Here is a 115,343-nt window from a genome sequence, read left to right on the forward strand (position 1 = left end):
GGTCCGTGAGGGTGAAGCGCGTCTGCCCCTTGCGCATGCGAGTCATTCGCGGGAGCCCCCGGACGGGAGTCCGGCCATAGGCCTTCCGCAGCGTGTCGAGGAAGCGCGCGTGCAGTGCTTCCACTTCGTCCACGATGATCAGACAGCTGCTGAAGGCCTTGAGTGGATCCAATCCCTTCAGGCCGAAGAAGTGGAGCTGCGCGCCTCCGCGCCGGGTCGCCGCGTAGGGATTGGGTGCGCGTTGCTGGTACGTCACCTCGAACCCGAGCAGCGCGTAGAACTCGAGCGTCGACGCGAGCTCCACGCAGGGGAGCAGCGGGATGCTGGTGTCACCGGTCATGGGCGCGCTCCGCGTCGGCCAGGTCCTCTTCGAGCCGCAGACGCGCTTCACGGACGCCCGCGACCGCCGCGGTGAGCAGCGCCGGAGGCAGGCTCGCGCCCAGCCGGTCCGCCCACGCGGCGTGCGCCTGCTCGACCTTGCGCAACGCCCGGCGCCCGGCGGCCGTCAGGGCGACGCACTTCGCCCGCTGGTGATGCGGGTTGTCGACGAACTCCACGAACCCGTCGCTCGCGAGCGCGTCCGCCGTCTGCTGCACGCTCTGCCGCGCGAGCCCCATCGTGCGCGCCACGGCGGCGACCGTGGCGGGACCATGGTCGATGACGCCCAGCACCTGCCAGCGGGCGCTCGTCAAGCCCGCCGGGGCACTGAGCCGGTCGCCGGCCTGGAGCAGCAACCCGTTCAACTGGAACACCTCCAGGACCAGGGCGCTGAAGGTCTCTGCTTTCTGGGTCAGCGGTGGCATTGGCAGGAACCTGTCAATTTGACAGCTTCCTGTCAACGCTCCGAGTCGCTTGTGGGGGGAGGGCCCTTGGGCGACGCTGCCCGCGTCTCCTTTCCCCCAGAGGCTCCATGAAGGCACTGCGAACCCCGAGCGTCCTCGCCGCGCTGCTGCTGCTGTCCCCTGGATGCACCACGTCCCGTCCCGCTGAGCGGTCGGAAGCGCGGGCCACGGCGCCCGCGGAGTCCTCCGCGCAGGTGGCGCTGCGAGGCTTCGTGGACGTGTACTTCGAGGAGCACTTCCGCCGCTCTCCGATGTCCGCCACGTCCGCGGGCTTGCACACGTATGACGGCGAGCTGCGCGGCTTCCGCCCCGAGGAGCGGGCGTCGCACCTGGCGTTCCTGAAGGACCGGCTCGCGGCGCTGCCAGATACGGTGGACCGGACTTCGCTGCCTCCGGGGGACCGGGCCGATTACGACATCCTGGAGAACCACCTCCGCGCGCGCATCCTGGACCTGGAGACGGTGCGCTCGTGGGAGCGCAACCCGAACGCCTACCTGGGCTTCGCGTCCAACGCCGTGTACCAGCTCATCAACCGCGACTTCGCGCCGCTGGAGGAGCGGATGCGCTCGGCGGTGAAGCGCATGGCGGTGGTGCCGGAGGTCTTCGCGGTGGCGCCGGCGAACTTGAAGAACCCGCCGAAGCTGTGGACGGAGATCGCCCTGGAGCAGGCGAAGGGCACGCGTTCGCTCTACGCGCAGACGCTGCCGCAGGCCTTCGCGCCGGTGCGGGATGCGGCGCTCCAGGAGGACTTCAAGAAGTCGCAGGCGCGGTGCCTGGAGGCCATTGATGGCTACATCCGCTTCCTGAAGGATGACCTGCTGGCCCGCTCGAACGGGGACTTCGCCATTGGCGAGGAGACGTACCGCCAGAAGCTCCAGTACGAGGAGGGCGTCACCGAGAGCATCGACTCACTGCTGGCCTGGGGGCGCGCGGAGATGAAGCGCACGCAGGACCAGTTCCGCGAGGTCGCGGGACGGATTGCCCCGGGCAAGGCGCCCATGGACGTGTACCGCGAGCTGGGCAAGGAGCACCCGGCCGGCGCGGAGCTGGTGTCCACCACCACGGCGACGCTGGAGGACATCCGCCAGTTCCTCATCGACCGCCGCATCATCACCGTGCCCAGCGAGGTGCGCGCGAAGGTGGCGGAGACGCCGGTGTTCAGCCGCGCGCTGTCCTTCGCGAGCATGAGCACGCCCGGCCCGTTCGAGACGAAGGCGACGGAGGCCTACTACTACGTGACGCCGCCGGACCCGGCGTGGAGCGCGGAGCAGGCCGAGCAGCACATGAGCTTCTACAACCGCTACGCGCTGCCGCTGGTCTCCATCCACGAGGCGTACCCGGGGCACTATGTGCAGTTCCTCTGGACCAATCGCATCCAGTCCAAGGTGCGCCGGCTGTTGGGCTCCGGCTCCTTCAGCGAAGGCTGGGGCCTGTACACCGAGCAGATGATGCTGGACGAGGGCTACGGCGGCACGGGTCCGCAGGCGGACCGGCTGCGGCTGAACCAGCTGGCGCTCTACCTCCAGCGGCTGGCGCGCTACGTGGCGGGTCTGTCATTGCACACGCGCGGGATGACGTACGACCAGGCCGTGAGCCTCTTCGAGAAGGAGGCCTACATGACGCGCATCAACGCGGAGCGCGAGGCCCGCCGTGGCACGTCCGACCCTACGTACCTGGTGTATGCGCTGGGCAAGAAGATGCTGATGGAGCTGCGCGAGGACGCGAAGGTGAAGTGGGGCAAGGACTTCACCCTCCAGCGCTTCCATGACGCAGTGGTCTCCCACGGCTACCCGCCCGTGCCCATCGTGCGGCAGCTGTTGCTCGGCGAGGACGCGGCGCCTTCCGCGCTACGCTGAGCGCTGCCTGCGCCCGCTTCCGTGCCGAAGCGGGCGCGCGGTCCGGCGGCTACTTCTCCTGGGTGATCTTGTTGTCCACGCCAGTGCGGCTGACCTTCGGCTTCGACTTGCCGAGTCCACGCTTCCAGGTGACGGCGTTGGTGGTCCCCGTCACGGAGATGGCACCGGTGGCCTCCACCTTCACCTTGTTGTCGTTCCCGTTCACGGTGACGCTCTTGCACTCGCCGGTCAGCGTCACGGTGTTGTCGTTGCCGGTGATCTCCACCGTGCTGCCCGGCGTGCAGGCGTGGGTCGCCGTCTCTTCATTGCCGGTGACATCGAAATTGCCCGAGGACTCCTGCGCGACGGCCGTCATCGGCCCGAAGGCGCATGCCACCATCATGAACACCGCGGTGCCGAACTTCTTGTTCATCCGTTTGTCCCCCGACGAGAGGTGCCGGCCTGATGCCGCACGGCCCTCATCTACGTGACGGGCGACGAAAGATTCAACAAGCCATCATGTGCGCGAGAGGCTTCGCACTCAGAAGAGCCCTTCCTCCGCGGGAGGGTCTCCGCGCGCCTTGTCCTCGCGGCTGAGCGTCCTCCGCGCTCGCGTCTTCGCTCCCTCAGGAGAGGTGAGCCAGATGAGGCGCGTCCCCGCCGGGTACCACTTCTTCTGGGTCGACGTCCGGACCTCATAGGGGCCCGCCTCCGAGCCGTGGGAGATGAGCAGGGGATCCTCGCCGCCCTGGATGACCAACGACACATGCTTGCCCTGCCAGAGGCAGAGGTCCCCTGGCCGGACCTGGGACAACGGGATGTGGAGCATGTGGGCTTCGAGCGTGCCGGTGTATCCCGCGCCGCTGTAGCGGTTGCCATTGGGGTCGGGAGCGCCCGCCCACTTGTAGCAAAGCGTCACGAAGCCCGAGCAGTCGATGTCGAGCGGCAGCTTGTGGCGCAGTTGGAGGCCGTCAATGGGGCGGATCTGCGCGTAGTGGATCTGGTCCTGGTTGGCGACCCCCCACAGCCCCTCCGCGACGATCTTCTCGCGGAGCCCTGCTGGCGTCTCCGCGCCACCCAGCGTCGCCCCCAGGGCCTTGAACGCCGCGCGCGTCTTCGGGCCATAGACGCCAATGGCATCCACTCCCTGCGCCTCCTGGAACCTCTTGAGCGAGCCTTCCGTCCGGGCACCGAAGGTTCCAGGGCCCGTGTCCATCTGCGCCTGGGTCATGTGGCCCAGCTTCACCAGCGCGGTCTGGAGTTGTCTCACGCCCGTGCCGCGCGAGCCGCGCTCCAGGTCCACCGCGGGGAGCGTGTAGCCCTCCAACGGGAGGCTCGGCACCTCTGCCCGGCGATAGCCGGCGGGGGCCTCCCGCTTGCGGGTCTTGCCTGCCCGTGAGCGGGATGTCTGTGTCTTCCTTCGCATGCGGCCTCCTGCCGGCAACATGCGAATCGGCTCGGGGAGGCGCCAGGAGCGGGAGCCTCCTGCCGGGGTGCGCCTTGCTCCCTAGCGCGCGCGCTGCAAGTGGATCATCGCCTCGTCCAGCAGCGCGGCCACGCCCCGGCGCACCACGTGCACCACCTTGCGGTGATGCGAGGAGGCCAGGTGCGTGTAGTGGGTGGACACCTTGTGGTGCAGCTCCGTGGCGCCCCACACCAGCACCAGGTCCGCCCACTCCAGGTCGCTCTTCGCGCGGTCCGCCGTGCGGCGCTCCGTGCCGTCCACCATGCGCAGGGAGATGTGGCCGCCCAGCTTCGCCTCCAGCTCCTCACGCACCGCGGGCGAGCCGCCCACCACCACCACGCGCTGAACTCCGCGCTGGTGGCACATCTCCACGAATGCCACCTCCGCGCGCCGGTTGGCGGAACCGCCGCACCGCGCGCAGTGGCTCCGGGGCTCGACACGCAAGGGCTCGCGGCCGCTCGCCGACGCCACCTGGAGGCAGCCGGGATCCGAGCACACCTGGAAGAAGCGCTCGGCCAGCACCTCGGCTGCACGCAGGAGCTTGGGTTCGCTCATCCGCGCCTTGCCGGGCCGCGTGAGTCCCGCCTCCTCCAGCACGCCCCGCGCCCGCACGCGCGCGTCCATCAGCGTGACACCCCGCTCCGCCAACCACCCGTCGATGTCCCTGTCCGCGCTCATCGCTTCGCCATCGGGGCAGGAGTAGCGGCGAACAGCTCCGATTGCATCGGGACGGGCCCGGAGGGCTGCGCCAGCCCGAGCGCCTCGCGCACCGGACCGAAGCTCCGGCGGTGGATGGGCAGCACGCCCAGGGCCTGGATGGCCTGCACGTGCTGCGCGGTGGGGTAGCCCTTGTGCGCCGCCAGGCCATAGCCGGGATATTGCGCGTCCAACTGGGCCATCAGCCGGTCGCGCGTCGTCTTCGCCAGCACGGACGCCGCCGCGATGCTCAGGGACAGCGAGTCCCCCTTGATGATGCCGCGCTGCGGAGCCGGGCACTGGGGAATCGTGCGCGCGTCCACCAGCACGTAGTCCGGCGTCAGCCCCAGCCCCTCCACCGCGCGCCGCATGGCCAGCAGGCCCGCGTGGTAGATGTTGAGTTGATCAATCTCCTCCACCTCCGCCCGGCCCACCGCCCACGCCACCACGTCGCGCTTGAGCGCCTCCGCCAGCGCCTCGCGCTTGTCCGGGTCCAGGATCTTCTTCGAGTCGTCCAGCCCCTTGAGCTTGTAGCCCCGGGGCAGGATGGCGGCGGCGGCGACGACGGGGCCCGCGAGCGGCGCCATGCCCGCCTCGTCCACGCCCGCGACCTTCAAGAGGCCCTGCTCCCACAGCTCCGTTTCGAACTTCAGCAGGTGCCGCAGCCGCTGCCCCTCCGCCCGGTTCTTCTCCTGGCGCGAGCGCAGCTTGCGCGCGAGCGCCTGGGCACCCTGACGGGGGTCGGCTTCCAGCGCTTCCAGCAGACCCTGGGGGATGGGCTGCGCCTGGGTGACGAACCGCCCGGTCAGCTCGGTGACCGAGCATTCGAGCAGCGCCTGCACACTGTCTGCGGACATGGGGGACCTTCGGGATTGCCTACCCGGCGGGTAGCGCGGTTGCACGGCTTACTGGAGTGGGGGAACACCAGTGCCGCGACAACACGCCCGCTCGCACGCCGTCAGGCCAGACGGGCGTGCGGCGAGGCTGGAGGAGAGCCGGACCGACGCGGACGCGCGCATGCGGGTTTGACGCATGGCGTAAGTGGTACCGCGCGCGGGTGGGTTCACACAACCACCCCACGGCCTGACGCGGTGAATTTTCCGCGCCCCTCAGCCCTCACTGGCGGGTCTTCCGGCTCAATCCTGGAGCTTGAGCGTCACCGTGTCGGGAACAGGCGTGCAGTGGCACTCGTCGCAGGCCCACTCCACGCGCTCCGCGAGCGTCACGTGCGAGCCCGCCGTGGCCACCACGCGGATGGGGCTGGGCGCGAGCGTTTCGTTGATGGCCGTGGTGACGCCCCGGTCATCCGTCACGCCGGTGATGCTGACGTTGCTCTCCAGGTTGGTGGCCGTCACGGATGCGCCCTGGATGTACGCGCCGTCCGACGACATCACCTCCACGCGCAGCGACATCGGCTCCGCGCAGGTGTCCTCGTGCCGGTTCGCGCTGGGGGCTTCATCACAGCCCGTCACCAGCACGCTCGCGAGGAGCCCCAACCAACCATACCGTCTCCACTGCTTCCCCATCCCCACGCCCCCAACCCGTTCCATGCACGGAATCTGGTACCGGGGGACGGGTGCTGCAATGCGCGGGTCATGCGGCGGGCGGCAGCCGCGCATGGGCAAAACGTGCGGCATCCGTGTCCGGATAACGATGCACGATGTACCGGTAGATCTCCTCCGCGCGCATTGTGTTTCCCATCTTCTCCCCCTGCACACGCGCCAGCAGCACCAGCGCGCGGGGCGCGGTGGGTTCATCCGGCGCCGTGTCCGCCGCGGCTTCCAACGCTTTGACCGACAGTGGGAAATCTCCTTCCACTGCCGCGGCCTGGCCAATGAACAGATGGTGTGAAGGCAAAAGCCTCAGGCGGGGCAGAACGTGGAGCGCGCCATACAGCGCCAGCGCCTTCGCCACGTCGCGCGCCTCCACCGCCGCGCCCAGCTCGGCCACCCGGGCCTCGACTCCGGCGGCGTCGGGCGCGGGGGCTTCGGGCAGCGGGGACTCGCGCAGGGACACGGGCACGCGCTGGGGCGCGGTGTCACCCAGCGTGGCCTCCAGGAAGTCACGCGCGGGCAGGTAGCCCAGCGCATCCCCGTGCACGTACAGCACGAGCCCCAGCAGGTTCGCGGCGGCGAAGGGCACCAGGCAGGTGAGCGCCTCCGCGAGCCACGTGGAGACGAAGGGCACGGGCAGAAAGGACGCCCACCCCGCGGCCTGGTGCATCCCCACGTGGGCGAGCGCCAGCAGCACGAACACGCCCGTCACCCACCCCGCGTCGCGCCCCACCGTCCGCAGGCACTGGAGCGTGCGCAGGGGGTTCAGGGCGGTGAACACCGACTGCGACGTGGAGGCCAGCAGCAGCGCCCACGGCATCCACAGGAGCCCCAGCCCGGCGAGCCCCCAGAAGAGCGGGTCCTCCCACACCACGGGCTGTTCCAGTGCCTCGCGCGGGACCATGACGCGCCCCACGGTCTCGTACCCGGACGCGGAGGGCAGCAGGTTCCAGGCGCGAGCGAGCGCGGGCGCGAGGACACCCACGGTGACACCGAGGCCGCGCAGGCCCGGGACGATGTTGTCCTGGAGGATGCTGGTGAAGCCGGGGCCTTCGGGATCCGCGTCGCCCCGCGCCGCGCCGCGCACCAGCGCGAAGAACGTGGACCAGAAGATGCCCAGCCCGAGCGCCATGGGCAGCACCACCAGGATGCGCACGCCCATCCCGAGCACGCGCAGCACGGCCAGCATCAGGCTGACGGCCAGGAGCGTCTGCAGGCCCGGAACGGTGAAGGGAAAGCGCAGCGCGCCCGACAGGCGCGTCCGGAAGGCGCGCTGGGAGCGGTGGCGCAGCAGCACGTTCGCCGTGCCCTCGCAGCGCACGCAGACGGTGTACTCCACCGTGCCCATGCGCCGGGTCTCCACGCACGCGGGGCACAGCAGGGCCTCGCAGTGCTCGCAGCGCCAGCCGGCGGCGGCGTCCGGGTGTCCCGCGCAGGAGGGAGGGGTAGGGAGGGAAGGGGCCATGCGGCCCCGAAGCCTACGCCGGGCCGGGAGTCTCGTCCCAGGGGGAGCCCAGCCACGCCTGGAACGCGGCCTTCTGCGCGTCCGTGGGGCGCTCCACGCGCTGCAGCCACGCGGCGTCCGCGGGCTTCTGGCCCAGGACGACGGGCACCTCCAGTAGGCGGTCGCGGCGGAACAGCGTCACCCGCACGGTGTCGCCGGGGCGCTTGTCCTCGCAGCGGGCGATGAGCCCCGCGCCGTCCACGCGCCAGCCGTCCAGCGCCACCACGTCGTCCTCCGGATACAGGCCCGCCTCCAGCGCGGGCGTGCCCTCCGGGACGGTGGACAGCGTCGAGGAGCCGCGCACGGTGACGCCCAGCCAGCCCCTGGGCCTGGGCTCGCCCTTGAGGCGCGGCGGCGTGCCGCCCTTGTCGTTGGGGGCTTCCCGCACGCGGAAGGACACCTCCAGCCCCACGTGCGCGAAGACGCCGTAGTCCAGGTCCTCCGTGGAGCGCACCGCCCGGTCGAAGAAGGGCGTCAGGTCCACGCCCGCCACCTCGCTCGCGGCCTGCTCCACGCCGTCCTCCGGGACGCCGGAGCCGTCGCCATGGCGTTGCCACAGCAACCGCATGACGTCATCCAGGCACTTCGCGTCGCCGGTGGCGCGGCGCACCTCCAGGTCCAGCAGCGCGCACACCACCTCGCCCTTGAGGTAGTAGGAGACGGCGCTGTTGGTGGAGTGCTCGTCCGGGCGGTAGTGCTTCACCCAACTGACGAGCGACGCCTCCGTGAGCGTCTGCACGCGGCGGCCCGGGGTGGAGTGCAGCAGGGAGAACGTCTCCCCCAGCCGGGCCAGGTAGCGCGTGGGGGACATCAGGCCCGCGCGGCGCACGAAGAGGTTGTCGTAGTAGGCGGTGCCACCCTCGAAGGCCCACAGCAGCGAGGTGTAGTTCTCCTGCGAGTAGTCGAACGGCACCAGCGCGCGCGGCTTCACCCGCTTGATGTTCCACAGGTGGAAGTACTCGTGCGCCACCAGCGTGAGGAAGTCCTCCCAGCCCCGGAGCGAGGACAGGCCCATGCGCGGGAAGAGCAGCGCGGTGGAGGCCTGGTGCTCCAGCCCGCCGCGGCCCCTTTCGGTGAGGTAGACGAGGAACAGGTAGCGCTTGAGCGGCAGGCCTTCGTACATGCGCGCCTGGGCCTCGCAGATGCGCTGCATGTCCGCGCACAGCCGGTCCGCGTCCGGCACGCTGTCGCCCCACACCACCACCTCATGCGGCACGCCCGCGACGGTGAAGGTCAGCGGCGTGTGCGGGCCCACCTCGAAGGGGCTGTCCACGAGCGTGTCGTAGTCCGGCGCGAGGAAGGTGGCCCCTTCCGAGTCCAGCGCGCAGAACGTGCGCCAGCCCTGCGGCGCGTCCACGGTGACGTGGTGGGGCAGGGCGCGCGTGGCCTCCGTGTAGAGGAACACGGTGGCGCCGTTGAAGTAGGCGTGGCTGCCGTCCAGGTGGCTGGTGCGCACGGACAGCTCGTTCGCGTAGACGCGGTAGCGCAGGGTGACGGCCTGCCCCTTCGCGTCCACGCGCCAGGTGCGCTTGTCCACGCGGCGCACCGGCAGGGGCTGGCCCTCCGGACCCTGCGCGGTGACGTCCTGTACCTGGCGGGCGTACTCGCGCACCAGGTAGCTGCCCGGTGTCCACACCGGCATCACCGCGTCCAGCGCGTCGGGACCGGCGGGGAAGCTCGCCTCCACCTCGAACAGGTGCGCATGCGGACGGGGCATGGCGACGCGGTAGTGGACGGCGAGCGGCATGGACGGTGGGCCTTTCTTCCTGGGGGGACCGCGGGGTTACTTCGCCTTGACGAGCACGGCGCCGAAGAAGCCGTCGGTGCCGTGGGTGTGCGGAGCCAGCCGGAGGAAGGGACCGGGGCCGAGCTTCGCGCCCAGCTCCGCGCCCAGCACCTCCGCCACGGGGCGCACGCTGAAGTCGGGGTGCTTGGACAGGAAGTCCTCCACCACGTCCTCGTTCTCCTCGCGCAGCACGCTGCACGTGCCGTAGATGAGCCGGCCGCCGGGCTTCACCAGCATGGCGAAGCGCGCGAGCAGGGCCTTCTGCCGGCCCACGTGCATCTCCAGGTCCTCCGGCGAGAGGCGGTATCGCGCGTCCGGCTTGCGGCGGAAGGTGCCGGTGCCGCTGCACGGCGCGTCCACCAGCACGCGGTCCGCCAGGCCCTTGAGCGGCGTGAGCGCGGCGTCCGCGTCCGGGCCCTCATGCGGGATGAGCTGCGTGCGCACGTTGTGCACGCCCGCGCGGCGCGCGCGCTTGCGCAGGTCCTCCATGCGGCCCTCGTCCACGTCCAGCGCGTGCAGGTCGCCGCGGTTCTTCATCTGCGCGGCCAGCTGCAACGTCTTGCCACCCGCGCCCGCGCACGCGTCCACCACGCGGGTGGGCGGCGCGTCCACGAGCATGCCCAGGAGCTGACTGCCCTCGTCCTGGATCTCGAACCCGCCGTCCTTGAAGTCCTGGAGGGAGAAGAGGTTGAGCCGCGTCTCCATGACCAGGCCCAAGGGGGACAGGGTCGTGGGCTTGGTGGACTCCACGTCCTCCGCGGCCAGGCGCTCCTGGAGCTGGGCGCGGTCGCCCTTGAGCGTGTTGGCGCGGACGATGAGCGGGGCGCGCTCGTTCATGGCCTCGGCGGCCTTCGCGGCGTCCTTGCCGAAGACGGCGCGGAAGCGGTCCGCGAGGAAGTCCGGCAGCGACGCGGCGATGGGGAAGCGCTTCGCCTCCGGCAGGGCGTCCAGCTCCGCGGCGGCGTCCGGCAGGCGGTCGAGCACGGACACGTCCGGGCCGGTGAGGCCGCTGGAGCGCGCGACGTAGGTGGGGTCCTCGCCGTGGAGGATGCGGGACGCGGCGAGCCGCATGACGTCCTGGCGTGTGGCGTCCAGCGCGTCGAACTTCCGGTGCGACCTCTCCAGGAGGAAGTCCACGGTGCGCTGGCGGCGCAGCAGGGCGTAGACGCGCTCGGCCACGGCGCGGCGCTCGGTGGAGTACAGGACCGTCTTGCGGCGCAGCACGAACTCCAGGGCGCGGTCGGACAGGCGGCCCTCGCGGCGCACGCCGCCGTAGGCCTCCAGACACGCCTGGAGGACCAGGTCCTCGCGCAGGGGGCGGTTGGGGTTGGGGCGCGCGCGTTCATGCTGGGCGCGGCTCATCTTCGGTTTGTCGGCGCGTCCACCGGCGTCCTTGCGCTTCTTCGGCGCGCCAGGGCGGGACGTACGGGGCCCGCCAGACTTGGGGGCGCCACCGCGGGAAGGTCCAGGCTTGCGAGTCGTGGCCATGTCGCAGGAGGCCTTTGCATCCCCGGGTGGCGTTGACAAGCAGGGAACGCAAAAGACGCCCCCGGAAGGCCCTGGAGGGGCCGGCCGGAGGCGTCTGGGAGCCACTTTGGGGCTTTCCGGGCCCGGGCCTCCGAGGCCCCTCCGCCTCCGTCCTCGGAGGGGAAAAACCTGTCCGACAGTCGGACAGGTTTGTCGGGGGCGCCTCTGGAGGGCTCAGCGGTTGCGGCGCCGGCGGCGCACGAGTCCGGCGACCAGGGCCGCCGCGGCGGGAATCAGGGCGGCGGACGGGCCGGCGGCACAGCCACCGCCTCCGTTCGAGTCATCCCCCGGCGTGACGCCCGGCGTCGTGGGCGTGCCCGGAACCTCGGGGCGGGGGTCGGGGTCGGACGGCGTGGTGCCTGGGTCCTCACCCGTGCCGGTGCCGGTGCCGGGGTCGGTGGTTCCGTTGGACGTCACGGTGACCACGGTGGTGGCCGTCAGCGGGGCGGCGCCCTGGACGGTGGCCGTGGCCGTCACGGTGTAGGTGCCGGCCCGGGCGAAGACGTGCTGGACCTGGGTGCCTTCGGCGGTGCCGCCGTCGCCGAAGTCCCAGGTGACGGTGGCGCCGGACTGGGAGGCCGTCGCGGTGAAAGAGGCCGTGAGGGGCGCGGCACCGCTGGCGCTGTCCACGGCGACGTTCAGCGTGCCCTGGGGCTGCTCCGGCTGCGCGGGCAGCGTCTTGGAGAGGGTGAACGAGTCCAGGACGCCGCCGTCCGTCTTCACGAGCTTCGCGGTGAGGTTGCCCTCGACGACGTCCACGTCGAGGAAGCCGTGGGCCGCGTCATCGCGGATGACGCTCCAGGAGGGGCGCGACGTGGCGAACTCGCGCAGGGTGGCGCCGCCACCGCCGACGACGAGATAGGGGATGCCCGTGTCGTTCTTGCCGGCCTCGGCGTCACCGAGCATGGGCTTGCTGCGCTCGTAGTCGTGGTCATGACCGGTGAGCACCAGGTCCACGCCGTACTTCTCGAACAGGGGGCCGAACTGGCGGCGCATGGTGAGCTGCGAGCCGTGCTCGCCACTGGACCAGGACGGGTGGTGGAAGAAGACGACCTTCCACGGCTGCGTGGTGGCGGCCAGGTCCTTCTCCACGAACGCCTTCTGCGCGGCGAGCGTGCACTTGCTCGCGGACGCCAGACCCACGGCGCAGTTCGAGTCGATGGACACGAAGTGCACGTGCCCCCAGTCGAACGAGTAGTAGCGCTCCGAGCCCTCCGCGTTGTTGGTGGGCAGGTAGAGGTTGTCCAGGTAGGGCTGGGCCTCGTTGGTCACGTACTCGTGATTGCCAGGCGTGGCGAACATGGGCACCTGCGCGAGCAGGGCGGCCATGGGGGTGAAGAGGTTGTTCTGGAACTCGGACTCGGTGCCGGACGCGTAGGCGTTGTCGCCCAGGGCGACGAAGAGCTCCGGCTTGTTGGTGAGCATGGACGCGGCGACCTTCTTCTGATCGCTGCCACCGGTGCCGAAGTCGCCCACCGCGGCGAAGTGCACGCGCCGCGTGCCGGGCACGGGGGCGGTGCTGAACGACTTCGCGGGGGTCGTCTCACCGCACGCGTCCACGGAGTACGTATAGGAGGTGGCGGGAGACAGGCCGGTGAGGACCACGGCGTGGATTTTCGAGGTGGCCGAGGACTTCGCCGTCTGGCTGGTGCCGCCCACGCCGTAGCGCACCTGGGCGCTGGAGCAGTTCGACGACAGCCGGAACGCCACGGTGGCGGTGTCGGGGCCCACCTTCTGAAGGTAGGGATCACGCGGCAGGGCGAGCGCGTCACCCGAGGCGAAGCCCCCCACGAAAAGGGCAGCCAGGGCAGCGAGCGAAAGAGACTTCGTCCGGTCCATGAATCCTCCGGCCCGAGACATTCGGGACCGGGGCGCAACCGTTCATCGTTCAACGATCATCCGGAAATCGAGCGCTCGTGGGTAGGCAGGCAGACGGGCCTTCGGTGTGGCGGAAAGCCAGACGGACAGGCCTGCGTTGCATGTTTCAGGGAAGGCGTAGCAGGTCACCGCCTTGCGGAGTCTGGAGGCTGCGTTACCCCTGAAGACATGACCGAAGTCCACTCCCAGACCCGAGAGTACACCCTCCCCGAGGGCTGCCCTGTGTGCGAGTCGGACCTGCCGGTGCGCGTGACGGCGACCGGTCCGAACGCGGTCTGCAGGCACTGCGGCTGGATGGGGCGCCCGTTCATCACGGTGACGCACGAAGGCCTGCGCGTGTCGTACGATGACACCGCGCGGGCCTGAGCACCGGCGCGCCAGTGCCCGATGCGACTCAAGACCGTTCTTGGCTCGCCGACGGCACGATGATTGAGGACTGTGTCTACCTCCACGGCGTCTGTGTGGTGGAGCGGCGCTGGAGCCACTCAGGGCAACTGAAGACGGACTGGCGCGCCTCACCGGATGACCCGTCCTTCGTTTTGATCGCCAGGATACGGGAGGCGTATGGCGACGGGCCTCCTATCGATTGGTGACGCGCACCTTCGGATGGGCTCGGATTGAGCCCTCTGGAGGACAGATGTTGGCGACGCGGGTGGAGAGATTGTGGCCCATCTGGATGTTCAGCGTGGTGCATGAGTTCCACTTCGTGGAAGGCCAGTGGACCGGGTCTTTTGATTGCTCCAGTGCCATGGAGACCCTCAGGCATCGCAGCGGAACCTGATGGGGACGAGCACGAGGTTCATCGGTTCCTCGCGAACACGTTCCGTTGGCGCTATCGCGGGCTCGAGCGGTGAACCGGGTGTTCTCGACGGGTGGATGGATGTCCTGACGCTGTCCCTGGGGGAGCGGAATACGGAGCTGCCGTCGACCATGTTCTCACCGGGGTGCTCAATGCCAGTTCGGCATTGAAGCCCCCGATGGAGGACCGTGCGTCATCAGGCATCTCAAGAGAGACAGCCGCCGGTTGTCTATCGCGGCGCTGCTCCGGCCTGACCCGGGCCGGGCGCGGGCTTCACGCCTGCCTCCGGGTTCACCTTCGCGAGGACGTCCTCGTCCACCTCCACCTTCGTCTGGGTCCGCAGCTTCTCGACCAGGGTTTCCAGCGCCTTCGACCGACGCTCCGCTCCCAGGCGCTGCGCGATGCGAGGCTTTGCCTGTTCGAACGTCTGCTCATGCCCCACCTGACGTGCCTGCAACATCAGGAGATGGACGCCCGTATCGCTTTCAATGGGCGTGGACAGCTGGCCCACCGTCTTCAGGTTCCATGCGGCTTCCGCGAGCGCCTCACCGCCCAGGGCCGTCAACTCCTCTCGCGTGTGGAAGCCCAGATCTCCTCCCTGGGCCTGGGTCGCCGTGTCCTGGGAGTGCGCACGCACCGCCGTGTCGAACGCGCGAGGAACATCCCCTTCCTTCCGCACGTCCGTCGCCAGCTTCACCGCCTGCGTCAGCGCCTTCTGCCGCTCCGGTGTGCCCCGGGGCGCCTTCAACAGGAGCTGGCTGATGCGCACGCGCTCCGGCTTCACGAACTCCGTAAGGTTGGCGTCGTAGAAGGCTTTGGCCTCCGCGTCGCTCACCGCGGCCTCCGCGGACTCCGTCTGGGATTTCACCAACTGCTGCACCATCACCTTCTCAAGCATCGCGCGGACCTCGGGGTCCGATTCCAACCCGCGACGCTTCGCTTCCTGGACCAGCAATTCAAAGCGAACCAGGTTGTCTAGGAACTCTTTCTTCTTTTCCGGTGTTCCGTAGCGCGCCCGGACAAAAGCAGGCTGCTCCGCCAGCTTCGCCTCCAGCTCCGCCTGGGTGATTTTTGTCTCCCCCACGCTGGCCACGACAGGACCCGTCACTGCCGGGGTCGAAGCGGACTTCTCCTTGCCGCAACCACTCACTCCCAGGGACAGCCCCAGCACTGCCAGTCCCATCCACCTGAACTTCCAGCCCATCGGAATCTCCACGGTCCAGCGGCCCCCGGACGCGATGCCCGCGCCATTGAATGTCATTCTGTCCGTTATCCTACAGCTGCTTGTGATCAATGGTCGAACTGGAGTATTTCCAGTCGCCTCGGGCAAGCGGACATCGGACGGCATGGGACATCAGCGGGGCTCTGGAGTTTGGCTGTCAATTTCTTCGCTGCTCCTGTCCCTGGCGTGCGGCCGGGCAGGCACCGAACCCGCCCTCTCCGCCGGCACGGCCCCCGTCGTGGCGCGCTTCGATGGCGGCGTGGTGACCGAGGACGAACTGCTGCGCGAGAGCCAGCGGCTCCCTCCCAACCTTCGTGAGCGCTTCGAGACAGGTCCGGGACGTCAGGAATTCATTCGTTCCCTGGTTGATAAGCGATTGCTGTTTCAGGAAGCCGCCCGCCGGGGCATTCCGCAGGACGAGGAGATCCGCCGTCAGGTGCGGGAGCTGGAAGAGCGGCTGAGCATCCAGGCGCTCCTTGCCCAGGAAGAGAAGGCGGCCACCGCCCCCACGGAGGCGGAGGCGCGGGCCTTCTATGAGGGTCACCTCGAACGCTTCGCCCAGCCCGAGCGCCTGCGGTTGGCCCGGGCGTGGGTGATGGTGCCTTCGGGAAGCGGGCGTCCGGTCTGGGAGCAGGCCCGCCAGCGCGCCGAGTCCCTGCGAAAACGGCTGCTCGCGGGCGAGCCGGTGGCGAAGGTCGCGGCCGCGGGGGATGGCCCGGAGCGTGCCCGAGGCGGGGAGTGGGGACTGCTGGCGCGCGGCGAGTTCGGGAACGCGGAGCTCGAGAAGGCCGCGTTGGCACTGACCCGCCCTGGGGCCGTCTCCGCGGTGGTGCAGGACGCGACGGGCGTCGGGGTGCTGGTGTTGCAGGAGCGCCGTCCCGCGCGCGTGCCGCCCTTCGAGGAGGTGCGCGAAGCGGTGGCCGGGCAGATGGCGCCGGGGGCCCAGCGGCGCGTGTTCGAGCAGCTTTTGACGCGGCTTCGGGCCGCGTCCTCCGTCCAGTTGCCGGACGGGACCGGATCCCCGGCGGGGAAGCCGGACGTGAAGCCTTGATGGGGCGTGGTGGGTGGCGGGGCCTTGCCTTCAGGCATGCGGCCCGGGTCGAGCAGTCTTCGTTGGAATGAGGGGGAGCGGTGCTCCTTGAAAACATGAAGCGGTGCCTGACGCTCCTGGCGTTGGTGACCGGGCTCATCGTCGCGGGAAACGCCCAGGCGCAGACGCGCGTGGACGCCGTGTTCCCGCTGATGCCGCTGCGGCCCGGAACGAGCGCCCTGGACCTGGGGTTCACGACCACCGGGGTCGTCACCCAGCTGAGCGTGGCGGTGAAGGCGACGTCCGCCACCCAGGGTGTCCTCGTGGACGTCCAGGACGTCGTGGTGGAGCAGGACCTGGCCGGCGCCGTGCCCTTCCACGTCCGGGTGCCGCTGCGGCGCGCGCTCCCTCCCGATGCCGTGGTGGACATCAAGGCCTCCCCGGCCAGTGGTGGGACGGGGGACCCCCAGCTCGCGCATTTCGACCTCTCCAGCGCCCCACCGGTCCTTCCGGCCGGTGCGGTGCGGGTGAACGCCAGCGCGAACCTCTCCCAACTGGTGGTGGTGGTGACCGCGCAGGGACCGGTGTCCCATGCGGAGCTGACGCTCGTGGGCGCTTCCGTGGAGGCGCTGCGCAGCGTTCACGGCAGCCTCAGTGACGCGGAGGCCGTGGCGTTCGCCAGCGTGCGCCGTCAGGTGGGCCGTCCCCGGGCCCAGGGCTCCGGCCAGATCGAGTTCGTCGTCCCCCTGCTGGGCGACGTCAAGGTCCCCGCGGATGGCGTCGTCGTGGCGGACATCGCCGTGCACGATCCCTATGGCCGGGTGGTGAATGGCTCCGCCGTGGAGTTCACCAGCGGCCGGGCCTTTGATCCGCTCGTCGCGCTGACGGTGACCCCCTCGCCGCTGCTGCTGTCCGGGGGCTACGGCTCCACCGCGGCCGTGCGGGTGACGGGGCACTTCTCGCTCGCGGGCGACGTGGACTTGAGCGGCGCGCTCCAGGGCGTCACCTATGCATCGTCCAACCCTTCCGTGTTCGTGGTGTCCTCCGACGGCCGCGTCCAGGCGCGCTCGGACGGCACCGCTCAACTCACCGCCCAATTTGGCGGACTGACCGCCACCGCCGAGGTGCTGGTGGACTCGGGCGCGGACCTGGCCAGCGTGGCCGTGCTGCCCGCCCTCCCGCAGGTCGAGCGGGTGGGGGGAACGACGGCGCTGCGGCTGGAGGGCACCCTCACCGGAACGCCCGCGCGGCACGTGGACCTGTCCTCGGGCGCGATGGGGACGCAATGGACGTCCACGAAGCCGGACATCGCGACGGTGGACCGCGACGGACGCGTGACCGGCGTTCGCCCCGGCGTGGCGCGCATCCTCGCGACCCATGAGTCGTTCCAGGCCTTCGCCGACGTCGAAGTGAAGGACGGTGCTCCCTCGGTCCGCCTCGCGGTTCCCTCCACGGTGACGGCCGGCACCGCGTTCGACCTCACGGCCGTGGCCACCGACGACGTCGGGGTGGCGTCCGTTGAATTCCTGGTCAACGGCGTGCCCGCCGGCAAGGACACGGAGGCCCCCTACACCCTGCGCATCCAGGCGCCCCCCTACGGTGGCGCCACGCTCACCCTGGCCGCGGCGGTGACGGATACGAAGGGGCAACGGGTGGTGGGCCCGACGCAGAGCGTGACGGTGGCGGGGACCCCCGCGCCCAGCAGGCAGCCGGTCGTCATCGAGCTGCCCACGCCCGGCGCCATGCTGGTGCAGGGCCTGCCCCAGGTGCTGCGCGTCACCAGCGGCGACTGGAAGGCGGGCACCCTGTCCACCGAGGACTTCCAGGTGGTGCGCTACTACCTGGATGACGTCTTCGCGGGCGCGGTGGACCTGCCGCGCGTGGAGGTGCGGGAGCACCCCGAAAACCACGCCGCCATCCCGGTGCCCCTGTGGGAGATGACCTTCACGCCCCGCCAGGGGACCGCCGGCTCCAGCGTGGCGCTGCGGGTGGAGGCCCTGGACCACGCGGGGGCGCTGGTGCGCTCGGAGACGCTGCTCGTTCGCGTGGTCGCGGACGCGCCGCCGCTGCTCACCGTGAAGCAGCCTCGCGGCACCACCGCCAACGCGGTGGTGGGCGTGCCCTTCCACGTCTCCGGCACCGTGGGCGACGACGGCATGGCCTTCGGCACCCAGGTGTCGCTGCGCGTGGCCGGGACGACCGTGGCGTCGACGCGGCTGACCAGGGCCGGGGGCGGTGGCACGTCCTCGGGCAGTGACTTCTTCGACCTGTCCTGGACGCCGGCGGCGGGTGACCTGGGCCGCTCGCGGCAGGTGGAGGTCGTGGCCATCGACAGTGCCGGCCAGCCCTCGCGCTACGCGTTCACCGCCTCCGTCGTCGCGGACGCGCCTCCCAAGAACCTCGTCATCCTCACGCCCGCCTTCCAGTCCACCCAGGTCGGGGGCAGCACCGTGACGCTGACGGCTTCGGTCGAGGACGAGCAGCCGGACAAGGTCGAGGTGCGCTGGTTCGTGAACGGTGTGGCGGTGGGTCTGTCGACGAAGGCGCCCTATGCCCTGGCGTACACGCTGCCGGGCGTGACGCAGTCCACGCTCCTGAAGTTCTCCGCCGAGGCGCGCGATGTCACGGGGCTCACCACGCTGAAGCAGAGCGAGGTGTTCGTCGTTCCGGACGCCACGCCGCCCTCGGTGTCCTTCGTGGTGCCCAAGGTCCCCGCGACGGTGACGGAGCACCAGGACCTGCTGGTCTCCGTGGCGGGCCTGGACGACGTGGACGTGGTCAAGGCGGAGATCCTCCTGGATGGCAACAGCGTCCTCCTGGACGAGTCTCCGGGCGAGAACGGCGGCGTGCGGGGCTCCTTCGTCACCCACTTCGTGGTGCCGAAGACCGCGCTGGGTGCGGCGGGCAGCCAACACGTGCTGAGCGCGCGGGCCTGGGACGCGTCCGGCAACCTGGGCGCCGCGCCCACGGTGCTGGTCGATGTCAAGACAGACGTAGCGCCGAAGGTGTCGTTCCCGGCGCTCACGCCGACGAAGGCCACCGTGGGGACGACGGTGGATGTGTCGGTGGTGGCCAGCGACGACGTGGGCGTGAGGTCCGTGACGCTGCTGCTGGACGGGCAGAGCCAGGGCAGCGCCACGGTGCCCCCGTACCACTTCTCCTTCAAGGCGGAGGGGCCCGCGCGCAAGGCGACGCTGGTGGCGCGGGCGTCGGACGGCACCCAGGACACGGATGCCCAATGGGAGCTGGACATCGTCGAGGACAGCCAGCCGCCCATGCTCACCTTCCGCTCGCCCGCGCCGGGCGCTCCGGTGTTCGCGGGCCGGACGCTCGAGGTGGTGGTCGCCGCCCTGGACGACGTGGAGGTGAAGGAGGTGAAGCTGTGCGCGCAGGGCACCTGTCTCCCGAACCCCCCGGGCAGCGCGGAGGCGCTCTACCAGGTGTACCGCTGGACGGTGCCGGTGGCGGCCAACCTGGAAGGCCAGACGCTCACGCTGAAGGCCGAGGCCAAAGACTCCTCGAACCTCACCACCGTGCGTGAAGTCCAGGTCGCGGTGGTGAAGGACCAGGCGCCCGTCGTCGCCCTCGTCGCCCCCGCCGCCGGCACGCCCTACAAGGAAGGCGAGGACGTCCGGCTGGTGGCCACCGTGGGTGACGACGACGGCGTCGTCGGATTCGTGGGCCTGTCGGGCGGCGTTCGGCAGGGCCCGCTGCCGTTGTCGGGTCCGCCGCTCGTCCTCTCCGGGCAGCAGACCCTCGTGGTCCAGGCGCCCATCGTCAGCAAGGGCGCGCAGCCATCCGTGGGCTTCGAGGCGAGCGACACGGGGGGCCAGACGGGCAAGGCCGAGGTGTACCTGGACGTGCGCGCGGACACCGAGGCGCCCTCCGCGGTGCTCGTGGCCCCGCTTTCGCCGCAGGGGAACACCCTCACCGTGAAGCGCGATGGGGCCCTGGGCCTGCGCGTGGAGGCGGGCGACGACGTGCGCGTCGCACGGGTGGACGTGGAGGTGCGCCGCGACGGCGTCGTGGTCGCGGGTGTTGGCGGTGGCAGCGTGCTCGCGTCCAAGGACGGGCGCTATGAGGAGACGCGCACGCCCAACCCGCTCGCGCCCGGAGAGATCCTCGTCAGCCGGCGGTACCTGGCTAGCTTCGAGGGCACGCTCAGCCTGAAGAACCTCCCCGCGGGGACGCGTTACACCCTGGTGACCCGGGCGGTGGATCCCGCCGGGAACAGCACGTCCACCACGCCGCTGGCCTTCCACATCGTGGAGGCGCAGGACACGGAAGCGCCCGTCCTGGCCCTGTCGCTGGAGGGGATTCCCTCCGACAGCAGGACGTGCGTGGCGGGCTCCTCGGTCACGCTGAAGGCCCAGGCGCATGACGACGGCAAGCTGGCGTCGCTCGCCGTCAAGGCGGATGGCACGGCCCTGACCGTCGCGCCCTTCGAACCCGTGGCGACCCTGACGCGCACGTGGCCGTGGACGCTCCCCGCGCTGGGCACCTTCGGCCCCCGGACCTATACCTTCACGGCCCAGGTGACCGACGCGGCGGGGCGGACCACCCATGCCTCGCTCTCATGCGAGCTGGTGGCGGACGTGGCCCCGGTGGTGCGCTGGTCGCAGCCGGCCGCGAACGCTTCGCTCCTGGAAGAGGCCGCGCAGACCGTCCAGGTGGAGGTGGAGGAGGACACGGGCATCGCCGCCGGGTGGCTGGTGGGCTCGACGCGCGCGCTCGTGGGCTTCCTGGGCAACGGCCACTTCGTGCTGCCCACGCCCAACGCGAGCGGAACCGCGCGGGGGGCCAGCGTGGCGCTGGAGTTCGGCTCGGCCCAGCGCTTCGCGCTCCAGGCCGGCGCGACGGGCTTGGACGTCGACGCGCCCACGACCGGTCTGCTGGGCTCGGCGCCGCGCCGGCTGGTGCTGTCGGTGGGCCCCGCGGCGGTGGAGGGCCTGCGCGCCGAGGTGCGCTACCGCTTCGCCGTGACGCCGGGCATGGAGAACGATGCCCAGCTCCAGTCCTTCCTGACCGCGAACCCGGGCGGACGCCGGCAGGTGGAGCTGGCCTCCGCGTCGCGTTGCGGAGGCGTGCAGGACGGTCCCTTCTGCGTCGACCTGATGTTCCCCGCGGCGCTGGACATGGAGGAGGTCCAGGTGTCGCTGCGTCCCACCCAGTCCGGGGGCGCGATGCCGGCCGTCACGGAGGTGGGCGTGCGCTACGAGGGCGCTTCCGCCCAGGTCCGCGCCGTGGCTTCGGGTGAGCGGCTGACCGTGCAGCCCTGGAGCATGGCGGTGACGCCCGGCAGGGTCTCCAGCGCGCAGACGAAGTACCGGCTGCCGGAGGGCTGGAGCCCGGATCCGGTGCGGCTCACCGTGGCGGTGAAGGACCTGGCGGGAGCGCTGACGGTCCAGGGCCGCGCGCTCCAGGCCGCGCCGGACACCGTGGGGCCGTCGGTGCGCATCGTGCAGCCGGTCAGCGGGACGTCCCGCGTGGAGAAGGAGTCGTTCGCCGTCCAGATCGAAGCCTCCGACAACGTGGACGTGCGGCGCGTGGAGCTGCTGGTGGACGGCGTCAGCCGCGGCGTGCGCGAGGGCGTCCGCCTGGGCTCCGTGTCCTTCCCCCTGAGCATCCCGGCCCCCACCACCGGAGCGCCGCTCCAGTTGGTGGCGCTGGCGGAGGACCGCTCCGGCAATGCCTCTGTTTCGCCCACGGTCTATCTGGAGATCCGTCAGGACGCGCCGCCGACGGTGGCCCTGTCCCAGATGGAATACACGCTGCCCAACGGGTCGCCCGAAGGGGGCAGCCGCATCTCCGAAACGGAGCTGCGCAGCGGCTACGTGCGCGTGCTGGAGGACGTGCCGCACAAGGTGCAGGTCGTGGCCGCGGACGACGTGGGCCTGGCGAAGGTGGAGGCCTGGTACGACGACGTGGAGTTGCTGAAGAACGTCCCCTCCGCGGGCACGAAGAGCGCGACCCACACCGTGTCCTTCACGCCGCGGCGCAAGGCGGGCGGTGGGCCCGGCCTGCTGCGGGTGTTCGTCACGGATTCGAAGGGCTTCCAGCAGCAGGCGCGCGTCCTGGTGGAGGCGCAGGCGCCGCGCGCGCCGGCCATCGCCATCGCGACGCCGACGCCCGGCATGACGCTCACCGAGGGCAGCGTGTCGCTGGTGCTCTCCGCGGTGGCGGGTGACGACACGGGCGTGGGCAGCGTGGAGTTCTTCATCAACGGCAAGTCCGCGTTGACGGTGTCGCGCGCGCAGGCGCGCATCATCCAGGCGGAGCCGGCGGATGGCTCCCCCGGCAGCCTGCCCCTGGCGTACGACCCCACGCTGCGGGGCGCGGCGGCGACCCTGGCCGCGCCCTTCAACGACGTCTCCCGGCTCAAGGAGTTCCAGGGCCGCGTGTGGCTGCCGCCGGGCTTCGTGAAGCGGGACCCGCTGAACCCGACACGGTTGGTCATCCGCGCGGTGGCGCGGGACCTGGAGAACCACACCACCGGGGTCGAGCACAGCGTGGTCGTGGTGCAGGACGAAACGCCGCCCGAGGCCATCGTCCTGCGCCCGTCGCTCGGCCAGGACCTGGTGGAGGGCAGCCCCGTCGTCATCGAGGCGCTGGGCATGGACAACGTCTTCGTCCAGGAGGTGGAGATCCTGGTGGGGCCGAACCTCAACGCCCTCCAGACCGTGCGCCGCGCGGGCGGCTTCACCCCGGAGAGCGCAGTCATCCAGGAGGGCTACGGCCTCTCCAGCCCGGTGGTGCGCGCGGAGTTCACCGCGCCGCGGCTGAGCGAGCTGGGCGCCGGGGACTCGGCGCCGTACTTCGTCGTGGTGCGCGTGCGGGACTCCGCGGGCAACACCAGCGAGGACGCGCTGCAGTTGGTGGACATCGTGCGCGACCAGCCTCCCGCGGTGTCGTTGTTGTCCCCAAGTGACGGCACGTCCGTGGTCGAAGGAACGCCGGTCACGGTGACGGTGTCCGCCGAGGACGACGTGGCCGTCACGAGCGTGTGGCTGTCCGTCAACGACTCGCTCCAGGGGCTGACGCTGCGCGCGCCGCCCTATGTGTTCAGCGTCCCGGTGCCCACGGGTGCCACGACGGTGAAGCTGCAGGCGGTGGCCCGGGACTCCTTCAACCACGAGGTGCGAAGCCAGGCCGTCCTGGTGTCGGTGAAGCAGGACGCGCCGCCCACGGTGGCCATCGCAGAGCCCCAGAACGCCACGCAGGTCACGGAGGGGCGGGACTTCGCCTTCCTGGTGGCCGCGCAGGACGACGTGGGCGTGCAGTCCGTGGAGGCCACCGTGGAAGGGGGGCTGGGCGGGACGCTGCGCTTCGTCAGCACCAGCGCGCCCCACCGTTTCCGCGTCCCGCTGCCGCCTGGCTCCGCGGGACGCACGCTCACCCTGCGCGCCAGCGCGCGTGACACCGCGCAGAAGCAGGCCCTGGCGCCGGTGGTGACGGTGCAGGTGGTGGCGGACACGACGCCTCCGACCCTGAGCTTCCTCACGCCGGCGGACAACTCGGAGATCACCGCCGGGCAGTTGCTGCGCGTGGAGGCCACCGCGGACGACAACGTGGCCGTGGTGCGCGTGGACTTCAAGCTCAACGGCGCGCTGTACGCTACCATGCCCGCCGCGCCCTACGCCTTCACCTACCGGGTTCCGGCGGAGCTGGCGGGGAAGAACCTCAAAATCGAGGCCATCGCCACCGACACGTCGGGGCTCTCCACGCCCGCGCTGGTGACGGTGGGCGTGAAGCAGGACGCCCTGCCCGAGGTCGCGATGGCACCGGTGGGCCGGCTGGTGGTGGGCCGGCCGACGCCGTTGGGCGCGACCGCGTCGGACGACGTCGCCATCGCCAGCGTGCGCTTCTACGCCTCGCGCGCGGGTGGGAACGAGATGGAGGTCGGCCGGCGCGATCAGCTGCCCTATGAGATCGTCTACACGCCGCAGGCGGACGAAGTGGGCCAGACGGTGGTGTTCCGCGCCCGGGCGGTGGACGTGGCGGGACAGCAGAAAGAGAGCCAGACCGTCTCCGCGGTGGTGCAGCCCGACGCGAAGCCCACGGTGGCCATCGTCCAACCGCTCGCCGATACCGCCATCTTCGAGGGCACGGCCCTGCGCATCGACGTCGATGCGCGCGACGAGGAGGCTCGCGTCAGCGCGGTGTACTTCTTCGTGGACGGCCTCAAGGTGGCCACGTCGAACGCTCCGGCGGGCTACGCCGGCAAGCCCACGGTGTTCTCCGCGACCTTCCAGCCGGACGTGGGCAGCGGCAACCGCTTCCTGACGCTCACGGCGGTGGCCGTGGACTCGGCGGGCCAGGAGACGACGTCCGCGCCGGTCCGGGTGGGCACCGTGCGCGACACCGTGCCCCCCGAGGTGGAGTTGGTGGATCCGCCCGCCCTCGACGTGGTGACGGAAGGCGAGCCGATGACGCTGTCCGCGGCGGCCGTGGACAACGCCCCCCCGGTGGCGCGCGTCGACTTCATGCTGGACGGTGGCGTCATCGCCTCCGACACGACGCCGCAGACGGGGCCGGCCAACCGGCCGCTGTACAGCGGCACGTGGACGCCCCCCATGGGCTTCGCGGGTGAAACGGCGACCTTCCACGCCGTCGCGTGGGACTCGTCCGACAACAAGGGCGTGTCCGCGCTGGAGACCGTGGAGCTGGGCATGGCGCCGTCGGGCCGCTTCATCCCGTTCCCGGGCAACATCACCCAGACGCTGCTGCGCGGAGGGCCGGACCACCTCGTGCTCGTGGGCAAGAGCGGCGGGCAGCCGGTCCACCAGGCGGCGCTCACGCGCGTCGACCAGGGCACCACCACGTCGCTGGGGAGCGTGGAGCTGGACGGTCCCGCGCGGGCCGCGGCCTTCATCGGCGACACCGCCGTCATCGCGACGGGCGCCTACGCGCCGGGCGGCGGCCTGACCGCGTTCCCGCCGCAGTTGACGGTCGTCAACCTGGCGAACTCGAACCTGCCCGCGAGGATGGGGACGGTGGACCTGCCGGGGGACGCCATTCACGGCGCCGCCGTCGCGGGCCACCTGGCCTTCGTGGCCAACGGCGCGGCGGGCGTGGCGGTGGTGGACATGGGCGACCCCATGACCCCGGTGCGGTTGAACACGCGCACCGTGGTGGGAACGGCGTACGACGTCGCCGTGAGCGGAGACCTGCTGCTGGTGGCGGCGGGGACGGGCGGCCTGCGCGTGCTGGATTTGCGCAGTCCGGCGCTGGTGCAGCGCGGCTTCGTGGCGCTGCCGGGCGAGGCCGTGCGGGTGGTGGCCCAGGGAGGCCGGGCCTACGTGGCGTGCCGTGACTCCGCCGCCACGCTCGCGGTGGTGGACGTGTCGAATCCGGCGGAGCCGCTCCTCCAGGCGCTCGTCCCGCACCGTTCGGCGCGCCAGGACCTCCTGGCCACTGGCCTTTCGGACGTGGTGGTGGAGGGCAACCTCGCGGTGGTCGCCGCCTCGCTGGTGAAGGGCATCACGCCCGAGAAGGGCCTGCTGACCGCCTCCGTTCTGGGCACGAACGGCACTGTCACGCCCTTCGTCCGGGCGAACCTGCCGAGCGCGGGCGGACTGGCGCTGACGTCCGGCACGCCGGTGGCGCAGTTCGGTAACGCCGGCGGCGCCATCTACACGCTGCCCCGCTTCGTCGTCACGGGTGTCACGCCACTGGACGGCACCCAGGGCGTGGCCGTGAACGCCCCGGTCGCGCTGGAGTTCTCCGCGCCGCCCGGGTCGGATGAAGTCACCGTGGACACGGTGATGCTGCGTGAAGCGGACCCCACGCTGGGCCGCCGGCTGGCCGTGACGCTGGCGGCGTCCGGCCGGTCGGTGACGCTCACGCCCACCGAACCCCTGAAGGTGTCCACGCCGTACTACGTCGTCGTGACGTCCGCGCTGCATGACGTGGCGGGCAAGGCGCTCGCGCAGCCCTTCGTCTCCGGGTTCCGGACGCGTGCCACGACCCAGGATGCGCCCGTGGTGTCGAAGGTGGAGCCCGCGGCGGGGCCGCTCGGGGGCGGCTCGCGGGTGACGCTGACGGGAGCGCACTTCGTCCCGGGCGCGAAGGTGTACTTCGCCGGAGCGGAAGGGCAGGCCGTGGAGGTGGCGGAGGGGGGCGCGAGCCTCACCGTGACCACGCCCGCGCGGGACGAGGGCCCGGCGCTGGTCACGGTGGTGAACCCGGACGGCGGCGAGGGGTCGCTCGTCGGCGGCTTCCTGTACCTGCCCCTGTTGCAGGTCTCCTTCGTGGCCCCCGCGTCGGGGCCGCTGGCGGGCGGCACGCACGTGGAGGTGTCCGGCGCGGGCTTCCAGCGCGGCGCGAAGGTGTCGTTCAACGGCGTCGAGGCGACGGCCGTACGCGTGCTGGCACCCGGGCGGCTGGAGGCGGTGACGCCCCCCGGTGCCTTCGGTCCGGCGGACGTGGTGGTGACGAATCCGGACACCAAGCAGGCCTTCGCCGCGGGAGCCTTCCTCTACAGCCGGCTGGCCGTGTCGACGCGCATCGGGCGTCATGATCCCCAGACGGACGGGAGCACCCGGCCCAACTACCGGCTGCCGAAGGGCGTTCCACTCGCGGTCGCGCTGAATGACGGGACGGCGTGGGTGCTGTCCTCGGCCCTGGTGAACACGCAGGGCCTGACCCCCACGGAGGTGTTCGACACGAGCACGGTGGGCGGCCTGGGCGCGGTGGACGTGTCCCTGGCGCAGGCCGGGGTCGTGGGCGGCATCAACATCCCTCCGCCGTATGAGCCCGCGGCGCTGGCGGTGCGGGGCCACCACGCCTACGTGGTCGCCAATGCGCAGTCGCTGCCGTACGTGGACATGGTGGGCGAGGGCGGCCCGTCGCTCCTGGCCTTCGACATCTCGAATCGCGCCGGGCCCGAGGCCCGGGGAGTCGTGCCGTTCCCTGGCACCGCGCGGTCCATCGCGCTCGTGGGGGACCTGGCGCTGGTGGCGGCCGGTGACGCCGGCCTGTTGACCTTCTCGCTGGTGGACCCGGGGCAGCCCCTGCTGCTCGGCGCCCGCACCCAGTTCCTGATGGCGGGCAGCAGCGCGCCGGTGAGCGTGGAGCAGGTGGCCGCCTGGGGCGACCGCGCGATGGTGGAGGTGAAGCGCGGCAACGTCTTCAGCACCCTGCTCCTGGACCTGTCACCGGCGGGCTTCGCCGTCCTGGGCGAGCTGTCCGGTGAGTTCGGCGCCATGGCCATGCGCGACACCCAGGCGCTGTCCGCGTGGCGCACGCTGCGCACGGCGTCCCTGATCCCCTCTTCGCGGCCGTATACGCAGGCGGTGGTGCCGCCGATGATGCGCGGCGGCCTGTTCGTCGCCGGCGCGCTGGGGCCGCAGGTGGCCGCGGCGGTGACCTCTTCCATTGGAATGACAGGCAGTCCCGCGTCGCTCCAACTGGTGGAGGCCTCGGACCTCTCCACGCCCCGCACCATCGACGCCATCGACCTGTACCCGGCGAGCCAGTTGTCCGACGTGGACATCGAAGGGGACGTCGCGGTGGTGAGCATCTCCGCGACGGAGAAGGGCAGGGCCCTGGACGGGCTGGCCGTGGTGCGGCTGCCGTTCCCCCTGGTCGTGGGCTCCGAGCCTTCCGCTGGAGAAGTCGCCGCGAGGCCTTCCAGCGCGCTGCGCCTGACGTTCAACATGCCCGTGGAAGAGGGCAACAACGCCGCGATCCGGCTCGTCCGGCTGGATGGTTCCGCGAACGGCGCCCCCGTCACCGTCACCGTCGGGGGAATGGGAACGGACGAACTGACGATCCAGCCCTCCGGAGGGACCCTGGCGACGTCGCAGCGCTACCGGCTCACCGTGTCGGGCCTGCGCTCCAAGGACACCCAGGCGGCGATGCCCGGCGTCTACACGCTGGAGTTCCGCACGGCGAGCGTGAGCAATCCCTCGCCCATCAACGTGACGTCGTTGGAGCCGCGTCAGGGGCCCGTGGCAGGCGGCACCGTGGTGGCCGTCGAGGGCACGGGCTTCGAGGTGGGCCTCTCGGTGCTGATCAACGGCGTGGAGCTGCTTCCCGCGAACGTGAGCCTCTCAGGCTCCACGCTGACGTTGACCACGCCCTCCGGCGCGGAAGGCGCCGCGACGCTGGAGATCCGCAACCCGTCGGGCACGCGCTTCGTGCTTCCCGGCGCGTTCGTCTACACGGCGGACCTGTCGCTGGTGTCCATCGCGCCCGCGCGCGGCCCCACGGCGGGCGGGACGCGCGTGGTGCTGACGGGCCATGGGTTCTCACCCACGGGCACCGTGAAGGTGTGCTTCAAGACGCTGACGGATTGCGTGAACGCCAAGGTGCTGGGGCTCAACACGCTGGAGGCCATCACGCCCAACGGGGCGCGCGGCACGGTGGATGTCTCCGTGGTGAACCCGGATGGGAAGCACGCGACCCTCCCCAATGCCTTCACCTTCGACCAGCCTACGGGCGCGTCGGTGGCCCTGGGCGGCACGCTGCGTGACGCGGTGGTGATCGGCTCCTATGCCTACGTCGTGGGCAGCACGGGCCTCACCGTGGTGGACATGTCCGGCCTCTACACGAAGGGCCCCAAGGCGGACGCGGGCATCGCCATCCCGCCGCAGCTGCAGGCGGAGCTGGTGGACGAGGACAAGCTGGGCGGAGATGACCGCATCGTCGGTTTCGCGCCGGCGGGGGACCTGTGGTCCGTGTCCTATCCGCCCACCGGGGGCACCCGCATCTTCGCGAGCGGCATCCTGTATCGCGACTCGGATGGCAACACGACGGGCGCGGTCTACGAGTTCGACGTCTCCAACCCCTTCCAGCCGAAGGTCGTCTCCACGCGCGCCATCCCGGGGGACGGCGCCTACGGCGTGGATGCGCGAGGCGACCGGCTGCTGGCCGCCGCGGGAAGCGAGGGCTTCCACACCTTCGACATCTCGCACGCGCCCTTCCCGATCCGCGGCGACTCCTCGGAGCCGGGCGCCCAGGCGCTGTCCGTCGAAGGCGGGCAGGCTGCGGCGGGCGTGGGCACGCGCACGGACGCGGGCACCGTCCAGGACGGCTTCTTGCGGATGCTGTCCGTGGAAGGCCCCGTCATCGAGAAGGGCGAGCTTGCGCTGAACGTGCAGCGCGTGCGCCTGCGCGGAACCCTGGCGGCGGTGGCCGCGGGGACCGAGGGGCTCGTGCTCGTCGACGTGAGCGACCCGGCGCACCCCGTGCGCAAGGGCGAAATCGACGTGAAGGGCTTCGCGACGGACGTGCGGCTCGCGGGTGACCTCGCGTACGTGGCCGCCGGTGCGGCGGGGGTCGCGGTGGTGGACATCAGCGACCTGGCGTCGCCGCAGCTGCGCTACCACGTGACGGGCGCGCAGGCGGGCAGCACGTACGTCGCGGTGCTGACGCCGGGCGGCCGGGTGGTGAGCCTGCGCCAGCGCAACGGTTCGGGTGCGTGGTCGGTGGACTTCGGTCCCGGCACGGACCTGTCCGTGGTCAGCGCGAGCGTGGCGCCGGGCGACGTCGTCCCGCTCGACCTGCCGTCCATCACGGTGGTGCTGTCCTCGACGGTGGACCCCGCTTCCGCGCAGACCGCCTTCCAGCTCACCGCGGACGGCGTGCCGGTCGTCGGGACCCTGCAGGCCGGGGATGCGCAGCAGGCGCTCAGCACGATGGTGTTCACGCCAGGCGCGCCGCTGCCTCCCGACGCGCAGATGCGGCTCACGGTCGCGGACACGCTGCACAGCCGCGACGGGCGGTCGCTCGCGGCGCCGCTGCAGGTGGACTTCCGCACCGCCTTCGCGGAGGGGCCGGCGCCGGTGATTTCGCAGCTCGTGCCCCGCGTGGGGCCGGTGGCAGGCGGGGGCGTGCACCAGCTCCTGGGCGCGAACTTCGACGCCTCGTGTGAGGTGTTCATCGGTGGCGCCCTGGCGACGGTCGGCTCGCGCTCGTCCACGCGGATGGATGTGGTGGCCCCCTCGGGTGCCCCCGGACTCGCGGACGTGGTGGTGCGCAGCACGGCCACCGGCCTGAGCGCGCGGCGGCCGGGCGGCTACTTCTACACGCTGCCCCTGCAGGCGATTTCCGCGACGCCGCGCTTCCTGAATCCGCGCGGCAACAGCACGGTGGAGGTGGAGGGCCAGGGCTTCCTGCCGTCCTGGGCGGATCCGCTCGGCCTGCCCACGCAGGTCCGGGTGCGCGGCATTCCCGCGACGGACGTGGAGGTGCTGTCGCTCACGAAGCTGAAGGCCAAGGCGCCGCCGGGCTCGTTCGGTGATGCGCCGGTGATGGTGCTGTCCTCCGACGGCGTGGAGCGCAGCGTGGCGACCCAGAGCCGTACCGGCTACGGCCTGCCGTACCTGGGCGAGGAGCCGGTGCTGGCGGTGCGGCCCTGGGCCCTGTCGCGCAGTCCGCTGTCGCCCTTCTACGTCTACGCGGCGGCGGGTGCGGCGGGGGCCGGCAACCTGTTCCCGCAGCCGTACCTGGGGCCGCTGACGGGACAGGGCACGGTGCCGCAGTCCTACCGCGCCGTCGCCTACGACGTGCAGCTCTCCGGCCGTCCGCGCGCCGCGGGCAACCAGATCGTCAAGGCGCCGGATGAGAGCGTGGACCTGGTGATGGCCATCCTCAATCACTTCGTGCCAGCCAGCACGCCGATGCCGGACATCGAGCTGATGCCCGACTCGCTGGACATCGCGCTGTCGGGACAGCAGTTGTACGTGGCCAGCGGCCTGAGCGGACTCGCGGTGCTGAACGGGACCGGCACGCTCGAGGTGAACACCAACGGTGAGCTGGAGACGCTGGGCCTCCAGGGCCGCGCGAAGCTTTCGGGCACCGGGGAGCTGCTCTCCACGCGCGTCGTCCCCACGCCGGTGGGCGCGTGGGTGCTGGCCAACGGCCTGATGGATCCTCCGGACACCCAGCCGCCCTCGACGTGCCAGCCCAAGCGGGACCAGGTGGGCACGGACGGCAAGCTCTACCTGGTGGATACGCGTACGCCGACCGACCCGCTGCTCGTGATGCAGTCGGGAGGCGAGGGCTTCGAGCCGTATGGCGCGACGGTGGCGGACGGCCGCCTCTACGTGGTGACGGGCCAGCACCAGGGCGTGCGCTACGTCCGGTGTGAGCCGAATCAGCCGCTGCCGCCCCTGCCGGAGTTGTCCCTCAAGGGCGGTGCGCGGGGCGGCCAGCGCACGCTCTACAAGAACAACGTCATTCCCAAGGGCTCGTTGCTCATCTACTCCTCGGCGGGCGCGGACGCGTCCGTGGTGGGGACGCTGCATGAGGACGGCAACCTCACGGACGTGGTGGTCCGCGACGGCGTGGCCATCCTCGCCTCGGCCGAGTTCGGCCTGACGTTCGTGGACGTGTCGAACCCGGGGTCCCCCTCGGTCATCACCCGCATTCCCTTCGACGAGAGCCTGTCCAACACGCCCGGCGAGCCGCAGCGGCTCCGCCTCGTGGGCGACGTGCTGTTCGTGGCGGCGAACTCGGGCGGCGTCGTGATGGTGGACGTCTCCGACCTCCACCATCCGGAGCTCTTGAGCGGCGGCAACGTCGAGTCCGCCATGGACGTGCTGCCCGTGAGCGACCGGCTGATGCTGGCTGGAGGCTCGCGCCTGTATGAACTGGAGACGCCATTCATGCTGGTGACGGGGACGCAGCCCGCGCGAGGCGAGCTCGTGCCGCCGTCGCTGCAGGAGCTGGTGGTCCGCATGAACCGGCCCGTTTCGCCCGCGAGCGTCACCGCGAACTCCGTGCGGCTGAAGGGACCGCAGGGGACGGCCGTGCCGCTGACGTTCTCCGTGCGCGACATCCCGGGGCAGCTCGACTTCGCCATCGTCGCGGTGCCCGGGCAGCCGCTGCAGGCGGAAGCGCAGTACACGCTGGAGGTCGACACCTCCGTCACGGATCAGCGGGGCGGCGCGCTGCTGCTGCCGCTGCGCACGACGTTCCAGACGGCGAAGGCCGGGGCGCGCGCGCCCGTCATCGCGTCATTCTCCCCGTCCACGGTCTCCACGGCCGGGGGCGGAACGGTGACGGTGCACGGCCAGGGGCTCGCGGGCGTGAACCGCGTGTTCCTGGGCTCGGGCGCGGAAGGCCTCGTCGGCGACAGGACGGAGACGACGCTGAAGGTGACGCTGCCGGCGCTGTCCGCGGGGCCGGTGGACGTGCGGCTCGTGGACGAAGGGGGCCCGGAGACCTTCTTCCCCGCGGGCCTGCTCGCCCTGGATCCGCTGGCCAACAAGGCCATCACGCTGAGCCCGAACCATGGCCCGGTGAGCGGTGGAACGCGCGTGCGGGTGAGCGTGGCTGGCAAGGCCGTGGCGCCCGGAACGACGGTCATGGTGGGCGCGAATCCCGGCGTGAAGGTGGACATCCTCGACCTGTCCACGCTGGAGTTCACCACGCCCGTCAGTGATGCCGCGGGCCTGGCGCTCGTGACGCTGACGCGGCCGCAGGACAATGGCCCGGACGCGGGGACACCCGTGCCCGTCACCGTGGGGACCTTCTCGTATGACCTGCCCATCGGCACGACGCTGAGCCTGCCTGGGTTCCCCCCGCGCGAGGCGTCCGACATCAAGCTGGTGGGAGACAAGCTCTACGTAGGCGTCTCCACGCCGTCCCTGGCGGGCCTGGAGATCTTCGATGTCCGCCTGGAAGAGCGTCCCCTGCGCCTGGGCGGCTTGAGCACCCAGTCGCCGGTGCGGGGCCTGGACGTGGCGGGCGCGCTGGCGCTCCTCGCCAATGACGTGGCGGGGCTCGCGGCGGTGGACGTGTCGCGTCCGGAGACGCCCTTCGTGGTGCGGCGTGTGTCCACGGATGGCATCGCCACGGCCGTGCGGCTGGAGGGCTCGCGGGCCTTCGTCACCACCGTGAACCCCACGGCGGCGGGCGGCAAGGTGCAGGTGTTCGATGCGGCGTCGCCCGGCCTGGAACTCCTGGAGACGGTGCAACTGGCGGCGGTACCGCAGGGCTCGGACGCGCTGGCCCTGGACCTGGGGCCGGAGCGCTTCTACGTCCTGACGTCCAACGTGGTGGGCACGCAGGGCAACGGGCTGACCCTGTCCATCCGCGACCGCGCGGGGGCTCAGCTGGGACACATCAGCGTGGACGCCGCGCTGACGCAGTTCGAGGACCTGGTGCGCAGCCGCGTGGTGGTGCGCTCGCAGCGCGCCTACGTGACCGCGGGCAAGCGGCTGCACGTGTTCGACCTCACGAACGAATCCTCGCCGCAGCGGCTGCAGTCCACCGACCTGGGCGTGGACCTGGCGGGCCTGGGCTGGGTGGGCGGGACGCTGTTCGTGTCCACCGACGGCGCGAACACCGTGCAGACGGTGCCGCCCGTGGAGCTGTTGCCCGTGGGCATGGTGCCCGCGTCCGGGGTGCTCGCGGAGGCGACGACCTCCGTGCAGGTGGACTTCACCCTCCCGGTGAAGGAGGAGTCCGTCACCGCGACGTCGTTCGTGGTGAAGGTGCTGCGCGCGGGGACGACCGTGTCGGTGGTGGGGACGCGGAAGGTGGAGTACGCGGTGCGCGGCTCCTCCGTCGTCTTCAAGCCCGACGCTCCGTTCCAGGCCGGGGACGTGGTGTCCGTGGACGTGAGCGGGCTCGAGTCGATGAGCCTCAAGCCCCAGGCCGTGGCCTTCCACGGGACGTTCACGGTCGTGGGACCGGAGGCGTCCCAGCCGCGAATCGACTCGCTGGAGCCGGCGTCGGGCCGGGCGGACCGCACGACGGTGGTGACGCTCAGGGGCGCGGGCTTCCGCGCGGGCGACGTCGTCCGCGTGGGCGGCCGTCCCGTCACCGTGACGGTGGAGGATGCGAACACGCTCACGCTCACCATTCCTCCGCCTCCGCTCGACAGCAACGGCCTGCCGGTGGCTGGCGCGGCGTTGGTGGAGGTGGTGGACTTGAGCGGCCTGTCCGCCGTGAAGCTGGGCGGCTTCGTGTTCCGCGACGCGCTGAAGCTGCTCGCGCTGTCGCCGGACCGCGCGCCGCAGCAGGGTGGGGTGAAGGTGCAGTTGGCTGGCCGCGGCTTCGCGCCGGGCATGAAGGTGTCCTTCGGGGGCACGAACTCCTTCGACGTGCGGGTGCTCGGCGCGCAGGCCGCGGAGGCCGTCGCGCCGACCCACGTCGCGGGGGTGGTCGACGTGGCGGTGACGTTGGAGGGCGACACGTCGCTGCTGCCGGCCTCGTTCCTGTATGGCTCGGGCGCGGTGGCCCGGCTGTCGACGCCGCCGGTGCGCGACGTGCTGGTGGACAACGGCGTGGCCTATGCCGCGCTCGGAGCCACCGTGGACGTGTACGGCGTGGATGGCACCCTGCTGGCCGCCAATCGGAAGACGCAGAACGGCGGGTTGCTGCTGGCCAGCCTCAGCGAGCCCACGCACGTCACCTCCATCGCGCAGCTCACCTTCCCTGGGGAGGGAGGGAGCCGCCGCGTGCTCAAGCGGGGCAACACGGTCTACGTCGCGGCGGGTCTGGGCGGCGTGCAGCGCGTGAACGTGGCCACGCCGGGTCAGCCCGAGCTGTACTCGGCGCTCACGGTCCCTGGCGGCGCGGCGGACATCGCGCTGGGCGGGACGTTGCTGTTCGTTGGCGACTCCGAAGGCGTCAAGGTGTTCGACGTGTCCAACGCCAATGCCGCCGCGCAACCCCTGCGCGTTGGCGCGCGCGCCATCCCGGGTGGGGTGGGCGCCCTGACGTTGCACGGAAGCCGTCTGCTGGTCTCCAGCGCGGCGAAGGTCGCGCCGAAGTTCTACGTGCTGGACGCGCGGACCGGGGACCTGGCGGAGCAGGGCGTGGTGGCGCTCGTGGCCCCGGCGGTGCACATCACCGCCGAAGGGACGCGGGCCTTCCTGTCACTCGGGGCGGCGAAGCAGGTGGCGCTCTACGAGCTGTCGGGCGCTCAGCCTTCGCCCGTGGGGACCCTGGTGGTGGAGGATCCGCTGGGCGGCGGATGGGTGTCCGCCGAGCAGACGCGCGTCGCGGCGGGCGTGGCCTACGTGGCCGCGGGCGGTGGCAAGGTGCAGCGCTTCTCCGTGCGCGAGGGCACGGCGCCGGTCCGGCTGGGCCGGGCCTCGGTGGTCGGTGACGCGCGCACGCTGGCGCTCATGGGGCGCTACCTCCTGGTGGGCACACTGGTGCTGGACGACGCGGGCACGGCCGTGGAGCTGCCGCTGACGGACCCGGCCCAGGCGTCGTTGCAGCTCGCGGGCGCGCTGGCCTCCGTGGAGCTGGACACGCTGGAGATCCGCGGCACGGAGCCGGCGGACGGGGACATCGTCGCGCCGGGCGCGGAGGTCCGCGTCCTCCTGAGCTCCCTGCCGGACGTGGCGAGCGCCGGACAGGTGACGCTGGTGCGCGCGAATGACGGCGAGCCGGTGTCGGTGTCGCGCTCGGTGGTGACGGACGCGCAGGGCGGCCAGGTGGTGCTGACGCCGTCAGCGCCGCTCGCGCTGGACACGCAGTACGAGCTCCGCGTGGGCGCGGGGCTGAAGGATCTCCGCGGCGCCACGCTGGGCGTCGAGGCCCGGGTCCGCTTCCGCACCAGTCTCAACGCGTCGCAGGAGCGGCCGGAGGTGGCCTCCGTGTCGCCGGCCTACGGCTTGGAGGCGGGTGGCAACAAGGTGGACGTGCTGGGCACGGGCTTCCTGCGGGATTGCACCGTGAAGGTGGGCGGCGCGGTGGCCGCGGTCGAGGAGCTTTCGCAGGATGGCAAGCGCGTCCGTGTGACGGTGCCGCCGGGCCATGCGGGCGCCGCCGCGGTGGAGGTCATCAACCCGGGCGGCCTGTCGCACCTGCGGCTGGGCGCCTACCGGTACCTGTCGCCTCCGTCGCTGGCTGCGGTCCAGCCGGCGCGCGCGCCTTACGGCAGCCGGCAGGTGGTGACGCTCACGGGCCAGGGACTCTTCCCGGGCTCGCAGGTGTCGTTCGGCTCGGTGCCCGCGCGCTCGGTGACGTTCACCGATTCCGGGGCGCTGCTCGTGGAGGTCCCGGATGAAGTGACGGGGCGCGTGGATCTCACGGTCCTCACGCCGGGAAGTCCGCCCCAGCAGGCCACGCTCGCGGGAGGCTTCACCTTCACGCTGGCGAAGCGCGCCCAGCTGGACGGCCTTGGCCAGGTGGTGGCGCGCAAGGACCACCGGCTGTTCGTGGCCCGGGATGGGTTCCTCACGGCGTTGGACTTCTCCGTCCCGGGGAGCCCCACGGAGGTGGGGAAGGTGACGGGCGTGACGCAGCCCGTGGACCTCGCGCTCCACGGTGACTCGCTGTTCCTCGCGGGCAAGGGCGAGGTCGTCCGCTACGACGTGTCGTCTGTCGTGTGCGCGCCCCAGCCGCTGGCGACCTGTGGTCCGGTGGAGAAGGACCGCGTGCAACTCGCGCCGACGTCCGGCGTCACGCTCCGCGCGGTCGCGGCGGGCGACGCCGGGGCGTACGTGGCGGTGGCGGGTGGCAACGAGCTGGCGCTGCTGGCCCCCGTGAACGGCCTGTACGCGGTGGTCGCGCGGACGTTGCTCGACTCGGGCACGGTGCTGGACCTGGACGTGGTGCGGGGGGCGCTGGTGGTGCTGGTGAGGGATGGGACGGGTGCCCGTCTGGAGGTTCGCAGCACGGAGAGCGCCAGCCTCACGCGCCTGCGCGAGGTACCCCTGCCGGGCACGACATCCGGCGGTGATGGCGCCCTGACGCACGAGGGGGCGCGCGTAGCGGCCTCCGTCGGTGGGCAGCTGTCCCTCTTCGACCTGACGGAGTTGGATGCGCCGGGCCTCGTGGCGTCCGCGCTGGACCCCAGCGGAGGCACCTCCGGCACCCTGGCGCTGTCGGGCCCGTGGCTCATGGCCGCGCAGGGCGGCCGGGTGTCGTGGCTGGACACCACGCAGGGCCTCCAGGAGCGCACGTTCGCGGACGGCCTGGGCCTCGTGTCGGACGTGGCGGTGATCAACGGCGTGGCCGTGGCCGCCGGCTCCAACAACAGCCTGCACGTGTTCCGGGTGCCGTACCCGGCGGTGGACGGGATGTCGCCGCTGCCCGGTGAGCGAGTGGCGCCGGGGGCGTCCGTCTCCGTGGCCCTGGCCTCGGAGCTGGCCAGCTCCGTGGCCCAGGCTTCGTCGCTGGCGCTGTGGGATGGCGCGCTGCAGGTGCAGGGCACGCTCGTGCGCTCGGGCCATGCGCTCGTCTTCACGCCGGGAGCGGCGCTCGATCCGACGCGCTCCTACGTGGCGCGGCTGGGCCTGGGCGCGGTGCCGGACGTCGTCGGTGGCACGGTGCTGGGATCGTGGGACTACCCGCTGCGCGCGGGGGGCCCTCCGGTGTCGTTGAGCATCTCCTCCGTGACGCCGGACACGGGCCCGACGGCGGGCGGCGTGACGGTGAGCGTGCTGGGCGCTGGCTTCGATGCGAGCACGCAGGTTTTCATCGGCGGCATCGCCGCGCCGCTCGTCGCTCCATTCGAGGACGACCTGCTGCAGGTGAGCCTGCCGCAGGCCATGGTCGCGGGACCCGCGGACGTGCGCGTGCGGCGCGCCTTGGATGGCGTGGAGGCCGTGGCGGCTTCGCGCTTCCTGTACGTGGCGCCGCTGTCGTTCGCGAGCGTGACGCCTCGCGCGGTGGACCTGGCCGGAGGCACGGTGAGCATCACGGGCGCGGGCTTCCACCGCGGCCTGGAGGTGCGCTTCGACGGCGTGAAGGCGTCCACCCAGAACCTGACCGCCACCCGCGTGGACGCGCTGGTTCCGCAGGGCGACGAGCGGCACCTGACGCTGACGCTCAGCCAGCCCGGTGCGACGCCGGTGGTGGTGTCGCAGGCGGTCTACCGGGGTGACGTGCGTGCTCCCATCGTGGAGCGCGTGGAGCCGATGGCCACCGTGGGCAATCAGAACGTCCCGCTGGCCGCCGTCTTCGACGTCCGCTTCGACGAGACGCTGGCGAGCGCCAGCACGCAGGGCTTGAAGCTGCTGCGCCACCCCTCTGGCGTGGCCGTGCCGGGCACCGCGAGCCTGCTGGGCGACGGGCGCACCCTGCGCTTCACGCCGGGCGCCTTGCTGACGTCCACGACGTCGTATGCGTTGAGCGCCACCGGCGTGACGGACGTGGCGGGCAACATCACGCCGGCCTTCACGCAGGTGTTCCGCACGGTGGACACGGTGAAGCCCACCTTGCAGTTGCGCCGTGCCGGTGGGGCCATGGTGGTGGACGGCGCGTCCTTCGCGGCGGAGGTCGCCTGGACGTTCCAGGTGGTGGCGACCGATGACAGTGGCAGCACCCCGACGACCACCCTCAAGGTGGACGGCCTGCCGGTGACGGCGACGAACGGGCTCTACCGCTACACGTGGCCGATGTCCCCGCTGGGGCCCTCCGTGCTGACCGCGACGGCGACGGACGCGAACGGCAACGTCAGCGACCCGCTGTCGGTGACGGTGAACGTGGTGGAGGACTCGCCTCCGGACGTCTCCTTCCAGCAGCCGCTGGCGGACGGGACGCGCACCGAGGGCGAGACGCAGGACATCGTCGTGGCGGCGTCCGACAACCACGGGCTCGTGTCCGTGGAGCTGCACCTGGATGGCGTGCCCTTCGCTCGGCTGGACGGGTTGAGCGGCACGAGCGCGACGCTGACGCGCACGCTGAAGCTGGACCCGGTGCCGGGGACGGACCTTCAGGCGCAGCGCGTGCTGACCGCCTATGCCACGGACTCCGAGGGCCAGGTGTCGGCCGCGGAGCCGCGCGTCGTCACGGTGACGCGCGATGCGCAGGCGCCCACGGTGGCGCTGCGCTCGCCCGTGGAGGGTGGCCGGGTGGTGGGCGGTTCGGAGCTGACGCTGGAGGCGCTCGCGTCCGACGCGAACGGCGTGGCGTCGGTGGCGTTCTTCGTGGATGGCACCCCGGTGGGTGAAGTCCAGAAGGCCCCGTGGACGGTGGCCTGGAAGGCGCCCGTCGTGACGTCCAACGCGTCGCACACCGTGAAGGCGGTGGCGAAGGACGCGCGCGGCAACGCGGCGGAGGCCACGGCCCTCATCACGGTGGAGCCGTCGTCCGCACGGCCGTTCGTGGCGTGGTACTCGCCCGCGGCAGGGGCGTCGTTGCAGGAAGGGCGGCCCTTCGAGGTCTCGGTGGAGGCGTCGGCCTCCGCGGGAGTCGCGTCGGTGCGGGTGCGGGCGGGCACGGAGGAGCGGATCCTCACGAAGGCGCCCTGGCGCACGACGTTCGTCGCGCCGGTCCTTGAAACGGGCTCCGCGCCGCTGGCGCTGGAAGCCCAGGTCACGGACCACGAGGGTGGCACGAGCACCGTCATCCGTCGGCAGGTCACCGTGGTGGACGACGGCCAGACGGCGGTGGGCGTGTCGCTGGCGCAGGAGCCGGACGGGGCGTTGCTGCTGGGCGGCTCGACGCTGGTGATGACGGGCGCCACGGATGGTGGGGTCGCGCCCGTCCTGACCGCGAAGGTCGGGAGCGTGGACCTGCCGGTGCGGATGCTCGCGGGTGGGCTCCAGGGCGAGGCTCGGTTGCCGGAAGGGCCCGAGGGCGCGCAGGTGCTGGCGCAGGCCTCGGTCACGACGGCGGGCGGTGTCTCGGCGTCGGTGGAGCACGCGGGAGCGCTGGCCGTGCTGTCCAATGGCCAGGCGGCGCGGGTGGAGGACGCGGCGGATTCCCTGACGCCGGTGGCGCTGGTGTCGCGAGGCGACCAGGTGCTGGTGGTGCGCTCGGATGGCAGTGGTGCGGGCGTGGTGGAGCTGCGCTCGCGGCAGACGGGCGTGAAGCTCGCGACGCGGGACATTGTCGGAACGCCGGTGGGCGCGGCCTTCGTGGGCGATGCGGTGGTGGTGGCCGTGAGCCGGACTGGCGCGGGGGCGCTGGAGCGCTTCTCACTGTCCACGCTGGACCCGCGGCCGCTGGAGTCGACGCCGCTGGCCCGCGCTCCCCTGTCGATGGATGGGGCGGGCGGCTGGCTCGCGGTGGGCACGGACGAGGGCGTGGAGGTGCGTCGCGCCGACGGCGGCCTCGCGGGCCGGCTGCGCCTGGGCGCGGTGAAGGGCGTGTCCGCGGAAGGCGACCGGCTCTTCGCGCTCACGGGCACACAGCTCGTCGCGGTGGACGTCACCCGGCCGCATGCGCCGAAGGAGCTGTCCCGTTCCTCGCTGGGGACCTCCGGCTTCACGGCGGTCGCCGCGCTGGCGGACGGCGGTGTGTGCGCGGCCGGTGGCGGCGTGAAGTGCTTCGGGCTGGATGGCGCGAACGCGCTCGTCGCGCGCGGTGAAACGACGATGGGCGCGCCCGCGGTGAGCGCGGGCGCTTGGGGAGAGCTGCTGGTGGTGGGCACCGGCTCGGGTGCCCGCGTGCTGGACGTCCGCGGCGCACCGGCCGTGGCGGGCGTGTATCCGGACGTGACCGGACCGGCGGTGCTGGTCCCCGGAGCGCTCATCGGTGGCCTGCCGCGTGGGATGGCGCGGCTCCCGGTGGTGCGCGGGCCGGCCACGCCGCAGCTGAGCTGGACGCTGGTGTCCTCCGCGGACCAGGGCTCACGACTGACGCTGGGCGCGCAGGCAACGGATGACGCGCTGCCGCTCAACGGGTTCACGGCGGAGCTGTCCGTGAACGGCGTGGTGGTGGACGCGAGGGATTCGAGCTTGCCGGCGTGGGTGGACCTGCCCGCCACGGGAAGCCAGGCCGCGGTGGAACTGGTCGTGAGGGATCTGGCCGGGCGCCAGGCTCGCGTCTCGCGCGACGTGTCGCTGACGGTGCCCTCGGAGGGCCCGGTCCTCTTCTCGGCGGAAGTACCTCCCTTCGCGGAGGTGGGAACGACCTTCGCGGTGAGCGCCGTACCGGTGAATCCGGCACAGGCGGTGGCGGTGGAGGCCACGGTCGCGGGCGGGGAGCCCGTCCTGCTGCCGGCTCCTGCCTTCACCGGCGGCCTGCTCGCGCTGACCGTGTCCGCGGACTCGCCGACGCCGGTGTCGTTCGTGGCCATCGACGCCCAGGGGCGCCGGGGCCCGGCCCTGGAGCGCTCGGTGACCATCGGTGCCGCCACGGGTTCGGCGCCGTCCGTGGCGCTGGTGCGCCTGAATGGCAGCGGTCTCGTCGCCAGCGAGGGCCAGTTCGTGACGGTCGAAGCGACCACCCTGCTGGGCTCCGAATCCACCGTCGTGAGCTTCCTGCTGGATGGCTTGGAGGTGGCATGGGGAACGGGCCGCATCGTCACCGCGACGGTGCGGATGCCGCTGGTCGTGGGGTCCCAGCAGGTGGTGCTGAGCGCGGTGGCGTGGGAGGCGGGCCGCAAGTCCGCTCCGGCGACGCTGACCTTCACCGTGCAGGATGACCTGACGAAGCCGACCCTCACCCTCGAGACGGATCCGCCGGGACCGGTCGTGGCCGCGGGCACCGAGCTCAAGGCGACCGCCACGGCCTCGGACCTGATGGCGCTGGAGCGCGTGTCGTTGGAGCTCTGGTCCGGCGGTGTGCGTCAGGCCCGGGGTGGAACGGAGCTGCGCTTCCTCGTCCCCGAGCAGACGCTGTCCGGAACGGTGCTGGAGCTGCGGGGCCGTGCCGAGGACCGGTCGGGCAATGTGGAGACGGTCACGGTGCAGCGCACCGTGGTGCCGCCGGCGCAGCCTGCCGACGCGGCCACCGTGGCGCTGAGCGGGGCCACGAGCGTGACGCGGCTGGGCGAGCACGTGTACGCCGCCCACGCCTCGGGCTTGTGGATTGGAAAGGTGGCTGGAACGGCCGAGGCTCCGGTGTTGGAGGCCCTCGGAACGCTCACCACGCCCGTCGCGCCCAAGGCGCTCGCGGTGTGGGGCAAGCACGCGGCGCTGGCCCTGGGCGCGTCTGGCCTGTGGCTGGTGGACGTGAGCGTTCCGGCGTCGCCGGTCGTCATGTCCCGACTCGAAGGCAACTACGTCACCGTCGCCGCCGCGGATGGCTTCTACGCGGGCCGCATCGACTCCATCTACCCCGCGTCGGAGCGGCTGGATGTGGGCGACCCGTCCGCGCCGGTGCGCACGGCCATCCTGCAGAACTCCAACCTGTCGCTCGCCGGAGCGGGGATGGATGGACCGCTGGCGTGGTACGGCACCTCGGACCTCATCGTCTACGAGGCGGAGTTGGGAAACAGCTCGGTCTCGTTCTGGCCCGCTGTCGGCCGCGTGGCCCGGGCGGATGGGGACCGGCTGGTGGTGGGCACGGACCGCTCGCTGGTCGTGTGGACGCGCGAGACGAACAACGTGCTGACCAAGGTGGCGACCCTGGAGCTGCCGTCGGGTGTCCGCGCGATGGATGTGGTGCGAGGCGTCGCGTATGTCGCGGGCGGCGACGGCTGGCTGCGCGTAGTGGATGTGCGGGAGCCGACCTCGCCTCGAATCCTGTCGCGCACGGCGCTGGATGCGAGTGGTCTGTCCATCAGTGGTGGCCTGTTGTTCGCCGCGGTCCCCGAGGGTGTGCGGGTGATGCGCCTGCCCGTGCCCACGGCGGGAGAGTCCGCGGGGGCGGTGGCTCTTGCGGACACGGCGCTGGGATTGACGCCGTTCCGTGGCGGCGCGCTGGTGGCGGCGCGGACGGCGGGAGTCCGTGCTGTGTCCGTGGCGGGCGGCGTGGCGCCGACCGATCAGGGGGCGCTGCGCTCGGGCACGGACGTGCGGCAGGTGGAGCGCGCGGGCCGGGACGTGGTGGTGCTGGACGGCCAGGTCGTGAATGCCTATCCGGAAGCGGCCAACGGCTCGTTGACCGGAACGTCGACGAACAACTCGGCCCTGAAAGCAGCGCTCGGGAACGTGAGCCGTTTCGCGGCGTCCGCGGGCCGCATCTGGTCAGTATCCGCGGGGACGTTGAAGTCGGTGCGCTGGCCCGCGGCGGATGGCTTTGGCTCGCTGCTGCTGGGCAGCGCCGTGCTGGACGTGGCGGGCGACGAACAGCGAGCGCTGGTGGCGCTGGGCGCCCAGGGCGTGGCGGTGGTGGAGGTGGCGCCGTCCGGCCAGCTCCGCCGCGTCGCGACGCTGCCGGTGAACGCCTCGACGGTGGCACTGGCGGGGCCGCTGGCGATCGCGGGCGGCGCGTCGTCGTTCTCCGTGTTCACGCTGGCGGATGGGGAAGCGCCCCTGCTGGTGGGCACGGTGCCGACGGCGGGCGCGGTGCAGCGCGTCCGGCTGGAGGGCCGGTTGGCGCTCGTGAGCGAAGGGGCCGCGGGCGTGGAGTTGTGGCACCTGCCGGAAGGTCAGCCGGTCACGCTCATGGCGAGCCTGGCGGCGGCCGGGGCGACGGACGCGGTGGTGTCCGCGGGCCGGGTGCTGGTCGCGTCCGGCGCGGACGGGGTCCGGGCCTTCACGCCGCCCACGGGTGTGCTGCCGGTGGTGCGGCTGTCCGCGCCGACGGGAACGCAGGTCGTGGAGACGGGCGGCCAGGTGAGCCTGACCGCCGTGGCCACGGGCGTGGGCCTGGACAGCGCGGAGCTGGTGGTGGACGGCCAGCCGGTGGTGGCCCTGGACGAGTCGAAGCCGAATGCGCGCTGGACGGTGCCGGGCGGCTCCGTCGCGGGCAAGCGGCACGCGCTCCAGGTGCGCGCGCGCGCCGCGGCTGGAACGGAAGCCCTGTCGCCCCCGTTGATGGTCGAGGTGAAGGCACCGACGACGGGTGCGCCGGCGGTGGCGGTGACGTGGCCTTCGGCGAACACGCCGCTGCGTTCGGGTGCCGCGGTATGGGTCGAGGCGCGTCGCTCGGGTGGCGTGGCACCGGCCTCGGTGGTGGCGCGCCTGGGAACGCTGTCGCTAGGCCAACTGCTTCCGTACGCGACGGATCCGTCGCTCTACGGCGCCATGTTCCGGCTGCCGGTGGTCGGGTCGACGCTGGACACGACGCTCACGGTGTCCCTGTCGGATGGCGCGGGCCGTGGGGCCGAGGCTTCCATCCCCCTGAAGGTGCTGCCGGATGTAGCGGCGCCGGGCATGCCATCTGGTCTGCCGGAGGTGCTCCGCGCCGGGCCGTTCGTGAACAGCTTCCAGGTGAACGCCCAGGACGACGGCGTGGTGTGGATCGAACTGGAGAAGGACGGCGTGGTGATCGCGACCACGTCCGAGGCCAACGGGAGCGCAGGACTCCACTACAGCCTGCTGCTCCCCGAGGACTCGGTGGGCAAGCAGGTGACGTTGAAGGCGACAGCCTACGACGTGGCGGGCAACAACACCCCCGTGTCGAAGACGTACACGGTGGCGCCGGATGGCTCGGCGCCGACGGTGTCGCTCGTCTTCGGCCGGCCGCCCGCCGTCGCCACCGAGGGCAGCATCATCACGGTCCAGGCCACGGCCACGGACCTGGATGGGGACGTGGCCGGCATCCAGCTGTTCGCGGATGGCGAGCAGATCGGAGCGAGCACGACGACCAGCGTGACGGCGACCTACACGCTGCCGCTCCGCGCACAGAAGCAGCAGGTCGTCTTCCGCGCGGTCGCGACGGACAGTCGCGGACGGACGGACGACGACGAGCGCACGACGGCGGTGAGCGACAATCAGCCGCCGGTGCTCACCTTCACGGTCAACCCCTACCCTGTGCAGGTCAGAGACTCGGCGCAGATCTGCGTCCAGGCCGAGGACAGCAGCGGGATCCAGAGCTTCACCGTCACCGTGAATAGTGGGCTATTGATAACGCAGGTGTCGTGCGGAACGGGCTGCGTCCGCCGGTGCACGAACTACTCGTTTGGCGACGCGGCGGTGCCGTTCAACGTGGCGGCGAGCGCCACCGACAGCCTGGGCGCGGTGACCTCGGAAACGCGGGAGTTCCCGGTCATGCCCAATGAGCCGCCGGAGGTGACGCTGGCGACGATCAACTACCTGAGCAAGGGCGTCGACGCGGTGCTGTCCGGCACGGTCAAGGACAGCCGGGGCCCACTTGCCTGGGCGGAGTTCCGGGTGAATGGCACGCCCGTAGGGACCCGCGTGACGAACGTGCCTTCAGGTGCCGCGTTGAGCCAGACCTGGGTGCCCACGATGGTGGGACCGGTCACCATCTCGCTCGTCACGAAGGATCGCAGTGGCCTGGAGAGCTCCGCCTCCCAGACCCTGACCGTGGTGGAGCCGCAACAGCCCACGGACCTCACGGATGTCATTGCCGAGGATGACATGCGTTTCGAGAACCAGGACATCATCATCCAGGGCACCAACAAGACGCTGCGCATCGACGGCGCGCACACGTTCCGCAACCTGTACGTTCTGTCGGGCGCGACGTTGACGCACAGCCAGCAGGGCGTGTCCGGCGCGAAGTTCCTCGACCTCACCGTGACGCAGGAAGTGCGCGTCGACAGCACCAGCAAGATCGACGTGAGCGAGCGTGGGTACCTGGGCGGGTGGCGGGAAGGGAACGCGCAGCAGTCGGGGCGGACGACGGGGAACGTGTCGACGGGGCTCCTCGACGTGGGAGGCAGCCATGGCGGCCGCGGGCGGAACTCGAGCCAGGGCGTGGAGTCGCCGCCGACGTATGGCGACTACGCGAATCCCTCGGACTTCGGAGGGGGCGGAGCGGGGAACGCGACGGGAAGTACGCCTGGAGGAAATGGAGGCGGTCGGTTGAGGCTGAAGGCGGCGAGCCTGAAGCTGGACGGCAAGCTGCTGGCGAATGGAGGCGCGGGCAACAACCGGGGTGGAGCGGGAGGAAGCATCCGGGTGGAGGTGGGAGCGCTGACGGGCGTCGGGTCAATGACGGCGCAGGGGGCATACGCGGGCGGAGGAGGGCGGGTGGCCGTCTATTACGACACGGCCAGCAGCAGCTTCGACTGGAGCCACGTCAGCGCGCAGGGAGGGACCGCCTCGGGCGTGGGGACGGTGTACTTGAAGGGCAGTCAGCAGGCGTATGGCGAGCTGCAATTGGACAACAAGAGCGTCACGCCCCAGTCCGACACGAAGCCCACGCAGGTGCCGGGTGGGGCGTATGACCGCTTCGTGGTGCGCGATGACGCCAAGGTGGAGGTGGCGGGAGCCGTCACGACGCCCTTGCTGCAGGTGGAGGGTGGCCACGTCGTCTTCCTGGGCACGTTGAGCGGAAACCTCCAGGCGCTGCGCGTGCTGGGGGGAGGAAGCGTGGAGATGCGCCAGCCCTGGGCATTGCCGGAAGGACTCCCGGTGGAGGTGTCCGGGACTGACGCGAAGCTGGGGCTGACGGGAGGAGAGGCGCCGGTGAAGCTTTCGAGCCTGAAGGTGACGGGCTCGAATGCCTCGCTGTGGCAGCCTGGCCGGATGGACGGGCAGGTGGTGGGGTTGGAACTGGAAGTCAGCGGCGCGGTGGAGGTGGACAACTCCGCCTCCATCGACGTGAGCGAGCGTGGGTACCTGGGCGGGTGGCGGGAAGGGAACGCGCAGCAGTCGGGGCGGACGACGGGGAACGTGTCGACGGGGCTCCTCGACGTGGGAGGCAGCCATGGCGGCCGCGGGCGGAACTCGAGCCAGGGCGTGGAGTCGCCGCCGACGTATGGCGACTACGCGAATCCCTCGGACTTCGGAGGGGGCGGAGCGGGGAACGCGACGGGAAGTACGCCTGGAGGAAATGGAGGCGGTCGGTTGAGGCTGAAGGCGGCGAGCCTGAAGCTGGACGGCAAGCTGCTGGCGAATGGAGGCGCGGGCAACAACCGGGGTGGAGCGGGAGGAAGCATCCGGGTGGAGGTGGGAGCGCTGACGGGCGTCGGGTCAATGACGGCGCAGGGGGCATACGCGGGCGGAGGAGGGCGGGTGGCCGTCTATTACGACACGGCCAGCAGCAGCTTCGACTGGAGCCACGTCAGCGCGCAGGGAGGGACCGCCTCGGGCGTGGGGACGGTGTACTTGAAGGGCAGTCAGCAGGCGTATGGCGAGCTGCAATTGGACAACAAGAGCGTCACGCCCCAGTCCGACACGAAGCCCACGCAGGTGCCGGGTGGGGCGTATGACCGCTTCGTGGTGCGCGATGACGCCAAGGTGGAGGTGGCGGGAGCCGTCACGACGCCCTTGCTGCAGGTGGAGGGTGGCCACGTCGTCTTCCTGGGCACGTTGAGCGGAAACCTCCAGGCGCTGCGCGTGCTGGGGGGAGGAAGCGTGGAGATGCGCCAGCCCTGGGCATTGCCGGAAGGACTCCCGGTGGAGGTGTCCGGGACTGACGCGAAGCTGGGGCTGACGGGAGGAGAGGCGCCGGTGAAGCTTTCGAGCCTGAAGGTGACGGGCTCGAATGCCTCGCTGTGGCAGCCTGGCCGGATGGACGGGCAGGTGGTGGGGTTGGAACTGGAAGTCAGCGGCGCGGTGGAGGTGGACAACTCCGCCTCCATCGACGTGAGCGAGCGTGGGTACCTGGGCGGGTGGCGGGAAGGGAACGCGCAGCAGTCGGGGCGGACGACGGGGAACGTGTCGACGGGGCTCCTCGACGTGGGAGGCAGCCATGGCGGCCGCGGGCGGAACTCGAGCCAGGGCGTGGAGTCGCCGCCGACGTATGGCGACTACGCGAATCCCTCGGACTTCGGAGGGGGCGGAGCGGGGAACGCGACGGGAAGTACGCCTGGAGGAAATGGAGGCGGTCGGTTGAGGCTGAAGGCGGCGAGCCTGAAGCTGGACGGCAAGCTGCTGGCGAATGGAGGCGCGGGCAACAACCGGGGTGGAGCGGGAGGAAGCATCCGGGTGGAGGTGGGAGCGCTGACGGGCGTCGGGTCAATGACGGCGCAGGGGGCATACGCGGGCGGAGGAGGGCGGGTGGCCGTCTATTACGACACGGCCAGCAGCAGCTTCGACTGGAGCCACGTCAGCGCGCAGGGAGGGACCGCCTCGGGCGTGGGGACGGTGTACTTGAAGGGCAGTCAGCAGGCGTATGGCGAGCTGCAATTGGACAACAAGAGCGTCACGCCCCAGTCCGACACGAAGCCCACGCAGGTGCCGGGTGGGGCGTATGACCGCTTCGTGGTGCGCAATGACGCCAAGGTGGAGATCTCAGGGGCCACACAGCTTTCCGTGTCGGAACTGAAGGTTCTGGGAACCAATACGCAATTGACGACGGGCCGCGACCTTGCCGGGGTTCCACATCTCCTGGTGTTGGACGTCACCGGGACGCTGGAGGTGGGCAGCGGAGCTTCCATCGATGTCAGCGGTGCTGGATACCTGGGCGGTTGGCAGGAGGTGAACCAGCAGCGCCCTGGCAGGACGCAAGGCAATGTCTCGACAGGCCAGGCCGAGGCCGGCGGCAGCCATGGTGGTTACGGAGCAACAGGTTCCAGCTCCACGGTCGTGCCTCTCTATGACGACATCTACGCCCCGTCGGACTTCGGCGCGGGTGGCTCGGGTGGGTCCAACAGTTCCTCGAAGGGCGGCAACGGCGGCGGGGCCCTCTGGGTGAAGGCCTCCAGCCTGAAGCTGGACGGCGCGCTCAAGGCCAACGGCATCAACGGCACCTACGGCGGCGCGGGCGGCAGCATCCGCGTGGATGTCACGGGGGCCATGACCGGCGCCGGCAGCGTCGAGGCGGTGGGAGGTACGTCTGGCGGCGGTGGGCGGGTGGCCATCACCTACGACACGGCCAGCAGCACCTATGACTGGAGCCAGGTCTCCGCCAAGGGGGGCAGCCAGGCAGGCCCGGGCACCGTGTATCTCAAGGGCAGCCAGCAGCAGTACGGTTCGCTGTCAGTGGATCACAAGCTGAACAGCCTGGACCCGACGAAGGTGAAGGCTACTCAGGTGCCAGCGGGCCGCTATGATCGCTTCGAGGTCCGCGGCCGTGCCTGGGTCGAAGTGGTGGGGACCTTCCTGGAAGGAAGCGTGCTGGAGGTGTCGGGTTCAGAATCGCGTGTGACGCTGCAAGGCGGCGTGACCCACAGGCTTTCGACCTTGAAGGTAACCGGGTCCAATTCCTTTGTGTCTGTCCAAACCCTCGCGGACGGACAGCCACTGCCGCTCAAGTTGGACGTTGACTCGATGGAGGTCGGCAGTGGCGCGTCCATCCACGTGAATGCCTCGGGGTATCTGGGCGGTTGGCAGGGCGTGAACACGCAACTGGCGGCACGGACCACGGGGAACGTCTCGACGGGCCGGACGGACGCCCTCGGAGGCAGTCATGGTGGATACGGGAGTGTCGCATCCAACACGGCAGCTGCCATCCCAACCTATGACGATATCCAGAACCCCTCCGACTCCGGTTCGGGAGGCTCAGCCAATAGCTCCACCCAGAAGGGTGGCAACGGCGGCGGCGCCCTGTGGCTGAAGGCGGACAGCTTGGTGCTCAATGGCAGTCTCCTGGCCAATGGAACTCAAGTCTCCGATTGGGCCAGAGGCGGCGCTGGCGGAAGCATCCGGTTGGAGGTGCGCGCGCTCACAGGCACCGGAACAGTGGAGGCCGCGGGAGGATCCTATGGCGGCGGTGGACGCGTTGCGGTCTACTACGACACGGCGGCGACCTCGTTCGACTTGAGCAGGGTTTCAGCGCAGGGAGGCATGTACGCGAAATCTGGCACCGTGTTCCTGAAGGGGAGCCAGCAGACGAACGGTGAGCTGGTATTGGATCAGCTGGACGTCGGTGCGAACCGTGATTCAACCCGGCCCACGCCCGTCCTGGGGGGGACCTATGAGCGCATCCTGGTGCGCAACAATGCCTTCGTGGAACTGACCGACGGCGCGTCGACGCCCGTCCTTCAGGTGGAAGGCACTGGAACGGTGCTGGTCCTCCGCGGAACCCAACCCCGGGTGCTCTCGAGCCTGAAGATCACCGGCCTCAACGCGGCGCTGGAGACCGGCCGGGCCACTGACGGCAACCCGTTGACGCTGGACCTGGACGTCAGTGGCGCAGTGGAAGTGGGGACCGGCGCCTCCATCAACCTGACCGGAGCCGGCTACCTGGGCGGATGGCAAGGCGTGAACCAGCAGCAGAAGGGACTGACGCTGGGCAATGTCCCGGCCGCGGCGATCAACCTGACCGGCAGCCACGGGGGGTATGGCGCCGCGGATAACTCCGTGGTCGTTCCCACCTACGGCGACTACCAGATGCCCGCGACCGCCGGCTCGGGTGGAGCCGGAAGCGGAGGTGGGGCACCGGGTGGCAATGGTGGCGGCGTGCTGCGCCTGAAGGCGGCCAGCCTGGTCCTCAATGGCAACCTGTTGGTGAACGGCAAGGACAGTGGCACCGGCTACTACCCTGGCGCGGGCGGCAGCATCTGGCTGGATGTGCTGTCATTGACGGGGGCGGGGTTCATCGAGGCGAACGGAGCCTCCGGCGCGGGTGGCGGGCGGGTGGCCATCTACCACGAGGCCGCCAGCACCACCTTCGACTGGACCCATATCTCCGCGACGGGGGCGTCGTCCGGTGGACCCGGCACGGTGTACGTGAAGGACCATCAAGAGCCGTACGGCGACCTCATCATCGACAATGCCAACGCCGCCTACTTCAACCCAGGTACGGCACGTGCCACCCCGCTGCCCGCGACACCGTCCGGGCAGCAGACCTTCCGCAACCTCACCCTCACCCGGAAGGCCTCCGTGGCCACGCCGGATGCGCTGAACATCACGGGCACGCTCACCGTGGACTCCAGCTCGCGCCTGCAGTCGTCGAACATCAACCAGCCATGACCCGTCCTGCTCGTGACCGGAGCGCTTCCGCGCTCCTTCCGTCTGCCCGAATCACAACTGTTCTCTTCCTGACAGCCCTGCTTTCCACGGGCTGCCGGGACGAGGACGTGGTGGCCCGGGTGGGCCGTACCGACCTGCGGCGCGCGGACGTGGAGCTCTTCGCGTCCCAGCGTGCGCCGGAGGCTGGCGGCATCCAGGCCCAGCTCGACGGGCTCATCGACCGGCAGCGGCTCGCGGAGGAGGCGGACTCGCGCGGTCTGGATGACCGCCCGGATGTCCGCGCGCGGCTCGCGGCGGCCCGGCGCGAGGTGCTCGCCCAGGCGCTGGTGGAGGAGCAGCTCCAGGGGGCCACGGAGGACAAGGCGCTGCGCGAGCGCTACGCGGCCCAGAAGGACGCGCTGTCCCGCCGGGAGATCCACGTCCGGCACATCCTGGTCCGCCTGCCCCAGGGCGCGGACCAGGCCGAGCAGCGCAGGGCCCGCGACCGCGTCAACCTCCTCTATGCCCGCATCCTGGGCGGTGAGGCGTTCGACAATGTGGCGCGCGAGTCCAGCCAGGACGAGGTCTCCGCGCCGCGCGGCGGGGACCTGGGGCCGGTGCTCGAAGGGCAGGTGCACCCCGCCTTCTTCGAGGCCGCCGCGGCGCTGAAGCCGGAGGAGGTGGGCAAGCCCTTCGAGACGCCCTACGGCCTCCACATCGTCCAGGCGATTTCGCCGGTGGAGACGCGGGTGCCCTCGTTCGAGGAGGCCCGGGGCCGGCTGGCGGCGGAGGCTCGCCGTGAGGCGGAAGCGCGGTGGATGAAGGACCTGCGGGAGCGCGTGTCGGTGGAGCGCTTTGCCCAGGCGATGCGTCCGTTGGAAACGGCCGCACCGGATGCGGGGACGGAAGCAACGCAGGGGGAGACGTCGCGATGAGTGGGCGAGTGCGGATCCAGGGGCCGTGGGGAGCCCTGTTGCTGGCGTTGGTGATGGCGTGCGGCAAGACGCCGGAGCGTCCCTCCGAGGCGCCCGCGCCCAAGCCCTCCGGGGCCGTGGCCTCCAAGCGCATGCGGCTGACGCCCGCGCAGCTGGCCCCGGCGTGCGTCGGCACCATCGAGGAGTCGGTGGGGCCCGCCTGGCGTGGTGGCACCCTGGCCGTGCAGGGCAGTCAGCAGGGAACGTCTTCGTTCACCGGCGCGCTCAATGAGCCCGCGCTGGTCGTGGTGCAGAACGGCGACGCGCGCGGGGCGAGGGAGGTGGCGACGTCGGAGGTGACGCTCAATGGCACCGTGCTGGGAGGCGTCTCCGCTGGCACCCCGTTGGCCGTGTTCCGCGTGACGCTGCAGGAAGCCAATCAGCTCTCGGTGTCCACGACGGGCGGCGGCTCGGTGCGCGTGTCGGTGGCCGCGCTCGGCGCCCTTCCGTGCTCGCTGGCGGATACGGGCTACGTCCAGGCGGGCCCCGACCCCGTATCGCGGTCCCTGGAGGTCAAGCCTGGAGGGGAAGGCACGGTGGGCGTGCTGGTGGTGGACATGTTGGGCCCGGACGCGGACGGCACCGTGCGCCTCAACGGCGTGGACATGCTGGCGGGCCTCACGGGCACGCAGAAGCGCACCTTCGCGTCGAAGGTGACGCTGGCCGCCACGAACCAGTTGGAGCTGACGGTCCTGGGCGGACCGGAGTCCTCGGTGCGCGCGGCGGTGTTCGACGCGGACACGCTGCCCTCCACGCTGACCATGCTGGAGCCGGAGCCGGGGGCGTTCTTCACCAGCTCCCCGGTCCGCGTGTCCGGGCAGTTCGGGCCGGACACCAAGAGCATCGTCATCAACGGGATGACCGCCGCGCTCTCCGGTCAGACGGGGTACTTCCTGGACCTGCCCCTGGTGGAGGGCTCCAACGCCGTCACCACGGTGATCGCGGACCAGTGCGCGAACGTGACCCGGGTGTGCCACCCGGTCGGGCTCGACAGTCAGGCGCCGGTCATCACCGTCAGTGGGGTAACGGAAGGGGAGGTCACCCGGGGGCCCGTGACGCTCAGCTACTCGGCGACGGGTCTGGCGCCACTGACCCAGGAGGCCACGCTCAACGGAGTGCCCATCGCGAACGGAACGGTGGTTTCCGCGGAGGGCTCTCACGATTGGCTCGTGACGGTGACGGACCCGGAGGGCCGGGTGGCGAAGAAGCGGGTGCGCTTCCGCATCCAGCTCACCGCGCCCACCATCGAGATCGTCGGGGTGACCAACGGCGGGTACTACCCGGGGCCCGTGGTGCCCACCGTGACGGTGCGTACCGACTATTTCGAGTCCACCTACTTCCGGCTCGACGACACCGACTGGGCAAGTGGTCAGCCCATTGTTGACGAGGGCCCGCACCACCTCTACCTGGTCGCGAAGGACCGCGCGGCCAACTACGGGTTCCTCGAGCTCGACTTCACCATCGACCAGACCTTCCCGGTGGTGTCCTTCGCGGGGGTCGAGGAGGGCTCATTCCACCAGGGGCCCGTCGAGGTGACCTACAGCGCCACGGATGCCCACCTCGCCGTGGGCAGCGTGGGCGCGCGGCTCGACGGGATGGAGTTCGTCAGCGGGAATACCGTCGCCGGCGGAGGGCCCCACACGGTGACGGTGGAGGCCACGGACCTGGCGGGCAACCGCACGGTGGCGGAGCGCCATTTCACCCTGGACGTCCTCTCGCCCGTCATCACGTTGAGCGGACTGCCCCAGACGAGCCCGGTCTCCACGACGGTGACGCCTGTCTTCACGGCGGAAGACCTGTACCTGAAGTCGGTCACCGCCACGTTGAACGGGGTTCCCTTCGAGTCCGGCACGGAGGTCGCCGAGGACGGCTCGTACCTGCTGGAGGTGAGGGCCGAGGACCTCTCCGGAAGAGTTTCGTCGGTGGTCGGCTCCTTCAGCATCGACCGCACGGCGCCCGTCATCGCGGTCACCGGCGTCACGCCCGACGCGCACTACAAGGCGCCGGTGCAGGTGGGCTTCACCGCGACGGATGTCTATCCGCAATCGCTCACCGCGAAGTTGAACGGGGCGGACTTCGACAGCGGGACGCAGGTCTCTGAGGCAGGCGACTACACGCTGGTCGTGACGGCGGTGGATCAGCTGAACCACACCTCCACGAAGACCGTGCACTTCGTTCTCGACTTCACGCCGCCGGTCCTCCTGCTCACGGGGCTTCCCGCGCAGCCGCTGACGAATCAGCAGGTGACGCCGGGTTGGACGCTCACGGAGGACCATCCGGACCGGGTCGAGGCGAAGCTGGACGGGTTGGATTTCGATGGGGGCACGACGCTCTCCGATTCGAAGGACTACACGCTGGTGGTGAGCGCATGGGACCGGGCGGGCAACACCGACAGCAAGACGGCCCAGTTCACCATCGACCGCGTCGCGCCGGTCATCACCGTGACGGGCGTGGCGGACGGACAGCACCGCAACACGCCCGCGACCCTCTCCTGGACGGTGGAGGACGCGCACCCGGGGACGGTGACGGCGACGCTGGACGGCGCGGACTTCACGAGCGGGACGACGGTGGACGCGGGCGGGTCACACACGCTGGTCATCACCGCGGTGGACCAGGCGGGCAACAGCGCGGAGGCCCGCCGCACGTTCGTCATCGACACGGCGCCCCCGGTGCCCACCATCCAGTCGCCGCAGAACGGGCTGGTGACGCGAGAGGCCCAGGTGGAGGTCGCCGTCTCCGTGACGGAGCCGGGCCAGGTGGCCCGCATCGAAGTGGGCGGCGTGGAGCTGGTGAAGGGGACGGACAACGTCTGGCGTCATGCCGTGCCGCTGAACGAAGGGACGAACGCCCTGACGGTGAAGGTACTGGACGCCGCGGGCAATGCATCCACCGCGAGCGTGACGGTGGTCCGGGACTCGACGCCGCCGGAGCTGGTGGTGACGAGCCCGTCCCCGAACGCACGCATCGGCGCCCTCTCCGTGAAGGTGCGCGGCACGGCGAAGGACGCGACGCCGGTGGTGCTCACGGTGAATGGCACCGCGGTGCCGGTGACGGCGGACGGCTCCTTCGAGGTCACCCAGGCGCTGTCGCAAGGCTCGAACACGCTGCTGCTGCGGCTGACGGATGCGGCGGACAACCTGTCGGAACAGACGCTCCAACTGCGCGCCAACGCCACGGCGCCCACGCTGTCGTTGACGGCGCCCGTGGATGGTCTGGTGACGGAGCAGGCCTCCGTGACGGTGAAGGGCACCGCGTCGGCCGCGGACAGCACGGACACGGTGACGGTGGTGGTGGCGGGCGCGCTGGCCGCGACGCTGCCGGACCACTCCTTCCAGCGCACGGTGCAGCTGTCGCCTGGGACGCAGACGCTGACGGTCGTGGCGATGGACAGCTATGGCCTGCGCACCGAGTCCACGGTCAACGTCACGCGGAATGTCACGCTGCCGGACGGTGGGCTCGCGGACGCGGGCACCGGCACCGGGAGCGACGCGGGCACGACGGTGGATGCGGGCAGTCCGCTGGATGGCGGGTCGAGCTCGGACGCGGGCACGGCGGTGGACGCGGGCAGTGGGGCGGCGGCGCCGGTGCTGGCGCTGGAGTCCCCCACGCAGGGGGCGGTGCTGGGCGGCGTGAGCGTGGCGGTGGTGGGGCAGGTGCAGGGCGGCACGCTGCCGTTGCAGGTGAAGGTCAACGGTGTCAACGCGGCGGTCTCGGTGCGCAGCTTCACCCTCGCGTTGGCGCTCCCGGAAGGGGACCACACGCTGGCGGTGCAGGTGACGGACGCGGAGGGGCGCTCGGCGAGCACCACGCGCACGGTGGCGGTGGACCGCACCAGGCCCACGTTGACCATCACGGATCCGGCGACGAGCCCGGCCACGGTGCACGAGTCCCCCTACGTGGTGAAGGGGACCGTGGGCGACACGCACCTGGCGGGCGTCACGGTGCAGGGGAATCCGGCGACGGTGCTGGGCGGGGCGTTCAGCGTGCCGGTGGCGCTGGCGCAGGGCCAGACGGTGGTGGAGGTGGTGGCGGTCGACCAGGCCGGCAACACGGAGCGGAAGAACCTCACATTCAACGTCGACCACGCGCCCCCGCTGGTGACGGTGCTGTCGCCCGTCAGTGGCAGTGAGTCACCCACGGCCGTGGTGCACGTCCGCGCGAAGGTGGAGGCCTTCGCCGCGCTGTCGGAGGTGCGCATCGGCACGGGGCTCGCGGCGGAGGAGTCCCCCGGCGTGTACGGGGCGGACCTTCCGCTGTCGTTGGGGGAGAACACCGTCAAGGTGCAGGCCACGGACGTGAACGGGCTCATCGGGCGCGCGAGCGTGGTGGTGCGCTACCGGAACCCGGCCACGGAGCCGCTGCTGGTGACGGGCGTGCAGCCGTCCGCGGGCGCGAGCGACGTGAAGACGGACGCGCTCATCAGCGTGTCCTTCAACAAGGCGGCGACGCTGGCGTCGGTGCGCCAGGGCTTCAAGGTGAAGGCCCAGGGCAAGAACCTCGAGGGCGGCTACTCCCTGGCGCCGGGAGGCCAGACGGCGACGTTCATCGCCAACGCGCCGCTGCCCGAGGGTGAGCTGTTGCAGGTGGAGGTGAAGGGCATCCAGGCGGAGGTGGGGCCCGCGCAGGGGTCGGCGTTCTACAGCCAGCTCACGGTGCGGCGGCCGCTCACGCGGGTGCGCGGCTCCGTGATGGATGACGCCTTCGAGCCGCTGTCGGGCGTACGCGTCATCCTGGAGGGCACCTCCGAAACGGCGCGCACGTCGGCGGACGGCAACTGGTCGTTCATCACGTCGGCGTCGGGGCCGAGGGTGGTCCGCTACGAGGGCGGGATGACGGCGGAGGGCCGTCCGCTGCCCACCGTGCGCCGGATGCTGAGCATCACGCCGGAGGTGGAGACGGTGGACGCGCCGCTGGCGTTGACCGCCGTGGACACCGCGAGCGCGACGCGGGTGGACACCACGCAGCTGCTGCACGTGGACTTCGCCCAGAAGCACGGAGCGCTGGCCATTGACGGAGACCCGGGCTCGCTGCTGTTCGAGGACGGCAGGACGGAAGGCCAGTTGACGGCAACGCGGCTGCAGCCCGTGTCGTTGCCCGTGCGGTTGGAGAACAACGCGACGCCCACGGCGGTGTGGCAGGTGGGCCCCGCGGGAGTCCGGGTCCAGAAGCCGATCCTGTTGCAGTTCCCCAACGTGACGGGGCTGCCGGCGGGTCGCTACGTGCTGGTGCTCGCGCACGAGCCGCGCACGCATGTGCTCGCGAGGGCGGGCCTGGCCGTGGTGTCGCAGGACGGCGCGTCCATCCGGACGGAGGAGCCGCTGTCACTGCGTTCCGTGGAGCTCATGGGCTACATGGCCCTGACGGACGACCAGGACAAGATCGTTCGTGACGCGCTGGCGCGGTCGGGGCAGGGGAGCGCGATCCCGGATGCGGGCATGGAGGGAGCACTGCCTCCGGGAATGTTCCAGACGCCAGAAGCGCCGTGGTGGAAGCGGGCGCTCAACCTGGTTGTCGGTGAGGCCCACGCGCAGTTCCTCGCGGGCTACGTGGCGGCCATTCCCTTCCTGGATCAGCTCATCCAGACCCAGGTGCCTGCCAGCGTCAGCGGCAAGGTGCGCGCGCCGCAGGACCAGCAGCTCACCGTCCAGCTATCGAAGGACCTGGAGACGTTCATCTCCCTCCCCCAGGAGGTGACGTTCCCCTATGCGCTGCCGGTGTCGCTGCGTGCGTCGCGGATTTCCGACGGTTCCGGCGCGGAGCGCATCGAGGCATTCCTCTCGGCGAAGGCCGAGGGTGGGGCGGAAATCCCGCCTCCGGCGGGTGAGACCTGGTCGGTCAGCGCGCAGCGCGACGACGATCAGGAACTCACGGTCGCGGGCAACGTCGAACTGGTCCGCGGGGGCACCACCGTCATCACCCTGAACGCGCGGATGGGCACCGAGCTTCGCACGGTGACGCTCACCGTGCAGGCCGTGCCCGTGGCGGACGCGGGCACGCAGACATTCCGGCTGCTCTTCACCCGGGACGACCAGTCCAGCTCCAGCGGGAAGGAACTCCCGTCGGTCGTGCGCTTCCAGAACGTTCGCGTCACGGTGACCGGTCCGGGGCCGACGATGAGCGGATTCACGGGGGACACGGGCCAGTACGGCATCCCCATCCTGGTGGCTGGCGGCGAGGGCATGGGCATCGCCTGCGCGGACCTCCCACTGGGGCCCCGGCCGATTCTGGGCCATGACCCGGAGACAGGCGCCGCCGTCGTCCAGTCCATGGTGTCGGCGAGCTATTCCGCGTGCTCGCCCACCTTCACGGCATCCTCGGGCCGGCAGACGCGCGCGGACATCCTCGTCGATGCCCGTCTGCTCCATGGCGCTCTCTACTTCGTGGACCGCGAGGGCCGAACGCTGCGGCATGACTGCGGCGCGAATGCGACCAGCGAATATGACGCGGAGAAGGAGGGCTTTGCCTCCATCGCGGACGTGGACATTCCCCGGACGGAGGTCCACTTCTTCCGCGCGGATGACCTGGAGCGGCCCATTGCCCAGTTCACCGTCGGCGCGCCTACCAGCCAATGCGACGCCCCGCAGCCCGGCCAGCGCATCGCGCAGGGCCGGTACGCCCGGGTGCGGATGGGGCCCACGACGCCCTTCAAGCGCGTGATTCGCGAGCGCTGCCGCGAGCTCAATCCCGCCATCGAGAGGGATCCAGGCGCGCCCGCGCCCTCCACACTGAACGACGAGGACCGGGCCTTCTACGAAACGGAGTGCCGGGACAACCGGACCCACTTCCTGCGGCTGACGGCAGGCGAGTCCCTGGTGGTCGTTGCTGTGAACCACGCGACCGGCCACACGGGCATGACCCGCCTCCAGGTGCCGCCCATCAGCAAGACGCAACTGGATGAACAGGGCCATTGCGCCCTGGACGACCAGCTCGGGCCCCTGACGGTCGAGGAGTTTGGCGAGACCGCGAAGCTGTCTCGCTGCTCGGTGGCGTCGCTGGGCATCGAAGCGCCGGTGTACCTCTACCCGCCGGAGATCGACGTGCGGGTGTGGCGCAGCGCGGAGCCTGAGGGCATCAAGCAGGACGCGCCGCCCACGCTGGTGCGCACCGGTGGCGCGGCCACAACGCGGGACACCTACGTCCACCTGGACACGCACTGGCGCGTGCGGACGCTCGCCCCCGCCGAGTGGCGCCTGCCGGATGGCGGCGTGCGCGAGTCGCCCGTGGACGCGGGCCAGCCCGCGGACCGCGTCGATGGTGGCATCTCCGAGTGCCGGATGCCGAACCCCGACGGTGGCACGGACCCGTGCCCCCCGGACTTCCTGCGCGATGAAGGTGTCTCCGGGCGCCTCCTGGAGACCTGCTCCGAATATGGACCGGGTGCGGCGAGCCAGAAGACGAAGGCCTCGGCCTGCTTCCGCGAAGCGGACCTGGAGGACGTCCCGGCGGGCGTGCCTCCGTTGGCGGGGCGCGTGGTGCGGGTGACGGGCTCCGCGGTGGAGGTGCCCGCGGTGGCCCAGTTCGGCGTGGTGCCAGGACGGGGCTCCGCCGCGCTCCAGGCTGCGATGCGCATCGTCACGCCCACGGGCCAGCGCGTGGTCCTGGGCAGCCTGCCCAAGGCCAACTACTACCTGCACGTCGTGGGACACGAGGTGTTCCCACGCGACCAGGATGGTGACGGCATCCTGCGTCCGGCGGAGCGCAATGCGCCGCCCCCTGACTTCAGCGAGGCCACGGGAGCGCATCCCGCGGGGCTCCCCAAGCGGGCCCTGGGGTTGAAGAACGTCTATACCAGCCTGGATCCGGATGGCTTCAAGGTGCTGCGCTACGACCCGGCTCTTGAGCACGAGTTCCGGGTACTGGAGCTCACCGAACCGAAGGTCGTCGCCCAGGGGTCGCTCGACTCGCGCGACCTGGACGGTGAGAACCCGAGGACCGACGACGATGACCTGGCCTACCAGTTCTTCGCGGGCTTGATGCAGCCGGGGGCCGGACGTGCCACGACGCCCACGGGCGACTACGTGGTCCGCTTCGGAAGCGATGACTACGGCGTGGAGTGCGAGATCGACGTCACGACCGACTCCATCACCGGAAACTGTGACAACGAGTTCATCGAAGACGTCCTGTCCGCCAATGACTTGCTGTACGTGGAGCTGTACCTCAGCGGCAACGCGGACAACGTCCTCTATCGCTTCAACCTGATGGGCATGTCCCCTCGCGTGGACATGCTGAAGGCGGGCAGTGCCTACACGGCGAAGCACTCCGTGGAGAAGGGCACGGGAGGCCAGTCCGTCACGGACCGCGCCATCTCCATGCCTGCCTCCGCGCACTTCGCGCTGGATCCCGCCGTCATCCACAGTGGAACGGTGAAGGTCTGTACTTCCGAGGACTGCGGCCCGGGCGACCTGATCAATCAGGCCGATGTGCGGTTGGTGGGTGACGGAACCTACGACGTGGATGAAGTGAAGGGCGGCCTGGCGGAGGATCCGCTGGAGCAGATGGACCGGTTCGGGCTCAACGGAGCCCGGCTGTTCCAGCAGCCCATCCCCGCGCACCTGGTTCGCATGCCCGGCACCAGCGTGGACGAGAAGCCCTTCTATCTGGTGCAGGAGATCGATCAGCCAGAGGAGAGAAGGCTGGTCCGGAGACTGGGCCAGCCGCGCGGCACCTTCGAAGGCTTGCACGCGCGCGCTCCGGGGCAGCTCACCGTCCAGGGCATCAACGTGGCGGACGGGCACCTGTCCTTCGAGCACGAAGACTTCGCCGTGCCGCAACTCGCGGAGGTGATCCGCTTCGCGCGCACGTACAACAACCAGAGCAGCCTGGTCGGTCCCACGGGGGTCGGCTGGACGAACAACTACGAAGGCTACGTGCAGGAGGAGCGGCTGGGCCGCTACACCGTGGTGATCGCGGGACAGGCATTTGACTTCCCCTCATGTGCCACGACGGACCCGGACGCGGGAACGGCATCCGGCTGCGTCAGGGACGGCTCGCACGGGATGGAGCTCTCGGTCGGGCCGCAGGATTCCGAGCCGTTCATTGCCCGCGTGCAAACGGCGGAGGGCTTCGTCTACGAGTTCGAGACGCAGGCGAAGGGGTTCCCCAAGAAAGAGCGTCGCCGCTGGCTGCTGAATCGGTTCCACGACGGGCACGGTCGCGGAACAGAGGGGTGGACCCGGTTCACCTACAAGCCGGAAAGCAACCTGGTGTCGACGGTGGAGCGCACGCCGGGCCGGCTCCAGGTCGCGATGACCTACGACGACATCGACACCGCGGATGAGACGGTGGCGTACCGGCTGCGCAACATGGCGCGCAACCAGGGCTTCGCGCTGCTCAAGACGGTGGAGGTCCGCCTGAAGGAGAGCCAGCAGGTCCTGCACCACCTGGACTTCGCGCACGACAAGCGGGGCAACCTGAAGAGTGTCACGCGGACCTCCGCTCTGCCCGCGACGCAGGTCTGGGAGTACGACTACGCGCCACTGCCCAGCGGATTGACGGGGCGCAAGCTGTGGCGTGCCTCCAACGAGGTGACGAACGCGCGGTTGAAGCTGAGTGCCGCCACGCCCGGCGCTACGCCCTTCATCCAATGGCAGGCGGCCTATGGGCGCGAGGCCCAGAAGGGCATCTACGCGCACGAGGATGAGGGGTTCGAGGTCGTCACGTCCGTGATGGGGACGGGCATGCCCGCGCCGGGGTGGCGCATCGTCGCCCCGAACGAGGGGACGCGCACCGTCAAGCGGCCGGACGGCGTGGACGTGACGCTGGATCTCAACGAGTACGGCAACACGCGCGCCACCGAAGTCCCGGGCCTTGGACCCAGCACGCTCGCCTGGGGCAGCGAGGTTCGCGGCGGTCCGGTGCAGGTGAACGCGTCCGTGTCGTCCATGGGGCGCGCGGTGAGCAACACCGTCAACGACAAGCGCCAACTGGACGGGGTGACGCTCACGGCGGCACCCGGGAACAGCCAGCCGGTGCCGGGCGCGAGCGGTGGCCCGCTCTGGTCGGTGACAGGTCGGCAGACCGGCCGGGTCACGGGGATGTCGGTGGCCTCGGGGCACGGCCAGGTGAGCGTGAGCCGTCCGCTGTCGGCGTCGGGTGATCCGGCAGGCGTGACGGTCACGGATACGAATGGCGAGCTTGTCTTCACCGCGCAGCAGTTCCCGGACCCGGATGGCGTGGTGCAGGGCGGTCAGGATCCGTCGGGCAATACCCTGACGTTCTGGGGGCACGAGACGCAGCCGCTGGGGTTGCCCCGGTTCGCGGAAGTGACCCGCGCTGTTCAGACCCCCGGCGGCCGCGCGACCTATCAGGTCGAGTACGGATACGACGCGCTCGGCAATCGCGTCCTGGAGAGGAATCTCACCACGGGGGCTCGGGTCGAGCTCGCCTATGACGCTGTCGGCCGCCTGCAGACGCGCACCGTGGCGGGCAGTCCTGGCCAGGCGTGGTCGTACGGTTATGTGCTGGGCGATGACACGCTCGAGGTCACCGAGACACTGAATCTCGCCCGGTGGGGACGGAGCCAGTCGAACACGACGGTGTATCAGCAGGGGCTCAAGCGCGCGGAGTCCTTCACGTATGGGGTGCCCGGCCAGACGGCGACCATCCTGTACGACGGCTATCAGGGCTCGAGGCTGGAGGCATACCTGGATGCGCGACTGCACCGGCACACGTTGTCGTACGACACCGCTGGCCGGCTGACAGGTGAGAAGGTGGATGGCCAGACGCTCTACGCGAACGCCGTGGATGCGGACGGTCACGTCGTCGCGGTGACGAACAGCAACGGCCTCACGACAAGCATTGGCTACGACGCGCTCGGGCGGGCTGTGAGTTGGTCTTACCAGTCCAAGGACTCGGGCGAGTCGTGTTCAACGGACTGCCAGTTCGCGGATGTGGAGACGGTGGTCCTGGATGCGGCGGGCGCGGTGGTCCAGCGCACCTTCGGCTCGTTGGCCAAGAAGCATGTGTTGGACACCACGACGCTGGGGCGCGTGTCGTCGGTCCAGAGCAATGCGCAGAGCCACGGCGGCATCCATTCACAGACGACGTATGACCTGGCGGGCAGGGTGCTCACCCGCACGGACCATGTGACGGGGCTGGCGGAGGCCTATACGTACGACGACGCCCTGGGCCGGGTGACGCGCTACGTGAGGACGGTGCAGTCTCCGGATGGTGAGCGGACGCTGACCGAGACCCGCGCGTATACGGACAACTCCTCGGGGACGGGGTCGGTCCTGGTGACGCGGGTCCTGTCCGGCGAGCCGTCCACGGTGTCCACGGATCGAACCGAGGTGCGCACCTATTCGGTGGATGCCCTGGGGCGCGTCCTGAGCATCACCGAGACGGTCGATGGACAGCCGGCGATCCATACCCGTGAATACGACGCGCTCGGCAGGGAGTATGCCTCCACGGATCCAGAGGGACGGCGGACGGAGCGTGAGTACGACACCGCGGGCAACCTGGTGTCGGTGACCCAGATTGCCCCGTCACGCACCGTCAAGACGACGTTTACCCATGATGCCGAAGGGAATGTCCTGACGAAGCTCGGGCCTCGGGAGGATGAAGCGTGGGAGATGTTCTACGACGCCCTGGGGCGGATGGAGACCCGCACCCTCGCGGGGGCTTCCCCGGCGGTTTGGACGTATGCCTATCCAGGGAATGGCGTCGAGAAGGAGACCGAGCCTGAAGGCACGGTCATCGAGCGGACGCTCAACGCACGGGGTTTGGTGGAGTTCGAGGTCTGGAAGGACGGCCAGGACGGTGAGCGTTCCGTGCGGACCCGTTACGACGGTTCCTGGGTGAAGCGGCAGGAGTCAACGGAAGGCACGTCGGTGCGGGTGCTCCGGCGGGACCTGGCGAATGCGATTGATGACAGGGGCCGCACGCGAAGCGAGGAGGAGACCTGGTCGTCCCCTGGGTACAGCTATTCGTACACGACGAGCACGGTCTGGGCGGACGCGGAGCGTCGCAGCACGTCCACCGAGTCGTGGCGGATGAACGACAAGGACCAGGGCGGCCGGACAGTGACGGCCCGGGTCGACAGCCTGGGGAATGTCGTCCGGCGCCTCCAGGGGGGAGCGGAGGACCAGTGGAGCTATTACGCGGACGGCAACCCGATGTGGTCGCGCGCGTATGGCTTTGGAGCGAACGAGCAGACCCGATGGGCGTACGACACCAGTGGCCGGGTGAAGACGCTGCACTTCGGTCCGGCGGAGCAGACGGTCTACTCGTACTTCCCGGATGGCCAGTTGCACAAGGAAGAGACGCCGGACACCCGGGTGAGGACGCTTTGGTACAACGACCGGGGCCTGCTGGAACTCGAAACGTTCGGGCGGGGCTCGGACGTGAGCCGCACGTATTATGGCGATCACGACAATGCTGGCCATGCCAGATTGGTCCGGCAGGCAGACGGAAACTTCGTCGATGAGGCCGTCTGGAATTACAAGTACGGGCCACGCGACGAGTTGCTGGAGGTAACGCCTCCGGGGCTGGGCGCCTTCGTCTATCACTATGATGCGCTGGCAAGGCTGGACTCAATCAAGGCACCTGCGGGCTCGGTGACGCCTGAGGTGACGTATGGTTATGACTTCCTGGGTCGTGAGAAACTGCGCACGCGAGGCACGTCCTCCTGGGTCACGACGTGGACGAACGGAAACCCCGAAGTCTCAAATGAGCTGAACGAGAGAGTGGAGCAAGTCCTGGACGCCCGGGGCCGTGTGGTCCACGAGGAGTTCAAGGGAGTCCTTGCGGAGGCTGCCTCTGGGCCGCGGCGAGTTTTCAAGGATCTGGACTCTGTCGACTACGAGTTCAATGGCCTGGACCAACTCCGAAAGGCGACGGAGCACCGCGGCTCGACTCAGACGGAACGCTCGCTGGACTACGACGAGCAGAACCGGTTGGAATTCCTTGATAAGGACAGTCCAGACGAAATCCGATATCGCTATCACAACAGTGGTGCGCTGCTGTCGATGCAGTCGCCGTCGGGAACGGTGAACTACGACGTGGGGGATCTGCAGCGGCTCAGCAAGGTGACGCTGGCTGACGGCAGACAGCTGAACGTGGGGTGGGAAGCGGGAGGCAGCCGGGTTTCGTTCGTAGGCGACAACGTCCTCAATCATTCCTACTGCTACGACAACCGCGGGCGTATCGCCTCCGTGACGCATGATGCGCGTCGTGGGAGTTGCGACTCAGCGATATCTTCACCGTACCTGCGGTACAGCTACGAGTACGACAACCGTGGTAACCGGCTCAAGGAGGTCGTGGACCGCACCCCGACGGGAATGTCCACCACGTCCACGGAGACGACGCAATACGGCTATGACCCTGCGGATCGCCTGACGGGAGTGACGTATCCAGATGGCCAGTCGGTCCTCTATGCGCTGCACAATGATGGCTCGCGCAGGGCCGAAAAGAAGGTCACGGGCTACTCAGGCCCGCTGAGCGAGTCTGCCTTTAATTCCGTGACGCAGCCTCAAGAGCATCTGGCATATGGCTATGACACGCTGGGCGGTCTGAAAGAGACTCGGAACAAACTTGCCGCCGATGCGGTGGTTGCGCAGTACCAGACGGATAGCGTCGGCCGCTTGGTACGTGAACAGCGTGGAAGCCTCACGAAGCTATTCCACTTCGATGCTGCGGGACGTTTGGTGGAAATTGAGCAGCCAGAGGGGAGCCAGCAGCGGCAGGTGACATATCAGTACGACTATGCGGGGCTGCGGCGATCGCGCACGGTCGGCACTGCGAAGACGAGCTATTTGTGGAGCGGGGAAACGTTGGTGGAAGAGCGCCTGCCGAACTCAAACCCGCTCCTCTATCAGCGGGGGGCAGGGCTCACTGTAGCGGTTGGGACTGAGCGAATTCTTCAGGATGGACTGGGCAGTGCGGTAGGTCGCTATCAAGCGTCTGACGAGGGCACGCAGCATCGCTACGATGCGTGGGGTGCTTATCGCAACGGTACGTCCCCCACCTCTGCTCAGGCCAGCCTCGGATACACGGGACACGCTTGGGATCCGGAAGCAGGACTGACGTACGCGCAGCAGCGCTGGTACGACGCTTCCACCGGCAGGTGGCTTTCCATGGACCCCGTCGGCGCTACGGCGGAGCGGCTACGCCGGCCCATGGGCCTCAGCCCGTGGCTGTATACGGACGGCAATCCGACGCGGTTTGTGGACCCGGATGGGCGGTGTGTGAACTTCTATGCGAACGACTTTGTTTCGGCTGAGAACTGCAAGGAGTCGCTGGATGTCCTGTGGAGCTACAGCAAGGGAGCCGGCAAAGTCGCCGCTAGCGCGGTCGTTTTGGTTTTCGATGCTTCGTATAACTTGACCGGCAGCCTGCTGTTCAAGACCACCGGTGCGACCCAATACCGTGCCCAGCACGAAAAGTCCATGGAGGGTATGGGCGCGGCCGTCGAGGCAGCTAAGCATCCTGACCGCATTCCCACCGCATTCGCAAAGGGCTTTGTCAGCGGCTTGGACCGGATGAACGAGGCGCTGGAACGAGGCGATCGCAGTGGAGCCGGCGAGGGGCTCGGGGACTTCGTAGCCCAAGTTGGTCTTGTCGCCTCCGCAGGCTCGAATGTGTCCCTGACGGGTGCACCGGCAACCGCATTCGCAGGCGCTGGTATCCGAGTTGGCGGCATGAGCATTGCGACGACTGGGCCCGTCATGGGGCCGCTTCTCATGTCCATGGCTGGTTCTGCTGACGACGGGCCGGCTGCTGGTGATAAAGCGAAGTCTCCTGCTGAAGCGAAGTCTCCTGCTGAAGCGAAGTCTCCTGCTGAAGCGAGGTCTCCTGCTGAAGCGAATCCTCCTGCCTCGTTGACTGAACCGTCGCCGCGGTTCAAAGTTGGGACAGAACTTCGATGGAATAAACAAAAACAATTGCATACCAAGGGGACAACTTCAGGAAAGAGCTATATGGATACATTGGATGATGCTCGGGATGTGATCGATGCGTATCACAAGGGGAAAGGTGAGGTTCTCGAAGTGAATGCCAGAGAGAATCGAGTTATTTTCCGTTACACTGAGAAAGTTGGGACGTATGTCAATGAGAAGTTTGGGATTGTTGAGCCGAGTAGTGTGTTCATGATTAAGGGGGCTGACTCTGCGAGCGTTGTTCCTGTTAATCCGAAGGTGTGGTGAGTATGGGTGGTTTGTCGGTGGATGACCGGGCGGACATTCGTATTCAGTTGATGATTGCGCTGCTGGGAGTGGTGTCGCCTGCTGTGCGCGGGCTGCGTGTTCGGGTTGGGGCGAATGGAAGTCTTCTTCTTGTGTCGTATTTCTCTGAAGTCCCGCAGAGGTGGGAGGTTGAGTTACTGAGTGATGCTGTTGCTGAGGCGGCGTTTACATTGGGGAACATTCGGCTCCAGCCGCAGGTCCGGTGTGTGGTTGTCTTGGCTGCGTTGATGGGGGTCGTGGGGCTGGATGATTTTGAAGAGAGGGAGTTTGGGAACTCGGTGTTTTCGTATTGGCAGTATCTTAGGTATGGTGAGTTTCCCTGTGACGTTGGAGAGGGGGGAGGGGAGGGGAGGTTGGTGAGTGGTGAGTATGTTTTGATTGATGTCGGATGAGTTGGTTTTTTGGTTCGCGTGGGCGGCGGTGGGCAGGTGGAGTGCAGCTGGGTTGGTAGGTTGAGATGTCTCGGGGTTTGGGTAGGGCGAAGCTTTTTGATGTCTTGAGTGGTGTTGGAGGAATTGCGTATGGGGCTTGAGATTGCCCTTTGGGTCTTCTTTGCTGTGGAATGAGTTTATGTGGCGGCAGGGGATGAGTTCGCAGTGGTGCTCCGGTAATGATTAAAACCCGAGCCAGCGCAGTCCTCGCGCCAACCCGGGCCTCAATCCCATCCAGATGAATCAGCGGCCTACGGCTTCTTCACGTCGTAGGACACCAGCTCCTCCAGGCGTTCCCCGTCCTCGCGGACCTTGCCCACGCCGGGGACCAGCCAGTACAAGCGCTGCTTCTCTTCCTTCACCTCGCCGCTCTTGTTCAGCTTGTCGCGCTGGACCTTGATGGCATTCGTGAACGTGCCCGCAGGCGTCGTCACCGTGACGTCCTTCTCCAGCACCTTCCAGACGTACTTCGGGTCCTTGCCCTCGGTTCCGCCCGCCGCGTAGGTGATCAGCTCGCGCACCTGATCCTGGTGCTCCCAGGGCACGGAGGCCGGCGTCGCCGCCAGGGACTTCATCATCGCCGGGGACCAGGTCGTCGCCTTCGTGGGCAGGCCGTCCGTGACGTCCTCCTCGCGCAGGCGCACCACCAGGCCGTTGGTCAGCTCCAGCTGCCAGGAGTTCTCTTCGTAGACCGTGCCGGACTTCGTGCGGTCCTGACGGCTGTGCACCTTCACCGCCGTCATCGTCGTGCCCGGCACCGTCTCCGGCCCCTGCACCGTCACCACCTTGTCGAACACGCCCTCGACGTCATCCGTGATGCGGTACGTCCAGGTGGAGCCCGTGGTCAGCGGCCAGAGCGTCGTCACTTCCGCCTGCTGATCCGGCTTCGTGCCGCCGCCCTTGTCCGGGTCCACCGCGTTGCCCGGCAGGTCCACCGTGCCGTCCGGGTTCGTCGTGGGCGCGCCCGGATCATTCCCCGTCGGCAGGCTGCCCCCGCCTCCACCACAGGCGGCGATGGCTCCGCACGCCGCGAACAGCACCGCCAGCTTCCTGAACTTCATACCGTCTCCTCCCGCGCGCCCTTCGCGCTCACCGCCGTCCACCGCAGGCCCCGCAAGGGCGCCCCTTCCGTCCGTCCCAACGCCGCCGCCAGGCTTCCGGGCTCCGGCTCCTCCACTTCCAGCTCCACGCGCCGCGCGGAGAAATCCATCGCGCAGCTCTTCACCATCACGTTGCGCTCGCCCAGCGCCGCCCTCAGCGTGGCCTCCGCTCGCACCAGGTCGTCCGCCTGCGCGGACACCACCAGCCGCTGCTTTGCCTCCTTCGTCGCCACGGCCTTCTTCTCGAACAAATCCAACACGAAGAGCAGCACCGCCACGAACCCCGTGCCCACGCACGCCAGCACCAGGTTCCCGTGGCCGCACGCCATGCCCAGGCCAATCACCAGGAATAGGATGGCCGCGTCCCGCGGGTCCTTCAGCCCCGAGCGGAACCGCACGAACCCGCCCAGGCCCACCAGCCCGAAGGCCTTCGCCACGCTGTTGCCAATCACCGCCGTAATCACCGCCGCCGCCGCGCAGAGGAGAATCTGCGCCTGCACCATCTCCACCTTCGGTAGCGGCTTGCCCGTCAACATCCGCCACGGCCGCGACGACAACAGCGCGCCAATCACCGCCGCCGCCACCAGCCGGGGGAGGATGGCCCCCATCGACAGCGCCTGCAGCTCCTGCTCCACGTCCTGGAACAGCGCTCCGAACGGACCCTCCATGGGCGTCATGCCTCCTGCCGCCCGGCGTCCACGCTCAGCGTCTCCGCCAGCGCCCGCGCCGGCCGCTGCGCCTGCTCCAGCGCCCGGGCGTGCGCCACCACCGCGTACGCGTTGCGCAGCACCGGCAGCTTCCCGGCCTGCTCCTCCAGGATGCGCTCCAGCAGCGCCCGCGTCTCCGCCACCAGCGGCAACCCGCGCATCGACGACACCACCGTCGCGGGCCACCGGCGCGCCGCGGAGGCCCGCAGCTTCCACGCGGCCGGCGAGTCCATCCCGTCCACGGAGTCCAACGCCTCCTTGGTGGACTGCGCGCCCCTCTCACGCATCGCCCAGGCTCGCGGCGTGTCCACGCCCGTCAACGAACGCAGCACCAGCTTCAGCGCTCCCTTCTCCAACTGCTCGCGCAGGCCCACCGCCACCGGCGTCTCCAGCCCCGTGGTGCTCTTGAGCACCGCCAGCCGGTCGTGCGGAATCAGCGCCTCGCGCAGCGCCTCCGCGCGCTCGGAATTCAGCCCGCCCAGGCTGCGCGCCACCTCCGAGTACAGCTTGCGCTGCATGCCCGCCTCGCGGACCACCCAGGACTCCTCGCCGTCCACGCCGGCCAGGCCCAGGAGCACCGCCGCCAGGTGACCGTCCTTCAGGCCCCGCTCGCGCAGCGCCCACGCCTCAGGCGAGTCCTGGCGCTTGAGCCCCTCCAGCACCGCCGCCGGCGCCTGCGCGTACAGCCGCTGCCGCAGCGCGTGCGAGCGCGGGGACGTCACGAACCCCAGGCCCTCCGCCACGTCCACCGGCACGCTCGCCGACAGCACGTCGCGCAGCGTCCACGCCGTGTCGTCATCCAGTCCATTCAGGCTGCGCGCCACCAGCCCCGGCAGCCGCTCCGCGTACGCCAGCCGGCGCTGGTGCGCGGGCAGACCCGGGATGCCGTTGAGCAGCCACGCCGCCAGCTGCGGCTCGCGCGCCTCCAGGCCGTCCACCGCCTGGAAGAAGCGCTCCTCCACGTCGTCCACGCACACCGCGCCCGGCGCCGGCGGGGTGGGGGCGGGGACCAGCCGCTGCACCGGCTGCTCACGGCCCTCCAGCCGCGCCACGACGGCCTCCACCAGGCGCTGCTCCAGCACGCGCAGCGGCTGATCATTGTTCTCCAGGATGATCCACCGCGTCGGGTCCTTCCGGGCCTGCGCCAGGAAGGCCTCGCGCACGCGCACCGCCAGCCCCGCGCCCACCAGGCCCTTGCGGCTGTCCGCGTCGTTCACCTTGCCGCTCTGCACCTTGCCCAGCCGCTTGCGCAGCCGCGCCAGGTCCGGGTCCACGTCCACCAGGATGACCAGGTCCGGCCACAGCCCCTGCGACGCCAGCTCGCAGGAGGGCAGGAGCTGCTCCTCCTTCAGGCCCCGCCCGCCGCCCGTCAGCGCCAGCTGAGAGTAGAGGTAGCGGTCGGTGATGCACACCTCGCCCCGCTTCAGCGCGGGCGCGATGACCTCTTCCAGCTGCTGCGCGTCGCGGGCCAGGTTCAGGAAGAACTCGGCGCGCGGGCCCATCTCCAGCAGCCGCGCGTCGCGCGTCAGGTCGCGGATGCGCCGCGCGGTGGGCGATTGCAGCTCGCCTCCCTCGCGCGCGTGCGCGACCTTGTAGCCCAGCCGCTTCAGCCGGGACGCGAGCAGGTTGGACAGCGTCGTCTTGCCGCTGCCGTCAATGCCTTCGAAATCGATGAACACGGTGCCCTAACCCCCTACGACCCCAACGCCAACGCCACCTGATGAGAAGGCATGCACCCGCGCCATGCCCTCCGCGAACTTGCTGTACGCCGTCGCGCCCCCCGGATTGAGGGCCGCCAGCCACTCGGGCAGCGCCGCCCCGAGGTGCTTCACCTCCACCACCACCCGCGAGTCCTCCCACACGGGCAGCCCCAGCCGCTCCACCGTCAGCGCCACCGGTGACAGGGCCAGCTCCGGCGACACGGCGTGGAAGCCGATGTCCCGGTCCACCGTCACGCGCCACTCCTGCGACACCTGGTACACGTGCCGCCGGTACGTCACCGCCAGCACCGGCGACAGGCTGCCCCCCGCGATGAGCGGCAACAGGCTCACGCCGCCCTTGATGGCCCGGCCCAGCTCCGCGCGAGGCACCCACACGCGCCGCTTCTGGGTGAGCCCGCGGTGCTCGCGCTTCACCTCCAGCACCACGCGCTCGCGGCCCGCCGCGCCCACGTCCGGCGAGTACTCCTTCGTCCTCACCTTGAGGCAGTCGTCCGGCGTGAGCACCGCGCGTCGGGCCAGCGGATGGCCCGGCTTGTCGAAGTACACCGACACGATGCGCGTGGGCGGCGGCAGGTAGCCCCCCAGCTCCTGCGACAGCCTCGCGCACACCGCCTTGGCGTCCGGGGCCTCCAGCACGCGCTTGAATTCACGCCGCAGCTTCGTCACTTCGCCTTCAGCGAACGAGATCATCCCAGGTGTCTCCTCAACGGAAGCGGGTGGCGAGCTGCACCGACAGCTCGAGCGCGGGCGCCACGTCCCCCGGCCGGAGCGCCCGCTCCGCCTGGACCTGCGCCTTGAACGAATCCGCCAACAACACGTTGAAGCCCCCCGTCACCGAATGCCCTTCCGCCTGGATGCCACCCTGCAATTGCAGCGCCTCCGCCCCCACCGCCGGTTGAACCGCCCACCCCTCGCGGCCCACCGGAACCGTCCAGTAGGCCAGCACCGACTGCGACTGGAACGGCCCCAACGCCAGCCGGCCCACCGCCGCCTCGCCCGTCACGGACAGCCCCCAGAGGTTCACCTCCGCGTCCGCCGCCGTCGCGTACTGCTTCGTCCCGTCAATCACCTGCGTCAGGTACGTGCTCGTGCCCAGCGTGAGGAACTTGAACGGGCGGATGCTCAGCCGCGCGGAGCCGTCCTCGCTCAGCCGCTTCCCCGTGGAGTCCTCGCCGCCCTCGAAGAGGCCCGCGGAGAACTTCAGGCCCCACGCCTCCTTGAGGCGCATCTCGCCCATCACGCCCAGCCGCCGCCCGCCCAGGGCGTTCGTCTCCGTGAGGTAGTCCTCCACCAGGCCGCGCTCCTGGATGGGCAGCCGCCACGCCGACTCCTGCGAGCGCTGCAGGAAGGGTGACTTGAAGCGGCCCGCGTACAGCCGCAGGCGCTTGTCGTCGTCCGCCAGCCGCACGAACGCGTCCTTCAGAATCGTCTTGGAGGCGAGATCCGCGCTCACCTCCGCTTCCAGGTTGGACAGCGACGCGGCCACGCCCACGCGCGCGGACTCGATGCCCAGGTCGCGCTCGTACTTCTGGCGCTCGTCCGCGGCGCCGCGCGCGAACACGCGGCCGAACACGCGGATCCGCTGCTGGGGCCCGCCCTTGTCGTCCACCTTGTCCGCTTCGGCGGGCGCCTCGCCCAGCGTGTCCGCCTTGGGGCCCGTGTCCTTCTTCTTCTTCTTGCCCGGCACCGCCGCGTCCGGCACGGGCGCGTTCGGCTCGGCCACCTGCTCCGGCGAGCCCATGACGGGCCCCTGCGAGCCGCCTGGCATCGCCTGCGCCACCGCGCCTTCCAGCGCGTCCCCTGTCCCGTCCCGCGGCTTGTCCGCGTCGTCGTCCCCGGAGACCTCGAGCGGCCGGTCCACACCCTCCGCCGCCGTGTCCTCGTCCGGTTCCGGCGCCGCGCTCGCGACCGCCGGCAGGCCCAGGAGGACCGCGACGAGCAGTCCGCGCCGCCACCCCTTTTCCTCCAGCCCCGTCCCGCCCATGCCCGATGTCTCCCCGCCCCGGAAATGCCCCACGCCGTACGACCCGACGCCTGCTCCCCTGTGCAACCCCGGTGCCCAGGGCATTGACGTGCACTGCCGGACATCCGGAAGCGGCGCGCGGGGTGGATGCCCCGTGACGTGGCCGTGACGGGCCCCAACCTGGGAAGACTTTTTCCCTCCCGGGGGCCCGCATGGCTGTAACGCCGGACTGTAAGAAGGGCGGTGTTACCGATCAGCGGGCGGGTCCGCCGGCGGGGCGGATCCACCTTCCGGCGGGGTTTCCAGGGGCGCCTGGGGCAGGGGAGGGATGGGGTGCTCCGGCGTGACGCCTCGCCGCGTGACGGCGTGGAGCACCCGCGCCAGCAGGAGCCCTCCGGCGATGGCCATCAGCACGCGCCAGACCCTGGGTGGAACAGGAGGCTCGCTCACGGTGAAGCGCGCGTGGGCCGCCTTGGGGCGGGTGGTGAGGAAGCGCACGTCCACGTCCCACGCGCCGGCCTCGTCGGGGACGAACTCGGTGCTCCAACCCACGGCGTCGCGCGTCAGCGTGCGCGTCACCTGGCCCGGCACGCCTTCCCGGGAGAACGCGACCGTGACGGCGCCCTGGAAGGGGGGGCCCTGGAGGTTTCCCACCGACAGCGTCAACCGCAGGGGCTCGCCCGGGCGGGGGACGGCGGGGGTGAGGACGCCGCTGAGCTGGTCCTCCGCGTCCCGCCAGGAGAGGGACAGCAGCTCCCCCTTGCGCTCGACCTTGATCTGATCCGCCGCGGGAGCCGCGACGGCATGCAGGGCCAGCAGGCAGGTCATGACGACCCACCCCAGCAAGGTGTCCCTGCGGCTTTGCCTCATGGACCGCTGTCCCCTAAGATGCGCTGCCCTGTCACCCTTCACTGAGCCCGCTCCCCCCGGGGAGTCCCCGGGATGAACCCTCAAGCATTCGGGAAATACCAGCTCCTCAAGAAGCTCGCCACGGGCGGCATGGCCGAAGTCTGGCTTGCGCGTCAGACCGGCATCGAAGGCTTCCAGAAGGAACTCGTCGTCAAGCGCATCCTCCCGCACCTCGCGGAGGACCGCGAGTTCGTGGAGATGTTCAAGAACGAGGCGCTGATCGCCGCGCGCTTCAACCATCCGAACATCGCGCAGGTCTACGAATTCGGCGAGGCCAACGGCACCTATTACATCGCCATGGAGTTCATCCACGGCGAGGACCTGGGCCGGGTCATGCGCAAGGCCAGCGGGATGAACCAGTGGATCGCCCGTCCGCTGGCCATCCGCATCGTCGCGTCCGCGTGCGAAGGCCTCTTCTACGCGCACAGCCGCACGGATGACCGCGGCCAGCCGCTCAACGTGGTGCACCGCGACATCAGCCCGCAGAACATCCTGATCAGCTTCGATGGTTCGGTGAAGCTGGTGGACTTCGGCATCGCGAAGGCCGCGGATCAGGCGTCGATGACGAAGTCCGGCGCCATCAAGGGCAAGTTCGCGTACATGGCGCCCGAGCAGGCCGCGGGCAAGCACCTGGACCGGCGCGCGGACATCTTCGCCATCGGCCTGGTGCTGTACGAGATGCTCACCGGGCACCGGCCGCTCAAGAAGGACTCGGAGCTGGCCACGCTGCAGGCGGCCATGGAGTGCGCCATCCCGTCCCCGTCCGAGGTGGCCGACGTGCCCCGGGACATGGACCACGTGGTGATGCGCGCCCTGGCCAAGAGCGCGGATGACCGCTACGACAACGCGCGCGAGTTCCAGATGGCGCTGGAGGAGCTGCTCGTCAACGAGCGCTGGCTCGTCACCTCCGGGCAGATTTCGGAGCTGATGAAGACGCTCTTCGCGGAGCGCCTGGAGGAGGAGCTGCGCCAGGGCCAGTTCGTGCCCGTGGGCGAGGACTCCAACACCTCGCCGCCCCGGCCGCCCCCGGACATGAGCTGGGACGCCCCTCCGGGCGAGTCGCCTTCGCAGTCGCGCGAGCGCTCGCGGGCCGGCTCCACCCGCACGGGCGCCGCGCCCCGCCGCGCCACGGGCATGTCGCCCGCGCTGGCGGAGGATCCGAACGAGTACGACGCGCCGTCGCTCACCGGCGTGGAGCCGCAGCCCCGGCGCCGCTCCAGTGTGTCGGAGCCGGCCGCCCGCCGCGGCACGTCCACCAGCAACCCGAACGCGACGCAGATCGCCCGCACGAACTCGCGCTCGGACCTGCGCAGCCAGTCCGTGGACGACGTCCCGCCGCCCCGGCGCACGATGTCGCGCGGGGCGCCGGTGTCGGAGCCGCCCATGCGTTCGCGCTCGGGCGTGCACCGCATGGAGCTGGAGGACGACGAGCGCACGCGCCTGCCGCCCCCGGAGGATGATCCGGAGACGGAGCCCGCGCCCGCGCCGCCGCCCCCGCGACGGCGCACCAGCACCAGCCAGGCCGCGCTGGATCCGCCGCGCCGCCGCACCTCCAGCCGCGTGGACGCCCCGCGCCCGCGCCCGGTGGCCCCGCCGGTGGACGACGAGGACTCCGGCGAGCGCCGCCCGTCGCGCTCCAGCGCCCCCGCGCTGCCGGAGCCGCCGAGGGCCCGGGGTGGCAGCGTCCGCGCGCTGGTGACGGTGGGCCTCGTCGTGGGCGTGCTCGCGATGGTCGTGCTCTTCCGCGAGCCCATCATGCTGGCGCTCACGTCCAAGGCCGCGGACGCGCAGGGCGTGTGGCTCACGGTGAACACCAACCAGCCGGTGAAGGTGTCCGTGCGGCACACAGAGCGCTGCAACAGCCCGGAGCCGGTGACGATGCTGGGCACCGCGCCGCTCACGCGCGTGCAGGGCGCCCACCTGCAGGACACGCTCATCCTGGAGAACGACGCCCAGGGCATCTACCTGGAGGACTCGGAGGAGCTCGCGTTCGGCCAGCCCGGCGAGCTGAAGACCTTCGAGCGCAGCTTCAAGGAGGGCACCCTCCGTCTGAAGATCCTGCCCAAGAATGTGACGGGCCTGTCTGTCTACCGGAACAACCAGCTCATCGGGAACGCGAGCACGACGCTGAAGCTGATGGAGGGCAAGCACATCCTGGAGCTGCGCGGCGCCAAGCTGAAGGAACCGGTGACGTTCGAGGCGAAGGTCAGCCCCAGCGAGGTGACCGACCAGACGCTCAACCTGGACACGGCGATGTAGCTAGTAGCGCGGCAGGGCCGGGTCCACGGTGCGCGAGTACAGGTCGATGCCGCCCTGGAGCGACACGGCCTGAAGGCCCCGGTCGATGAGGTACGCGGCGCCGTCCAGGCTGCGCACCCCGTGGTGGCAGTAGACGACCACGGGGCGGCCCCGGAAGGACTCCAGCTGCTCGTGGAAGTCCTCCAGCTCCGGCAGGGGCATCAGCACCGAGCCGGGCAGGGCGACCCACTCGTGCTCGTGCGGGAAGCGCACATCCACCAGCACGGGGCGTGACTCGGGAGGGCCGGCCAGGCGCCGGGCCAGCTCGGCGGGGGTGATTTCAGGGATGGGCATGGGGGTTATCTTCTGTTGAGCCGGGAAGGGGCCCGTCAGGTCCCTTGGCTTTTCTGGCGCCAGGGCGTTATGAGGCGCCGTCTACGAGGAGATGAAGCACATGGATACTTCTACCGCCGTCGCCGGCACCACGCCGGCCTCCCAGCCCGCCGCTTCCGCGCCCGTCCTCCTGACGGCCGCCGCCATCGCCCAGGTGAAGACGGTCATCCAGGCCCAGGGCTTCCAGGGCTACTTCTTCTCCATCCGCGTGGTGCCCTCCGGCTGCAGCGGCCTGGGCTACGACCTGAACCTCGTCAAGGAGACGAAGGCCGGCGACCAGACGTGGGAGCAGGACGGCGTCACCATCGCCACCGACGCGCTGAGCGCCCAGTATCTCGCGGGCACGCACATCGACTACGTCACCAGCATCACCGGCGCGGGCTTCAAGTTCGAAAACCCCAACGCCAAGTCGTCCTGCGGCTGCGGGACGTCGTTCACCACCTGATTCGCCGACTCAGGGTGTGAGAAGGGCCGGGATGGGACGCCAGGCAGGCGTGCCCCCGGCCCTTCGTGCGTTCAGGCGCCGGCCACGGGCTTCATCACCTTCATCCAGTTCTGCTCGCCCTGGCCTCGGTTGCGGCGCTGGGCGCGGCGGGCCTCCGCCTCCTGGAAGGCCTGGCGCTCCGCGTCCGACTCCAGGAGCAGCGGCGGCACGGGCACGCCCTTGCCATCCTGGCCCTGCGCGACGAACGTCAAGAGCGCGCTGGTGGTGAGGTGCCGCTCACCGGTGAGCGGGTTCTCCGCGTGCACGGTGACGCCCACCTCCAAGGAGGTGCGGAACGCCGCGAGCACGCGCGAGTGCAGGAGGGCAATCCAGCCCACGCGGATGGGGGCGTGGAAGTGCAGGTCGTCCATGGACGCCGTCACCACGACCTGACGGCAGTGGCGCTGGGCGGCCACGGCGCCGCAGATGTCGATCCACTGCATCACCTTCCCGCCGAACGCGGCGTTCAGGTTGTTGGCGTCCGGCGGGAGGATGAGCTGCGTCATCACCACTTCGGAGTCGCGCGGGCTCTTGGGGCTGAGGTCGTGCATGGCGCGACCGAGCGTGCCACGAAACAGCGCCGCGTCAGGCGAGGAATGCGGAGACGCGGTCCATGAACTCCTCTCGGCCCGCGCCCTTGCGGATGTCCGACTTGGAGACGTCCACCACCAGGCACTCCACGCCGTACTTCTCCTGGAGCACCTGGGGGAAGCCCGCGTAGTAGCCGTTGAGGCCCTTGAGGAAGGGCCGCCCGATGCCCTTCTCCTCCGCGCGGCCGCGCGTGCGGATGCGCTGGAGCAGCACCTCCTCCGACGGCACGTCGAAGCAGATGACCTTGTCCGGCCGCACGATGTGGCGCGACAGCCGCTGGAAGTACTCGTAGTACAGGTCCAGCTCCGCGTTCGTCATGTGCCCCAGGCCGTGCAGGTACTTGGCGAAGATCTCCGGGTCCTCGTAGAGCGTGCGGTCCTGCACGCAGCTCTTCCTGACGGAGTGGATGAGCTCGTGGTGCTCCACGCGCCGGATGAGGAACTCCAGCTGCAGCGTGAACGACCACCGCGACATGTCGCCGTAGTAGTCACGCAGGAAGCGGTTGTCGATGACGGGCTCGTCGAAGAGCTCGAAGCCGAAGCCCTGGCTGATGAGCTTCGCGGCCGTCGTCTTGCCCGCGCCGATGTTGCCCGCGAGCGCCACGAAGCGCTTGGCGCGCGGCACCTTCACCTTGAGCTTGAGGGCGTTGCGAGCGGGCTTCTTTTCGGCGTCGGCCGGAGGCGGCGCCGGGGTCGAGGGCGGCTCGGTGCGGGACGTCGCCGGACGCGCGCGGGCGGTGGAGCGGGGCATGGAGCCCGAAGGCTTAACCCGGCTTTCCAGAGGCGTCCATTCGCTGGCGGAGCAGGTCCGGCCGGTCGGTCATGATGCCGCCAATGCGCTCGGAGATGAGCCGGTCCATCTCCGCCGGATCATCCACCGTCCACACGTTGATCCACTTGCCGCGCTCGGCCGCGGCCTTGAGCAGCACGTCGTCCACCAGCCGCACCTCGCCGAAGTACAGCGGCATGTCGAGCACCTGGAAGCGCGCGTCCTCCGGCGGCGCCTCGCCCGCCTTGAGCGCCAGGACGAACGCGGCCAGCGCGTCGCGGGGGTAGAAGTGGCACGCGTCCGGCAGCTTTTCGTACAGCCGCTCCGCGATGACGTCCTGCTCGCTGCCCAGGCAGACGCGGCCCAGGGCCTCCTCCTCGGTCAGCAGGCGGGCGAGCACTTCTTCCGCGCCCGGCACGTCCGGCTTGAGCTCCACGTTGAGGCGCAGGGTGGGGAAGGCGCGCAGCACCTCGCGCAGCGTGGGCAGGCGCACGCCCTGGCCCCGGAAGGGGAAGGTGCGGCCGTCATCCGGCGTGAAGCGGTGGCCCGCGTCCAGCTTGCGCAGCTCCGCCAGCGTCAGCGCCGCGAGCGGACCTTCCCCGTCGGTGCAGCGCTCCAGCGTGTCGTCGTGCGCGACGATGACTTCACCATCGCGCGACAGGTGCACGTCCAGTTCCAGCATGTCCGTGCGGTGCGTGTGGACGGCGCGCTGGAAGGCCTCCAGCGTGTTCTCCGGCGCGAGCAGCGCTCCGCCGCGGTGCGCGATGTGGAGCGTGGGCTTCAGCCCATGAAGAAACGTGTCGCGCGGCAGCATGATCCACCTATTCCTGAATTGACGACGATGTCACGGACAGGGCTTCGGTCCGTTCCTTGCCGGCCCCAGTCAGCCACCGGTATAAGGGCCTGAATCCTCAGCCCGACCGGCGTCGGACTTCAACCACCTCGGCGCCCTTCACCCCCCGGAGAATTTCAAATGGAACTGCGCACGAAGCTGGGCGCCGCGGCCCTCCTGGCTGCCGCGGCGATGGCCACAGCGGCCGGCTGTGGCGGTCGTGACGACGACAACCCCACTCCCACCCCCGACGCCGGCTGCACGGGCGTCTGCAGCACCGACGCTGGCTCTGACGCGGGCACGAACACCGACGCGGGCTCTGACGCGGGCACCGGCGACGCCGGCACGGCCAACCAGATCGCCGCGACGCGCAAGCTGTCGTTCGGCACCAAGGCGACGCTGCGCAACGTGGTCGTCACCGACGTGGACTACGAGAAGCTGGGCAACGACGGCAAGCAGTGGCGCTCGTTCTTCTGGGTGACGGATCCGGCCGCTCCGACGGAGGGCCTCTACATCACCAAGTTCTATGACGACGTGCCGGACACCTACCGTCCGCAGCCGGGCAACACCATCGACGTCGAGGGCTTCTTCGGCACCGAGCCGAACTACCAGCCGTTTAGCGGCCGCCGTCACCACCTGGCGAACGACTACCGCAACAACCAGAAGCTCAACATCACCGTGAAGTCCGACGCGGGCATCGACGCCCGGCCGGCGGCCAACGAGGTGACGGCGGAGCAGCTGCAGGCGTCGCTCGCGGCGGCCCAGGCCACCGCGCCCTACGTGGGCACGCGCGTGCACCTGGCCGGTCCGCTCACGCTGACCAACCCGCAGCCCTCCCAGCTCCAGCGCCTGGACAAGGAAGACGCGGGCACCCTCTTCTACGGCTTCGAGGTCACCGGCGGCATCCTCGTCTACCACGACAAGACCCGCTCCCGGACCTTCAGCGACGGCGGCACGTTCGAGGGCTGCGACTTCCAGAAGGCGGCCCTGGATGGCGGCGCGGTGACCTTCCCCAACGGCATCAGCGGCGTCTGGGACACCTACACGTTCGCGGGCTGCACCAACGGCAGCTCCGACATCACCGGTTGCGGCGACAATGACCGGGACAGCGGCGTGCCGGGCACCGACCAGCGCTACACCTACACCCTCATCCCGCAGGGCTGCGAAGACCTGCCGGGCGAAGTGGCGGCCCCGCAGTAATCCGCCTTTCCGCCTGACGCTTTCCCAAGTCCGCCTCCCAGGGCCCGCGTGCCCTGGGGGGCGGTCGTGTTTCAGGGGCCGGGGCCCGAAAGTTCGCGTGCCCGGCCGGGCCTGCCTAGAGTCCCGCGCCGGGCGGGTCGGACGGCTCCCCCCGGGGCGGGAATGCAGGTAGGCTCCGGACACGCTTCAAAGTTCCACCCGCGGCCCGCACCTTCCAAGTCCTTGAGCTCGCCCCAGACGGCCACCCCGTTCGGCAGATACCTGCTCATCAAGCGCCTCGCGCTGGGTGGGATGGCGGAGCTTTTCCTGGCGCACAAGCCGCCGGACCCGACGCTGGTGGTCATCAAGCGGATCCTCCCGTACCTCTCCGAGGAGCCGGAGTTCGTCCAGATGTTCCTGGACGAGGCGCGCATCGCCGCCCAGCTCCATCACCCCAACATCGTGCAGGTGCACGAGCTGGGGATCGAGGGCGACAACATCTTCATCTGCATGGAGTACGTGGAGGGCGTGGACCTGCGCCGCGTGCTCGCGGAGGAGTTCAAGTTCGGCGCGTCCATGCCGTACGGCGTCGCGGCGAAGATCTGCGCGGCCATCGCCGCGGGCCTGGACCACGCGCACTTCAGCCGCGGCGTGGATGGGCGCCCGCTGGAGCTGATCCACCGGGATGTCTCTCCGCAGAACGTGATGATCTCCTACGACGGGCGCGTGAAGCTCGTCGACTTCGGCATCGCCAAGGCCGGCGCGTTCATGGAGCGCAGCAAGCCGGGCGTCATCAAGGGGAAGTTCCTCTACCTCTCCCCCGAGCAGATTCTCCAGGAGCGGTTGGACCACCGGGCGGACATCTACGCGCTGGGGGTGATGCTCTACGAAATCACCACCGGCAAGCAGCCCTTCCACCGCCCCACCACGGAAGGCATCCTCTACGCCATCCGCTACGAGGAGCCGCCGCCGCCGCACCTGGTGCGCCCGGACTACCCGGAGGCGCTGTCGCGCATCGTGATGCGGTGCCTGGTGAAGGACCGCACCCAGCGTTACCAGCGTGCTTCCGAAGTTCGCGACGACCTGCAGGCGTTCCTCGCGTCCGGCGTGCTCAAGCAGAGCCTGGACGTGGTGGGGTACATCGCGCGGCTGCTGGGGGCGAAGGAGGAGCGCACGGTGCTCCACATCCCCCCGGCGAAGCGCGCGGGCCGGCACGAGGCCACCCTGCCGCTGCCGTCCCTGCGCACGCCGCTGCCGCCTCCGGTGCCGGATTTGCCGGAGGACACCGCCGCGCGCACGCTGCCCCTGGCCGACGCGGAGGACACCGCCGCGCGCACGCTGCCCCTGTCGGATGTGGAGGACACGTCGTCGCGCACGTCTCCGCTCGACGAGGACACGGGCGCGCGCACGCTGCCGCTGGGCGGGACGGCGTCGCCACCCCGGGGGCCCTCGGCGCTGACGCCCGTGGGGCTGGTGTCCCGGCCTCCCGCGCGCAGGCCCACCGCGGAATCCGCGGCGCTGCGCGCCTGGGACGCGGAAGAGGGGGAGCCGGAGACGCAGATGGCGCGGCCGCGCGACCTGCCCTCGGGCCACGACGACGACGATGACGGCGAGTCCACCGCGGTCGGGACGATGCCCGGCGCTCCCTCTCCGCGCCGCCACCTGGAGCCCGTGTTCGAGGCGGAGGCCTGGGACGAGGAGGAGGCGCAGGAGGAGGACGACGAGGGCGACTCCACCGTGCCGCTGCGCGCGCGCCGTCCCCGGCCCGTCGCGCCCACGCCCGCACCCGCGCGGCGCGGCCCTTCGGAGGCCACCGCGCGCTCCGGCTCGGGAGAGCGGGGCGGGGGAGACCGTTCGAGGCGTCCGTCTTCTGGCGTGGCCATGCCTCGTGGGACGGGTGCCGGGGATGATCCGTTCGCGCCCACGGCGCGCCGCTCGCCGGAGGGGCGCGCCGCGACGCCGCCCCCTGGCCCGCGCCGCTCGGGCATGGCGTCCGCCAACGACGGCCGCTCCGAGCCGCTGTCGTCTGGCCCCCGGCGCATGGGCGACGATGGCCGGTCCGAGCCTTTGTCCTCGGGCCCCCGGCGCATGGGCGATGATGGCCGGTCCGAGCCTTTGTCCTCGGGCCCTCGCCGCATGGGCGACGATGGCCGGTCTGATCCACTGTCCTCTGGTGCTCGCCGCATGGGCGACGACGGCCGGTCCGAGCCTTTGTCCTCGGGCCCCCGGCGCATGGGCGACGACGGACGTGTGTCGCAGCCTCCGGGCCCGCGACGGGGCGCCTCGGCGTCCAGCGATGCGAACCGCTCCGCGCCGTCCGGAAACCCGGGGGCTCGCAACATCCGGCCGCCGCCGCGTCCTTCACCCGAGGACGACGAACGCTTCAACACCGACCCGGGACCCTCCGGGGTGAGCCTCACGGACCCGACGCCCGTCACGACCGGAGACCCGGACGACGACGAGTCCACCATCGGGTTCCAGGCGCCGCGAAGGCCACCGCCCCGGCGGGCCGTGCGCGCGCCCGTCGACGAGGACGAGAACCACGACGACGCGGGGCCCGACACGCTCGACGCCTCCCGGTCGCCCCAGCGCTCGCGAGCCATCCTGGTGGTGGCGGGCGTGGTGCTCGTGGCCGTGCTCGGCCTGGGGCTCGCGTGGATGATGGGCCTCTTCAGTCCGGAAGCGCAGGCGCCGCCCGCGCCCATGAAGGGGTCTCCGGCGGGAGGCCCGGCGCGGCCCGGTCCCCAGGGAACGGCTCCCGTGAAGGCGCCCACGCCACCCGCTGCTGTCGCGGCCGAAGCCGCGCCGACGAAGCCCGCTGAACCCGCCCTCGCGGACCCCACCGCGCGGCAGCAGCCCGTTGAACCCGCCCTCGCGGACACCGCCGCGAGCCCGCCGGACGCGGGAGTCGCGGTGGCCGCGGCGGGCACCGAAGCCGCGACCCCGCCTTCCGTGGAGACGGCGGTCCCCACCGAGCCCCCACCCCCCGCCACCGTGGAGGTCCGCTTCGAGGCCCCGGTGCGCACCGTGCTCGGCCGGCCGGGGGGCGGAAAGCTGCCCATCAACCAGGTCGTCGCCCTGGCTCCCGGCCCGCTTCGCGTCCAGTACACCTGCCCGGGAAAGCGTGCACCTCGGGGTATCGAGACCTACAACGTCCGACCTGTAACCGGGGAACTCCAGACGCTCCGGGTCCCATGCCGCAGGCGGCGCTAATTGGCACGGCGACTTACGCGTATGCGGCATCCGCACCCCCCGGAGGACACGTAGGACCGGGTAAGCTTGAGTGCCCTTAAGTCGTTGGAATTCCTTGGCTTTCCACCAAGCGGGCGCGTTTACACATGTCAGAGGGGTCCGTAGACTCCGGCCCCTCTATGGCTCGCGCGAAGAAGCAGAAGAACATCAACCGACAGAGGACCTACCCCGCGGGGAGGGTGGCCCGGCAGCTCCCGGTCGCCCCAGAGCCCAACCGACTGGTGAAGGTGTGGCGGCGCGTATTGGAGCGCCGGCTGCGCACGCGGCTGCGGGGGAAGGTGGCGGTGGAGATCCACGACAACACCCACACGATGCTGACGTTCCAACGCCAGCGGGCGCTGTGGCGGCTGCGGCTGCACCACATGTTCCTGGCGGCGCCGGACGACGTGCTCCAGGCGCTCGCGAGCTTCGTGCGCAAGGGGGACCCGGACGCCAGCGCGCTCCTGGACCGCTACATCGAGCGCAACCGCATCTTCATCCGCCGGCTGTCCCCGGCGCAGATGCGCAAGCGGCTGCGGCTGTCCCCGGTGGGGCGCTACCACGACCTCGGCCGCATCTATGAGCGGCTCAACGAGCGCTACTTCCAGAGCCGCATCGACGCGGCCATCACCTACGGGCCGGCGCCCCGGGTGAAGGGGCCTCGCAAGAGCATCAAGATGGGCTCGTACTCGGCGGACTCGAAGGTCATCCGCATCCACCCGGCGTTGGATCAGCCGCTGGTGCCCCGGTACTTCGTGGAGTGGATCGTCTTCCACGAGATGCTGCACCACGTCTACCGCGCCCGCCGGGGCGAGGACGGCCGGCGCTGCATCCACCCGCCGGAGTTGATGGAGCACGAGAAGCGCTTCCACGACTACCAGCGGGCGCTCGCCTGGGAGCGGGAGAACCTGGACCTGCTCCTGTGCGCCCGCACGGAGCAGCTCTGACGCAAGCGGGCCCGCTCCCGGGGCGCCTTCGAGGCGTCCGGGACGCGGGCCCTCCCGCCGGCCCCGAAAGCGTTGTCAGGGCAGGATGAGGCCGCCGGGGCTGCGCCGCTCGCCCGTGGGGGCGGCGGGAGGCGCCTCGGGGGCCGGGGCGCCCTGCGCCGCCTGGGCCTGGGCACCCGCCGCGGCCAGGACCACGACCTTGGCGAAGAGCGTCTCCGCGAAGAGCGAGAAGGGCTCGTCGAGCCCGTGGAAGAGGCGCCGCGCCTCGCCCCTCGCGATGTCCGCCTGGAGCGCCCGCGCGGTCGCGTCGAAGAAGGCCGCCATGCGCCACAGGCGGCGCGCGTAGCGCTGGCGCACCTCCGGGGTGAAGAAGGCCCTGGCCGCATCCAGCACCTTCTGCCGCACCTGTTGCTGGCGCTGGGGCCCGCTCAACGCCAGCGGGCTCGAAGCGAGCGCCTGCACCTGCTCCATCAGGCTCTGCATCTGCTCCTCGGGCGGCATCCACTCGGCCATCTCCGGCGTCGCGTGGAGCTGATCGCCCTCCAGGGCGCGGCGCACGTCGTCGGGCTCGGGGGCGGGGAGGGGCTCGGGTTCCTGGGGATGCACCCCGTGGTGGCGCAGCGCGGCCTCCAGGTCCGGCGGGAAGGGCGTGCGGGTGCGCAGGTTGAGGGCCGCGGCCTCGGCGAGCAGCCGGGCTCCCTCCTCGCGGGAGACCTCCATGCCGAAGCCGTTCTTCAGCCCGTGCTTGAGGATGCGGCGGATGTCCCCCCGGCTCTGCTCGGTGCGGGTGAGCTCCAGCACACCCTGCTCATCCGACGCGATGACCTGGAGCAGCTCCACGCCGCCGCGCACCACGCGCGTGAGCAGCAGGCCGTACTGCCCCGCCGACGACACCACCGTCACCAGCGTGGGCAGCGTCTCCGGGGCCGGCGCCGGGGCCGCCTCCCTGGGCGCTTCCGCCGGGGTGACGCCGCGCGAGCGCAGCCGGTAGAGCGCCTTCTTCGCGGCCTTGGCCAGCGGCTTCACCGGCGAAGCGGACAGGGCCTCCGGCAGCGCCACCTGGCCCGCCAGCACGGCGGCCTCCAGCACCGCGCCCGCCAGGGCCTCGGGCAGGGCCTCCACGGCCGCGGGTGTCGCGGCGCCCACGTCGTCCGCGAGCCTCCGGGCCCGGGCGACGTCCGCCTCCGGGAAGGCGGGCAGGGGTGTGCCGGCGCGCAACGCATCCAGCAGGGGACGGGGCTCGGTGGAGGCAGGGCTCATGCGCCGGGTTTCTACTTCACGCCCTGCCGCCGCCGCACCAGCCAGCTCCCTCCGCTCTGTCCCACGATGACCAGTTCCGACTGGAGCCGCGCGCCGAAGACGCGCGACGGATGCGCCCCGCGCACCAGGAAGTGGTCGTACCAGCGGCCCTGCGTCGCGTAGTCCATCTCCTGCGGCCGCCACTCGGAGGGGAAGGTGGGCGGCACCTCCCCCCGGTAGCGCAGCGGCGAGTGGGGCGTGGTGGCGAAGGTGAAGTTGGGCACCCCGCCGCGCTCACGCGCCACCACCGCCGCGGCGTGGATGAAGACGGGGAAGCGCACCACGCTGGAGCGCGGGTCGAACACCAGCCCCATCACCCTCGGCCGGTTCGCGGCCAGCTCGGCCAGCGCCTCCAGCTCCCGGGCCTCCTGGGAGAAGCGCTGGAAGCCGCGCCCCATCACGAAGGCCAGCAGCAGCGCGCTCGCCGCCGCCGCGAGCCCCAACGGCCGCCGCCACTCCGCGCGCGCGGCCGGCATGCTCGCCACCAGCAGCGCCGCAGCCAGGTGCGCGTAGCGCGTGTTGAGGTAGTAGACGTAGCCCCGGATGTCGAAGGGCAGGAGGAAGTACAGCGCCAGGGCCAGCAGCCCCAGCCCCAGCAGCCTCCAGCGCGCCACCATGCCCTCGCGGCGCGTCCCCGGCCCCACGAGCCCCAGCACCCAGCCCGCCACCGCCACCGCGCTTACGGCGTACAGCGGCCAGCGGTCCGAGCCGTCGTGGAACGTATTGGCGAGCACCTGGAAGAACTCCGCGCGGTTCTGCTCGAAGCCCTTCCACGCCAGGTTCTGCGGCGAGAACGTGGGCCCCCACGCCTTCCACGGCGCGCCCGGCTGGATGTCCGGCGGGTTGCCGAAGCGCAGCACCACCCACGACAGGAAGAGCGTCACGCCGGGCACCACGCCCAGGAGCGCCGGCACGCGAGGCCGCAGCCGGGCCACGACGCCTTGCGCCGCCGCGTCCTCCGGCACCGGCGTGGTGAAGAGCAGCCACGGCAGCCCGAACGCCAGGAACCCGAAGGCCTGCACGTGGAAGAGCAGCACCGCCACCAGGCACACCGCCAGCCCCACGCCCCAGCGCGTCCGGCGGGGCGCGTCCGTCAGCGTCCGCACGAAGAGGCCGCAGCACACGAGCGTCAGCGGCAGGGCCGCCAGGTAGTTGATGAAGCCCCAGCCGAAGCTGTCCCCGTACGCGAGCGGCAGCGTGAGCAGCGCGGGCCATGACGGCCGGCCCAGGCTCCGCAACAGGAAGGCCATGCCCAGCGGCATCCCCACCACGTACGCGGTGAGGAAGACGCGGTTGGCCAGCTCCAGCGGCAACAGCCAGTTGAGCGCGCTGACGAGGTAATAGTAGCCCAGGTACGGCGTCAGCTCGTGCCGCGCCGCGAACAGCGTGGGGTAGAGCGTCGTCGGGTCGTCCAGCCGGTGCAGCACCGAGATGAGGTACAGGTGCTGCGGCAGGTCCACCATGGGCAGGAGGCGCGACACCCAGAGCGGGAGCGCCCCCAGGACGAGCGCGGCGACAAAGGCGATGCGGACAGTTCGGTTCGTCACGGGCAGGAGGGCGCGGACTGTACGCGCGCGCCCCCGCGCCGGGCGAGCGCACCGTGGGCACCGTGGGCTCTGTCGACGGGTAGGCAAAGGTGCGTGCGAATGCCTTGGCAGGGGGAATGCCCTGCGCTATAGGCCGGAGCGGCGGGCGCCTCCCCCCAGTCTTCCCCGGGCCTTCGCCAAGGAGAGCGGACATGGCACGCAGCGCGACGTTGATGACCGCGGGTTTGCTGCTGGGAGGCCTCTGGCTCCTGCCCACCAGCGCCCAGGCCTGCGAGGCCCACGCGAAGGCCGCCGCGTCCAAGGGCACCACGCCCCAGACGCCGGCCCCGGAGGCGAAGCAGGACGACGCGCCGCGCCCGCTGGAGGAACTGGACCGGCTGCTGACGGCGAAGTGCTCCTGCGGCAGCAAGGCGGACTGCACCTGCAAGCGCGGCAAGTGCGAGTGCTCCAAGTGCTCGGGCCGTCATGCGCCGCGCCAGGTGACGGACGCGCTGCGCGGCCGCCCCGCCACGCAGGAGCTCCAGGAGGCGCGCAACGACGCCTCCGCCGGCATCTTCATCTGAAACGAAAAGGGGGCCCGTGAAAGGGCCCCCGTGGGGAACACCGGCTGCGGTGGCTCAGGCCGCCGGGCTGGAGGAGCGCCCGCGCGGGGCAGGGACTCCACCCTCGGCCACGAGCACCGGCCAGCCTCGCGCCATGGCCTCGCGGAAGAAGGCCGCCAGCTCGTGCCGGCTGGTGTTCACCGCGCCCTGGAACGGGTCGATGAGGGCCTCTTCGCCCAGGCTCTCCTGCGAGGACAGCTGCACCGGGTTGCCGCAGCGCTCGCAGCGGATGGACACCTGGCGCACCAGGGCCACCGGCACCGCGTAGCGGGCGCCGCACTGGCCGCACTTCCACACCAGCGCGCGCTCGCCGGCCTCCCGGCGGGCCATCAGCTCCAGCTCATCCGCCAGGCGCAGCAGCGCGGGCAGGTCCTGGGGCGGCTGGGCGAAGACCGCGCTGGGGCCAAAGCCCTTGCCCGGCGAGCCCAGGGCCGGGGGCCGGTCCCCCTGCAGCAGGGCGCGCAGGCGGTCGCGGGCTTTCAGGTCGCGGAACTCGGCGCCGGCGAGGGCGCGCTCCACGGCCTCGTGCACCGGGGGCAGGTCCGGCTCGAGGCGCTCTTCGTCCGGCAGGGTCTTGGGGAAGTCCACCAGCCGGTGGGCGGGAAGTGCGAGAAATCGGAAGGCCACGTCCCTTCCATGGCACTTGGGCCCGCCGTCCGCAAGACGCGAGTTGCCAAACGTGGGACGCGGGCGACAGTCCCCGCGCCCCTGCTTCGCTCAGGCGGACCACTCCAGCATCCGCTGCAAGGGGGCGAGCGCCGCGTGCTGCAGGTCCGCCGGCAGCACCAGCTCCGGCGTCCGGTCCCTCATGCAGCGGTAGAGCTTCTCCAGCGTGTTGAGGCGCATGTACGGGCACTCGTTGCACGCGCACCCGTTGTCCGGCGGCGCCGGGATGTACGTCTTGTCCGGCGCGGCCTTCTTCATCTGGTGGAGGATGCCGGCCTCCGTCACCACGATGAACTTCTTCTTCGGGCTCTTCACCACGTAATCCAGGATGGCCTTGGTGGAGCCGATGAAGTCCGCGTGCCGCAGCACCTGCTGCTCGCACTCCGGGTGGGCCACCACCTCCGCGTCCGGGTGCTCCACCTTCAGCCCCACGAGCTTCTTCTCGCTGAAGATTTCATGGACGATGCAGCTGCCCGGCCACAGCACCATGTCGCGGCCCGTCTGCTTCATCACGTGCCGGCCCAGGTGTTGATCCGGCGCGAAGAGGATGGGGCGGTCCTTCGGAATCTGGTTCACGATGCGCACGGCGTTGGACGACGTGCAGATGACGTCGCTCATCGCCTTCACCGCGGCGGAGCTGTTCACGTAGGACACCACGAAGGCGTCCGGGTGTTTGTCCTTGAACGCCTTGAAGGCCGCGGGCGGGCACCGGTCCGACAAAGAGCAGCCGGCCTTGAGGTCCGGAAGCAGCACCTGTCGGCTGGGATTCAGAATCTTGGCGGTCTCCGCCATGAAGTGCACACCGCAGAAAACGATGACGTCGGCTTCCGTCCGCGCCGCCGCCTGCGCCAGCGCCAGGCTGTCACCGACGAAGTCGGCCACGTCCTGCACCTCGCTCTCCTGGTAGTAGTGCGCCAGGATGACCGCGTTCATGGAGCGCTTCAGCTCCCGGATTCCCGCCTCGTAATCCACCGTCTCGCCCATGGGGGGCCTCCTCGTCGCCCGCGCATTCTGTAACGGCGTTCGCGGCGTGGGGCCAGCGCGCTCATGAGGCCCCGTGCGTGCGTCCCTACCCACCAAGGGGTCCCGGGCGACCGCGCGTCTTTAACCTATTCCGAAAAGTCCTCTCACCCCCGCGTACATCACCTAATCCATAGGAGCAGGTAAAGTACGCAGTGGTTGTTCGCCGGCGGCTCACCGGGAAGGCGTTTCAGCGCGGGCCCGCTGGGGAACAAGAGAGAGCACCTGGCTCGGACACTCAAGACATGCGGATGGCGGGACGGGGCGCGTGCGAGCCCCGCGTCGACGGGAATGGCGCCATGCACGAGCGCCGGTGTGGCTCTTGCGCGTCGGGGGAAATCCATGAGCGTGCCGACTACTCACGAAGTCCTCATCGTCCACCCCAACGAGATGCGTCGAAACGCGCTGAAGTCCGCGTTGAACGCGCACCGGGTCTCGGTGGTGGGTTCACAGCTGGAAGCCACGCGGCGCATGGAGGCGACCGCACCCACGTTGATCATCGCGCCCGCGGACAACGCGCGCCGCTTCCTGCGGCACGTGGACCGCGCGGCGCCAGAGGCCGTCTGCGTGTTCGTCTGCGCGCGGTCGGATCAACACGGGCTGGAGGAACTGGTGGAGACGGCCGCGGAGGGGCACGTCTTCAGCACGGTGGATGACGCGCTGACCGAGGGCGAGCTGAAGACGCGCCTGCGCGACATCCTCCAACTGCGCGCCTCCACGCGCGTGTCCCTGGATGCCGGGATGCGCGTGGACTTCCTTCTTCACGGCCAGGCCTTCAGCGCGGAGTGCCAGGACCTGGGCCACTTCGGCGCCGCGCTCCAGGTCCCCATGGACGCGTCGCTGGCGGCCTTCCTGCCGGGCACGCCGCTGGACTCGCTGACCATGCTGCGCGACGGACGGCCCGTGCTGCACGTGGCCCGCGCCTACGTGCGCCACGCCTCCCCCGTCCAGCAGGGGACGCACGCGTTCCTGCGCGTGGGCATCTCCTGGCGGCTCGCGCAGGACGCGTCCACCTCCGCCCCGCCGCGCACGCTGCGGGACGCGGTGGCGGTGCAGGCCGCGCTGCGCAAGGCGCTGAGGCGCGAGTTGCCCGTGTGGCTGCATCCGGCGGACAGCCAGACGGCGCACTTCCAGCTGGAGTCCGCCACGGTGGAGCCCTCCGATGAACGGGGCCACCTGCGCGGGCAGGTGTCCTCCGCGCTGCCCGCGAGCGTGGGGGAGGTGGTCCACCTCTCCTTCGAGATGGGCGGCCAGCGCTACCGCGGCGTCACCAGCATGCTCCACGTGGGGCCGGACGGCGTGACGCTGGGGATGCCCCGCTCACTCGCGGTGGAGAACCGGCGCGGGCAGCCGCGCTTCCGCCCCAGCGCGCAGCACCGCTTCCTCGTGCACTTCACCTCGCCGTTCAGCGGCCAGCGCATCACCCGCGCGGTGCTGGACCTGGGCGTGCGCGGGCTCTCCTTCCCCATCGACGCGTCGTGCGAGGTGCTGCCGGTGGGCTCGCGCCTGGACACCACGCTGATGCTGCCGGACGGCTCGGAGGTGGCGTGCCGCGTGGAGGTGCGTTCGGTGGACGTCGTCCCCTTCGAGTCCCGGCAGGATCAGCGCCTGCGGCCCTACCGCTGCGGCGTGCGCATCCTGGACATGCCGCGCGCGGTGCGCGACGCCATCGTGGACGCGTTCGTGGACGCCAGGGCCCCCCAGGTCCGCGACGGCGCGGTGTTCCGCTTCCCGGACGTCTGGCGGATGATGCAGGACGCCCACTACACCTTCCACCCGGACCACCCCTTCGGCGAGGAGTCCCGCGTCCTGCCCGTGCTGGAGGCGACGCACGAGCGGCTGGGCCGCTCGCGCGAGCTGGGGCGCTCGCTCGTCTTCACGGATGAGCACCGGCTGTTGGGGCACGTCAACGGCCTGCGCATGTACTCCGGCACGTGGCTGGTGCAGCACCTGGCCGTGATGCCCGGCTTCCGGCGCAGCGAGCAGATCTCCAGCGAGCTCACCTCGCTCGCGGTGGAGGTGGGCGAGGCCATGGAGGACGTGGAGTTCATCCGCTACATGTGGCGCACCGACAACCGGTGGCCGCACCGGCTGGGCACGTGGCTGGCGCGCGTGCTGGAGGGGCAGGGGCTGTGCCACCTGCGCCAGTTCCACTACCTGCGCGCGGACCTGTCCCAGATGCCCACCGTGGACGCGGAGGCGCTGCCGGCCGTGCGCGAGGCGGGCCCGGCGGACCGCCAGTGGCTGGAGTCCTACCTGCGCCGCCGGGGGGAGATGGTGCGCCTGCTCAGCGAGGACCTGGGCGCGGACCCCGGCCCGGAGTCCACGTTGGGCGCGCGCTTCCGGGCCGCGGGCCTGCACCGGGAGCGGCGGATGTTCGTGGTGGACGGGGACGCCGGCCCGCTCGCGCTGGCGCTCCAGGACGAGGCCACGCCGGGCCTGAGCCTCATTGAGGTCACCAACGGCTTCAACCTGGTGGTGGCGGACCGCGCGCACCCTCGCGCGAAGGACGCGGTGTCGGCGCTGGCACTGCGCTGCATGGCGCACGCGCGTGAGCGGGGCCGGGCTTCCGCGCTGGGCATGGTGGACCCGCTGGACGTGCCGGTGCTGGCCGCCTGGGGCTTCGCGGACCAGGGCCTCTTCTCCGAGTGGACCTTCCACCGCTCCATGGTGCGCCGCTGGTGCGAGGCCTGGCGCTCGCTCTTCGAGCGGCAGATGCCCATGCGGCGCCCGAGACACCGGGCCGCCGTCCAGGCCGCGGCGTTCGTCCAGAAGCAGGAGGCGCGCTGATGTACCTCATGGAATCCGCCGGCGAGTCCCGCCGCCTGCTGGAGCAGGAGCAGTCCCAGGACACGCGCGACATGCTCGTCCGCACGGGCCTCAAGCCGGGGGACCGCGCGCTGGACGCCGGCTGCGGCCCCGGCGGCATCGCCGAACTGATGGCGGAGCGGGTGGGGGAGGGCGGCCACGTCACCGGCGTGGAGCTGCACGAGGGCCGCATCGCGGAGGCGCGCGCGCGCAACGGCCACCACCCGAACCTGACGTTCCTCCAGGCGGACGTGCGCACCACGGGCCTGCCCCCGGACGCGTTCGATTATGCGTGGAGCCAGTACGTCTTCGAGTACCTGCCGGACCGGGACGTCGCGCTCGCGGAGCTCATCCGCGTGACGCGGCCCGGGGGGCGGGTGGTGGTGTCCGACATCGACGGGCTGGGCTTCCAGAACTGGCCCTTCCCGGAGCACCTGCGCGTGGGCACCCAGCGCATCGTGGACGCCCTGGCGGCGCGCGGGTTCGACCTGTACGTGGGCCGCAAGCTGTATTCTGAGTTCCGCCGCGCGGGGCTCACGGACGTGCGGGTCCACCTGATGCCCTTCTATCTCTCCCCGGGTGCCGCGGAGGCGCGGCTCGTGCGCGACTGGAAGACGCGCTTCGAGGCATTGGCGCCGGTGGGCGCGGCCGTGCTGGGCGGGCCCGAGGCCTACCAGGCGCACTGCGCTGACTTCCTGGCCATGCTCGAGGACCCGGAGGGACTGAAGTACGCGGTGACACTGGTCACCGAAGGAACGAAGCCGTGACCCAACGCCTGCCGGCGGTGAAGGTGCAGGACGTGTCCGCGGACAACGCCCCCGAGGTCAGCGTCCGCGCCACGTCCACGCTGCTGCTCTACTTCGAGCACCGCTTTGGCGCGGAGCGGCTCTCCCGGGTGTGGCGCGAACATGGGTTCAGCCTGGGGCTGGACTACATGCGCCAGCCCACCAACTACGTCTCGCTGCGCTTCCTGGAGCGCGTGGCGGCGGCGCTGCGCGAGGACTCCGGCGACTCGCGCTTCATGCGCGAGGCGGGCCTCTTCACCGCGTCGCCGCAGGCGCTGGGCTTCGTCTTCTACATGCTGCGCGCCTTCGGCTCGCCCAAGGCCTGCTACAAGCAGACCATCGACTTCTCCCCCAGCTACAACCGGGTGGGGGCGTTCGCGGTGGACCTGCTGGAGCACAAGCGGCTCAAGCTGTCCTACCGCAGCAGCATCCCGGAGCAGAACCGCAACATCTGCGAGCTGCGCATGGGCCAGTTCGCGTCCTTCCCCACCATCTGGGGCCTGGCGCCCGCGGAGGTGCGGGAGACGGAGTGCCAGGTGCTGGGCGGCCACGCGTGCCGCTACCACCTCACCTGGACGGACCCGCCCACGCTCTGGGGCCACTACCTGGGCCTGCTCCTGGGCATGGTGAGCGGGCTGTTGGCCACGCACCTGGGCTGGGGGGACGCGCTCTTCTCCGTGGCGTCGCTGGGCATGGGCGGCTTCGCGCTGGGCGGATGGCTGGACCGCTGGCGCGAAATCAAGCGCAAGGACGAGCTGCTCGCGGCGCAGGCCCAGGCGAACATGGGCTCCCTGCGGGAGTTGCAGCAGCGCTACGACGAGGTCTTCGGCAGCAACGTGGCGCTGGAGGACCGCGTCGTCGCGCGCACGCGGGAGTTGTCCGAGGCCAACGAGAAGCTGGAGGCCGCGCTCGTCAAGCAGCGGGAGCAGGACCGGCTGAAGACGGAGTTCTTCGACAACGTGAGCCATGAGCTGCGCACGCCGCTCACGCTCATCCTGCTGTCGCTGGACGCGCTCCAGAAGGAGCCGGAGTCGCTGCCCACGGTGGTGCGGCAGCACCTGGTGACGCTGGACCGCAGCACGCAGCGGCTCTTGAGGCTCATCGACAACCTGCTCAACCTGGCGCAATTGGAGGCGGGCAAGGTGCGGCTGCGCTACCAGCCGCTGGAGCTGCACGCGTTCCTGTCCTCGCAGCTCTTGCCCTTCCGCACCGTGGCGGAGAAGCAGGGGCTCACCCTCACGCTGGAGGGCGGGCCGGTGTCGCCGGTGCACGCGGACGCGGAGCGGATTGAAGGCGTGTTCCACAACCTGGTCTCCAACGCGCTCAAGTTCACCCCGGCCGGCGGCACCATCGCGGTGCGGCTGCGCGAGGACGACACGGACGTGCACGTGGAGGTGGTGGACACCGGGCAGGGCATGGCGCCCGCGGACCTGGCCGTCATCTTCGACCGCTTCGCCCAGGCGGACACGACGGGCACGCGGCGCTTCGGGGGCAGCGGCATCGGACTGGCGCTGGTGAAGGAGACGCTGGCCCTGCACGCGGGCGCCATCGAGGTGTCGAGTACGCCGGGGCAGGGCTCCAGCTTCCGCGTGCGGCTGCCCAAGGGCACCCAGCACCTGCGCGAGGACCTGCGCGAGCGCCGCGCCACGGACCTGCCCACGCGCCGCGAGCGCCGCAGCTCCGGCCGCTTCGCCACCGTGCTGGCCGCCACCGTCGCCGGGGCGCAGCGCCCCACGGAGCCGCAGGACCACACGCGCGCGGACTCCAAGGCCCCGCGCATCCTGGTGGTGGAGGACGACGCGGAGATCCGCGCCTTCATCGCGGACATCCTCGCGCCCAGCTACCGGGTGCTGGAGGCCACCAACGGGGAGGAGGGCGTGCGCCGCGCGCTGGAGGAGCGGCCGGACCTGGTGGTGTCCGACGTGATGATGCCGGTGCAGTCCGGCTTGAACCTCCTGGTGCAGCTGCGCTCCCATGCGCAGACGGTGGACATGCCCGTCATCCTGCTCACCGCGCGCCAGGAGGTCTCCGCCAAGGTGGAGGCCCTGGGCGCGGGCGCCAATGACTACCTGGGCAAGCCCTTCAGCCCGCGCGAGCTGCTGGCGCGCGTGGAGACGCAGCTGCGCCTGCGCGAGGCGGCTGTGCGCGCGGCGGAGAACGAGCGGCTGGCGGCCATCGGCCTGCTCACCTCCGGCTTCGCGCATGAAGTGCGAAACCCCCTCAACGGGCTGATGAACGCGCTCATCCCCTTGAAGGAGGTCGTGCTGGGCAAGCAGACGGGCGGGGACCCCGACCTGGGCCCGGCGATGCTGGAGGTGATGGAGGAGTGCGGCCAGCGCATCCGCCACCTGGCGGAGTCGCTCCTGTCCTTCGTGCGCACGGCGGAGAAGCCGGTGGCGGTGCGGCTGGACACGGCGCTCGACTCCACGCTCAACGTGCTGGGCTGGCGCGTCCCCCCGGACGTCGTGGTGGAGCGCGCCTACCAGTGCGCGGAGCCCATCTGGGGCGATCCGGGCACCCTCAACCAGGTGTGGCTCAACCTGCTGGACAACGCCCTGCGCGCGGTGGGCGACGCCGGCCGCGTGGTGGTGGAGACGGCCCAGCAGGGCGACGAGGCGCTCGTCACCATCCAGGACACCGGCGTGGGCATCCGCCCGGAGGACCTGGAGCGGCTCTTCCAGCCCTTCTTCTCCACCCGGGCCGCGGGTGAAGGCACGGGCCTGGGCCTGGCGCTCAGCCGCAGGATCATCCTGCAGCACGGCGGCCGCATCCACATCACCAGCCAGATGGGCAAGGGCACGCGCGTGGAGGTCCGGCTGCCCCTGCGCCCCGCGCACGCGGAGCCCCTGGCCCAGACCCCCACCACGGGTGCGAGTCGCGGCCGGTGGCCTCGGCGGCTCGGCTGACGCGCCCGGCCACGGAGGGCGGGGGGACGGAGGGCTGCTCGCGCAGGGAGCGGGAATTCCCATGGACGCGGGGTGTCCTCTGTCCTCGCCGAGGGCGGGACTCCTGTTACAGTCGCGCGACTTTTCGTACCCCCCTCACAGACATCCGTTCGAGGAACTCACGGCATGCAAAGCACCGTCGCCGCGGGCGAGGCCCGCAAGGGGCATCCCCCGGGCCTGTATTTGTTGTTCGCCACCGAGATGTGGGAGCGCATGTCCTATTACGGCATGCGCGGCCTGTTGGTGCTCTTCCTCACCGACAAGGTGCGGGGCGGCTTTGGCTGGTCCACGGCGGATGCGCTGGGCCTCTATGGCACGTACACGGGCCTCGTGTACCTGACGCCGATTCTGGGCGGCTACATCGCGGACCGCTTCATCGGCCAGAGGAAGGCGGTGGTGCTGGGCGGCGCGTTGATGGTGATAGGCCACCTGCTGCTAGCGCTCCCAGGCATCTCCATCTTCTACGCGGGCCTGGGCTTCCTCATCATCGGCAACGGCTTCTTCAAGCCCAACATCTCCACCATGGTGGGCGGGCTGTACCCCGCGGGTGACGGCCGCCGCGACGGCGCCTTCACCATCTTCTACATGGGCATCAACCTGGGCGCGGTGCTGGGCAACTTCATCTGCGGCACGCTGGGTGAGCGCGTGGGCTGGCACTGGGGCTTCGGCTCGGCCGGCGTGGGCATGACGCTGGGCCTGATCATCTTCATGGCGCTGGGGCACAAGTTCCTGGGCAGCGTGGGCCTGGCGCCCGCGCCGCGCCCCACCGTGGCGCAGACGACGACGCCGGACGGCAAGCACCACGCCTTCAGCCGCCAGGAGTGGGACCGCATCATCGTCATCTTCATCATCGCGCTGTTCGTGGTCGCGTTCTGGACGGGCTTCGAGCAGGCCGGCGGCCTGATGAACCTCTACACGGACCAGAAGGTGGACCGGACCATGTTCGGCTGGGAGGTGCCCACCACCTGGTTCCAGAACTTCAACTCCGTCTTCATCGTGACGCTGGCGCCCCTCTTCGCGGCGGTGTGGAGCTCGCTGGCGGCGAAGGGCAAGGACCTGAGCATCCCGGTGAAGATGTCCCTGGGGCTCATCTTCCTGTCCGTCGGCTTCGCCTTCATGCTGGGCGCCTCCAAGGAGAGCGCGGCGGACGGCAAGGCGGCGGCGTGGTGGGTCATCATGGCGTACCTCTTCCACACCATGGGCGAGCTGTGCCTGTCGCCGGTGGGCCTGTCCATGGTGAGCAAGGTGGCGCCCCAGCGCGTCGTCTCCGCGATGATGGGCGTGTGGTTCCTGGCGAACGCGGTGGCCAACAAGCTGTCCGGCGTGCTGGGCGGCTACTCGGAGAAGATGGGCGAGTTCAGCGTGTTCCTCACCATCGTCATCGGCGCGGGCCTGGCGGGCGTCATCCTGCTGTTCCTCGCCCCCATGCTGAAGCGGATGATGCACGGCACGGACGAAGTGACGCCCGCGCCCACGCCCACGCACCAGGAAGGCACCGTCCACCCGGCCACCTGAGCCGGCAACCTGGACCCGGTAGAGCAGTCTTGCTGAAGCACGAACGCCGGAGCGCCCCCAGGGTGCTCCGGCGTTTTTCATGGAGCCGGGCGGGCCCTGCACGCCCGCTCCCGCGTGGGTATCGATTCTCTAGAGCCCATGCGGATCCACATTGGAAAGAGCCGCTCGGAGGATGGCACCGCCGCCGCGCGGGAGGCGGCCCAGGAGGCGCTGCGAGGCGTGGACGCCCCCTCGTTCGCGCTCGTGCTGTGCACGGATCAGTACGACTCGGCGGCGTTGGCGTCCGCGGTCGGCGAGCAGCTGGGGGACATCCCCTGGGCGGGGTGCTGCGCGGCGGGCGTCTTCGCGGGAACGGAGCTGCTGCTCCAGGGCCTGGTCATCGCGCTCTTCCACGGCGACGACTTCCGCGTCGGCGTGGGCATGGGCGGTCCGGTCAGCGTGAGCCCCAGGGCGGCCGGACGCGCGGCGGTGGCCGAGGCCGTGGGCAAGCTGCCTCCCAAGCCGCCCGGCTTCCGGCGCACGCTGTTCGTCCTTCCGGACGCGCTGAGCGGCAACTCGACGGAGGTGGTTCGCGGGGCCCAGCAGGAGGCGGGCGCGGGCATCCGTTGGGCCGGGGGCGGCGCGGGCAACAACGTCCGGTTCGTGAAGACGGCCCAGTTCACCCAGGGGCACGCCTGGCAGGACCAGGTGGTGGTGATTGCCTTTGATGCGCTGGCGCCGCTCGGCGTGGGCATCCAGCACGGCTGGTCTCCGTATGGTCCGCCCTCGCAGGTGACCAAGGCCCGGGGCTCGACCGCCGTGGAGCTCGACTACGAGCGCGCCTTTGAAGTCTACCGGCACACGGCCGAGAGCCGGGGGGACGCCCTGGACACGCGCAGCTTCCCCCGCTTCGCGATGACGCACCCGCTGGGGATTCCCCAGGCCAATGGCGAGTTCGTGATCCGCGACCCCCTGGCCGTCGAACCCGACGGCTCCGTCCGCTTCATCGCCGAGGTCCCGGACGGCTCCCTGGTGCGCGTGATGGAGGGCAAGCGCACGGACCTGCTCGACGCCGCTGGCGGCGCCGCCACCCTGGCCCGCGAAGCGACCCCTGGCACGTTGGGCGGCGCGGTGGTGTTCGATTGCGTCTCCCGCTACCTCGTCCTGGGGGAGGGCGTCCGGGAAGAGCTTTCACGGTTCCAGGACGCGCTCGGCGCGGGCGTCCCGGTCGTGGGCTGTCTGACCCTGGGCGAGGTGGGGGCCATGGGCGGCGGGGTCCCCCAGTTCCACAACAAGACCGCGGTGGTGGTCGCCCTGCCTGCATGAGGGAGTGAGGTGGCGCATGGCGGACCATGGCGCGGGCGGGGACCACAAGCTCACCGAGGAGCGGCTCGCGCTCTTGAGCGTGCTCCAGGAGCTCACCGTCGCGGCGCTCGACCTGCTCAACCCCTACAAGCCCGCGGACGACTTCCTGGAGCGCGTCGCGGAGCGGCTGGGGTGCGCGGTCGCCCTCTGGCTCCAGCCGGACGCGCGGGGACAGGTGGGGCTCCTGGGCGCGAGCGGACTGTCCTCGGCCTCCCGCCAGCTGCCGATTCCAGGGCTGCCCCCGCGCCCGGGGCTGCCAGCGCCCCTCTGGGTCGACCTGCCCTATCCGGAGCTGGACTCGCCGGGGCTCGTGCGGTGGTCGGTGCCCATCGACGACGCGGGGGCCCCCTCCAGCCTGCTGCTGCTGTACTTCGACCGCGAGCCGCACCTGCCGCGGCAATACCGGGGCATGGTGGAGCGGCTCGGCGCCGTGCTCCGCACCGCGCTCGTCCACCGGCAGCTCTTCGCGAGGACGCTGGAGAGCGAGCGCGCGCTCCAGCATGAGCGGGACTTCAGCTCGGCGGTCCTGGACACGGCGCGCGCCCTGGTCATCGTCCTGGACCCCCAGGGGCGGATCATCCGCTTCAACCGGGCGTGCCAGGAGGTGACGGGCTACTCCTTCGAGGAGCTGCGCGGCGCGCACTTCTGGACGCGGCTCCTGCCGCCGGACGAAGCGGCGCGGGTGGAGCAGAACTTCGCCGTGCTCGCGGCCGGGCTGGGGTTCGAGCAGTACGAGACCCACTGGGTGACCCGCGAGGGTGAGCGCCGGCTCATCGCCTGGTCCAGCAACGTCCTGCGCGGCGAGTCGGACGCCATCGAGTACGTCATCGGCACCGGCATCGACATCACCGAGCACCGCCGGGCCGAGCAGGAGCGCGATCAGATCTTCCAGCGGGAGCAGCAGGCGCGCGCCCGCGCGGAGGAGCAGGAGGGGCGGTCCGCGCTCCTGGCGGAGGCGTCCGGGCTGCTCACCGGCTCGCTCGCCCCCGAGGACGCGCTGCGCAGCGTGGCCGCGCTGACCGTCGAGCGGTTCGCCGACTGGTGCGCGGTGGACCTGCTGGACGGGGGGCATTCCTTCCAGCGCGTCACCGAGGCCCGCTCGGAGGCGCTGCGCGCCACCGTGCCCGTGCGGATGTACTGCGCCCTGCCCGACCTGGATGCCGAACATGGCCCGGGGAGGGTGCTCCGCGTGGGCGAACCGGAGTTCTGCCCGGAGGGGTGCGCCTCCATGTCCCTGGGCTGCGTGCGGGACGGGCAGGGCCTGTCCGAGGTCGTCGAGTTCCAGTCCTGGATTTCAGTGCCGCTGCTCGCGCGGGAGCACGCGCTCGGCGCGCTCACGCTCGCCCGCATGGAGGGCGGTGGCCAGTACGTCCCGGCGGACTTCGCGCTCGCGCAGGAGCTGGCCCGCCGCGCGGCGATGGCCCTGGACAACGCGCGCCTCTATCAGCAGGCCCAGCTGGCGATTGGCCTTCGGGACGAGTTCCTCTCCATTGCCTCGCATGAGCTGAAGACCCCGGTCACGTCCCTCCAGTTGTCGGTGCAGGGGCTGATGCGCCTGGCCCGGACCGGCGCGCTCGGGACCGCGCGGGTGGATGCGGTGAAGCACTCCCTGGAGGTCATCGAGCGGCAGGCGAAGCGGATGGCGAAGCTCGTCAACACCCTGCTGGACGTCTCCCGCATCCATGCGGGGAAGCTCGAGCTGGAGTTCGAGGAGGTGGACCTGGCCGCGCTGGTCCGGGACGTCGCGGCGCGCTTCGTCCCGGAGCTGGCCACGTCCGGAACCCGGCTCCAGGTCCACGCCGACGTGGCGATGCCGGGCCTGTGGGACCGGTCGCGGTTGGATCAGATCGTCACCAACCTGCTTTCGAACGCCATCAAGTACGGCGAGGGGAGGCCCATCGAGGTCCGGGTGGAGGGGGACGCCGTGATGGCCCGCCTGGAGGTCCGGGACCAGGGCATCGGCATCCCGGCGGAGCGGCACGCGCGCATCTTCCGGGCCTTCGAGCGCGCGGTGTCGTCGCGCCACTACGGCGGGCTGGGATTGGGCCTCCACATCGTGAACCAGCTGGTGGAGCGGCTGGGCGGAACGGTGCGGGTCGAGAGCGAGGCGGGGCAGGGGGCCACCTTCACGGTGGAGCTGCCCCGCCAGGGACCGCGCACGTCGCCCTCGGCGGATCCGACGATTCAGCTGGGGCCTTAAGCCGGCTTCGGCGCGACGCCCGGGTTGCGGCCGTCCATGGGAGCCTGCGCGTCCGACTGGTAGTAGTCGCGCACCACGTAGCGGCGGGCGACGAGCGCCATGCCCACGGCGGCCACGGCGGCCAGGGCCGCGTAGAAGAAGAACTGCGCGGCGCCCGTGAAGACGTTGAGCGCCGCGGCGATGGCCACCGCCACGTTCGCCAGCGTGTTCGTCACCAGCCACACGCTCTGGATGGTGCCCTTCATCTCCCGGGGCGCCTGCGTGTACGCGAACTCCAGGCCCGTGGTGGACACGAGGATCTCCGCCACCGTCAGCACGATGTACGGCAGAAGCTGCCACGCGATGTTCAGCGTCTGCCCGCCCTCCATGGCCACCTGGAAGAAGCCCGCGATGACGAACGACGCGGCGCCAATCACCAGGCCCAGCGGCATGCGGCGCAGCGGCGTCAGCTCCCAGCCCATGCGCTGGAAGGCCGGATAGACGACCGCGGTCAGGAAGGGGATGAGCAGCATCACCAGCATGGGGTTGATGAACTGCATCTGGCTGGGCTGGAACACGATGCCGCCCACGTTGGGGTCCATGGACCGCGCCTGCACCACCCAGGTGGACGCCTTCTGATCGAACAGCATCCAGAAGAAGGGCACGAACGGCAGCATCAGCGCGGACACGCGGAACACCGCCTTCACGCCCTCCACCGCCTCCGCCGGGTGCTCCGCCTTCGCCTTGTCCAGCCAGGTGCCGCCCGCCACGTCCTTGCCCCGGAACGCGCTGCCCAGCACCTTGAAGAACGAGTGCGGGTTGGGGCCCGTGGGCGGCACCAGCACGTAGTGCTTGCGGCCCGCCCAGAAGATGACCGTGGCCAGGAACATCAGGAGGCCCGGCACGCCAAAGGCCACCGCCGGCCCGTACTTCTTCATCAGGAGCGGGATGAACAGCGACGCGAAGAACGAACCGAAGTTGATGGTCCAGTAGAAGATGGCGAAGACCTTCTTCACCAGGTGCTTGTTGCCCTCCGTGAACTGGTCGCCCACCATCGCGGACACGCACGGCTTGATGCCGCCGGAGCCAATCGCGATGAGCGTCAGGCCCGTGTAGAAGCCCGTGGCGTTGCCCTCGAAGAGCGCCAGGCACGCGTGCCCCGCGCAGTACACGAGGCTCAGCACGAAGATGGTGTGGAACTTCCCGAAGAAGCGGTCCGCCAGGTACCCGCCGATGAGCGGGAAGAAGTACACCCCCGCCATGAACAGGTGCATCAGGTACTTCGCGTGCGCCTCCCGCGCCCCTGACTCCGGCATCTGCGTGCGCAGCAGGTAGTCGATGAAGAACACCACGAGGATGTTCCGCATCCCGTAGAAGCTGAAGCGCTCACAGGCCTCGTTCCCGATGATGTAGGGAATCTGGGGCGGGAAGCGCTGGGAGGTGGGGGCGGTCGAGGTCTCGGCCATGCCCCCACCCTACCGGGGCCCCTCAGGCCGCGTCCACGCGCTTGCCAATGCGGGCCCGGCGCGCCTTGCCCAGCACGTGCTTGAGGTAACGCCCGGTGTGGCTGGCCTCCACCTTCGCCACGTCCTCCGGCGTCCCCACCGCCAGGATGTTGCCGCCGCCCGAGCCGCCCTCCGGCCCCAGGTCGATGAGCCAGTCCGCGCTCTTGATGACGTCCAGGTTGTGCTCGATGACGAGCACGCTGTTGCCCGCCTCCACCAGCCGGTTGAGCACGGAGAGCAGCTTGCGGATGTCCTCGAAATGCAGGCCCGTGGTGGGCTCATCCAGGATGTAGAGCGTGCGGCCGGTGGCCACCCGGGCCAGCTCGCGGGCGAGCTTGATGCGCTGCGCCTCGCCGCCGGACAGGGTGGGGGAGGGCTGGCCCAGCCGCAGGTAGCCCAGGCCCACGTCGGTGAGCGTGGTGAGCACGCGCATGATGTCCTTGTGCGCGCCGAAGTGGTCCACCGCTTCGCGCACGCTCAAATCCAGCGTCTCCGCGATGTTCTTGCCCTTGTAGCGCACGCGCAGCGTGGCCTCGTTGAAGCGCTTGCCGTTGCAGACCTCGCAGGGGACGTACACGTCCGCCAGGAAGTGCATCTCCACCAGCTTCACGCCGTCGCCCTCGCACGCCTCGCAGCGGCCGCCCTTGATGTTGAAGCTGAAGCGGCCCGGGCCGTAGCCGAACGTGCGCGCCTCCGGCGTCATCGCGAACACCTCACGGATGGCGTCGAACACCTTGGTGTACGTGGCCGGGTTGCTGCGCGGCGTGCGGCCAATGGGCCGCTGGTCGATGTCGATGACCTTGTCCAGGTGCTCCAGGCCCTTGATGGCCTTGTGCTTCCCCATGGGCTCGCGGCTGTCGTAGAGGGCGCGCGCCAGGGCCGGGTAGAGGATTTCGTTGATCAGCGTGGACTTGCCCGCGCCGGACACGCCCGTCACCGCCGTGAAGATGCCCAGCGGGAGGTCCGCGTCCACGTTCTTCAGGTTGTTCTCCGTCGCGCCCACGATGGAGATCTGATGCTTGGGGTTCACCGGGCGGCGCGTCTCCGGGATTTCAATCTCCTGGCGGCCGGACAGGTACGCGCCGGTGAGGCTCTGGGTGTCCGCCATCACCTGCTTGGGCGTGCCCTGGGACACCACCTGCCCGCCCAGCTCGCCCGCGCCGGGGCCGAAGTCCACCAGGTAGTCCGCCTCCTCCATCGTCTCCTCGTCGTGCTCCACGACGATGACGGAGTTGCCCAGGTCCCTCAGGCGCTTGAGCGTGGTGAGCAGCTTGCCGTTGTCCCGCTGGTGCAGGCCGATGGAGGGCTCATCCAGGATGTAGATGACGCCTGTCAATTCACTGCCCATCTGTGACGCCAGCCGGATGCGCTGGCTCTCACCGCCGGACAGCGTGGACGCGGTGCGGTCCAGGGTGAGGTAGCCCAGGCCCACGTCCACCAGGAAGGACAGGCGGCTGCGGATCTCCTTGAGCAGCTCCTGGGCGATCTTCTCCTCCTGCGCGGAGAGGCCCATCTGCGTGAGGAACGTCCGCGCCTCCGTGATGGTCATCCGGCTCAGGTCCACCAGCGTGCGCGAGTGCACCTTCACCGCGCGGCTCTCCGGACGCAGGCGCTCGCCCTTGCAGGACGGGCAGGGCTTGTCGCTGAAGTACTTCTGCAGCTCCGCCTTGCGCGCCTCCGACGTCGTCGTCTTGAAGTTGCGCATGGTGCGGGCGAGCAGGCCCTCCCACTCCATGTCGTACTGGCCGTTGTCGCCCCACTGCACGGTGAAGGACTTGCCCTTCGCGCCGTTCATCAGGACGTCCTTCTCCCGCTTGGTCAGCTTCGCGTACGGGACGTCCAGGTCGATCTTGAACGCGGACGCCAGGCTCTCCACGAAGTCCGCCGTCCAGCCCTCGCCGCGGTTCATGCCGCTGGCCCATGGTTCAATCGCGCCGTCGCGGATGCTGCGCGTCTGGTCCGGCACCAGCAGGTCCGCGTCCATCTCCGGGCGCGTGCCCAGGCCGTTGCAGTCCGTGCACATGCCCAGCGGGTTGTTGAAGGAGAACGACGCGGGCGTCAGGTCGCCAAAGGACAGGCCGCACGCGGGGCACGCGTTCAGTTCGCTCATCACGCGGTCGGACGCGAGCGTCCCCTTCTCATCCGTGATGATGAGGGTGCCCTTGCCCTCGCGCAGCGCGGTCTCCACGGAGTCCGTCAGGCGCGTGCGCAGGTCCGGCTTCAACACCAGGCGGTCGATGATGAGCGCGATGTCGTGCTTGGACTTCTTGTCCAGCTCGATGCGCTCCTCCAACTCGCGCACCTTGCCGTCCACGCGCGCGCGGGAGAAGCCGCGCTTCTGCGCCTCCGCGAGCAGGTCCTTGTGCTCGCCCTTGCGGTTCGTGACGATGGGCGCCAGCACCTGGAGCTTGGTGCCCGCGGGCAGCTTCATGATCTCATCCACAATCTGCTGCGCGCTCTGCTTGCCCACCTTGCGGCCGCAGTTGGGGCAGTGCTGCACGCCGATGGAGGCGTAGAGCACGCGCAGGTAGTCGTGCACCTCCGTGACGGTGCCCACCGTGGAGCGCGGGTTGTTGCTGGCCGCCTTCTGCTCGATGGAGATGGTGGGCGACAGGCCCCGCAGCGTGTCGTAGCGGGGCTTCTCCATCTGCCCCAGGAACTGGCGCGCATAGGAGGACAGGCTCTCCACGTAGCGGCGCTGGCCCTCCGCGTAGAGCGTGTCGAACGCGAGCGAGCTCTTGCCGGAGCCCGACACGCCGGTGAACACCACGAGCTTCTTCTTCGGGATGTCCAGGGAGACGGTCTTGAGGTTGTGCTCCCTGGCACCACGGATGGAAATGACGTCGGGCTCGGACATGGGGGCGCGCTTTATCACTGAAAGGGTGTTCCGGTGCACGCAAAGGCGTAGAACCGAAGAGGTTCAGCGGAAACACCCGAAACCGCCGCCCGCATCCCCACAGCCAGACGGGCACCCGGACGTCCTGCGCCCGCCACGTTCCCCCTCTGGAAGTCGCACGGCCCCCGAGGGTCAGGGGTCGGTGTGGCATCTACCGTTTGTGAAGCTTTTGCAGTCGCTTCCACGAAACGTGGAATCTCCTGCTTTACCCGTTAAATGCCGTTCCCCAGCGTGGGCGCCCGTTTGCCGTGTTGGCGGCGTGACGGCGCCTCGTTGGGACGTCCAGGCACCAGGGTTGCACCTTTCCACGACGACCGGATCCACGCGCAATGCTGTGTGGGGGGACACCGGTGCCGTGCGTAGGAAATGGGGGACTCTGTATGCGTGGACTCCGATGGCTGGTGTTGTCGGTGGTGGTGGCGGCGGCGGCGGCGTGTGAGCGACCCACTTCGCAGCAGGCACGCACGGGCTTCGCGGCGAGGCCGGAGCTCCTGGAGTTCGGCCCGGCCGCCGTGGGGCGCACCAAGAAGATGACGCTGCGGCTGGCGAACCAGGGGCGCGCGTCGTACCGCGTGGAGGGGGCGCGCTCGTCGCTGCCCAACGTGAGCGTCCCCGCGTTCGAGCCCTTCACGCTGACGGCCGGCGCGGAGCACGAGATTGAGGTGCGCTTCGCGCCCGACGTGGAGGGCGCGGTGCAGGGGCAGCTGGAGCTGTTCACGGACGCGTCCGGCGGCGCGGCGACGCAGGTGCCCGTCAGCGGGCGCGGCGTGAAGGCGCTGGTGGAGGTGCCGGAGTCGGCGCTCGACTTCGGCAACGTGAACCTGGGGCTGGTGGAGATGCGCGAGGTGACGGTGCGCAACCCCTCCGACGTGGAGAGCCCGCTGGTGCTGTCGGTGGAGGGCGCGGACAAGGATCAGTTCTCCGCGGGAGCGGGGCTGCCGTCCTCGCTGGCGCCGCACGAGACGCGCAAGGTGCCGGTGGCCTTCAGCCCCGTGCGGCTGGGCAACGCGGAGGCGGAGCTGCACGTCGCCGTGTGCGACGGCTGCGAGCCCGCGCGGGTGCGGCTGACGGGGATGGGCGTCGCGGGCGCGCTGGAGGTGACGCCGCTGCGCGTGGACTTCGGCCGGGTGGCGGTGGGCGCCACCGCCGAGGAGCGCATCACCGTGCGCAACCTGGGCTCCGAGCCGCTCAGCTACAAGGGCGCGTCGCTCCTGGAGGACCCGTCCGGCGTGTTCAAGGTGGTGAGCGCGCCCGCGCTCCCCAACGACGTGCTGTCGCCGGGCGGGGTGGTGGAGCTGCGCGTGGCCTTCTCGCCCACGGTGGCGGGCCGGGTGCGTGACGGCCGCGTGGAGGTGGCCGTGCGCAAGCCGAAGACGACCTCACCCGGTCCCAAGGTGACGCTGACGGGCGAGGCCGGCGCGTCGTGCGTGGAGGTCACGCCCGCGCACCTGGACTTCGGGCCGGTGGCCTTCGGCATGACCGCCACGCGCGACGTCACCGTGAACAACCACTGCCGCGAGGAGACCACCGTCACGAATCTCCACCTCACCACGCAGGCGGGCGGCTACTTCACGCTCGCGCAGCCGCCCTCCAGCCAGCCGGTGGCGCCGGGGGGCTCGCTCAAGGTGGGCATCACCTTCAGCCCTCGCGCGGGCGTGGGCAGCGCGAGCAGCGGGCAATTGGCCGTCACCTCCACGCAGCGCACCTCCAGCGCCACGGACGGCGTGACGCTGGCGGGCGAGGGCAAATCCTTCGCGCCGTGCGAGTACGCGCTGCCCTCGGTGCTGGACTTCGGCCAGGTGCCGGTGGGCTCGGAGGTGGCGCTGGGGGTGACGCTGCGCAACACCGGCACGCAGGCGTGCTTCCTGGCGGGGCTCCAGCTCGCGTCGGGGTCGGACCCGGCCTTCCGCGCGACGACGGTGGCCAACAGCGTGCTGGAGCCCGGCAGGAAGGCCACGCTGCTCGTGCGCTTCCGCCCGTCCGAGGAAGGGGAGTTCCAGGGGCTCGCCGAGGGCTGGGTGAGCCACCCCACGCGCGGCCACCCGCTGGTGAACCTGGTGGGCCGGGGCGTGCAGGGGTGCTTCTCCGTGCAGCCCACGACGGTGGACTTCGGCATCAGCCGGCTGACGTGCGGCCCGCGCACCCGCGAGTTCATGGCCTACAACGACTGCCCGGGGGACGTGATGGTGACGGGCATGAAGCTGGAGCAGCCGGGCCAGGAGTTCGCCGTGTCCGGCGCGCTGCCGGCCACCATCCCCGCGGGCGGGCGGGTGAAGCTCACCGCGAAGTACGCGCCCGGGGCGGAGGGCGAGGACGCGGCGACGGTGCGCTTCACGCTGAAGGACGGCGCCGTCTACAACGCGGGGCTCGTGGGGCGGGGCCTGGCGAAGACGGACCAGACGGACCGCTTCGTCCAGCAGTCGGAGGCGCGCGTGGACGTGCTCTTCGTCGTGGACAACTCGGGCTCCATGATGGAGGAGCAGCAGAGCCTGGGGGAGAACTTCGCGGCCTTCCTGTCCGCGGCCACCGCCGCGCAGGTGGACTACCGCATCGGTGTCACCACCACCGGCCTGGACCCGTCCCCGGGCGGCTGGTCCGAGTGCCCCGGCGGCGCGCAGGGCGGTGAGAACGGGCGCCTGTTCCCCGTGGACGGCTCCAGCCCGCGCATCATCACGCCGGAGACGCCCAACGCGGCCGGCGTCTTCGCCACCAACACCCACGTGGGCGTGTGCCACTGGAACGAGCAGGGCCTGGACGCGACGTACCGCGCGCTGTCGGATCCGCTGCTCTACGATTTGGACGACCCGCGCACGCCCCAGGCCAGCGACGGCAACGGCGGCTTCCTGCGCGAGGAGGCGAAGCTGGCCGTCATCGTCCTGTCCGACGAGGAGGACTTCAGCTCCCAGCCGGTGTCCTTCTACGAAACCTACCTCCTGGCCCTGAAGGGGAACGACCCGTCCAAGGTGAGCTTCAACGCCGTGGTGGGCCCGGAGGACCTGACGACCTGCACCACCTCCAGCAGCTCCGGCAGCCGGTACATGGAGCTGGCCCGGAAGCTCAACGGCGTGGTGGACAGCATCTGCACGCCCAACTGGGCCGCGTCGCTGGAGAAGCTGTCGGAGAGCGCCTTCGGGCCCAACCGCGCCTTCCCCCTGTCGGAGCTGCCCGAGGACCCCGGCGCCATCGCCGTCCGGGTGGACGGGCTGCCCGTGACGGACGGCTGGTCCTATGACGCGCGGGCCAACGCGGTCATCTTCGACCGGCTGCGCGCCCCGCCCCCGGGCGCCGTGGTGGAGGTCACCTATCCGCTGGGCTGCCCGTAGCCCGGGCGGCCATTCGTCCGTCACTGGAAAGTGACGGGGGCGGATGACTCGACAGGGCGGGGCGGGAGGCCTTGAGTGAAGGACATGCCGCAGGACTCCCTCCTCGTCGCCGCGCTGGGTGACATCCATGGACGCTTCCACCGGGTGGAGGCGTGGCTGGATGCGCTGGAGCAGGCGCGCGGCCGCAAGGTGGACCTGGTGCTGGCGGTGGGGGACGTGGAGGCCTTCCGCCACGCGGACGACCACCGGCGTAAGGCCGCCAAGCGCTCCATGCCCGCCGAGTTCGCCGGGTACGCGGACGGCATCCGCCGCATGAAGCGGCCGCTGTACTTCATTGGCGGCAACAACGAGGACTTCGAAGCCCTGCACGACCTGCCAGAGGGCGGCGAGCTGGCCCCGGACGTCCACTACCTGGGCCGCGCGGGCCTGCGCACCCTGGGTCCCCTGCGCGTGGCGTACCTGTCCGGCATCCACGCGCCGCGCTTCATCGACCAGCCGCTGAAGCGGCCCACCTCGCTGGATACGGCGAAGCAGGCGGGCTACTTCCGCACGCCGGAGGTGGAGCAGGTGGCCGCGCTGCGGGACGTGGACCTGCTGCTCGTGCACGAGTGGCCCCGGGGCATCGTGCAGAAGGCCCGCGACGAGCGGCTGGCCCCCGCGCGCCCGCTGCCCTCGCCGTGGATTGGCAACCCGGTGACGCGCAAGCTGGTGGACACGGTGCACCCCAGGTGGGTGCTCTGTGGCCACTCGCACAAGCCCTTCGCCGTGACGCTGGATTCGCACGGGCGCGCGCTGTCGCGCGTGGCGTGCCTGGACCAGGCGGCCCGGCCGGACACCGCCGTCTTCTGGCTGGAGTTCGAGGGCCGCGAGGCCCAGCGCGCCGGCTGGGGCGTCTCCGGCGTCGCCGCCTGGCAGGCGGGACAGCGCTGGGGGCTGCACACGCTGCCGCCGCTGGACGCGTCGGACGGGCCGGGCAGCGTGCCCGCGGACAACGGCGCTACGGCTTGATGATCTCCACGCCCTTGCGCGGCAGCGCCACGCGGAACTCCGTGTAGGGCCCGGTGCCGGAGAGCACCTCCACGCCGCCCTGATGCGCGTGGATGATCTGCTGGACGATGTAGAGCCCCAGGCCCAGGCCCTCGCCGCGGCCCCGGCGCTGCTGGCCGCCGCGGAACGGGTCGAAGAGGAAGGGCAGGAGGTGGGCGGGGATGACGCCCACGTTGGTGATGGTGAAGTGCAGCGCGTCGTCGCGCGTGCCGTCCACGAGGATGCGCACCGGCTCCGCGGCGTCGCCGTGCTGGAGCGCGTTGCCGATGAGGTTGGAGGCCACCTGCGCCAGCCGGTCCGCGTCCCAGTCCCCCACGAGGTCGCCGTCCTGCCGCACCTCGATGCGGTGGCGCGGCCACGCCGTCTGGTGCTCCTGCACCATGCGCTGCACCAGCTGCCCGAAGTCCGTCTCCCCCCGGCGTAGCGGAATCCCGCCGGCCAGCCGCGCGCGCGCCAGGTCGAGCACGTCTTCAATCATCCGGCCCATGCGCTTGCCGGCGGCCATCATCCGCGTGGCCGTCTTCTTCACGGCCTCGTCGTCCGAGCGGCGCTGGAGCAGGTCCGCCGCGGTGAGGATGGCGGAGAGGGGGTTTCTCAGGTCGTGGCCCAGCACCGCGGTGAACATCTCGTTGAGGCGCAGGGTCTCCGCGAGCGTGTCCAACTGCTGAGCCAGCTGCTGCTTCTGGCGGTGCATCTGGAAGAAGACCTCCGCCTTGCCGCGCAGCGCGTGGGCCTCCAGCGGCTTGAAGAGGAAGTCCACCGCGCCGGCCTCGTAGCCCTTGAAGGTGCGCCAGGGGTCGCCCCCGCCCGCGGTGACGAAGAGGATGGGCACTTCGCGGGTGCGCTCGGAGCCGCGCATCAGCTCCGCCAGCTCGAAGCCGTCCATCTCCGGCATCTGCACGTCCACGAGCGCGAGCGCGAACTCGTGCAGCAGCAGCAGCTCCAGCGCCTCCGCGCCGGAGCGGGCGCAGTGCACCTCCACGTCGTCACGCCGCAGCACGGCGGAGATCGCCAGGAGGTTCTCCTCCAGGTCATCGACGAGCAGGCACTTCACCCGGGAGGCCACGGGCAGGGGCTCCTTGCTGAGGACGGACAGGTCAGATAGCACCGTCATCTCCCCATGCCCGGAAGACGGCGGGCATCTGTTCAAGAGGCAGCACGAAATCCACCGGCCCGGCCGCGAGCGCCGCCTGGAGCATGGTGGGCGAGCGAGCGGTTTCGGGCGCCTGCACCAGGGTGACGCCGCCCCGCCGTTTCACCGCCTGGAGCCCCAGCGCCCCATCCGCGTTGGCGCCCGAAAGGATGACGCCGCCCAGGCGCGCGCCATAGACGGCCGCGGCGGACTCGAAGAGCACGTCGATGGCGGGGCGGGAGAAGTGGACGGGGGCGTCCGTGGACAGCGCGAGCAGCGGCCCCTTCGCGTCCAGGTCCACGAGCAGGTGGTGGTTGGGGGGCGCGAAGTAGAGCTTCCCCAGCTGGATGGGCTGCTTGTCCCTGGCAGCGTGCACCGGCAGCGTGCACCGGGTGGCGAACATCTCCGGCGGCAGGCTGGGGAGACCGCGCGGCAGGTGCAGGACGACGAGGACCGCGGGCCGGAAGTTCGTGGGCAGCGCGGGCTGCAGGTGGGGCAGGGCATCCACCCCACCCGCGGACGCACCGATGACGATGGCGTCGACGCGGCCAGCGGGCGGAGCGGGGCGTGGAGTGGGCATGGCGGCGGGTCCTCCCTAACGCTTCTGGTAGAGCCGGTCCTCGGGGACGAGGGGGTGAACGAGGCCTCGTGCGAGGAGAAGCGCAGCGACTCGCGAACAGTCCCAGCGCGCGCTCCTGCAGTTCGCGGTTGAAGTAGCTGAGCACATTGCGGCACGACAGGAGCTGCACCTCCGCGAAGACGCTGTCGGTGGCCAGGCTGTGGTCCGAGAAGACGATGTGCCCCTTGAGTGCCCGGTCGGACACCTCGCCGCCATCCGCGGCGGTGTAGGCGTCGGACAGCGACGAGCGCACGCCGGACAGGTGAGGGCTTTGCGTGAAGGACGCGCTGCGGTCCACCGCGTACACGCCGGCCTCCGCGCGCTGGAGGCCGGTGGGGTTGATGTCCGTGGCGTGGATGCGGGGAGAGGCGGGCGTCGTCTTCCACCACCAGCAGCACGCGCGAGCCCGAGGCGAGCCGCTCGCGGTCGTCCTCCATGCCGGGGGGAGGCGCGGGCTGGGGGCGGGGCGTGGCCACGGGAGCGACGGAGACTGGGGAGGCGCGGGGGCGGCTCGCGAACCGCGGGCGCGGGGGGCTGGCCGCAAGGGGAGGGTGACGGTGAAGGTGCTGCCCTCGCCCGGCTTGCTGCGCACGGTGACATCGCCGCCCAGGAGCCGCGCCAGGTCGAGTGAGATGGTCAGGCCCTCAAGCGCCATGTCGAGGGCCGAGAGCACCAGGTGCCGCTCGAGGTGCCATCCATCGCCCAGTCAATGACACGTCGGCTGAAGAGGTCGAGCACGACGGCCAGGTACAGCCATCCTTCGCGCGTGGGGCCATCGGTGATGTCCGCCGCCCAAACCCGGTCTGCCTTGGGCGGGTGGAAGGCTCGGGCCAGCACATTGGGTGCCACGGGCAAGCCATGCCTGGAGTCCGTGGTGCGGACGAATCTGCGGCGCCCGCGGGCCCGCAGCCCTGCTTCGCGCATCAGCCGGGCCACCCGGTGCCGGCCCACCTTCTGGCCCTGCGCCTGGAACTCCGTGTGCACGCGGGGCTGCCGTAGGGACGGCGGCTGTCATGGTGCACCTGCCGGATTCGCTGCATCAGCGCCGCGTTTGCCTTCTGACGGGCAGAGGACTCCCGTCTCTCCCAGGCGTAGTAGCCAGCCCGGGACACCTGAAGCACACGGCACAAGAGCGCCACCGGGTAGCAGGCCCTCTTCGCCTGGATGAACGCGAACTTCACGTGCTCTCGTTGGCGAAGAAGGCCGCCGCATTTTCTAGGATTTCACGCTCCACTCACAGCAGGCGCACCTCCCGGCGCGGTTGGGCGAGTTCCTCTTTCTCGCTCGTCGTCAGCGCCCCGCCAGTCCCCTGGCCCGCGTCCACCTGCGCCTGCATCACCCAGCTCTCCAGGGCGCTGCGCGTCAAGTCCAGGTCCTTGGCCACCTGCGCCCGGGGCTTGCCCTCCTCCAGCGCCAACTTCACCGCCCGGGCTTTGAACTCCGGCGTGAGCTTCCTGCGTGCTCGTCTCGGCATCGTCGTGGACATCCTCCGGTCACCTCTTCTCGGGTGTCCACAAAGCCCGGGGAGGCTCACAGGGGCGCCCGCCCGGGCCCGGTTGTCTCAAAACCTGTCCGACAGTCTGACCGCACTCCGCCGCATGGGCCCGAGCTTGTGATTGACCGGCAGGAGCGTGACATGGCGCGCGAACGCCAAGGTAGCTCTCGCACGGGGGCGCCCGCCCGGGCCCGGTTGTCTCAAAACCTGTCCGACTGTCGGACAGGTTTTCGCCGTCCGGGTCCGGAGGGCGACCTCCCGGGTGGCAGTGAGACTTTCGGACCTGGATGTCCATGTCAGACCCCTGTGGTTGGATGGCGATGCTGAAACGAGGAGGGGGAACGGGGATGGGACGGGGCGGACTCGTGGCTTATGTGGAGGCACAAATCGAGCGCGACATCGCGCTGGGGCGGTTGCACCCGAGCGGGCAATTCGGTCCCGAAGCGAAGCTGGCGCAGCGATATAGAGTGAGCCGGGGCACCATCCGCGAGGCGCTGCGGCGGCTGGCGGCACGGGGCCTGGTGGTGCAGCACCCCGGTCGCAGGACTCGCGCGGTGGCGCTGGATGAGTCGCTGACGCTGGAGAACCTGGGCCTGGCGCTGCATGACGCGAGCAACCCGGATGCCCGGTGGCTTCTGGAGGGCTACTTCAGCCTCAAGCGGCAGGTGCTGGTGGAACTCCTGGTCGACTGCTGCGAGAAAGCTTCGGACCTCGACCTGGACCGGCTGGGGAGCGCGTGCTTCCGGCTTCAGGACGCGGCGCGCTGGGAGTCGGGGGAAGCCTGCGCGCAGGCGGAATTCGAGTTGCTGCGGCAGGCAGCGCGAGCGGCGGCACGTCCCGGGCACGTGCTCCTTGTTCAGTCTCTGCAGCGGGCCTTCCTGGGAGGAGCTGCCCAACTGCTGCCGCTCCTGGGCGGAGAGGCGCTGCGTGAGTGGGCCAACTGCGCGATGGGGGCACTGTCGGAGCGCAACGTGCAGGAGCTTCAGCACAAGCTGCCGGCGCTACTGAAAACTTGCGACAAGCGTTTGCTGGAAGCCTTCGCTCCTGCACCCCAGGAACCTGCGACTCCCGAACCCCACTGCACTCAGGAGGACCTCCTCGGTACGCCGGCACCGGCCAGTGGCCCGGAGGATGCTCTTGCGGCACGCTCTTGTATCGAGGACCGCGGCGCCAGCGCCTTTACGTCAACCACCACGCAAGGCGAAGCGCAGGGAGCATGCCCATGCGTTGAGGGGGATGGCACCAACAGCGGGGCGAACCATGGTTCCGGCACGCCCGCGCCAATCAACGAACCGGGCTGCCTCGCGCCCATCGCCGAGGACACCAAGCCGCTTGGGATTGCGCCTGGCCTTGATGCTCAGGCTTCCCGTGTGGACCTGGGGAGCAAGCAGTTGCTGTCTTCAGACGCCCCAGGGCTTGCCCCCTGTGGGACCGGTGGGGAACTCGCAGGGCGAGACGAGATGGGCGCGGCCTGGGAAAACCGGCCCGACAGTCAGACAGGTTGGGGCGCTTCGCCTCCAGAAGAGGCATTCATCGGACCGAGGTTCCACCCACGGACTTTCGCTGCGTCCTCCGTGGAGCGTTTCGCAATGTGGGCGAGGCGCTTCATTGAGCCCTGGGCGTCCCTGATCCGCTGGCCCGTGAGCGTCTGGCGTTCGATTGCCCATTCCCCAGGCCCACCTGCTTCGTGAGCGACGACGGCCCTTCATGGTCGCTGTCGTCCATGAGGCCCTACCGGGCTCCTCGGATATCCACCTCTGGGAGGAGGGTGGTTAGAACGCGCCGGACAGGCCCACCATCTGGGTGCCGACCATCGGGTTGAGTGACACCGAGGACGTCCGTGTCGCGGCGGGCGCGGTGTCATCCACGCGGCCGTGCAGGAGCAGGGGCACGGCGACGCCGAACGCGGTGCCCAGCACGGCGCCGGTGAGCACGTCGGAGAGATAGTGTTTGTCCGCGCCCATTCGCAAGAGGCCCACGGAGGCGGCGAGCGGCAGGCCCACGCCCCAGATGATGGCTTGGTGCTTGTAGCCGCGCATCGCGGCGACGGTGCCAGCGGACACGGCCAGGGAGAAGGCCAGGTTGGTATGGCCACTGTAGAAGGACAGGTTGTTGTCGCTGGGGTGCGCGGTGAGCCCTTTTTCCTCCTCCGGGAGGACGTGGACGAAGGGCCGTTCGCGGCCCACGGCGAACTTCACCGCCTGGTTAGCGACAGAGGCGAGGACGGCGCTCTGCACCATGATGGTGGCGTCCTGGGCGAAGAACTCCGTGGAGGCGCCACTGCTGCGTCCCACGGCGTACTGGGTGCCCAGGATGCCCAGCGGCAGGCCTGCGAACCC

The 115,343-nt window shown here is 70.5% G+C and carries 55 protein-coding genes and 1 pseudogene (2 of these 56 running past the window's edge); 22 read left to right on the forward strand and 34 right to left on the reverse strand.

Going from position 1 to position 115,343, the window contains the following annotated elements; all coding sequences use genetic code 11:
• A protein-coding gene (locus tag JYJ93_RS15800; RefSeq protein WP_206792182.1) for a hypothetical protein crosses the window boundary here: on the reverse strand, window positions 1-340 show its 5' portion. Its footprint begins 266 nt before the window's first position; the window shows 340 of its 606 coding nt (coding positions 1-340); it begins with the start codon at window positions 338-340; its stop codon lies beyond the left edge, outside the window.
• Entirely contained in the window at window positions 330-803 is a 474-nt protein-coding gene (locus JYJ93_RS15805) for a MarR family transcriptional regulator (RefSeq protein ID WP_206792184.1), read from the reverse strand. The genes JYJ93_RS15800 and JYJ93_RS15805 overlap by 11 nt, the downstream gene beginning before the upstream one ends.
• Before the next feature lie 107 nt (window positions 804-910).
• Between JYJ93_RS15805 and JYJ93_RS15810 the strand changes: the two genes are divergently transcribed.
• Entirely contained in the window at window positions 911-2,698 is a 1,788-nt protein-coding gene (locus JYJ93_RS15810; RefSeq protein WP_206792186.1) for a DUF885 domain-containing protein, read from the forward strand.
• 49 nt (window positions 2,699-2,747) lie between these two features.
• On the opposite strand, the gene JYJ93_RS15815 is transcribed toward JYJ93_RS15810, so the two are convergent.
• The 9 genes from JYJ93_RS15815 to JYJ93_RS15855 form a co-directional block, all read right to left on the reverse strand.
• Entirely contained in the window at window positions 2,748-3,110 is a 363-nt protein-coding gene (locus tag JYJ93_RS15815; RefSeq protein ID WP_206792188.1) for a DUF3060 domain-containing protein, read from the reverse strand.
• 108 nt (window positions 3,111-3,218) lie between these two features.
• Entirely contained in the window at window positions 3,219-4,103 is an 885-nt protein-coding gene (locus tag JYJ93_RS15820; protein ID WP_242543821.1) for a peptidoglycan-binding protein, read from the reverse strand.
• Window positions 4,104-4,184: 81 nt separating this feature from the next.
• A complete protein-coding gene (locus tag JYJ93_RS15825) occupies window positions 4,185-4,820 on the reverse strand; it encodes a hypothetical protein (RefSeq protein ID WP_206792191.1) in 636 nt (211 codons plus the stop codon).
• On the reverse strand, window positions 4,817-5,695 hold the full coding sequence (locus JYJ93_RS15830; protein WP_206792194.1) for a ribonuclease HII: 879 nt from the start codon (window positions 5,693-5,695) through the stop codon (window positions 4,817-4,819). Before JYJ93_RS15830 ends, JYJ93_RS15825 begins: the two co-directional genes overlap by 4 nt.
• 279 nt (window positions 5,696-5,974) lie before the next feature.
• Window positions 5,975-6,388 carry a carboxypeptidase-like regulatory domain-containing protein gene (locus JYJ93_RS15835; RefSeq protein WP_242543822.1) on the reverse strand — a complete coding sequence of 138 codons (414 nt, stop codon included), beginning with the start codon at window positions 6,386-6,388 and terminating at the stop codon, window positions 5,975-5,977.
• A gap of 43 nt (window positions 6,389-6,431) precedes the next feature.
• The gene (locus JYJ93_RS15840) at window positions 6,432-7,856 is read right to left on the reverse strand and encodes a hypothetical protein (RefSeq protein ID WP_206792196.1); all 1,425 of its coding nucleotides are present in this window, start codon (window positions 7,854-7,856) and stop codon (window positions 6,432-6,434) included.
• A 13-nt stretch (window positions 7,857-7,869) separates the two neighbouring features.
• Window positions 7,870-9,642, reverse strand: coding sequence for a PDZ domain-containing protein (locus JYJ93_RS15845; RefSeq protein WP_206792198.1), 1,773 nt, complete (start codon window positions 9,640-9,642; stop codon window positions 7,870-7,872).
• Window positions 9,643-9,678: 36 nt separating this feature from the next.
• Window positions 9,679-11,043: an RsmB/NOP family class I SAM-dependent RNA methyltransferase gene (locus JYJ93_RS15850; protein WP_206792200.1), complete on the reverse strand. Its 1,365-nt coding sequence runs from the start codon at window positions 11,041-11,043 to the stop codon at window positions 9,679-9,681.
• Between the two features lie 339 nt (window positions 11,044-11,382).
• On the reverse strand, window positions 11,383-13,047 hold the full coding sequence (locus JYJ93_RS15855) for a metallophosphoesterase (protein ID WP_206792202.1): 1,665 nt from the start codon (window positions 13,045-13,047) through the stop codon (window positions 11,383-11,385).
• A gap of 207 nt (window positions 13,048-13,254) precedes the next feature.
• On the opposite strand from JYJ93_RS15855, the gene JYJ93_RS15860 reads away from it, so the two are divergent.
• Window positions 13,255-13,452: a hypothetical protein gene (locus JYJ93_RS15860; RefSeq protein WP_206792204.1), complete on the forward strand. Its 198-nt coding sequence runs from the start codon at window positions 13,255-13,257 to the stop codon at window positions 13,450-13,452.
• Window positions 13,453-14,114: 662 nt separating this feature from the next.
• Here the strand turns inward: JYJ93_RS15860 and JYJ93_RS15865 are convergent.
• Window positions 14,115-15,146 (reverse strand): peptidyl-prolyl cis-trans isomerase, encoded by a 1,032-nt coding sequence (locus JYJ93_RS15865; RefSeq protein WP_206792206.1) that lies wholly within the window; start codon window positions 15,144-15,146, stop codon window positions 14,115-14,117.
• A gap of 85 nt (window positions 15,147-15,231) precedes the next feature.
• On the opposite strand from JYJ93_RS15865, the gene JYJ93_RS15870 reads away from it, so the two are divergent.
• The 5 genes from JYJ93_RS15870 to JYJ93_RS15890 all read left to right on the forward strand — a co-directional run bounded on the left by JYJ93_RS15870 (window position 15,232) and on the right by JYJ93_RS15890 (window position 67,175).
• Window positions 15,232-16,158 (forward strand): peptidylprolyl isomerase, encoded by a 927-nt coding sequence (locus tag JYJ93_RS15870; protein WP_206792208.1) that lies wholly within the window; start codon window positions 15,232-15,234, stop codon window positions 16,156-16,158.
• A gap of 95 nt (window positions 16,159-16,253) precedes the next feature.
• Window positions 16,254-50,651 carry an Ig-like domain-containing protein gene (locus JYJ93_RS15875; RefSeq protein ID WP_206792209.1) on the forward strand — a complete coding sequence of 11,466 codons (34,398 nt, stop codon included), beginning with the start codon at window positions 16,254-16,256 and terminating at the stop codon, window positions 50,649-50,651.
• A 119-nt stretch (window positions 50,652-50,770) separates the two neighbouring features.
• Complete coding sequence (locus JYJ93_RS15880) at window positions 50,771-51,565, forward strand: peptidylprolyl isomerase (protein WP_206792211.1); 795 nt, start codon at window positions 50,771-50,773, stop codon at window positions 51,563-51,565.
• Entirely contained in the window at window positions 51,562-66,744 is a 15,183-nt protein-coding gene (locus JYJ93_RS15885; RefSeq protein WP_206792213.1) for an RHS repeat-associated core domain-containing protein, read from the forward strand. The genes JYJ93_RS15880 and JYJ93_RS15885 overlap by 4 nt, the downstream gene beginning before the upstream one ends.
• Before the next feature lie 50 nt (window positions 66,745-66,794).
• Entirely contained in the window at window positions 66,795-67,175 is a 381-nt protein-coding gene (locus tag JYJ93_RS15890) for a hypothetical protein (protein ID WP_206792215.1), read from the forward strand.
• Window positions 67,176-67,465: 290 nt separating this feature from the next.
• On the opposite strand, the gene JYJ93_RS15895 is transcribed toward JYJ93_RS15890, so the two are convergent.
• The 6 genes from JYJ93_RS15895 to JYJ93_RS15920 all read right to left on the reverse strand — a co-directional run bounded on the left by JYJ93_RS15895 (window position 67,466) and on the right by JYJ93_RS15920 (window position 73,533).
• Entirely contained in the window at window positions 67,466-68,275 is an 810-nt protein-coding gene (locus JYJ93_RS15895; RefSeq protein ID WP_206792218.1) for a hypothetical protein, read from the reverse strand.
• A complete protein-coding gene (locus JYJ93_RS15900) occupies window positions 68,272-68,982 on the reverse strand; it encodes a DUF4956 domain-containing protein (RefSeq protein WP_206792219.1) in 711 nt (236 codons plus the stop codon). The genes JYJ93_RS15895 and JYJ93_RS15900 overlap by 4 nt, the downstream gene beginning before the upstream one ends.
• Window positions 68,983-68,987: 5 nt before the next feature.
• Window positions 68,988-70,700 (reverse strand): dTMP kinase, encoded by a 1,713-nt coding sequence (gene tmk, locus JYJ93_RS15905; protein WP_206792221.1) that lies wholly within the window; start codon window positions 70,698-70,700, stop codon window positions 68,988-68,990.
• 6 nt (window positions 70,701-70,706) lie between these two features.
• Window positions 70,707-71,432, reverse strand: coding sequence for a VTC domain-containing protein (locus JYJ93_RS15910; RefSeq protein ID WP_206792223.1), 726 nt, complete (start codon window positions 71,430-71,432; stop codon window positions 70,707-70,709).
• Window positions 71,433-71,445: 13 nt separating this feature from the next.
• On the reverse strand, window positions 71,446-72,726 hold the full coding sequence (locus JYJ93_RS15915) for a hypothetical protein (protein ID WP_206792225.1): 1,281 nt from the start codon (window positions 72,724-72,726) through the stop codon (window positions 71,446-71,448).
• Between the two features lie 225 nt (window positions 72,727-72,951).
• A complete protein-coding gene (locus JYJ93_RS15920) occupies window positions 72,952-73,533 on the reverse strand; it encodes a hypothetical protein (protein WP_206792227.1) in 582 nt (193 codons plus the stop codon).
• A gap of 114 nt (window positions 73,534-73,647) precedes the next feature.
• Between JYJ93_RS15920 and JYJ93_RS15925 the strand changes: the two genes are divergently transcribed.
• Window positions 73,648-75,873 carry a serine/threonine-protein kinase gene (locus JYJ93_RS15925; RefSeq protein ID WP_206792229.1) on the forward strand — a complete coding sequence of 742 codons (2,226 nt, stop codon included), beginning with the start codon at window positions 73,648-73,650 and terminating at the stop codon, window positions 75,871-75,873.
• On the opposite strand, the gene JYJ93_RS15930 is transcribed toward JYJ93_RS15925, so the two are convergent.
• The gene (locus JYJ93_RS15930; protein ID WP_120592508.1) at window positions 75,874-76,206 is read right to left on the reverse strand and encodes a rhodanese-like domain-containing protein; all 333 of its coding nucleotides are present in this window, start codon (window positions 76,204-76,206) and stop codon (window positions 75,874-75,876) included.
• A gap of 100 nt (window positions 76,207-76,306) precedes the next feature.
• On the opposite strand from JYJ93_RS15930, the gene JYJ93_RS15935 reads away from it, so the two are divergent.
• Entirely contained in the window at window positions 76,307-76,690 is a 384-nt protein-coding gene (locus tag JYJ93_RS15935) for an iron-sulfur cluster assembly accessory protein (RefSeq protein WP_206792231.1), read from the forward strand.
• Window positions 76,691-76,761: 71 nt separating this feature from the next.
• Here the strand turns inward: JYJ93_RS15935 and JYJ93_RS15940 are convergent, their stop codons facing one another.
• The 3 genes from JYJ93_RS15940 to JYJ93_RS15950 are packed head-to-tail and all read right to left on the reverse strand — an operon-like array spanning window position 76,762 to window position 78,902.
• The gene (locus JYJ93_RS15940) at window positions 76,762-77,280 is read right to left on the reverse strand and encodes an acyl-CoA thioesterase (RefSeq protein WP_014398245.1); all 519 of its coding nucleotides are present in this window, start codon (window positions 77,278-77,280) and stop codon (window positions 76,762-76,764) included.
• 34 nt (window positions 77,281-77,314) lie between these two features.
• Window positions 77,315-78,070, reverse strand: a complete 756-nt coding sequence (locus JYJ93_RS15945) for a deoxynucleoside kinase (RefSeq protein ID WP_206792233.1) — start codon at window positions 78,068-78,070, stop codon at window positions 77,315-77,317.
• A gap of 13 nt (window positions 78,071-78,083) precedes the next feature.
• On the reverse strand, window positions 78,084-78,902 hold the full coding sequence (locus tag JYJ93_RS15950; protein WP_206792235.1) for a glycerophosphodiester phosphodiesterase: 819 nt from the start codon (window positions 78,900-78,902) through the stop codon (window positions 78,084-78,086).
• A 159-nt stretch (window positions 78,903-79,061) separates the two neighbouring features.
• Here JYJ93_RS15950 and JYJ93_RS15955 point away from each other — a divergent pair, with 159 nt between their 5' ends.
• The 3 genes from JYJ93_RS15955 (at window position 79,062) to JYJ93_RS15965 (ending at window position 84,277) form a co-directional block, all read left to right on the forward strand.
• Window positions 79,062-80,120 (forward strand): hypothetical protein, encoded by a 1,059-nt coding sequence (locus JYJ93_RS15955; RefSeq protein ID WP_206800721.1) that lies wholly within the window; start codon window positions 79,062-79,064, stop codon window positions 80,118-80,120.
• Window positions 80,121-80,342: 222 nt separating this feature from the next.
• A complete protein-coding gene (locus tag JYJ93_RS40060; protein WP_242543824.1) occupies window positions 80,343-83,312 on the forward strand; it encodes a serine/threonine protein kinase in 2,970 nt (989 codons plus the stop codon).
• A gap of 158 nt (window positions 83,313-83,470) precedes the next feature.
• Window positions 83,471-84,277, forward strand: coding sequence for a hypothetical protein (locus JYJ93_RS15965; protein ID WP_242543825.1), 807 nt, complete (start codon window positions 83,471-83,473; stop codon window positions 84,275-84,277).
• A gap of 75 nt (window positions 84,278-84,352) precedes the next feature.
• Here the strand turns inward: JYJ93_RS15965 and JYJ93_RS15970 are convergent, their stop codons facing one another.
• A complete protein-coding gene (locus tag JYJ93_RS15970) occupies window positions 84,353-85,537 on the reverse strand; it encodes a hypothetical protein (protein ID WP_206792236.1) in 1,185 nt (394 codons plus the stop codon).
• A gap of 11 nt (window positions 85,538-85,548) precedes the next feature.
• Complete coding sequence (locus JYJ93_RS15975; protein WP_206792238.1) at window positions 85,549-87,123, reverse strand: hypothetical protein; 1,575 nt, start codon at window positions 87,121-87,123, stop codon at window positions 85,549-85,551.
• 191 nt (window positions 87,124-87,314) lie between these two features.
• On the opposite strand from JYJ93_RS15975, the gene JYJ93_RS15980 reads away from it, so the two are divergent.
• Window positions 87,315-87,686 carry a metallothionein gene (locus JYJ93_RS15980; protein ID WP_206792240.1) on the forward strand — a complete coding sequence of 124 codons (372 nt, stop codon included), beginning with the start codon at window positions 87,315-87,317 and terminating at the stop codon, window positions 87,684-87,686.
• A gap of 54 nt (window positions 87,687-87,740) precedes the next feature.
• Here the strand turns inward: JYJ93_RS15980 and JYJ93_RS15985 are convergent, their stop codons facing one another.
• Window positions 87,741-88,352, reverse strand: coding sequence for a hypothetical protein (locus JYJ93_RS15985; protein ID WP_206792242.1), 612 nt, complete (start codon window positions 88,350-88,352; stop codon window positions 87,741-87,743).
• 90 nt (window positions 88,353-88,442) lie between these two features.
• Entirely contained in the window at window positions 88,443-89,375 is a 933-nt protein-coding gene (gene nadA, locus JYJ93_RS15990) for a quinolinate synthase NadA (protein ID WP_206792244.1), read from the reverse strand.
• 378 nt (window positions 89,376-89,753) lie between these two features.
• Between nadA and JYJ93_RS15995 the strand changes: the two genes are divergently transcribed.
• From JYJ93_RS15995 to JYJ93_RS16020, 6 genes are all read left to right on the forward strand, one after another.
• Window positions 89,754-92,201 carry a PilZ domain-containing protein gene (locus JYJ93_RS15995; RefSeq protein WP_206792246.1) on the forward strand — a complete coding sequence of 816 codons (2,448 nt, stop codon included), beginning with the start codon at window positions 89,754-89,756 and terminating at the stop codon, window positions 92,199-92,201.
• Complete coding sequence (locus tag JYJ93_RS16000; protein WP_206792248.1) at window positions 92,201-92,986, forward strand: methyltransferase domain-containing protein; 786 nt, start codon at window positions 92,201-92,203, stop codon at window positions 92,984-92,986. Before JYJ93_RS15995 ends, JYJ93_RS16000 begins: the two co-directional genes overlap by 1 nt.
• On the forward strand, window positions 92,983-95,910 hold the full coding sequence (locus tag JYJ93_RS16005) for an ATP-binding protein (protein WP_206792250.1): 2,928 nt from the start codon (window positions 92,983-92,985) through the stop codon (window positions 95,908-95,910). The genes JYJ93_RS16000 and JYJ93_RS16005 overlap by 4 nt, the downstream gene beginning before the upstream one ends.
• Before the next feature lie 165 nt (window positions 95,911-96,075).
• A complete protein-coding gene (locus JYJ93_RS16010; protein WP_206792252.1) occupies window positions 96,076-97,464 on the forward strand; it encodes a peptide MFS transporter in 1,389 nt (462 codons plus the stop codon).
• A gap of 138 nt (window positions 97,465-97,602) precedes the next feature.
• Window positions 97,603-98,769, forward strand: a complete 1,167-nt coding sequence (locus JYJ93_RS16015; RefSeq protein WP_206792254.1) for an FIST N-terminal domain-containing protein — start codon at window positions 97,603-97,605, stop codon at window positions 98,767-98,769.
• A 16-nt stretch (window positions 98,770-98,785) separates the two neighbouring features.
• Window positions 98,786-101,008: a GAF domain-containing sensor histidine kinase gene (locus tag JYJ93_RS16020; protein WP_206792256.1), complete on the forward strand. Its 2,223-nt coding sequence runs from the start codon at window positions 98,786-98,788 to the stop codon at window positions 101,006-101,008.
• Here the strand turns inward: JYJ93_RS16020 and JYJ93_RS16025 are convergent.
• Window positions 101,005-102,453 (reverse strand): MFS transporter, encoded by a 1,449-nt coding sequence (locus JYJ93_RS16025; protein ID WP_206792258.1) that lies wholly within the window; start codon window positions 102,451-102,453, stop codon window positions 101,005-101,007. The genes JYJ93_RS16020 and JYJ93_RS16025 overlap by 4 nt on opposite strands.
• A gap of 22 nt (window positions 102,454-102,475) precedes the next feature.
• The gene (gene uvrA / locus JYJ93_RS16030) at window positions 102,476-105,349 is read right to left on the reverse strand and encodes an excinuclease ABC subunit UvrA (RefSeq protein WP_206792260.1); all 2,874 of its coding nucleotides are present in this window, start codon (window positions 105,347-105,349) and stop codon (window positions 102,476-102,478) included.
• Between the two features lie 419 nt (window positions 105,350-105,768).
• Between uvrA and JYJ93_RS16035 the strand changes: the two genes are divergently transcribed.
• Both JYJ93_RS16035 and JYJ93_RS16040 read left to right on the forward strand, forming a co-directional pair.
• Complete coding sequence (locus JYJ93_RS16035) at window positions 105,769-108,711, forward strand: choice-of-anchor D domain-containing protein (protein ID WP_206792262.1); 2,943 nt, start codon at window positions 105,769-105,771, stop codon at window positions 108,709-108,711.
• 84 nt (window positions 108,712-108,795) lie between these two features.
• Complete coding sequence (locus JYJ93_RS16040; protein WP_206792264.1) at window positions 108,796-109,719, forward strand: metallophosphoesterase; 924 nt, start codon at window positions 108,796-108,798, stop codon at window positions 109,717-109,719.
• Here the strand turns inward: JYJ93_RS16040 and JYJ93_RS16045 are convergent.
• The 5 genes and pseudogenes from JYJ93_RS16045 to JYJ93_RS16065 form a co-directional block, all read right to left on the reverse strand.
• Window positions 109,709-110,872, reverse strand: a complete 1,164-nt coding sequence (locus JYJ93_RS16045) for a hybrid sensor histidine kinase/response regulator (protein WP_242543826.1) — start codon at window positions 110,870-110,872, stop codon at window positions 109,709-109,711. The genes JYJ93_RS16040 and JYJ93_RS16045 overlap by 11 nt on opposite strands.
• Entirely contained in the window at window positions 110,856-111,470 is a 615-nt protein-coding gene (locus tag JYJ93_RS16050) for a chemotaxis protein CheB (RefSeq protein ID WP_206792266.1), read from the reverse strand. The genes JYJ93_RS16045 and JYJ93_RS16050 overlap by 17 nt, the downstream gene beginning before the upstream one ends.
• A 145-nt stretch (window positions 111,471-111,615) precedes the next feature.
• A pseudogene (locus tag JYJ93_RS40065) lies at window positions 111,616-112,164 on the reverse strand (hypothetical protein); the annotation flags it as partial.
• Complete coding sequence (locus JYJ93_RS16060) at window positions 112,146-112,493, reverse strand: DDE-type integrase/transposase/recombinase (protein ID WP_206792267.1); 348 nt, start codon at window positions 112,491-112,493, stop codon at window positions 112,146-112,148. The gene JYJ93_RS16060 and the pseudogene JYJ93_RS40065, both read right to left, overlap by 19 nt.
• Before the next feature lie 250 nt (window positions 112,494-112,743).
• Window positions 112,744-112,983: a transposase gene (locus JYJ93_RS16065; protein WP_206792269.1), complete on the reverse strand. Its 240-nt coding sequence runs from the start codon at window positions 112,981-112,983 to the stop codon at window positions 112,744-112,746.
• A gap of 335 nt (window positions 112,984-113,318) precedes the next feature.
• On the opposite strand from JYJ93_RS16065, the gene JYJ93_RS16070 reads away from it, so the two are divergent.
• Window positions 113,319-114,695 carry a GntR family transcriptional regulator gene (locus JYJ93_RS16070; protein WP_330166745.1) on the forward strand — a complete coding sequence of 459 codons (1,377 nt, stop codon included), beginning with the start codon at window positions 113,319-113,321 and terminating at the stop codon, window positions 114,693-114,695.
• A gap of 81 nt (window positions 114,696-114,776) precedes the next feature.
• Here the strand turns inward: JYJ93_RS16070 and JYJ93_RS16075 are convergent, their stop codons facing one another.
• On the reverse strand, window positions 114,777-115,343 hold the 3' portion of the coding sequence (locus JYJ93_RS16075; protein WP_242543827.1) for a phosphatase PAP2 family protein. The gene runs 327 nt beyond the window's last position; the window shows 567 of its 894 coding nt (coding positions 328-894); the start codon falls outside the window, past its right edge — the gene reads right to left on this strand; it ends in the stop codon at window positions 114,777-114,779.

Origin of the sequence: Corallococcus sp. NCSPR001, assembly GCF_017309135.1 — a bacterium.
Taxonomy (GTDB): Bacteria; Myxococcota; Myxococcia; order Myxococcales; family Myxococcaceae; genus Corallococcus.

Bases quoted from the DNA above. Each gene is read 5' to 3' on its own strand.
- JYJ93_RS15805 (WP_206792184.1), bottom strand. From the start codon at position 803: ATGCCACCGCTGACCCAGAAAGCAGAGACCTTCAGCGCCCTGGTCCTG.
- JYJ93_RS15810 (WP_206792186.1), top strand. From the start codon at position 911: ATGAAGGCACTGCGAACCCCGAGCGTCCTCGCCGCGCTGCTGCTGCTG.
- JYJ93_RS15815 (WP_206792188.1), bottom strand. From the start codon at position 3,110: ATGAACAAGAAGTTCGGCACCGCGGTGTTCATGATGGTGGCATGCGCC.
- JYJ93_RS15820 (WP_242543821.1), bottom strand. From the start codon at position 4,103: ATGCGAAGGAAGACACAGACATCCCGCTCACGGGCAGGCAAGACCCGC.
- JYJ93_RS15825 (WP_206792191.1), bottom strand. From the start codon at position 4,820: ATGAGCGCGGACAGGGACATCGACGGGTGGTTGGCGGAGCGGGGTGTC.
- JYJ93_RS15830 (WP_206792194.1), bottom strand. From the start codon at position 5,695: ATGTCCGCAGACAGTGTGCAGGCGCTGCTCGAATGCTCGGTCACCGAG.
- JYJ93_RS15835 (WP_242543822.1), bottom strand. From the start codon at position 6,388: ATGGAACGGGTTGGGGGCGTGGGGATGGGGAAGCAGTGGAGACGGTAT.
- JYJ93_RS15840 (WP_206792196.1), bottom strand. From the start codon at position 7,856: ATGGCCCCTTCCCTCCCTACCCCTCCCTCCTGCGCGGGACACCCGGAC.
- JYJ93_RS15845 (WP_206792198.1), bottom strand. From the start codon at position 9,642: ATGCCGCTCGCCGTCCACTACCGCGTCGCCATGCCCCGTCCGCATGCG.
- JYJ93_RS15850 (WP_206792200.1), bottom strand. From the start codon at position 11,043: ATGAGCCGCGCCCAGCATGAACGCGCGCGCCCCAACCCCAACCGCCCC.
- JYJ93_RS15855 (WP_206792202.1), bottom strand. From the start codon at position 13,047: ATGGACCGGACGAAGTCTCTTTCGCTCGCTGCCCTGGCTGCCCTTTTC.
- JYJ93_RS15860 (WP_206792204.1), top strand. From the start codon at position 13,255: ATGACCGAAGTCCACTCCCAGACCCGAGAGTACACCCTCCCCGAGGGC.
- JYJ93_RS15865 (WP_206792206.1), bottom strand. From the start codon at position 15,146: ATGACATTCAATGGCGCGGGCATCGCGTCCGGGGGCCGCTGGACCGTG.
- JYJ93_RS15870 (WP_206792208.1), top strand. From the start codon at position 15,232: ATGGGACATCAGCGGGGCTCTGGAGTTTGGCTGTCAATTTCTTCGCTG.
- JYJ93_RS15875 (WP_206792209.1), top strand. From the start codon at position 16,254: ATGAAGCGGTGCCTGACGCTCCTGGCGTTGGTGACCGGGCTCATCGTC.
- JYJ93_RS15885 (WP_206792213.1), top strand. From the start codon at position 51,562: ATGAGTGGGCGAGTGCGGATCCAGGGGCCGTGGGGAGCCCTGTTGCTG.
- JYJ93_RS15890 (WP_206792215.1), top strand. From the start codon at position 66,795: ATGATTGCGCTGCTGGGAGTGGTGTCGCCTGCTGTGCGCGGGCTGCGT.
- JYJ93_RS15895 (WP_206792218.1), bottom strand. From the start codon at position 68,275: ATGAAGTTCAGGAAGCTGGCGGTGCTGTTCGCGGCGTGCGGAGCCATC.
- JYJ93_RS15900 (WP_206792219.1), bottom strand. From the start codon at position 68,982: ATGGAGGGTCCGTTCGGAGCGCTGTTCCAGGACGTGGAGCAGGAGCTG.
- JYJ93_RS15910 (WP_206792223.1), bottom strand. From the start codon at position 71,432: ATGATCTCGTTCGCTGAAGGCGAAGTGACGAAGCTGCGGCGTGAATTC.
- JYJ93_RS15915 (WP_206792225.1), bottom strand. From the start codon at position 72,726: ATGGGCGGGACGGGGCTGGAGGAAAAGGGGTGGCGGCGCGGACTGCTC.
- JYJ93_RS15920 (WP_206792227.1), bottom strand. From the start codon at position 73,533: ATGACCTGCCTGCTGGCCCTGCATGCCGTCGCGGCTCCCGCGGCGGAT.
- JYJ93_RS15925 (WP_206792229.1), top strand. From the start codon at position 73,648: ATGAACCCTCAAGCATTCGGGAAATACCAGCTCCTCAAGAAGCTCGCC.
- JYJ93_RS15930 (WP_120592508.1), bottom strand. From the start codon at position 76,206: ATGCCCATCCCTGAAATCACCCCCGCCGAGCTGGCCCGGCGCCTGGCC.
- JYJ93_RS15935 (WP_206792231.1), top strand. From the start codon at position 76,307: ATGGATACTTCTACCGCCGTCGCCGGCACCACGCCGGCCTCCCAGCCC.
- JYJ93_RS15940 (WP_014398245.1), bottom strand. From the start codon at position 77,280: ATGCACGACCTCAGCCCCAAGAGCCCGCGCGACTCCGAAGTGGTGATG.
- JYJ93_RS15945 (WP_206792233.1), bottom strand. From the start codon at position 78,070: ATGCCCCGCTCCACCGCCCGCGCGCGTCCGGCGACGTCCCGCACCGAG.
- JYJ93_RS15950 (WP_206792235.1), bottom strand. From the start codon at position 78,902: ATGCTGCCGCGCGACACGTTTCTTCATGGGCTGAAGCCCACGCTCCAC.
- JYJ93_RS15955 (WP_206800721.1), top strand. From the start codon at position 79,062: ATGGAACTGCGCACGAAGCTGGGCGCCGCGGCCCTCCTGGCTGCCGCG.
- JYJ93_RS15965 (WP_242543825.1), top strand. From the start codon at position 83,471: ATGGCTCGCGCGAAGAAGCAGAAGAACATCAACCGACAGAGGACCTAC.
- JYJ93_RS15970 (WP_206792236.1), bottom strand. From the start codon at position 85,537: ATGAGCCCTGCCTCCACCGAGCCCCGTCCCCTGCTGGATGCGTTGCGC.
- JYJ93_RS15980 (WP_206792240.1), top strand. From the start codon at position 87,315: ATGGCACGCAGCGCGACGTTGATGACCGCGGGTTTGCTGCTGGGAGGC.
- nadA (WP_206792244.1), bottom strand. From the start codon at position 89,375: ATGGGCGAGACGGTGGATTACGAGGCGGGAATCCGGGAGCTGAAGCGC.
- JYJ93_RS15995 (WP_206792246.1), top strand. From the start codon at position 89,754: ATGAGCGTGCCGACTACTCACGAAGTCCTCATCGTCCACCCCAACGAG.
- JYJ93_RS16000 (WP_206792248.1), top strand. From the start codon at position 92,201: ATGTACCTCATGGAATCCGCCGGCGAGTCCCGCCGCCTGCTGGAGCAG.
- JYJ93_RS16010 (WP_206792252.1), top strand. From the start codon at position 96,076: ATGCAAAGCACCGTCGCCGCGGGCGAGGCCCGCAAGGGGCATCCCCCG.
- JYJ93_RS16015 (WP_206792254.1), top strand. From the start codon at position 97,603: ATGCGGATCCACATTGGAAAGAGCCGCTCGGAGGATGGCACCGCCGCC.
- JYJ93_RS16020 (WP_206792256.1), top strand. From the start codon at position 98,786: ATGGCGGACCATGGCGCGGGCGGGGACCACAAGCTCACCGAGGAGCGG.
- JYJ93_RS16025 (WP_206792258.1), bottom strand. From the start codon at position 102,453: ATGGCCGAGACCTCGACCGCCCCCACCTCCCAGCGCTTCCCGCCCCAG.
- uvrA (WP_206792260.1), bottom strand. From the start codon at position 105,349: ATGTCCGAGCCCGACGTCATTTCCATCCGTGGTGCCAGGGAGCACAAC.
- JYJ93_RS16035 (WP_206792262.1), top strand. From the start codon at position 105,769: ATGCGTGGACTCCGATGGCTGGTGTTGTCGGTGGTGGTGGCGGCGGCG.
- JYJ93_RS16040 (WP_206792264.1), top strand. From the start codon at position 108,796: ATGCCGCAGGACTCCCTCCTCGTCGCCGCGCTGGGTGACATCCATGGA.
- JYJ93_RS16045 (WP_242543826.1), bottom strand. From the start codon at position 110,872: ATGACGGTGCTATCTGACCTGTCCGTCCTCAGCAAGGAGCCCCTGCCC.
- JYJ93_RS16050 (WP_206792266.1), bottom strand. From the start codon at position 111,470: ATGCCCACTCCACGCCCCGCTCCGCCCGCTGGCCGCGTCGACGCCATC.
- JYJ93_RS16065 (WP_206792269.1), bottom strand. From the start codon at position 112,983: ATGCCGAGACGAGCACGCAGGAAGCTCACGCCGGAGTTCAAAGCCCGG.
- JYJ93_RS16070 (WP_330166745.1), top strand. From the start codon at position 113,319: ATGGCGATGCTGAAACGAGGAGGGGGAACGGGGATGGGACGGGGCGGA.